Origin of the sequence: Bradyrhizobium sp. UNPA324 (genome assembly GCF_006658635.1) — a bacterium.
GTDB lineage: Bacteria > Pseudomonadota > Alphaproteobacteria > Rhizobiales > Xanthobacteraceae > Bradyrhizobium > Bradyrhizobium nanningense.
The window spans coordinates 7,041,771-7,151,336 of sequence record NZ_LFJD01000004.1 but is presented as its reverse complement, the minus strand read 5'-3'; the positions used below and the strand labels follow the sequence as shown (position 1 = coordinate 7,151,336).

At 64.6% G+C, this 109,566-nt stretch carries 113 protein-coding genes, 2 tRNA genes and 1 riboswitch (2 of these 116 running past the window's edge); of the genes, 67 read left to right on the top strand and 48 right to left on the bottom strand.

Annotated elements, in window-relative coordinates; genetic code table 11:
* Positions 1–187, top strand: the end of a protein-coding gene (locus tag UNPA324_RS34290) for a DUF3617 domain-containing protein (RefSeq protein WP_128921555.1). The gene continues 344 nt to the left of window position 1, outside the view; the window shows 187 of its 531 coding nt (coding positions 345–531); its start codon lies beyond the left edge, outside the window; it ends in the stop codon at positions 185–187.
* A gap of 14 nt (positions 188–201) precedes the next feature.
* Positions 202–930 (top strand): haloacid dehalogenase type II, encoded by a 729-nt coding sequence (locus tag UNPA324_RS34285; RefSeq protein ID WP_128921554.1) that lies wholly within the window; start codon positions 202–204, stop codon positions 928–930.
* 15 nt (positions 931–945) lie between these two features.
* Here UNPA324_RS34285 and UNPA324_RS34280 read toward each other — a convergent pair whose 3' ends face one another.
* Genes UNPA324_RS34280 through UNPA324_RS34270 form a run of 3 tightly spaced genes read right to left on the bottom strand, consistent with a single transcriptional unit; the run spans position 946 to position 3,623 of the window.
* A complete protein-coding gene (locus UNPA324_RS34280; RefSeq protein ID WP_128921553.1) occupies positions 946–2,334 on the bottom strand; it encodes an ATP-binding protein in 1,389 nt (462 codons plus the stop codon).
* 18 nt (positions 2,335–2,352) lie between these two features.
* Positions 2,353–3,084 carry a response regulator gene (locus UNPA324_RS34275; protein WP_128921552.1) on the bottom strand — a complete coding sequence of 244 codons (732 nt, stop codon included), beginning with the start codon at positions 3,082–3,084 and terminating at the stop codon, positions 2,353–2,355.
* The gene (locus UNPA324_RS34270) at positions 3,081–3,623 is read right to left on the bottom strand and encodes a MarR family winged helix-turn-helix transcriptional regulator (RefSeq protein ID WP_141938479.1); all 543 of its coding nucleotides are present in this window, start codon (positions 3,621–3,623) and stop codon (positions 3,081–3,083) included. Before UNPA324_RS34270 ends, UNPA324_RS34275 begins: the two co-directional genes overlap by 4 nt.
* Before the next feature lie 337 nt (positions 3,624–3,960).
* Here UNPA324_RS34270 and UNPA324_RS34265 point away from each other — a divergent pair, with 337 nt between their 5' ends.
* The 4 genes from UNPA324_RS34265 to UNPA324_RS34250 all read left to right on the top strand — a co-directional run bounded on the left by UNPA324_RS34265 (position 3,961) and on the right by UNPA324_RS34250 (position 7,717).
* Positions 3,961–5,043: a branched-chain amino acid aminotransferase gene (locus tag UNPA324_RS34265; protein WP_128921550.1), complete on the top strand. Its 1,083-nt coding sequence runs from the start codon at positions 3,961–3,963 to the stop codon at positions 5,041–5,043.
* Between the two features lie 207 nt (positions 5,044–5,250).
* Positions 5,251–6,807, top strand: coding sequence for a histidine--tRNA ligase (hisS, locus tag UNPA324_RS34260; protein ID WP_141938477.1), 1,557 nt, complete (start codon positions 5,251–5,253; stop codon positions 6,805–6,807).
* A 55-nt stretch (positions 6,808–6,862) separates the two neighbouring features.
* Positions 6,863–7,126: a tautomerase family protein gene (locus tag UNPA324_RS34255; RefSeq protein WP_128921548.1), complete on the top strand. Its 264-nt coding sequence runs from the start codon at positions 6,863–6,865 to the stop codon at positions 7,124–7,126.
* A gap of 198 nt (positions 7,127–7,324) precedes the next feature.
* Positions 7,325–7,717: a thioesterase family protein gene (locus tag UNPA324_RS34250; protein ID WP_128921547.1), complete on the top strand. Its 393-nt coding sequence runs from the start codon at positions 7,325–7,327 to the stop codon at positions 7,715–7,717.
* Positions 7,718–7,840: 123 nt separating this feature from the next.
* Here UNPA324_RS34250 and proC read toward each other — a convergent pair whose 3' ends face one another.
* Together proC and UNPA324_RS34240 are read right to left on the bottom strand one after the other, a co-directional pair.
* Positions 7,841–8,665, bottom strand: coding sequence for a pyrroline-5-carboxylate reductase (gene proC, locus UNPA324_RS34245; protein ID WP_128921546.1), 825 nt, complete (start codon positions 8,663–8,665; stop codon positions 7,841–7,843).
* A gap of 202 nt (positions 8,666–8,867) precedes the next feature.
* On the bottom strand, positions 8,868–9,368 hold the full coding sequence (locus UNPA324_RS34240; protein ID WP_128921545.1) for a type III secretion system chaperone family protein: 501 nt from the start codon (positions 9,366–9,368) through the stop codon (positions 8,868–8,870).
* A 407-nt stretch (positions 9,369–9,775) separates the two neighbouring features.
* Positions 9,776–9,934, top strand: a riboswitch (FMN riboswitch).
* A 77-nt stretch (positions 9,935–10,011) separates the two neighbouring features.
* Between UNPA324_RS34240 and UNPA324_RS34235 the strand changes: the two genes are divergently transcribed.
* Complete coding sequence (locus tag UNPA324_RS34235; protein ID WP_141938474.1) at positions 10,012–10,584, top strand: 6,7-dimethyl-8-ribityllumazine synthase; 573 nt, start codon at positions 10,012–10,014, stop codon at positions 10,582–10,584.
* A 162-nt stretch (positions 10,585–10,746) separates the two neighbouring features.
* Here UNPA324_RS34235 and UNPA324_RS34230 read toward each other — a convergent pair whose 3' ends face one another.
* The 5 genes from UNPA324_RS34230 to lgt all read right to left on the bottom strand — a co-directional run bounded on the left by UNPA324_RS34230 (position 10,747) and on the right by lgt (position 15,476).
* Entirely contained in the window at positions 10,747–11,700 is a 954-nt protein-coding gene (locus tag UNPA324_RS34230; protein ID WP_164936511.1) for a ribose-phosphate pyrophosphokinase, read from the bottom strand.
* A 192-nt stretch (positions 11,701–11,892) separates the two neighbouring features.
* Positions 11,893–12,510, bottom strand: coding sequence for a hypothetical protein (locus tag UNPA324_RS34225; RefSeq protein ID WP_128921542.1), 618 nt, complete (start codon positions 12,508–12,510; stop codon positions 11,893–11,895).
* A gap of 216 nt (positions 12,511–12,726) precedes the next feature.
* Positions 12,727–13,494 (bottom strand): peptidoglycan editing factor PgeF, encoded by a 768-nt coding sequence (gene pgeF / locus UNPA324_RS34220; RefSeq protein WP_128921541.1) that lies wholly within the window; start codon positions 13,492–13,494, stop codon positions 12,727–12,729.
* Positions 13,494–14,609 (bottom strand): class I SAM-dependent methyltransferase, encoded by a 1,116-nt coding sequence (locus UNPA324_RS34215; RefSeq protein ID WP_141938472.1) that lies wholly within the window; start codon positions 14,607–14,609, stop codon positions 13,494–13,496. The genes pgeF and UNPA324_RS34215 overlap by 1 nt, the downstream gene beginning before the upstream one ends.
* Before the next feature lie 21 nt (positions 14,610–14,630).
* The gene (lgt, locus tag UNPA324_RS34210) at positions 14,631–15,476 is read right to left on the bottom strand and encodes a prolipoprotein diacylglyceryl transferase (RefSeq protein ID WP_128921539.1); all 846 of its coding nucleotides are present in this window, start codon (positions 15,474–15,476) and stop codon (positions 14,631–14,633) included.
* 391 nt (positions 15,477–15,867) lie between these two features.
* Between lgt and UNPA324_RS34205 the strand changes: the two genes are divergently transcribed.
* The 4 genes from UNPA324_RS34205 to ychF all read left to right on the top strand — a co-directional run bounded on the left by UNPA324_RS34205 (position 15,868) and on the right by ychF (position 18,934).
* Complete coding sequence (locus UNPA324_RS34205; RefSeq protein WP_141938469.1) at positions 15,868–16,128, top strand: accessory factor UbiK family protein; 261 nt, start codon at positions 15,868–15,870, stop codon at positions 16,126–16,128.
* A gap of 177 nt (positions 16,129–16,305) precedes the next feature.
* Complete coding sequence (locus UNPA324_RS34200; protein ID WP_128921537.1) at positions 16,306–17,019, top strand: 50S ribosomal protein L25/general stress protein Ctc; 714 nt, start codon at positions 16,306–16,308, stop codon at positions 17,017–17,019.
* A 60-nt stretch (positions 17,020–17,079) separates the two neighbouring features.
* Positions 17,080–17,679 carry an aminoacyl-tRNA hydrolase gene (pth, locus tag UNPA324_RS34195; protein WP_128921536.1) on the top strand — a complete coding sequence of 200 codons (600 nt, stop codon included), beginning with the start codon at positions 17,080–17,082 and terminating at the stop codon, positions 17,677–17,679.
* A 157-nt stretch (positions 17,680–17,836) separates the two neighbouring features.
* The gene (gene ychF / locus UNPA324_RS34190; protein WP_141938467.1) at positions 17,837–18,934 is read left to right on the top strand and encodes a redox-regulated ATPase YchF; all 1,098 of its coding nucleotides are present in this window, start codon (positions 17,837–17,839) and stop codon (positions 18,932–18,934) included.
* 142 nt (positions 18,935–19,076) lie between these two features.
* Here ychF and UNPA324_RS34185 read toward each other — a convergent pair whose 3' ends face one another.
* The gene (locus tag UNPA324_RS34185) at positions 19,077–19,373 is read right to left on the bottom strand and encodes a DUF4282 domain-containing protein (RefSeq protein WP_128921534.1); all 297 of its coding nucleotides are present in this window, start codon (positions 19,371–19,373) and stop codon (positions 19,077–19,079) included.
* A gap of 166 nt (positions 19,374–19,539) precedes the next feature.
* On the opposite strand from UNPA324_RS34185, the gene UNPA324_RS34180 reads away from it, so the two are divergent.
* The 3 genes from UNPA324_RS34180 (at position 19,540) to UNPA324_RS35520 (ending at position 20,820) form a co-directional block, all read left to right on the top strand.
* Positions 19,540–19,992 carry a MaoC family dehydratase gene (locus UNPA324_RS34180; RefSeq protein WP_141938465.1) on the top strand — a complete coding sequence of 151 codons (453 nt, stop codon included), beginning with the start codon at positions 19,540–19,542 and terminating at the stop codon, positions 19,990–19,992.
* On the top strand, positions 19,992–20,474 hold the full coding sequence (locus UNPA324_RS34175) for a MaoC family dehydratase (protein WP_141938463.1): 483 nt from the start codon (positions 19,992–19,994) through the stop codon (positions 20,472–20,474). The genes UNPA324_RS34180 and UNPA324_RS34175 overlap by 1 nt, the downstream gene beginning before the upstream one ends.
* Positions 20,475–20,673: 199 nt before the next feature.
* The gene (locus tag UNPA324_RS35520; RefSeq protein WP_164936510.1) at positions 20,674–20,820 is read left to right on the top strand and encodes a hypothetical protein; all 147 of its coding nucleotides are present in this window, start codon (positions 20,674–20,676) and stop codon (positions 20,818–20,820) included.
* A 42-nt stretch (positions 20,821–20,862) separates the two neighbouring features.
* Here the strand turns inward: UNPA324_RS35520 and UNPA324_RS35515 are convergent, their stop codons facing one another.
* The 5 genes from UNPA324_RS35515 to UNPA324_RS34155 form a co-directional block, all read right to left on the bottom strand.
* On the bottom strand, positions 20,863–21,000 hold the full coding sequence (locus tag UNPA324_RS35515; protein ID WP_007614812.1) for a hypothetical protein: 138 nt from the start codon (positions 20,998–21,000) through the stop codon (positions 20,863–20,865).
* Positions 21,001–21,360: 360 nt separating this feature from the next.
* Entirely contained in the window at positions 21,361–21,783 is a 423-nt protein-coding gene (locus tag UNPA324_RS34170; RefSeq protein ID WP_141938462.1) for a hypothetical protein, read from the bottom strand.
* Between the two features lie 242 nt (positions 21,784–22,025).
* Positions 22,026–22,949: a hypothetical protein gene (locus tag UNPA324_RS34165; RefSeq protein ID WP_141938460.1), complete on the bottom strand. Its 924-nt coding sequence runs from the start codon at positions 22,947–22,949 to the stop codon at positions 22,026–22,028.
* Between the two features lie 267 nt (positions 22,950–23,216).
* Entirely contained in the window at positions 23,217–23,657 is a 441-nt protein-coding gene (locus UNPA324_RS34160) for a nuclear transport factor 2 family protein (protein ID WP_128921530.1), read from the bottom strand.
* Positions 23,658–23,888: 231 nt separating this feature from the next.
* Positions 23,889–24,335, bottom strand: a complete 447-nt coding sequence (locus UNPA324_RS34155) for a nuclear transport factor 2 family protein (RefSeq protein ID WP_141938458.1) — start codon at positions 24,333–24,335, stop codon at positions 23,889–23,891.
* Positions 24,336–24,615: 280 nt separating this feature from the next.
* On the opposite strand from UNPA324_RS34155, the gene UNPA324_RS34150 reads away from it, so the two are divergent.
* Both UNPA324_RS34150 and UNPA324_RS34145 read left to right on the top strand, forming a co-directional pair.
* Positions 24,616–24,849, top strand: coding sequence for a hypothetical protein (locus UNPA324_RS34150; protein ID WP_128921528.1), 234 nt, complete (start codon positions 24,616–24,618; stop codon positions 24,847–24,849).
* Between the two features lie 293 nt (positions 24,850–25,142).
* The gene (locus UNPA324_RS34145; protein ID WP_246667277.1) at positions 25,143–25,337 is read left to right on the top strand and encodes a hypothetical protein; all 195 of its coding nucleotides are present in this window, start codon (positions 25,143–25,145) and stop codon (positions 25,335–25,337) included.
* A gap of 77 nt (positions 25,338–25,414) precedes the next feature.
* Here UNPA324_RS34145 and uvrB read toward each other — a convergent pair whose 3' ends face one another.
* Entirely contained in the window at positions 25,415–28,405 is a 2,991-nt protein-coding gene (uvrB, locus tag UNPA324_RS34140) for an excinuclease ABC subunit UvrB (protein ID WP_141938455.1), read from the bottom strand.
* A 262-nt stretch (positions 28,406–28,667) separates the two neighbouring features.
* On the opposite strand from uvrB, the gene UNPA324_RS34135 reads away from it, so the two are divergent.
* On the top strand, positions 28,668–29,909 hold the full coding sequence (locus UNPA324_RS34135) for a hypothetical protein (RefSeq protein ID WP_141938453.1): 1,242 nt from the start codon (positions 28,668–28,670) through the stop codon (positions 29,907–29,909).
* A gap of 38 nt (positions 29,910–29,947) precedes the next feature.
* On the opposite strand, the gene UNPA324_RS34130 is transcribed toward UNPA324_RS34135, so the two are convergent.
* From UNPA324_RS34130 to UNPA324_RS34120, 3 genes are all read right to left on the bottom strand, one after another.
* Positions 29,948–30,178 carry a hypothetical protein gene (locus tag UNPA324_RS34130; protein WP_141938451.1) on the bottom strand — a complete coding sequence of 77 codons (231 nt, stop codon included), beginning with the start codon at positions 30,176–30,178 and terminating at the stop codon, positions 29,948–29,950.
* A 57-nt stretch (positions 30,179–30,235) separates the two neighbouring features.
* Positions 30,236–30,460 (bottom strand): hypothetical protein, encoded by a 225-nt coding sequence (locus UNPA324_RS34125; protein WP_028134417.1) that lies wholly within the window; start codon positions 30,458–30,460, stop codon positions 30,236–30,238.
* 112 nt (positions 30,461–30,572) lie between these two features.
* Positions 30,573–31,490, bottom strand: coding sequence for a LysR substrate-binding domain-containing protein (locus UNPA324_RS34120; RefSeq protein ID WP_141938449.1), 918 nt, complete (start codon positions 31,488–31,490; stop codon positions 30,573–30,575).
* 161 nt (positions 31,491–31,651) lie between these two features.
* Between UNPA324_RS34120 and UNPA324_RS34115 the strand changes: the two genes are divergently transcribed.
* From UNPA324_RS34115 to UNPA324_RS34105, 3 genes are all read left to right on the top strand, one after another.
* Positions 31,652–32,431 (top strand): sulfite exporter TauE/SafE family protein, encoded by a 780-nt coding sequence (locus tag UNPA324_RS34115; RefSeq protein ID WP_141938448.1) that lies wholly within the window; start codon positions 31,652–31,654, stop codon positions 32,429–32,431.
* Complete coding sequence (locus UNPA324_RS34110; protein ID WP_141938446.1) at positions 32,428–32,658, top strand: hypothetical protein; 231 nt, start codon at positions 32,428–32,430, stop codon at positions 32,656–32,658. Before UNPA324_RS34115 ends, UNPA324_RS34110 begins: the two co-directional genes overlap by 4 nt.
* A 102-nt stretch (positions 32,659–32,760) precedes the next feature.
* Complete coding sequence (locus UNPA324_RS34105; RefSeq protein WP_128921521.1) at positions 32,761–33,459, top strand: glutathione S-transferase family protein; 699 nt, start codon at positions 32,761–32,763, stop codon at positions 33,457–33,459.
* Between the two features lie 125 nt (positions 33,460–33,584).
* Here UNPA324_RS34105 and UNPA324_RS35905 read toward each other — a convergent pair whose 3' ends face one another.
* Positions 33,585–33,779, bottom strand: coding sequence for a hypothetical protein (locus UNPA324_RS35905; protein ID WP_141938444.1), 195 nt, complete (start codon positions 33,777–33,779; stop codon positions 33,585–33,587).
* 114 nt (positions 33,780–33,893) lie between these two features.
* Between UNPA324_RS35905 and UNPA324_RS34095 the strand changes: the two genes are divergently transcribed.
* From UNPA324_RS34095 to hmuQ, 3 genes are all read left to right on the top strand, one after another.
* Complete coding sequence (locus UNPA324_RS34095) at positions 33,894–35,441, top strand: DUF1800 domain-containing protein (protein WP_141938442.1); 1,548 nt, start codon at positions 33,894–33,896, stop codon at positions 35,439–35,441.
* Positions 35,442–35,443: 2 nt separating this feature from the next.
* A complete protein-coding gene (locus tag UNPA324_RS34090) occupies positions 35,444–36,658 on the top strand; it encodes a DUF1501 domain-containing protein (RefSeq protein WP_141938439.1) in 1,215 nt (404 codons plus the stop codon).
* 272 nt (positions 36,659–36,930) lie between these two features.
* Positions 36,931–37,254: a heme-degrading protein HmuQ gene (gene hmuQ / locus UNPA324_RS34085; protein ID WP_141938437.1), complete on the top strand. Its 324-nt coding sequence runs from the start codon at positions 36,931–36,933 to the stop codon at positions 37,252–37,254.
* A gap of 18 nt (positions 37,255–37,272) precedes the next feature.
* Here the strand turns inward: hmuQ and UNPA324_RS34080 are convergent, their stop codons facing one another.
* On the bottom strand, positions 37,273–38,214 hold the full coding sequence (locus tag UNPA324_RS34080) for an aldo/keto reductase (RefSeq protein WP_128921516.1): 942 nt from the start codon (positions 38,212–38,214) through the stop codon (positions 37,273–37,275).
* On the opposite strand from UNPA324_RS34080, the gene UNPA324_RS36040 reads away from it, so the two are divergent.
* Positions 38,213–38,344, top strand: coding sequence for a hypothetical protein (locus tag UNPA324_RS36040; protein ID WP_283810297.1), 132 nt, complete (start codon positions 38,213–38,215; stop codon positions 38,342–38,344). The two genes, UNPA324_RS34080 and UNPA324_RS36040, sit on opposite strands and share 2 nt — an antisense overlap.
* Before the next feature lie 121 nt (positions 38,345–38,465).
* On the opposite strand, the gene UNPA324_RS34075 is transcribed toward UNPA324_RS36040, so the two are convergent.
* The 4 genes from UNPA324_RS34075 to UNPA324_RS34060 all read right to left on the bottom strand — a co-directional run bounded on the left by UNPA324_RS34075 (position 38,466) and on the right by UNPA324_RS34060 (position 41,155).
* Entirely contained in the window at positions 38,466–38,921 is a 456-nt protein-coding gene (locus UNPA324_RS34075; RefSeq protein WP_128921515.1) for a GNAT family N-acetyltransferase, read from the bottom strand.
* Positions 38,922–38,999: 78 nt separating this feature from the next.
* Positions 39,000–39,809 carry a PAS-domain containing protein gene (locus tag UNPA324_RS34070; protein ID WP_141938435.1) on the bottom strand — a complete coding sequence of 270 codons (810 nt, stop codon included), beginning with the start codon at positions 39,807–39,809 and terminating at the stop codon, positions 39,000–39,002.
* 360 nt (positions 39,810–40,169) lie between these two features.
* Entirely contained in the window at positions 40,170–40,346 is a 177-nt protein-coding gene (locus UNPA324_RS35510) for a hypothetical protein (protein WP_164718788.1), read from the bottom strand.
* Positions 40,347–40,504: 158 nt separating this feature from the next.
* A complete protein-coding gene (locus tag UNPA324_RS34060; protein ID WP_128921512.1) occupies positions 40,505–41,155 on the bottom strand; it encodes a glutathione S-transferase family protein in 651 nt (216 codons plus the stop codon).
* A 594-nt stretch (positions 41,156–41,749) separates the two neighbouring features.
* Between UNPA324_RS34060 and UNPA324_RS34055 the strand changes: the two genes are divergently transcribed.
* From UNPA324_RS34055 to UNPA324_RS34025, 7 genes are all read left to right on the top strand, one after another.
* Positions 41,750–42,952, top strand: a complete 1,203-nt coding sequence (locus UNPA324_RS34055; RefSeq protein WP_128921510.1) for a pyridoxal phosphate-dependent aminotransferase — start codon at positions 41,750–41,752, stop codon at positions 42,950–42,952.
* Between the two features lie 361 nt (positions 42,953–43,313).
* The gene (locus UNPA324_RS34050) at positions 43,314–43,793 is read left to right on the top strand and encodes a DUF992 domain-containing protein (protein WP_128921509.1); all 480 of its coding nucleotides are present in this window, start codon (positions 43,314–43,316) and stop codon (positions 43,791–43,793) included.
* A gap of 200 nt (positions 43,794–43,993) precedes the next feature.
* Entirely contained in the window at positions 43,994–46,042 is a 2,049-nt protein-coding gene (locus UNPA324_RS34045; protein WP_141938433.1) for an elongation factor G, read from the top strand.
* 426 nt (positions 46,043–46,468) lie between these two features.
* Entirely contained in the window at positions 46,469–46,741 is a 273-nt protein-coding gene (locus tag UNPA324_RS34040) for a helix-turn-helix domain-containing protein (RefSeq protein ID WP_128921507.1), read from the top strand.
* A gap of 113 nt (positions 46,742–46,854) precedes the next feature.
* Positions 46,855–48,597, top strand: a complete 1,743-nt coding sequence (locus tag UNPA324_RS34035; protein ID WP_141938431.1) for a SulP family inorganic anion transporter — start codon at positions 46,855–46,857, stop codon at positions 48,595–48,597.
* Between the two features lie 111 nt (positions 48,598–48,708).
* Positions 48,709–49,548, top strand: coding sequence for a shikimate dehydrogenase (locus UNPA324_RS34030; RefSeq protein ID WP_141938429.1), 840 nt, complete (start codon positions 48,709–48,711; stop codon positions 49,546–49,548).
* Positions 49,549–49,604: 56 nt separating this feature from the next.
* Complete coding sequence (locus UNPA324_RS34025; protein ID WP_141938427.1) at positions 49,605–50,231, top strand: hypothetical protein; 627 nt, start codon at positions 49,605–49,607, stop codon at positions 50,229–50,231.
* 224 nt (positions 50,232–50,455) lie between these two features.
* On the opposite strand, the gene UNPA324_RS34020 is transcribed toward UNPA324_RS34025, so the two are convergent.
* Entirely contained in the window at positions 50,456–51,592 is a 1,137-nt protein-coding gene (locus tag UNPA324_RS34020; protein ID WP_128921503.1) for an alpha-hydroxy acid oxidase, read from the bottom strand.
* 115 nt (positions 51,593–51,707) lie between these two features.
* Between UNPA324_RS34020 and UNPA324_RS34015 the strand changes: the two genes are divergently transcribed.
* The 12 genes from UNPA324_RS34015 to UNPA324_RS33960 all read left to right on the top strand — a co-directional run bounded on the left by UNPA324_RS34015 (position 51,708) and on the right by UNPA324_RS33960 (position 65,316).
* The gene (locus tag UNPA324_RS34015; RefSeq protein ID WP_128921502.1) at positions 51,708–51,917 is read left to right on the top strand and encodes a hypothetical protein; all 210 of its coding nucleotides are present in this window, start codon (positions 51,708–51,710) and stop codon (positions 51,915–51,917) included.
* Between the two features lie 179 nt (positions 51,918–52,096).
* The gene (gene glmM / locus UNPA324_RS34010; protein ID WP_128921501.1) at positions 52,097–53,440 is read left to right on the top strand and encodes a phosphoglucosamine mutase; all 1,344 of its coding nucleotides are present in this window, start codon (positions 52,097–52,099) and stop codon (positions 53,438–53,440) included.
* Positions 53,441–53,763: 323 nt separating this feature from the next.
* Positions 53,764–55,002 (top strand): MFS transporter, encoded by a 1,239-nt coding sequence (locus UNPA324_RS34005; protein ID WP_181769622.1) that lies wholly within the window; start codon positions 53,764–53,766, stop codon positions 55,000–55,002.
* A gap of 237 nt (positions 55,003–55,239) precedes the next feature.
* Positions 55,240–56,082: an outer membrane protein gene (locus tag UNPA324_RS34000; protein WP_128921500.1), complete on the top strand. Its 843-nt coding sequence runs from the start codon at positions 55,240–55,242 to the stop codon at positions 56,080–56,082.
* Positions 56,083–56,251: 169 nt separating this feature from the next.
* Positions 56,252–57,013: an outer membrane protein gene (locus tag UNPA324_RS33995; protein WP_181769621.1), complete on the top strand. Its 762-nt coding sequence runs from the start codon at positions 56,252–56,254 to the stop codon at positions 57,011–57,013.
* Positions 57,014–57,088: 75 nt separating this feature from the next.
* A complete protein-coding gene (locus UNPA324_RS33990) occupies positions 57,089–57,679 on the top strand; it encodes a glutathione S-transferase family protein (RefSeq protein ID WP_128921499.1) in 591 nt (196 codons plus the stop codon).
* Between the two features lie 16 nt (positions 57,680–57,695).
* A complete protein-coding gene (locus UNPA324_RS33985; protein WP_128921498.1) occupies positions 57,696–58,154 on the top strand; it encodes a GNAT family N-acetyltransferase in 459 nt (152 codons plus the stop codon).
* Positions 58,155–58,421: 267 nt separating this feature from the next.
* Positions 58,422–58,613, top strand: coding sequence for a hypothetical protein (locus tag UNPA324_RS33980; protein WP_245471757.1), 192 nt, complete (start codon positions 58,422–58,424; stop codon positions 58,611–58,613).
* A 79-nt stretch (positions 58,614–58,692) separates the two neighbouring features.
* On the top strand, positions 58,693–59,865 hold the full coding sequence (locus UNPA324_RS33975; RefSeq protein ID WP_141938425.1) for a phosphoserine transaminase: 1,173 nt from the start codon (positions 58,693–58,695) through the stop codon (positions 59,863–59,865).
* A 240-nt stretch (positions 59,866–60,105) separates the two neighbouring features.
* Complete coding sequence (gene serA / locus UNPA324_RS33970) at positions 60,106–61,695, top strand: phosphoglycerate dehydrogenase (RefSeq protein ID WP_128921495.1); 1,590 nt, start codon at positions 60,106–60,108, stop codon at positions 61,693–61,695.
* A 224-nt stretch (positions 61,696–61,919) separates the two neighbouring features.
* Entirely contained in the window at positions 61,920–63,092 is a 1,173-nt protein-coding gene (locus tag UNPA324_RS33965) for a thiolase family protein (RefSeq protein WP_128921494.1), read from the top strand.
* Between the two features lie 250 nt (positions 63,093–63,342).
* Positions 63,343–65,316 (top strand): methyl-accepting chemotaxis protein, encoded by a 1,974-nt coding sequence (locus UNPA324_RS33960; RefSeq protein WP_141938423.1) that lies wholly within the window; start codon positions 63,343–63,345, stop codon positions 65,314–65,316.
* A 121-nt stretch (positions 65,317–65,437) separates the two neighbouring features.
* Here the strand turns inward: UNPA324_RS33960 and UNPA324_RS33955 are convergent, their stop codons facing one another.
* Positions 65,438–68,893, bottom strand: coding sequence for a PAS domain-containing sensor histidine kinase (locus UNPA324_RS33955; RefSeq protein ID WP_141938421.1), 3,456 nt, complete (start codon positions 68,891–68,893; stop codon positions 65,438–65,440).
* 565 nt (positions 68,894–69,458) lie between these two features.
* Here UNPA324_RS33955 and UNPA324_RS33950 point away from each other — a divergent pair.
* The 5 genes from UNPA324_RS33950 to UNPA324_RS36035 all read left to right on the top strand — a co-directional run bounded on the left by UNPA324_RS33950 (position 69,459) and on the right by UNPA324_RS36035 (position 73,081).
* Complete coding sequence (locus UNPA324_RS33950) at positions 69,459–69,893, top strand: phasin (RefSeq protein ID WP_128921491.1); 435 nt, start codon at positions 69,459–69,461, stop codon at positions 69,891–69,893.
* Positions 69,894–70,319: 426 nt separating this feature from the next.
* Positions 70,320–70,396, top strand: a tRNA-His gene (locus tag UNPA324_RS33945).
* A 179-nt stretch (positions 70,397–70,575) separates the two neighbouring features.
* Positions 70,576–71,691, top strand: coding sequence for a hypothetical protein (locus UNPA324_RS33940; protein ID WP_210246776.1), 1,116 nt, complete (start codon positions 70,576–70,578; stop codon positions 71,689–71,691).
* 48 nt (positions 71,692–71,739) lie between these two features.
* Complete coding sequence (locus UNPA324_RS33935) at positions 71,740–72,522, top strand: DUF4145 domain-containing protein (protein ID WP_141938419.1); 783 nt, start codon at positions 71,740–71,742, stop codon at positions 72,520–72,522.
* A 424-nt stretch (positions 72,523–72,946) separates the two neighbouring features.
* The gene (locus UNPA324_RS36035) at positions 72,947–73,081 is read left to right on the top strand and encodes a hypothetical protein (RefSeq protein WP_283810296.1); all 135 of its coding nucleotides are present in this window, start codon (positions 72,947–72,949) and stop codon (positions 73,079–73,081) included.
* A 208-nt stretch (positions 73,082–73,289) separates the two neighbouring features.
* Here the strand turns inward: UNPA324_RS36035 and UNPA324_RS33930 are convergent, their stop codons facing one another.
* Positions 73,290–74,219: an HpcH/HpaI aldolase/citrate lyase family protein gene (locus tag UNPA324_RS33930; RefSeq protein WP_246667276.1), complete on the bottom strand. Its 930-nt coding sequence runs from the start codon at positions 74,217–74,219 to the stop codon at positions 73,290–73,292.
* A complete protein-coding gene (locus UNPA324_RS33925) occupies positions 74,216–75,382 on the bottom strand; it encodes a CaiB/BaiF CoA transferase family protein (protein ID WP_141938417.1) in 1,167 nt (388 codons plus the stop codon). Before UNPA324_RS33925 ends, UNPA324_RS33930 begins: the two co-directional genes overlap by 4 nt.
* A 530-nt stretch (positions 75,383–75,912) precedes the next feature.
* Here UNPA324_RS33925 and UNPA324_RS33920 point away from each other — a divergent pair.
* Positions 75,913–76,257: a hypothetical protein gene (locus tag UNPA324_RS33920; RefSeq protein ID WP_141938415.1), complete on the top strand. Its 345-nt coding sequence runs from the start codon at positions 75,913–75,915 to the stop codon at positions 76,255–76,257.
* Positions 76,258–76,619: 362 nt separating this feature from the next.
* Complete coding sequence (locus UNPA324_RS33915) at positions 76,620–77,297, top strand: AAA family ATPase (protein ID WP_025032179.1); 678 nt, start codon at positions 76,620–76,622, stop codon at positions 77,295–77,297.
* A gap of 79 nt (positions 77,298–77,376) precedes the next feature.
* Here the strand turns inward: UNPA324_RS33915 and UNPA324_RS33910 are convergent, their stop codons facing one another.
* From UNPA324_RS33910 to trxB, 5 genes are all read right to left on the bottom strand, one after another.
* Positions 77,377–77,523, bottom strand: a complete 147-nt coding sequence (locus UNPA324_RS33910) for a hypothetical protein (protein WP_128921728.1) — start codon at positions 77,521–77,523, stop codon at positions 77,377–77,379.
* A gap of 152 nt (positions 77,524–77,675) precedes the next feature.
* Entirely contained in the window at positions 77,676–77,822 is a 147-nt protein-coding gene (locus UNPA324_RS35505) for a hypothetical protein (protein WP_181769620.1), read from the bottom strand.
* Between the two features lie 160 nt (positions 77,823–77,982).
* Entirely contained in the window at positions 77,983–78,891 is a 909-nt protein-coding gene (gene dapA / locus UNPA324_RS33905) for a 4-hydroxy-tetrahydrodipicolinate synthase (protein ID WP_141938413.1), read from the bottom strand.
* A 464-nt stretch (positions 78,892–79,355) separates the two neighbouring features.
* On the bottom strand, positions 79,356–80,279 hold the full coding sequence (locus UNPA324_RS33900) for a LysR family transcriptional regulator (protein ID WP_164936505.1): 924 nt from the start codon (positions 80,277–80,279) through the stop codon (positions 79,356–79,358).
* 5 nt (positions 80,280–80,284) lie between these two features.
* Positions 80,285–81,250, bottom strand: a complete 966-nt coding sequence (gene trxB / locus UNPA324_RS33895; protein ID WP_141938411.1) for a thioredoxin-disulfide reductase — start codon at positions 81,248–81,250, stop codon at positions 80,285–80,287.
* Between the two features lie 267 nt (positions 81,251–81,517).
* On the opposite strand from trxB, the gene UNPA324_RS33890 reads away from it, so the two are divergent.
* The gene (locus tag UNPA324_RS33890; RefSeq protein WP_181769619.1) at positions 81,518–81,997 is read left to right on the top strand and encodes an Lrp/AsnC family transcriptional regulator; all 480 of its coding nucleotides are present in this window, start codon (positions 81,518–81,520) and stop codon (positions 81,995–81,997) included.
* A 347-nt stretch (positions 81,998–82,344) separates the two neighbouring features.
* On the opposite strand, the gene greA is transcribed toward UNPA324_RS33890, so the two are convergent.
* The 3 genes from greA to UNPA324_RS33875 all read right to left on the bottom strand — a co-directional run bounded on the left by greA (position 82,345) and on the right by UNPA324_RS33875 (position 87,802).
* Positions 82,345–82,818, bottom strand: a complete 474-nt coding sequence (gene greA, locus UNPA324_RS33885) for a transcription elongation factor GreA (protein WP_018643807.1) — start codon at positions 82,816–82,818, stop codon at positions 82,345–82,347.
* Between the two features lie 207 nt (positions 82,819–83,025).
* A complete protein-coding gene (carB, locus tag UNPA324_RS33880; protein ID WP_128921482.1) occupies positions 83,026–86,490 on the bottom strand; it encodes a carbamoyl-phosphate synthase large subunit in 3,465 nt (1,154 codons plus the stop codon).
* 142 nt (positions 86,491–86,632) lie between these two features.
* Entirely contained in the window at positions 86,633–87,802 is a 1,170-nt protein-coding gene (locus tag UNPA324_RS33875; protein ID WP_141938407.1) for an MFS transporter, read from the bottom strand.
* 109 nt (positions 87,803–87,911) lie between these two features.
* Here UNPA324_RS33875 and UNPA324_RS33870 point away from each other — a divergent pair, with 109 nt between their 5' ends.
* Positions 87,912–88,283, top strand: a complete 372-nt coding sequence (locus tag UNPA324_RS33870; protein WP_128921480.1) for an ArsR/SmtB family transcription factor — start codon at positions 87,912–87,914, stop codon at positions 88,281–88,283.
* A 171-nt stretch (positions 88,284–88,454) separates the two neighbouring features.
* On the opposite strand, the gene UNPA324_RS35500 is transcribed toward UNPA324_RS33870, so the two are convergent.
* Both UNPA324_RS35500 and UNPA324_RS33865 read right to left on the bottom strand, forming a co-directional pair.
* Positions 88,455–88,530, bottom strand: a tRNA-OTHER gene (locus UNPA324_RS35500).
* A gap of 54 nt (positions 88,531–88,584) precedes the next feature.
* On the bottom strand, positions 88,585–89,286 hold the full coding sequence (locus tag UNPA324_RS33865) for a class I SAM-dependent methyltransferase (RefSeq protein ID WP_141938405.1): 702 nt from the start codon (positions 89,284–89,286) through the stop codon (positions 88,585–88,587).
* Between the two features lie 110 nt (positions 89,287–89,396).
* Between UNPA324_RS33865 and UNPA324_RS33860 the strand changes: the two genes are divergently transcribed.
* Entirely contained in the window at positions 89,397–89,921 is a 525-nt protein-coding gene (locus tag UNPA324_RS33860) for a Dps family protein (RefSeq protein WP_141938403.1), read from the top strand.
* Between the two features lie 108 nt (positions 89,922–90,029).
* On the opposite strand, the gene UNPA324_RS33855 is transcribed toward UNPA324_RS33860, so the two are convergent.
* Both UNPA324_RS33855 and carA read right to left on the bottom strand, forming a co-directional pair.
* On the bottom strand, positions 90,030–90,551 hold the full coding sequence (locus tag UNPA324_RS33855; protein WP_128921477.1) for a cupin domain-containing protein: 522 nt from the start codon (positions 90,549–90,551) through the stop codon (positions 90,030–90,032).
* A gap of 228 nt (positions 90,552–90,779) precedes the next feature.
* Positions 90,780–91,970 carry a glutamine-hydrolyzing carbamoyl-phosphate synthase small subunit gene (gene carA / locus UNPA324_RS33850; RefSeq protein WP_141938401.1) on the bottom strand — a complete coding sequence of 397 codons (1,191 nt, stop codon included), beginning with the start codon at positions 91,968–91,970 and terminating at the stop codon, positions 90,780–90,782.
* 146 nt (positions 91,971–92,116) lie between these two features.
* Here carA and UNPA324_RS33845 point away from each other — a divergent pair, with 146 nt between their 5' ends.
* The 7 genes from UNPA324_RS33845 to UNPA324_RS33815 all read left to right on the top strand — a co-directional run bounded on the left by UNPA324_RS33845 (position 92,117) and on the right by UNPA324_RS33815 (position 97,678).
* Positions 92,117–92,827 carry an alpha/beta fold hydrolase gene (locus tag UNPA324_RS33845; protein ID WP_128921475.1) on the top strand — a complete coding sequence of 237 codons (711 nt, stop codon included), beginning with the start codon at positions 92,117–92,119 and terminating at the stop codon, positions 92,825–92,827.
* Between the two features lie 51 nt (positions 92,828–92,878).
* Positions 92,879–93,334: a GatB/YqeY domain-containing protein gene (locus UNPA324_RS33840; RefSeq protein WP_141938399.1), complete on the top strand. Its 456-nt coding sequence runs from the start codon at positions 92,879–92,881 to the stop codon at positions 93,332–93,334.
* 99 nt (positions 93,335–93,433) lie between these two features.
* Positions 93,434–94,570 (top strand): epoxide hydrolase family protein, encoded by a 1,137-nt coding sequence (locus UNPA324_RS33835; RefSeq protein WP_141938396.1) that lies wholly within the window; start codon positions 93,434–93,436, stop codon positions 94,568–94,570.
* Between the two features lie 124 nt (positions 94,571–94,694).
* Positions 94,695–96,305 carry an acyl-CoA synthetase gene (locus UNPA324_RS33830; protein WP_141938394.1) on the top strand — a complete coding sequence of 537 codons (1,611 nt, stop codon included), beginning with the start codon at positions 94,695–94,697 and terminating at the stop codon, positions 96,303–96,305.
* 10 nt (positions 96,306–96,315) lie between these two features.
* Complete coding sequence (locus UNPA324_RS33825; RefSeq protein ID WP_141938392.1) at positions 96,316–96,783, top strand: MarR family winged helix-turn-helix transcriptional regulator; 468 nt, start codon at positions 96,316–96,318, stop codon at positions 96,781–96,783.
* Positions 96,784–96,863: 80 nt separating this feature from the next.
* Entirely contained in the window at positions 96,864–97,232 is a 369-nt protein-coding gene (locus UNPA324_RS33820; protein ID WP_128920055.1) for a nuclear transport factor 2 family protein, read from the top strand.
* A gap of 2 nt (positions 97,233–97,234) precedes the next feature.
* On the top strand, positions 97,235–97,678 hold the full coding sequence (locus UNPA324_RS33815; protein ID WP_128920054.1) for a hypothetical protein: 444 nt from the start codon (positions 97,235–97,237) through the stop codon (positions 97,676–97,678).
* On the opposite strand, the gene UNPA324_RS33810 is transcribed toward UNPA324_RS33815, so the two are convergent.
* On the bottom strand, positions 97,679–99,907 hold the full coding sequence (locus UNPA324_RS33810; protein ID WP_141938389.1) for an ATP-binding protein: 2,229 nt from the start codon (positions 99,905–99,907) through the stop codon (positions 97,679–97,681).
* A gap of 259 nt (positions 99,908–100,166) precedes the next feature.
* Here UNPA324_RS33810 and UNPA324_RS33805 point away from each other — a divergent pair, with 259 nt between their 5' ends.
* The gene (locus tag UNPA324_RS33805) at positions 100,167–100,940 is read left to right on the top strand and encodes a DUF2189 domain-containing protein (RefSeq protein ID WP_128920052.1); all 774 of its coding nucleotides are present in this window, start codon (positions 100,167–100,169) and stop codon (positions 100,938–100,940) included.
* A 172-nt stretch (positions 100,941–101,112) separates the two neighbouring features.
* Here UNPA324_RS33805 and UNPA324_RS33795 read toward each other — a convergent pair whose 3' ends face one another.
* The 3 genes from UNPA324_RS33795 to UNPA324_RS33785 are packed head-to-tail and all read right to left on the bottom strand — an operon-like array spanning position 101,113 to position 102,399.
* Complete coding sequence (locus UNPA324_RS33795; RefSeq protein WP_141938387.1) at positions 101,113–101,625, bottom strand: SRPBCC family protein; 513 nt, start codon at positions 101,623–101,625, stop codon at positions 101,113–101,115.
* Positions 101,625–102,092, bottom strand: coding sequence for an SRPBCC family protein (locus UNPA324_RS33790; protein WP_141938385.1), 468 nt, complete (start codon positions 102,090–102,092; stop codon positions 101,625–101,627). The genes UNPA324_RS33795 and UNPA324_RS33790 overlap by 1 nt, the downstream gene beginning before the upstream one ends.
* On the bottom strand, positions 102,085–102,399 hold the full coding sequence (locus UNPA324_RS33785; protein WP_141939169.1) for an ArsR/SmtB family transcription factor: 315 nt from the start codon (positions 102,397–102,399) through the stop codon (positions 102,085–102,087). The genes UNPA324_RS33790 and UNPA324_RS33785 overlap by 8 nt, the downstream gene beginning before the upstream one ends.
* Before the next feature lie 116 nt (positions 102,400–102,515).
* On the opposite strand from UNPA324_RS33785, the gene UNPA324_RS33780 reads away from it, so the two are divergent.
* The 4 genes from UNPA324_RS33780 to UNPA324_RS33765 all read left to right on the top strand — a co-directional run bounded on the left by UNPA324_RS33780 (position 102,516) and on the right by UNPA324_RS33765 (position 106,414).
* The gene (locus UNPA324_RS33780; protein WP_141938383.1) at positions 102,516–103,961 is read left to right on the top strand and encodes an LVIVD repeat-containing protein; all 1,446 of its coding nucleotides are present in this window, start codon (positions 102,516–102,518) and stop codon (positions 103,959–103,961) included.
* A gap of 17 nt (positions 103,962–103,978) precedes the next feature.
* The gene (locus UNPA324_RS33775; RefSeq protein WP_430641930.1) at positions 103,979–104,503 is read left to right on the top strand and encodes a hypothetical protein; all 525 of its coding nucleotides are present in this window, start codon (positions 103,979–103,981) and stop codon (positions 104,501–104,503) included.
* A gap of 223 nt (positions 104,504–104,726) precedes the next feature.
* A complete protein-coding gene (locus UNPA324_RS33770; protein ID WP_181769618.1) occupies positions 104,727–105,347 on the top strand; it encodes a LysE family translocator in 621 nt (206 codons plus the stop codon).
* A gap of 83 nt (positions 105,348–105,430) precedes the next feature.
* Positions 105,431–106,414, top strand: coding sequence for a DUF3592 domain-containing protein (locus UNPA324_RS33765; protein WP_141938381.1), 984 nt, complete (start codon positions 105,431–105,433; stop codon positions 106,412–106,414).
* On the opposite strand, the gene UNPA324_RS33760 is transcribed toward UNPA324_RS33765, so the two are convergent.
* Positions 106,411–107,217, bottom strand: coding sequence for an N-formylglutamate amidohydrolase (locus UNPA324_RS33760; RefSeq protein ID WP_128920045.1), 807 nt, complete (start codon positions 107,215–107,217; stop codon positions 106,411–106,413). The genes UNPA324_RS33765 and UNPA324_RS33760 overlap by 4 nt on opposite strands.
* A gap of 75 nt (positions 107,218–107,292) precedes the next feature.
* Between UNPA324_RS33760 and UNPA324_RS33755 the strand changes: the two genes are divergently transcribed.
* Positions 107,293–107,691: a gamma-glutamylcyclotransferase family protein gene (locus UNPA324_RS33755; protein WP_141938379.1), complete on the top strand. Its 399-nt coding sequence runs from the start codon at positions 107,293–107,295 to the stop codon at positions 107,689–107,691.
* A 77-nt stretch (positions 107,692–107,768) separates the two neighbouring features.
* Here UNPA324_RS33755 and UNPA324_RS33750 read toward each other — a convergent pair whose 3' ends face one another.
* Positions 107,769–108,332, bottom strand: coding sequence for a chlorite dismutase family protein (locus UNPA324_RS33750; RefSeq protein WP_141938377.1), 564 nt, complete (start codon positions 108,330–108,332; stop codon positions 107,769–107,771).
* Positions 108,333–108,628: 296 nt separating this feature from the next.
* Between UNPA324_RS33750 and dnaG the strand changes: the two genes are divergently transcribed.
* Positions 108,629–109,566 carry the 5' portion of a DNA primase gene (gene dnaG / locus UNPA324_RS33745; RefSeq protein ID WP_128920042.1) on the top strand. It continues 1,090 nt past the right edge of the window, so only the first 938 of its 2,028 coding nucleotides appear in the window; it begins with the start codon at positions 108,629–108,631; its stop codon lies beyond the right edge, outside the window.

The following is a 109,566-nucleotide window of genomic DNA, read 5'->3' as shown; positions in this document are numbered from 1 at the left end:
GAAGACCTCGTCGCACGCGCAGGGCGGCGCTGCCGGTGCGGCGGGGCGCGATACGACGATGCAACTCGACGCGAAGTGGCTGGGGGCCTGCAAGCCGGATCAGAAGCCCGGTGACATCGTGATGCCCGGCGGCTTCAAGATGAATGTGCGCGATATGGACAAGCTGAAGGCGCTACTGCCGAAGTAGGAACGGGTGCGGAGATGAATGCGAACGGGCTTGCGGACATCAAGGCAATCACGTTCGACGTTCAAGGCACCTGTGTCGACTTCTACCAGCCGATCCTGCGCGCCGGTGCCGCGATCAATGAGACTAAGGGGCTCGACATCGACTGGGCGGCCCTGTCAACAGAGTGGCGCGAACTCTACCGCGCTTCCATGAATGCCGTGATTGCCGGCCATCGCGGTTGGTTGCGGGTCGACCGCATTTATCGGGAAGCGTTGGACAAGCTTGTGGAAACGCGAAGCTTGTCGGATCGCCTCGATGATGCCGAGCGTGATGAGCTGAACAATGTGTGGACGAGGCTCGACGCTTGGCCGGATGTAGTCGAGGGGCTGACGCGGCTTCGTCGACATTATCTGACGTCGACGTTGTCGAACGCTGGCATGGCCAGCGTGATCGCCCTGGTCAGGAATGCCGGCCTGCCATTCGATGCCGTGCTGACGGCGGAGCTGGCCAGGAGCTACAAACCCGCGCCGGCGGTCTATCAACTCGCCGTCGATTATCTCGGCTACCGGCCGGATCAGATCCTGATGGTTGCTTGCCACAAATACGATTTGAAGGCGGCGCGCGCGTTCGGCATGAAGACGGCTTTCGTGCCTCGCGCATTGGAGTTCGGCCCCGAGGCCGCGCCCGATATCTCGCCCGAGAGCTGGTTCGACGTCTATGCGACCAGCTTCATTGACCTTGCCGAGCAACTGCAAGCTGTCTAACGGCGGCTACGTCCGTCACACCGGAATCCTCACGCTCGCCCTCAATCCCCCCATCGGACTGTCGCCGAGGGTGATGTCGCCGCCGTGGGAGCGGGCGATGTCGCGGGCGATGGCAAGGCCTAGGCCCGTGCCGCCTTCGTCCTGGTTGCGGGCATTGTCCAACCGCAGGAACGGCTTGAACACCTCTTCGCGCAAGTGCGTGGGAATGCCCGGCCCGTCGTCGTCGACGGTCACGGTCAAATAACGGTGATCGCGCTGGCCGGTGATGGCGATGCTCTTGCCGTAGCGCGCCGCGTTGGTGACGAGGTTGGCGAGGCAGCGCTTGAACGAGGCCGGCTTCACCGTCACCACGGGCAGGCCGTGGAAGGCGACGGTCGCGGTATGGCCGTGGCGCTCGGCATCGCCGCGCAGCTCCTCGAGCGCCTGCGCCATGTCGGTCGGCTGCGACTGCTCGCCGGAATCGCCGCGCGCAAAGGCGAGGTAATCCTCAAGCATCATCGACATCTCGTCGACGTCCTTGCGCATCCCCTCGAGCTCGGGGCTGTCGCCGATCAGCGCCAGCTCGAGCTTGAAGCGGGTCAGGATGGTGCGCAGATCGTGGCTGACGCCGGCAAGCATCGCGGTGCGCTGCTCCATCGTGCGCTCGATGCGCGATTTCATCTCGAGGAAGGCGACGGAGGCGCGCCGCACCTCGCGGGCGCCGCGCGGCCTGAAGTTCGGTGCCTCGCGGCCCTTGCCAAAACTTTCAGCGGCGTCGGCAAGGCGCAGGATCGGCTTGATCTGGTTGCGCAGGAACAGCACGGCGACGATCAACAGGATCGAGGACGTGCCGACCATCCAGAACAGGAAGATCTCCGAGTTTGAGGCATAGGCGGCGCTGCGCTGCGCGAACACGCGCATCACGGCATCGTCGAGCTGGATGCGGATCTCGACGACATTGGAGCGGCCGACCGTGTCGATCCAGAACGAGCGCCCGATCTGGCGGCCGAGCTGCACCGACAGGGTCTGGTCGAGCAGCGAGAAGAACGGCTTTGGTCCCGGCGGCGGCATGTCGCCGGCGGGCAGGAAATCGACGACGAGGCCGAGCCGCTGCTGCGCGATGCGGCGGATCTGATCGCGATCCTTATCTTGCGGATAGCCCTTGTAGACGTCGATCAGTGCGGCGATGTCCTGCACCACCGCGGCCGACAGGCGGCGCGTCACCGTGTTCCAGTGTCGCTCCATGAACACGAAGGCGACCACCGATTGCAGCACCACCATCGGCACGATCATGATGAGGAGCGCGCGGGCATAGAGGCCGGTCGGCATCCAGCCCTTGAACGCGTGGCCCATCCAGCCATTGGCCGCCGAAACGCGGCCGGCGGCGCTCTTCAAAAGCGTCAGGCCGGTGTCGATCGTGCTCATCTGGCGTGCTTCACTTGATTATGGCGAGGCCACCAGCCGGTAGCCGATGCCGCGCACCGCCTGGAGGAACAGCGGATTGGCGGGATCGGTCTCGATCTTGCGCCGGAGGCGGTTGATCTGCACGTCGACGGCGCGCTCGTTGACGCTGCCATTGCCGGTCAGCGCGCTGCGCGGCACGGTCTCGCCCGGCGTCTCCGAGAGAATGCGCAGCATCTCGCGCTCGCGGTCGGTGAGGTGGATGACCTCCTCGCCCTGGCGCAGCTCGCCGCGATCGAGATGGTAGACGTAGGGACCAAAGGCGATCTTCTCGATCGTCGTGGCCTGCGGCGGCGGGGCGGCGCGCTTGAGGATGTTGTTGATGCGCAGCGCCAGCTCGCGCGGCTCGAACGGTTTTGCCACGTAATCGTCGGCGCCGATCTGCAGGCCCTCGATGCGGGCCTCGGCTTCATGGCGCGCCGTAAGCATCACGATCGGCACCGAGGAGGATGTGCGGATGAAGCGCGCGAGATCGAAGCCGGTCTCGCCGGGCATCATGACGTCGAGGATCAAGAGGTCGAAATGCAGACCCAGCAATTTTGATCGTGCATCGCCGGCGCTGGCGGCGGTGGTGACGCGATAGCCCTCGCTGGCAAGGAAGCGCGAGAGCAGATCGCGAATGCGGCGGTCGTCGTCGACCAGCAGCAGATGCGGGGCGTCGTCGGCCGGGCGCGCCGGCGGGCGGGCGAGAGTGGCAGCGAGCGTCACGGTCACTCCTTGGTGGTTTGATTGACGGAAGCGAAAATGGTCTCGAGCACCTTGTCCGGATCGTCCCGATCGATCATCGCGCGCAGGAAGCGCTTGACCGTCTCGGCATCCTGCGGACCCATCTCGGCGAGCGCCTTGGTGATCCGCGTGGTCTGCAGACCGGCAAGTTTCTGCACCAGCGCCTCGCCCTTCGGCGTCGCGTAGAGCAGGCGCTGGCGGCGGTCATTGTCGCCGGTCTTCTGCACGATATAGCCCTCGTCCAGTAGCTGCTTGAGCACGCGGCCGAGCGACTGTTTGGTGATGCGCAGGACGTCGAGCAGATCGGCAACCTTGAGGCCGGGATAACGATAGACGAAGTGCATGACCCGATGATGAGCCCGGCCGAAGCCGAAAGCCTCCAGCTCCTGGTCGGGATCGCCGACGAAATCGCGGTAGGCGAAGAACAGCAGCTCGATGATATCCCAGCGCAAATTGGCTCCATCGCCTGCGGCCGGCCGAGGCTCGGTGGCATCTTGAGAGGAAGTCGCGAAATTTATGTCAGGCATATTGACGTATCTTGGGTTCAATGTTACAAAACGAACAACCCGGACGAAATTTTAGATCGTTTCGCGGCGGGTGTCATCGAAGCAGGACGGCGAAAACAGCCGGACAGGCGACGACGGCCGGATCAGATCTACCGTGCGATTGTCGAGCGGCATTTCGGCAAAACATACTGGACTTCCGTCTCCCGCAAAAGCATGTCCTGCCCGACATGCTGGCCACGGGAAACCGGCCGTAACAAGGCTGGCGGTGGTCCAGCCGGAAACCAATCCAGCCAGCTGGCCCCGAACGGGGCAGGCGGGCGCCAGAACAGCGCCGATACCGGCAGCGGGAGCCAAGGACATGAGCATGACATTCGACATCCAGCCCGCAACCAATCCGACATCCGAAAAGGACCGTGTGGCCAAGCTGGTGGATCCCGGCTTCGGGCGGGTCTTCACCGATCACATGGCGATCGTCCGTTACAATCAAGCCAAGGGTGGCTGGTACGAGGCGAAGATCGAGGCGCGGGCCAACTTCCAGATGGATCCCGCCGGGGCCGTCCTGCACTACGCGCAAGAGATCTTCGAAGGTCTGAAGGCCTACAAGCGCGACGACGGCGGCGTGAACCTGTTCCGCCCCGACGCCAATGCGCGGCGCTTCAAGGACTCGGCCGACCGCATGGCGATGGCGCAACTGCCCGAGGATGTCTTCATCGAGGCGGTCGAGCAGCTCGTGCGCATCGATCGCGCCTGGATGCCGGGCGGCGATGGCAGCCTGTACCTGCGGCCCTTCATGATCGCGAGCGAGACCTTCCTCGGCGTCAAGCCGTCGTCCGAATACATCTTCGCGGTCATCGCCTCGCCGGTCGGCTCCTATTTCAAGGGCGGTCCCGCGCCGGTGTCGATCTGGGTGTCGGAGAACTATACGCGCGCGGCCGTCGGCGGCACCGGCGCCGTCAAGTGCGGCGGCAATTACGCCGCGAGCCTGCGCGCGCAGGCCGAAGCGATCCAGCACGGCTGCGATCAGGTCGTCTTCCTGGACGCGATCGAGCGCCGCTACATCGAGGAGCTCGGCGGCATGAACATTTTCTTTGTGTTCGACGACGGCTCGCTCTCGACGCCGCCGCTCGGCACGATCCTGCCCGGCATCACCCGCGACTCCATCATCGCGCTCGCCCGCGATGCCGGCAAGACTGTGCGCGAGGAGCCGTATTCGCTCGACCAGTGGCGCAAGGATGCGGCCAGCGGCAAGCTGAAGGAAGCGTTCGCCTGCGGCACCGCGGCCGTGATCTCGCCGATCGGCAAGGTGCGCTCCGTCAGCGGCGATTTCGAGATCTCGGGCGGCGCCGCCGGCCCCGTCGCCATGGGCCTGCGCAAGCAGCTCGTCGACATCCAGTACGGCCGCACCAACGATCCCCACAACTGGATCCGCAAGGTGTTCTAGGGACTCTCGTGTCCCGGACGCGCAAAGCGCGAGCCGGGACCCAGGGCGCCAGCGGTTGGACCCCGGATCAGCAGCGCACCACGCCGCCAAGAGGCGGCGCGTTGTGCAGCATCCGGGGAACGCCGATCAGCACGTCATGAACGGATGGAGCAGCCGTAGGGCGAGCAGGCAGTTGCCGCCCCCCGCGTCGGCTGGTAAACGCCGCGGATGGCCGAGAAACCCAAAAAACCGCAGAAACTGAAGGCGCGCCTGCCGCGCGGGCTCGAGGATCGCGACCCTGCCGCGATCCGGGCGACGCGCGAGATGGTCGAGAAGATCCGCGCCGTCTACGAGCTCTACGGCTTCGAGCCGGTGGAGACGCCGGCAATGGAATACACCGATGCGCTCGGCAAGTTCCTGCCCGACCAGGATCGTCCGAACGAGGGCGTGTTCTCGTTCCAGGACGACGACGAGCAGTGGATCAGCTTGCGCTACGATTTGACGGCGCCGCTCGCCCGCTATGTCGGCGAGCGCTACGGCACCGACGCGCTGGTCTTGCCCTACCGCAGCTACCGCGTCGGCTATGTCTTCCGCAACGAGAAGCCCGGTCCCGGCCGCTTCCGCCAGTTCATGCAGTTCGACGCCGACACGGTCGGCTCGGCGACGCCGGCGGCGGACGCCGAGATCTGCATGATGGCGGCGGATACGGTGGAGGCGCTCGGCATCGCGCGCGGCTCCTATGTCGTGAAGGTCAACAACCGCAAAGTGCTCGATGGCGTGCTTGAAGATATTGGGCTCGGCGGGGCCGAAAACGCGGGTCGTCGTCTGACGGTGCTGAGAGCCATCGATAAATACGATCGACTTGGTGCAGAGGGCGTCGAGCTTCTGCTCGGCCCAGGCCGAAAAGATGAGAGTGGCGATTTCACCAAAGGCGCGGGTCTAGATAAAGATCAAATACAGAAGGTGCTGGTGTTTACGCTCCTACAGAGCGGAACGATGACCGAACCAGAGCATGTTGGGCAGGGCGCGTATGTCGAGAGTAACAAGGGAGTGCTCGACGGCTTAATGACCCACTTCGGAGCAAATGAGACCTCGCGAGCTGGTGTCGAAGAACTCAAAATGATTTCAGAACTGGTCGAGGCCGCGGGTTATGGCCGAGATCGCATCAGTATCGATCCCTCCGTCGTGCGCGGCCTCGAATATTACACCGGCCCCGTCTACGAGGTCGAACTGCTGCTCGAGACCAAGGACGAGAAGGGCCGCCCGGTGCGCTTCGGCTCGGTCGGCGGCGGCGGGCGTTACGACGGTCTCGTCTCGCGCTTCCGTGGCGAGCCGGTGCCGGCGACCGGATTCTCCATCGGCGTCTCGCGGCTTCAGGCCGCGCTGACGCTGCTCGGCAAGCTCGACACCAAGCCGGACTTCGGCCCCGTCGTCGTCACCGTGTTCGACCGCGACCGCGTCGCCGACTACCAGAAGATGGTTGCGTCCTTGCGCAGCGCCGGCATCCGCGCCGAGCTCTATCTCGGCAACCCCAAGAACATGGGCAATCAGCTCAAATATGCCGATCGCCGCAACTCGCCGTGCGTGATCATCCAGGGCTCCGACGAGAAGGCGCGCGGCGAGCTGCAGATCAAGGACCTGATCGAAGGCGCCAAGGCGGCCGCGGCGATCGCCTCCAACCAGGAATGGCGCGAGAGCCGGCCGGCGCAGTTCTCGTGCAGCGAAGCCGATCTCGTCGCGAAAGTGCGCGAGGTGCTGGCCCGCCATGACGTGAGCTGGGGCTAGCCATTCGCTGACGTCGTCACGCTCGGGCTTGTCCCGGGCATCCACGTCCTGTTTGATGGCAAAGAACGTGGATGGCCGGGACAAGCCCGGCCATGACGAAAGCAGGGAGACGACGATGCCTGAGATCACCATCAGCATGGCCGAGGGCCGCACCGACGAGCAGAAGGCCGGCATGATGCGCGACATCACGCAGGCGCTGGTGAAGAATCTCGGCGTCGATGCCGATGCCGTCGTCATCCAGATCAACGAAGCCCCGCTCCGTCACAAGATGAAGGGCGGCAAGACCTTCGTGGAACGTGCGGCGGCGGCGAAGAAGTAGCAGCGCCGTCGCGGCAAACGCCGCTGTCGTCCCGGACAAGCGAAAGCGCAGATCCGGGACCCATAACCACAGGGAGTGGTTATCTGGCGAAGCGGCAACTCCGAATCCCCGCAGCCACGACGTCCTGTGGTTATGGGTCCCCGGATCGGTGCGCGCTTAAGGCGCGCTTGTCCGGGACGACACTGTTTGTGAGGCACCATGGACGCACGCGAGTTCATCACAATCGGCATGAGCGCCGAGCGCACGCTGGTGGTGCCGGCCGAGCGCACGGTCGGGCATTTCGTGCCCGGCATGCCTTTTGTCTATGCGACGCCGATGATGATTTTGGAAATGGAGATGACCTCGGGCGACGCGATCCGCGCCGCGCTCCAGCCGGGCTGGGTCACTGTCGGCACCGAGGTCGATATCCGCCATCTCGCGGCCGCCCTCGTCGGCGCAACGGTGCGGACCACGGCGAAGGTCATTGCGGTGGAGCGCCGCGTCATCCGCTTCGAGGTCGAGGCCTTCGAGGGCACGCGCAAGCTCGGCGAGGGCCGCCACGCGCGCGGGCTCGTCAATGTCGAGTTGTTCAACAAGCGGTTGTCTAAGTAGGGTGGATTAGCGAAGCGTAATCCACCAACGTTCGCGATCGCTGAAGCATGGTGGGTTACGCCTTCGGACTGCGCTTCGCGCAGCCGACGGCTAACCCACCCTACGAAGATACGGCCCCTGTCTTTACTTCGCGAGCTCCTTCGACCGCTGCGTCGCAGCTGCGATCGCGCGGATCATCAGCTCGCGCAGGCCCGGCTCGCCCATCAGCACGCCGAGCGCTGCGGCGGTGGTGCCACCGGGCGAGGTGACGTTCTGGCGCAGCGTGCTGGAAGGCAGCTCCGACCGGTGCAGCAGCTCGCCGGAACCGGCGACGGTCTCGCGCGCGAGCTTCGTCGCCAGCGGCTCGGGCAGCCCGGCCTCGATGCCGGCGCGCGCCAGCTCCTCAGCGAGCAGGAACACATAGGCTGGCCCCGAGCCGGAGACGGCGGTCACCGCGTCCATCAGGTCTTCGTCCTCGACCCATTCGACCGCGCCGGTGGCGCGCAGCAGCGCATCGGCCACCGCGCGCTGCGCAGGGCTGACGTTGTTCGCCGCGACCGCGACGGTGATGCCGCGGCCGATCGCGGCCGGCGTGTTCGGCATCGCGCGCACCACGGCGCCGCCGCAGACTTCCTGGAGCGATGCGATCGTTGTTCCCGCCATGATCGAGACCACCGAGGTCTTGTCCGAGACGAACGCTTTCAGCCTTGCGCCGGCGTCGCGGAACATCTGCGGCTTCACCGCGACGACCAGCGTCTCGACGGGGCCGGCGGTCTTCACATCAGGATTCAGCGCGACGCCCTTGGCGGCCAGGGCGGAGATCTCGGGCGCGATGTGCGGATCCATCACGGCCACGCGGCGCGGGTCGAGCCCGCCCGAAAGCCATCCGGTCAGCATCGCGCCGCCCATCTTGCCGGCGCCGGCGAGCAGGATGGTGCCGGTGATGTTTTGGAGGGGGTTGTTCGCCATCGCTGTTGCCACACACTCGCTGTCGTCCCCGCGCGAGCACTTGCTCGTCGCGTTACCACAGGCGGTTCTAGTGGATGAAGGTGTTGGCAACAAGCCGCGTGCCACAAGAGACATCACGCGGTATGGGTCCCGGATCTGCGCTTCGCTTGTCCGGGACGACGTCGGGGAGAGAGGGTGGCCCCCTCCGCTCTTGCAGCGAGACTTACGCCTCGCCCACCGTATCGAACATCGCGGCGTCCATCGCCTCGGTGGTTGTCTTGCCTGCCCACACCACGAACTGGAACGCCGGGAAATAGCGCTCGCAGGCGTGGATGGCGCCGGCGAGCATGGCCTCGCACTGCGCGGTCGAGGCGGTGAGGCCGCCCGGCAGCACCAGGGCCTGGCGGTGCATCACCATGCCGGTGTTGGTCCACAAATCGAAATGACCGACCCACAGCTGCTCGTTGACGGCAGCGACGAGCCGCTGCACCTCGCCACGACGCGCGAGCGGAATCTTCATGTCGAAGGCGCAGGCCAGATGCAGCGCCTCGATCTCGCCCATCCAGGTGAAGGAGAGCTGGTAGTCGGTCCATTGTCCCTTCGAGACAATCGTGAGTTCGTCTTCGCCGGAGCGTTCGAACGGCCAGTTGTTGCTGGCAGCGATATCCTCGACCACCGCGAGCGGATGGCTTTTGGAATCGATAGTGCCTTCGAGCAGGGACATGCCGTCTCGACCTCTTGCCTTCTTGTTGTCCTTGATACGCACGCGGTCGGCCCGGCACGCTCCCTCAACGTCGCTGCTGCGATCCCTCAGGGTCGCTCTTGCGATCCCTCGGATCAGCGCGGGCCTGTCGCGGATCAAGTGATGTGATTTGCGGAATCTGCGCAACGGGGTCCCGAGTCCGTCCACAAGCCAGGACTCGTTCGTCCACAGCTCATCTCCGCCACAATTCTTAACGGAGAGAACAAACCGGAGTCGGACTAGCCGGGGCCGCCAATCGTTAATTCCGCCCCGTGAGGGCTGCTCCCGCCGCGATGGCATGGGACCATGCGCTTTCCCCATGCGGAACACGCTTGCTGCGGCCGCCGGGCGGCGTCATATTTCCGGTCAGGCCGTTCATTCCGGACGGCCGATGTTCTCAGGGCGGGGTGAAAGTCCCCACCGGCGGTAAGGGCCGAAAGGCCTAAGCCCGCGAGCGCCTTCCGTGAGGGGTATCCCGAAGGGAAGGGTCAGCAGATTCGGTGCAACTCCGAAGCCGACGGTTAAAGTCCGGATGAAAGAGAACGGTCGGTGGCAGACGCATCGCAAGGTGCGGCTGTTTGTCGTTCCGTGTGCCCTGATTCTGGTCCTTAAACCGAGGAAAGCCATGAATCAGATGTTGCAAGATCCCCAAGTCCAAGCTGCCCAAGCCGAAATTGAAGTTCCCCAACCGCCGGTTCCGCAAGGACCCGCGCCCGACCATCCGCGCTTCGCAAAGCCGCAGCGGGTGGCTTTCGTACAGGCCTGCTGGCATCACGACGTGGTCGAGGAGGCCCGCATCGCGTTCATGAAGGAGGCCGCGGCGCGGCATCTCACCCATGTCGACGTGTTCGAGGTGCCGGGCTCGTTCGAGATCCCGCTGCACGCGCAGGTCCTTGCCAAGACACGGCGCTACACCGCGATCGTCGCCGCCGGCCTCGTCGTCGACGGCGGCATCTACCGGCACGAGTTCGTCGCCGACACCGTCATCAAGGCGCTGATGGACGTGCAGCTCCGCACCGAGGTGCCGGTGTTCTCGGCCGTGTTGACGCCGCAGCAATTCCACGAGACCGAGGTGCACTACGACTTCTTCCGCAAGCATTTTGCCATCAAGGGCGTCGAGGTGGCGGCCGCCTGTGCGGAGACGTTGCTCGGCCTGGAGCGTCTGCGCGGCCAGGTCGCAGCGGGGATCGTGGGGTAGGATGTCTCTCCCTCTCCCCGCGTGCGGGGAGAGGGTTGGGGTGAGGGGGAGTCTCCGCGGCGACGGTTAGAGTTGGACTCGCGGAGAGTCCCCCTCACCCGGAATTCAAGCTTCGCTCGAATTCCGGCCTCTCCCCGCAAGCGGGGAGGGGCCAAGAAGAAATCAGTCGAACAGGCTCGACACCGACTCTTCCGCCGCGGTGCGCGCGATCGCGTCGGAGATCAGGCTGGCGATCGGCAGCGTGCGGATGTTCGGCGCCTTGGTCACGGCGTCCGTCGGTAGGATCGAATCAGTGATCACCAGCTCCTTCAGCTTGGAGCCGGAGATGCGCGCGGCCGCGCCGCCGGAGAGCACGCCGTGGGTGATATAGGCGTAGACGTCCTTGGCGCCCTTGGCGATCAGCGCGTCGGCGGCGTTCACCAGCGTGCCACCGGAGTCGACGATGTCGTCGACGAGGATACAGGTGTAGCCGGCGACATCGCCGATCACGTTCATGACCTCGGATTCGCCCGGGCGCTCGCGGCGCTTGTCGACGATCGCGAGCGGGGTGTTGATGCGCTTGGCAAGGCCGCGCGCGCGGGCCACGCCGCCGACGTCGGGCGAGATCACCATCACCTTGGAGAGGTCGAACTTTTCCTTGATGTCGCGCACCATCAACGGCGCCGCGTAGAGATTGTCGGTCGGGATGTCGAAGAAGCCCTGGATCTGGCCGGCATGCAAATCGAGCGTCATGACGCGGTCGACACCAGCCTGCGTGATCAGATTGGCGACGAGCTTGGCCGAGATCGGCGTGCGCGAGCCCGATTTGCGGTCCTGCCTTGCGTAGCCGAAATAGGGCAGCACCGCGGTGATCCGTCGCGCCGAGGAGCGGCGCAGCGCGTCGGTGATGATCAGGAGCTCCATCAGATGGTCGTTCGCCGGAAACGACGTCGACTGGATGACGAAGGCATCCGAGCCGCGGACGTTCTCCTGGATCTCGACGAAGATCTCCATGTCGGCGAAGCGCCGCACCACCGCTTTGGTCAGCGGCAGGTCGAGGCCTTGCGCGATCGCCTGCGCGAGCGCCGGATTGGAGTTGCCGGCGACGAGCTTGATGGAGCCGTTTTTGGCCGACATGGATGCTTCCTCCCGCGCTTTGCTGGATACGACGTTCAACATCTCTGATCCCACTGGAAGCACGGTTACGACGGGCGAGGAAATATCAGGCGGGAGGCTGCAATGGCAACCCGGAAGGCTACGTTTTCCCTTCGAAAATCCTGAGTCGGGCCAACGGTTTGGTCGCAACTTGAGGCCGTGGTTTAGCGGGGGTTATCGCTCGGCATAGCCGAGCGCCGAAGCCGGCAGCTCGGCCGCCGGGGCCTCCGGAATCACGCTCGCCACCGCTGGTCCCCGCAAGCCTGGCGCTGCGCCAGGGCCATCCGGTGTTCCGTTGATCATGTTGGAAAGTCCGCTGAATCCGGCCTGGGCGATCTTCCGCAGCACTAGATCGTCGGCAGCCGCCCACGCGTCGCGACCGCCCTTGGCTGAGGCCGGTTCCTCCCCTGACAGGCGCAGCGCGCGCTGCTGGTTGGCGTCGTAGACGTCCCAGACCCAGGCGATCACGGTCTTGCCGCGGACGATCTGGGCCGACAGGTAGCTGCGCACGCGGTAGGCTGCCGTCCCCTCGCGGGAGACCACGGACAGGCTGCGCAGCTTGGATTCGCTGTCGAGGACGCCGACCATGCGGTCGAACACCTGAGGCGGTGGGCCGTCGATCGATTCGAAGGCGACCGTTGCCCCGGAGCCGGCGCCCGGCGCCATCGCATAGGAGTTGGCGGCGCTGCCACCGCCGCCGGCGCAGCCGCCAAGCGCGGTCGCGGCTGCCAGCAGCATGATCGCCAGCACGCGCGAACCCGCACGGCGCAAGATGAATGACGCGTCCCTCATTATGGAGGGCAGCGATATCGTTAAAATCGGTTAAGGTCTAGGGCGGCTGCGACACAGATTTTCCCGCAAACGAGATTTGAGCGGGAATTGAGATAATTCCACTCGTCATGGCCGGGCTTGTCCCGGCCATCCACGTGCCTCCTCATGTGCGGCTAGGCGTGGATGCCCGGGACAAGCCCGGGCATGACGACTGAGAATGTGGCGCGACCCGCGCGTTCACCCCTCCAGCGCGATCGCGTGGACGTGGCGGCCGTAATCCGGCTCCTTGCGATGCACCGAGCGGCGATAGCTGAAGAAGCGTTCGTCGGCGTAGGTGTCGAGACCGAGATCGTCGATCATCAGGATGCCGGCGGCCTCCAGCCGCTGACGGATGAAGCCGGCGAGATCGAACATCGCGTGTCCTTCGCGCACTGACGGGATGAAGAACATTGCGTTGTCAGCATCCGCCTCGATGAAGCGCGCCACGAACTCGTTGCCGACCTCGTAGCTGTCCTGGCGGATCAAGGGACCGATCGCTGCGATGATGCCGCCGCGCGTTGCGCCGAGCCGTTCCATCGCGGTGATCGTCGCCTCCAGCACGCCGGTGAGCGCGCCTTTCCAGCCGGCATGCGCGCCGCCGATCACGCGCGCATCGGGGTCGACGAACAGCACCGGTCCGCAATCGGCGGTGGAGACGCCGAGCGCAATGCCGGGCGTCTTGGTCACCAGCGCATCACCCTTCGGCCGCGGTCCGCTCGGCCACGGTGTCACAGCAACGAGCACGTCGGGCGAGTGGATCTGGTGCAGGCTGATGAAACGGTCCGCGGCGACGCCGACATGCTCGGCCATGCGGCGGCGGTTCTCCGCAACCAGGGCCTGATCGTCGTTGGAGCCGAGCCCGCCGTTTAGCGCGGAATAGATGCCGCTGGAGACGCCGCCTTCACGCGTGAAGAAGGCGTGACGCAGGCCGGGCACCGCTGCCAGCAGTGAGGAGGTGAGCGTCATCAATTGCCTCCGGCCTGTTCGAGATCGCTGAGGCCGGCAATGCCTGTCAGCCGCGGCTCGGAGATGCCGAGCACTTTGAACATCGAGCCCATGCCGCTGCGTCCGGTGTCCGTCAGGCGCTTGAGCGCGATCGAAATGTCGGTGGCCACTTCCGGCGTGGCCTTCTGCATCAAGGCGGCGGCCCTTGTATCGATGCCGATCCGCTTGAGGAAGTCGCCTTGCGTCACCGGCCCGTGCACGCGCGCGCCGACATCCTCGGCCGCGCGCGCCAGCGCCTGGAAGTCGACATGGGCGGTGACGTCGGCCTGGCCCGGCGCCTTCAAGGGATCGGCGAAGGTGTGGCGGGCAATTGCCTGGAACGTGTCGCCGGCATCGCTGCGCAGATGACCATAGTCGATGATTAGGGCCGCCCCGTCCTGGTCGCGCACGCGTGTGGCGAGCTTCATGATCTCGCCGTCGGGCCGCCATTCGAACACGGCCCCGATGGGGGCGGCGCGCACCAAGGGCGGTAGCAGCACCTCGAAGCGCGGCGTAGGCTCCGGCGCAGCGCCGAATTGAAGCTTTCCGTTGCTGTCGATCTCGATCACGCGCTCGTGCCAGCCGTTCTCGTGGCGGACCATCTGGTGGATCGGCAGCACGTCGAAATATTCGTTGGCGAGGATGATGGATGGGCCTTCCGGCACGTCGTCGATGCTGTCGTGCCAGGAAATGTTGCGCACGGCGGACAGCGCCGCATTCTGCCGCTCGCGCAGGACGGGATTGACCTCGACCATGTGGATATGGAGCGCCTGGTAGAGCGGGGGCAGCACGCGCACCGCACGCAGCGCATCCGCCATCATGGTGCCGCGGCCCGGTCCGAGCTCGATCAGTCGCAAAAATTGCGGCGAGCCCATCTGCTTCCACACCGAGGCGGTCCACAGTCCCAGCAGCTCGCCGAACATCTGGCTGACTTCGGGCGCGGTGGTGAAGTCGCCCTCGCGCCCGAGCGGATCGCGCGAGGCGTAATAGCCATGGCGCGGATGCATCAGGCACAGTTCCATGTAGCGCCAGACCGGCATGGGGCCTGAGGATTTGATCAGCGCCTTGATCTCATTGAGCAGCGGCTGGTCGGTCACGGCGTACTTTCTCGAAATGAATTAACGAATGGCACCGAGGGGCTTCGGCGCACCGCGCCGGACTGCCAATACAATAAGTATGAGGCCTACGATAAGCATCGGGATCGACAGCAGCATGCCCATGGTTAATCCGCCCCAGAGGAAACCAAGCTGTGCGTCCGGTTCGCGGAAATGCTCGCCGGCAATCCGGGTCAGACCATAGATCAGGATGAAGGCGCCGAGGATCATGCCGGGCCGCTTCAAGGCGCCGAAGCGGATCATGATCGCGAGCACGGTGAACAGCAGAATGCCCTCCATGCCGGCCTCGTAGAGCTGGCTCGGATGACGCGGCAGCTGCGTGGGATCGTTGGGGAAGATCATCGCCCAGGGCAGGCTCGCGTCGGTGGCGCGCCCCCACAATTCGCCGTTGATGAAATTGGCGATCCGCCCGAGCAGCAGCCCGACCGGGGCAACTGCAGTGGTGATGTCGCCGAGCGACAGGATCGGGATCTTGTTGCGGTAGGCGAACCACATCACCGCGACGACGCAGCCGAGGAAGCCGCCATGGAAGGACATGCCGCCCTCCCACAATTTGAAGATCGCGGCGGGATGATCGATGAAGAAGGGCAGGTTGTAGAACAGCACGTAGCCGGTGCGGCCACCGAGGATGATGCCGAGCGTGACCCACAGGATGAAGTCGTCGACCTGGAGCAACGAGATCGGCGCAGGCCCGGCCCACAGGCGTTCATTCTTGAGGAGCGAGCGCGCATAGAGCCAGCCGAACACGATGCCGCAGATATAGGCGAGCGCATACCAGCGGATCGCGAACGGACCGATCTCGAGCGCGATCGGCTTGAAGGCGGGAAAGTCGATGAGCAGAAAGGGCATCGCGCCTTGCTTCTAGAGTTGATGGGCAAGCTGCGGCCCCGACGGAGCTGCACTCCTTCCCCCGCTTGCGGGGGAAGGCAGGGGAGAGGGTGCTTCGACAACGAAGACTCCCCCAGAGGAAAGAACCCTCACCCGGCACTTCGTGCCGACCTCTCCCGCGAGCGGGAGAGGTGCACCGAATTCGCGGATGCTTCGATCCATATCGCTCACACGAGATTGCGGCGGTCGAGCGCCAGCAGACGCCCTGTGATTCTTCTTATGCCGGGACGTTGAGTACGATTGCAAGGAAACCGGAGCATGACAAGGATACCACCGCGCGGCCCTTGAACCGCTCCCTCTGGATTGCCATTGTGTCTCGGAGAGTTCGCGCAAAGTTTATCGGAGGCCCGCCATGACCCAGACCAGCAACCGGTTTTTCGACGAGATCGGCCGCCTGATGAACGACGCCGCGGGTGCCGCTCAGGGCGTCAAGCGCGAGTTCGACACGGTGATGCGCAGCCAGGCGGAAAAATTCCTGCGCGACATGGATCTGGTCAAGCGCGAGGAGTTCGAGGTGGTCAAGGACATGGCCCGTCTGGCGCGTGAGGAGAACGAGGCGCTGAAAACGCGAATCGCGGCGCTGGAGGCCAAGCTCGGCGGGGCGCCGACGTAAGGCACTCGTCCTTACCCTCCAGGGGAGGGTAGCCCCCCATTCTCCTTGTCATTTCCGCATCTTCCGGCTAAAAGCCCGCCAAGTTCGTGGCCCCCGCACCCCTGGAGGCTTGCTGCGAGCTATGCCATGGGCCGCGCTGCGGCCCATTAACTTTTGCAAAAACAAGGACTTAACGACATGGCGACGACCGTCAAGGAATTGAAGGCGACCGCACGTCCGAAGAGCGGCAAGGGGGCCGCCCGGGCTGAGCGTCGCGCCGGGCGAGTGCCCGGAGTGATCTATGGCAACAACCAGCCCCCCGTCACGATCTCGATTGAAGATCGCGAACTGCGCCAGCGCATCCTCGCCGGCCGGTTCCTGACCACGCTGGTGGACATCGATCTCGAGGGCAAGAAGCACCGCGTGATTCCGCGCGACTACCACCTCGATCCGGTCAGGGACTTCCCGATCCATGTCGACTTCATGCGGCTCGGCGAAGGCGCCACCATCCGCATCAGCGTGCCCTTGCATGTCGTGAAGGCGGAAACGTCCCCGGGCGTGAAGCGCGGCGGCACGGTCAACATCGTCGCCCACGCGATCGAGCTCGAATGCGGTGTCGAGAGCATTCCGCAGTACATCGAAGCCGATGTCGGCTCGCTGGAAATCGGTCACTCGCTGCATCTGTCCGACGTCAAGCTGCCGGCCGGCGTGAAGGCGCTGACCCGCGAGGACGCGACCCTCGTCACCATCGTGCCGCCGTCCGGCTACGCCGAAGAGCAGAAGGCCGCGGCTGCGGCTGCAGCTCCTGGCGCTGCTGCGGCAGCTCCGGCGGCTGGCGCTGCGGCTCCGGCCGCGGCTGCTGCACCTGCCGCGGCTGCCAAGGCTCCCGCCGGCGGCGACAAGAAGAAGTAATCTCTCAAAGAGCCGGCGCGCGGTCCCTGATCGCGCGCCAGCTGAGGGGCGCGCCGCGTCATGCGACTCTTTGTTGGGCTCGGCAATCCCGGCGCGAAATACGCACGCAACCGGCACAATATCGGCTTCATGGCCGTCGACGAGATCGCGCGGCGTCATGGCTTTGCGCCATGGCGCCGCAGGTTTCAGGGCGAGACCTCGGAAGGCGCGCTCGGCACGGAGCGCGTGATCCTGCTCAAGCCGACGACCTACATGAACGAGTCCGGCCGCAGCGTTCAGGATGCCGCGAGCTTCTTCAAGATCGCGCCTGGCGACGTCACGGTGTTCCACGACGAGCTCGAACTGCCGCCGGGCAAGGTGCGGGTGAAAATCGGCGGCGGCATCGCCGGTCACAACGGCCTGCGCTCGATCTCGGCGCATATCGGCAACGACTACCGCCGCGTGCGCCTCGGCATCGGTCATCCCGGCGTCAAGGAACTGGTGCACGGCCACGTGCTGTCGGACTTCGCCAAGGCCGACAACGACTGGGTGGCGACGCTGTGCGAGGCGGTGGCCGAGCACGCAGGCCTGGTTGCCAAGGGCACGGACGCGACCTTTGCCAACAGGGTGCATCTCGCCATGCAGGCGAAGGGATTTTTGACCAAGGACGACAAGGAGTAGGGTGGGTTAGCCGACGACGTCCGCGAAGCTTCGACAAGCGAAGGCGCAAGGCGTAACCCACCATGCCACGACCGGAAAATTGGTGGGTTACGCCGCGCAGATGCGCCTTGCGCATCTACAGGGCTAACCCACCCTACGCACTGCGTTAGAGGATACCATGGGATTCAAATGCGGGATCGTCGGATTGCCCAATGTCGGCAAGTCGACCTTGTTCAACGCGCTGACCGAGACGGCCGCGGCCCAGGCCGCGAACTATCCGTTCTGCACCATCGAGCCGAATGTCGGCGAGGTCGCCGTGCCGGATCCGCGGCTGGAGAAGCTCGCCGCCATTGCCAAGTCGGGCCAGATCATTCCGACCCGGCTGACCTTCGTCGACATCGCGGGCCTCGTCCGCGGCGCCTCGAAGGGGGAAGGCCTCGGCAACCAGTTCCTCGCCAACATCCGCGAGGTCGACGCCATCGCGCATGTGGTGCGCTGCTTTGAAGATTCCGACATCACCCATGTCGAGGGCAAGATCGCCCCGCTCGCCGACATCGAGACCATCGAGACCGAGCTGATGCTCGCCGATCTCGACAGTCTCGAAAAGCGCGTCGACAACCTCACCAAGAAGGCCAAAGGTAACGACAAGGACGCCAAGGAGCAGCTCGACCTCGTCAACCGCACCTTGGTGCTGCTGCGCGAGGGCAAGCCGGCGCGCCTCGTCGAGCGCAAAGCCGAGGAGGAGCGCGCCTTCGGGATGCTCGGCCTGTTGTCGTCCAAGCCCGTGCTCTATGTCTGCAACGTCGAGGAAGGCTCGGCCGCGTCAGGCAATGCGTTCTCCAAGGCCGTGCAGGACCAGGCCGCCAAGGAAGGCGCGGTCGCCGTCGTCATCTCCGCCAAGATCGAGTCCGAGATCGCCACCATCTCACGTGAAGAGCGCGCCGACTTCCTGGAGACGCTGGGTCTGGAGGAAGCCGGCCTCGATCGCCTGATCCGCGCCGGCTACAAGCTGCTCGACCTCATCACCTATTTCACGGTCGGCCCGAAGGAAGCGCGCGCCTGGACCATCCATCGCGGCACCAAGGCCCCAGGCGCGGCGGGCGTGATTCACACCGACTTCGAGAAGGGTTTTATCCGCGCCGAGACCATCGCCTACGAGGACTACGTCGCGCTCGGCGGCGAAACCGGCGCGCGCGATGCCGGCAAGCTCCGGCTCGAAGGCAAGGAATACGTCGTTGCCGACGGCGACGTGATGCATTTCAGGTTTAATACGTAAGCTGGATCTCGTGCCCCGGACGCAGCGCAGCGCTCTTGCGGTGCGCCGCAGAGCCGGGGCCCAGAAGACTTGATTGCGGATGCATGGGTACCGGCTCTGCGTCGCGTCATTTCATGCCGCGCCGCGTCCGGGACACGAGACCTCACCGCATCCCGCCGCCCTGGTCGCGGATCGCGCCGAGATGCTCGTTGATGCGGAAGACGATCAGGATCAACTCCGCGAGGATGCGCGAGAACACCACGCCGACGACGACGCTCGCAATCGACGACAGCAGCACCAGGAAGCCGCCGAACGGGCTGATCGCCATCGCGGCCAGGCCGGAGAAGATGCCGGAGAGGCCGAACAGGCAGATCAGCGCGATCACCAGCCAATAGAAGGTCTTGATGATCGTCGGCGTGATGAAGCGGTCCCACTGAAACAGGTCGCTGAATGAAAACATTGCTCTCCCCAGGGCATTGGGCCTTGGTAAATGGATCTCGGTCCTCGGTCGATCCGACTCAGATCAACGCCGCCACCCGGTATGTAGCACGAGCCATGCGGGCCGGCGGGTTGAGATTGCCGCAAAGTGCGGCCACAATCTGTCATTCCTGCAAAGCTTTCCCAAGATGACCCTGACCTTCGAAGATTTCCCGCCCGGCCGGTTCGGCACGTTCGGCCCGCGACATGTCACCCGCGACGAGATTTTGGCCTTTGCCGCCGAGTTCGATCCGCAGCCCATGCATCTGGACGAGGAGGCCGCCAGCAAAAGCATGCTGCGCGGCCTGTCCGGCTCGGGCTGGCACCTCTGCTCGCTGATGATGCGGATGATGGCCGATGGTTTCATCACCCGCGCCGCATCGCTGGGGTCGCCCGGCGTCGACGAGGTGCGTTGGCTGTCGCCGCTGCGGCCCGGCGACGACCTCATGCTCGATGTCGACGTGCTGGAGGCGCGCACGTCCAAGAGCCGGCCCGAGCTCGGCATCGTCAAGTTCAAATGCACCGCGCGCAACGCCAAGGGTGAGGCGCTCGCCGAGATGACGTCGCCGATCCTGATCAAGCGCCGCGAGGGAGCGGTCTGATGCGGTTCTTCGACGACATCGAGATCGGTCAGCGCCGCGAGATCGGCACCTATACGTTCACGGCCGAGGCCATCAAGACTTTCGCCGCCAAGTTCGATCCGCAGCGTTTTCATCTCGACGAGGAGGAGGGCAAGAACTCGCTGTTCGGCGGGCTCGCCGCGTCGGGCTGGCACGTTGGCTCGGCCTGCATGAGCCTGCTTGTCGCGGACGGCCAGCGTCTGGCGCGCGAGGCCGCCTCGCGCGGCGAGGAGGTTGCGGTGTGGGGCCCGTCGCCGGGCTTTCGCGACCTGCGCTGGATCAGGCCGGTGCTCGCCGGCGATACGATCGCGTACGTCAATGTCGTCACCGACAAGCGCAGCTCGGCCTCGCGGTCTGGCTGGGGCATCCTGACCGCCCGCACCACCGGCACCAACCAGCGCGGCGAGGAGGTCTATTCCATCACCGCTTCAGCCTTCGTGCCGATGCGTGCGAAGGCCGGTTAGATCTGTTCCAAAATGAACGGTCCAAATCGGTGGGCAAGTGTTGCTCGCGCGCTATGGACGGGATTCGGGACGGCTGCCATAAGCCTGCGCAACATGGTTACCCCTCGCAGTTTGGTGGGAACCAGTCAGTTGCTAACTAATTATGAACCTGTCGCTGTCTATTTGAAACGAATTGGGCAGACGACAGGGGACGAGGACCATGGCTGATCGCGGCGCACTCAAGCTCGTTGGATTTATCTTCGCGACCGCGACGCTGGCCGTGATGCTGGTCGCCGGCATGGTGGTGAAGGGGTATGCCGATGGCGCCTACACCCTGGAAGCCTCTGCCGTCGACGCCAGCCGGTAAGAGTTCGTTCATTCTTCGCGGCCGGCATCCGGCCGCCGCATCTCAGCGGCTATAGACGAACGCCAGGATGGCGATCGCAACCGCCAGCAGCCCGACAAAGCGCAGCATGATCGTGCCGAATTGATTCGGCGCGGGCCGCAATGGTATCGGGTCCGTGGTGTCGGGCCGAATGCTTTCCATGTGAGATATCCCCAAGCCCGGCCGTGGCGGCACGGGCGCCTGGCATTGGTCGCCAGGGACGGGCGGAGGGTTCAAAGTGAACGGCGCTGGCTGCGTTGACGATGTGAACGCGTATCCACCGCAGCGCCGTCGTCGCGGCCACACCCTCCGCTGTCATGCCCCGGCTTGACCGGGGCATCCAGTGCGCCGAGACCTCTCGGCTCGATCACTGGCTTCTCTGGAATACTGGATCGCCCGGTCAAGGCCGGGCGATGACACCTTTGTTGGAGAGGCAGTGTGGGCCCTATCGCACCTCCCAGAATCAAAACCGCCGCGCTCCCTGCCGGGAACGCGGCGGTTCGGTGATGCTTGGTCGAACGATCAGCTGTTGCGCAGGCCGTCGGCGGCGCGCTTCCACTGCGCGACGTTGTCGGCGATCATGCGGGTCGACTTCATCGCGGCCTGGCTGAGCTGGGCATAGCCGGAGATCTCGCGCTGGACGCGCTGGCCTTCGGCATGGAGCAGATCGCGCAGGCTCTCGAGCTCGGAGATCAGGTTCTCGATCTCGGCGAGCGAGGTGCCGGCGACGCGCTGGATCAGCGAGTTGACGTTGTTGACGGTGGCTTCCGCGCTCGCGTCGAGCGGCGGCGCGTCGGTGGTGGTCGACGCCGGACGGCGCAGATAGGCGATATCGTTGCGGACGAAATCACGGATCCCGGCCTCGACCTCCGTCACGGCGGCAAGGTTGGTGTCGACCGTCTCGGTCTCGGTGGCTTCGATCTTTTCCGGACGCATGGCGTTCATCGTTGTTCCCCTGTTCGCGTTGAGCGCAGCGCGAGTGTCCCCCGCACGACGACGTCTGTGAGGCTTCCCTATCAGGGCGTCCGATTTTGACCGCAAATGGGCCGAGATGCGGCAAGGGCGGACCATTCGGGGGTTTTGCCGTGGCATATGGTTAGGAGAGTGTGAATGGCGTTGCGGCGGTGGATACGCGGCTCGGTCGGCGCCTCACTCCCTCGCCCCGCTTGCGGGGAGAGGTAAGAAACTCACCAGCTTTTCTTGAAGCCGGCCGTCAGGCTCTTGTTGATCGCGCCTTGGGAGGTCTCGCCGACCGAGCCGGAGACGGTGACGTTGTCGAACAGCTTTTGCTCGGCGCCGACTTTGCGCAGCCATTTGTCGTCGGTGGTCGACAGCGTCTGGCCGGCGGTGATGCTGGTACCGGTGTCAGTGAGAGTAACCTTTGCGGACTGGTCGGTTTCGTAATTGCGGGTGATATGGCCGCCGATGCCGGGCACAGCGGCGGTGCCCTGCTGGTTGACGCTGTAGCCGTTCTGGAGCGTCAATGAAGTGTCGCTCGACAGCGGCACCGATTTGGTCAGCGAGGCCCCGATCTTGCTCTGTTCAGTGCCGGGATCGACGCGGGCTTCGACCGCGGTCTTGTCCCAGATCGAGCCCGCGCCGGGCGCGGTCGCCGTCGCCCAGGCGCTGCCCGAGGATTGCGGCAGGTTGCCGCCGTTGGTGGCCTTCTGCGCCAGCAGCTCGGACATCGTCCGCGGCTCGTTCGTCACCGTCATGTCGGCGCCGATCCGCGTATCCCAGAACGAGAACACGGACTGCTTCACCTTCACCGCCGAGGACCCGTTCGCGTTGGCATTGGACGACCAGTCCAGCCCGTCCTTGGCGGCGGCCTGGGCGCGCTTCTTGGCGGCCAGGGGGTCAATGCCGGTGCCGGCATCGACTGCGAGCTGGCTCCAGTCGAGCTTGTCGACGTCGATGCCCTTGAGCACGTCGGGGTCGTTGACGTCGGGCGCCTCTGCCACGGCCTCCGTCGCGGCCTCGTCGTCAGCCGCGGTCGCTGGTGGGGAGAAGGGCGGAATGATCTGCGCCGAGACCGTCAGCACCGAGCCCAAAATGAATGCGGCCCCCAGCACTGGCAGCCTGGTCCAGCCAAACCCTGTCGAGAATTCCATCGTCCTGCCCGCGAGCCCCAGCGCATGCTTTCCGATAATATATATCGGCCGTCAGCAAAGACCATGCGCCATTCCGCGCGGGAAAATACTGGTCCATCGTTGCGAAATTGTGGCGGTGCCTTCGAGGCCCCGAACCAACGGGCCGCGCCAAAGGCGCGCGCCCGATGACGAGTTCTTGACGCGACGGCATCCGGCGGGGCTGGAGGCCAGGACGTCGCAGCCGGCATCATCATCGGTCCCGAACAGCGGGGCCCGTTGGCGTCCCCCTCAGCCGACGCTGGTCATCTTCGGCAGATGAATGGCGCGGCCGAGTGCCTGCTCGACCAGGTCGAACGTGTCGATCAGGACGCGCATGCTGACGAGCTTGCCTACCCTGAACTGGGCGAACTGCGCGACCCGCAAGCTGATCGGCTTGTTGGAATCGAGGGCGGTCAGTGAATAGCGCACCATCGAGGCGGCGGAATCGACGCCGAGCATGATGCTCTCGCGGTCGAAGCGGCGGACCTGGAAATTGTCGGCGAGCTGGCGGATGACGTCGAGCACGGCGTCCTTGCCCTGGCGCGCGCCGAGGAACGGAAACATGTCGATCGGGCCGTAGAGCGCCCATTCGACGTCCTCGTCGATCAGGGCCTCGATATCCCCGAAATGCCGGTCGTTGATCGCACGGTGCAACGCGCGCGAGAAACGCCAGAGGCTGTGCTCTGTCATTTTGGGCCGTCCTGAAGCTGGCTTGCGAAAAAAACGGAAAAGGACCCCATGCGCAGTCAGGCGCCGGGGAGGATCAACTCATTTGTATGCGAACAAAATACCGAACTTCGGCCAAAACGCAATTCACGTTTTCGCAATGCACAATTGAACGGACTTTGTGAGATTTACAATAGAACCCGGTAATCTCCCGGGCGCGGGTTCCGATCCGGAGTCCGGCCGGGAAGATAAGGATCAATCCACCCGCGCACCCGTGATCAACGGGCCGATCTCGCGCTCCAGCACCTGCTGCACCAGATCGTAGGAATCGATGATCTCGCGGATCTCCGCCACCAGCCCGCCCCGGAACGTATAGAACACGGCCATGTCGAACTGCACGATGCGGTCGTTGCTGCGCTTCCTGAAATAGGTGTTCATGTAGGTCGCGACCGCCTCGCCCTCGGCGACGACGTGTGGCGCCTTGTAGCGGACCTCCGAATAGCGCGACCAGATCGTCTGCCAGAGCTCGCGCAGCTCGGCCTTGCCGTGGCGCGGCACCATGTGCGGCAGCACGTCGATCGGCGCGTGGGTGAGGAAGTCGACGTCGTCGGTGCAGCACGCCAGCGCGGCCTCGATGTCGCCGCGCGCGAAGGCGTCGAGCAGATGCAGCACGCGTTGCCTGTTCAGCGATTCAACCGTCATGCTGCTCCCGCCCTCGTCGGCAGTGGATCACAAACGCTACCGCGGGCCTCGCGGGTCCATCAATCCGCAAAAACACAGGGTGCTTGCCAACTATGACGCGCGAGCGCCATGCCGCGTTCATGGGGAGCGATGGCGGGCCGCGCACTCGGCTGCGTGCGGACTTTTGCTCCTGGCGATGACGCCCCACGCCTATCTGCGAGGCGTGCGTGGCCCAGGTGCTGGAACTCGGACCCATCCGCGCTCGTTGAGGGTCTGACATCGCATCCGGAGACACCGATCCATGAAATCTCTTGTCGCCATCGCCACGGTGCTGCTGATGTGCAGCGCGACCTCCGCCGTCAACGCCAAGGGCTGCATCAAGGGCGCCATCGTCGGTGGCGTCGCCGGCCATTATGCCGGCCATCACGGCGCACTCGGCGCCGCCGCCGGCTGCCTCTACGGCCGGCACCACGCCAAGGAGCAGGAGAAGCAGCGACAGCAGCAGGGCCAGGTGAACGGGCAGGGGAAGTTGTAGGACGCCCTGCATCCGCGTCGGCTCTCCATTCTTGCCCAACTGAGGTGCGTGAGGGGAAGCCGCCGCGCGTCGGACGACAGTCGGAGCCGTGCTCCCTCGACCCGTCATGGCGAGCGCAGCGAAGCAATCCAGAATCCCTCCGCGGAAAGACTCTGGATTGCTTCGCTGCGCTCGCAATGACGATGTTGGAGCACTTGTGAGCCGCCTTCCTGCTCAAGCTCTGCGGCAATCACGATCTCGTCCGCGATCCCGGCGTCCCCCTCTTCGTCGCCATCGCCTCGCTCGCCCACGCCATGCTGGCTGTGACCCTGGGCCCGAGCTTCCCGGCCTTCTTCAAGACCGTCTATGAGCCGAAATTCTTGGAGGCCCATTTGTCGCTCACCAACAAGATCACGGCCTGGCGCACCCAGCCGGTCGCCTCGCTCCAGCTCGTGACCCTCGTGCTGCTGCTGTCGGTGATGGCGGTGGTGACGGCGAGCGTGGGGTGAGGAAGGACGTCTCTCCGCCGTCATTCCAAGACGCTGCCGGGGGGCCCTAGCCACGAGCGGCATTGTCGATTCTAGCCCTACCTCTTCTTCCATCCCCCGCGTCGTCCCGGCATCCCGCCCGTCGACTTCGGTGCCGGCCCGAACTCCGGCCCCGACTGCCGCGAGTCCGTCGGCTGGATGATCCGGCTGGTACTGCCGAACGGCTTTGACGGCAATGTCTGCTTCTCTCGGTAGGGCAGCGATTCCGGCCCGTGCATCTCGTCGAGATGCGGCTTGTGGACCTTCGAGCCGCTGTTGCCGCCGCTGGCTTTCAGCGCGGAACTCACGGTCTTTTTCTTCATCGCGCTGACCGGCAAATTGGCGGCATCGCCGTACTTCTTAGCGCCGGCATAGGCGCCGGCCTTGCCAGCGACAGCCCGCTGTTTTGCAGTGGGATCATCCACCACCGCAAGCTCGGTGGCGCGCAGGCGCTTGACCTCGTCGCGCAGGCGCGCGGCTTCCTCGAAGTTCAAGTCGGCGGCGGCCTCGCGCATCCTTGTTTCGAGATCGGCGAGCACGGCTTCGAAATTGTGGCCGATCGAGATGACGTCGTCGGTCATGTCGTGGCCGCCGACTTCGACCAGCACGTGGTCGCGCTCGTAGACCGAGTTGAGGATGTCGCCGATCTGCTTCTTCACGCTCTCCGGCGTGATGCCGTTGGCATTGTTGTACTCGACCTGTTTTTCGCGGCGCCGGTTGGTCTCGGCGATGGCGCGCTCCATCGAGCCGGTCATCTGGTCGGCATAGAGGATCACCTTGCCGTCGACGTTGCGCGCGGCGCGGCCGATGGTCTGGATCAGCGAGGTCTCGCTGCGCAGGAAGCCTTCCTTGTCGGCATCGAGGATCGCGACCAGCGCGCATTCGGGAATGTCGAGGCCTTCGCGCAGCAGGTTGATGCCGACCAGCGCGTCGAACGCGCCGAGGCGAAGATCCCTGATGATCTCGATGCGCTCGATGGTGTCGATGTCGGAGTGCATGTAGCGGACGCGGATGCCCTGCTCATGCAGATATTCGGTGAGGTCCTCCGCCATGCGTTTCGTCAGCACCGTGACGAGCGAGCGATAGCCGGCCTGCGCGGTGGCACGCACCTCGCCGACGAGATCGTCGACCTGGGTGCGGGCCGGGCGAATGTCGACCGGAGGATCAATCAGTCCGGTGGGGCGAATGACCTGTTCGACGAACACGCCGCCGCTCTCGTTCAGCTCCCAGCCGCTCGGCGTCGCCGATACCGCGACCGTCTGCGGCCGCATCATGTCCCATTCCTCGAAGCGGAGCGGGCGGTTGTCCATGCACGACGGCAGGCGGAAGCCGTATTCGGCCAGCGTCGCCTTGCGGCGGAAGTCACCGCGGAACATGGCGCCGATCTGCGGGATGGTGACGTGGCTCTCGTCGGCGAAGATCAGCGCGTTGTCGGGCACATATTCGAACAGCGTCGGCGGCGGCTCGCCGGGCCGGCGTCCCGTGAGGTAGCGCGAATAATTCTCGATGCCGGCGCAGCTTCCTGTCGCCTCCATCATCTCGAGGTCGAAGGTGGTGCGCTGCTCCAGCCGCTGGGCTTCCAAGAGGCGGCCCTGGTTGTTGAGCTGGTCGAGCCGCTGCTTCAGCTCTGATTTGATCGACTTGATCGCCTGCACCAGCGTCGGGCGCGGCGTCACATAGTGCGAGTTGGCGTACATCTTGATGAATTCGAGCTCGTCCTGCTTGTGGCCGGTGAGCGGATCGAACTCCTCGATGGTCTCGATGGTGTCGCCGAACAGATTCACGCGCCAGGCGCGGTCCTCATAGTGCGCCGGGAAGATGTCGATGACGTCGCCCCTGACGCGGAACGTGCCGCGGGTAAAATCGGCCTGGGTGCGCTTGTACTGCAGCGCGACGAGGTCGGCGATGAGCTGGCGCTGGTCGATGCGCTCGCCCTTCTTCAGCGCGAAGGTCATCGCAGTATAGGTCTCGACCGAGCCGATACCGTAGATGCAGGACACCGAGGCGACGATAATGACGTCGTCGCGTTCGAGCAGCGCGCGCGTCGCCGAGTGGCGCATGCGGTCGATCTGCTCGTTGATCGAGGAATCCTTCTCGATATAGGTGTCGGTGCGTGGGACGTAGGCTTCCGGCTGGTAGTAATCGTAATAGGAGACGAAATACTCCACCGCGTTGTCCGGGAAGAAGTTCCTGAACTCGCCATAGAGCTGGGCTGCGAGCGTCTTGTTCGGTGCCAGGATCAGCGCTGGGCGCTGCGTCTTCTCGATCACCTGCGCCATGGTGTAGGTCTTGCCCGAGCCGGTGACGCCGAGCAGCACTTGGGTGCGGTCGTTGCGCTGGACGCCTTCGACCAGCTCCGCGATCGCTGTCGGCTGGTCGCCCTTGGGCTGATATTCCGACTTGATCTCGAAGCGCACGCCGCCTTCGGACTTTTCCGGCCGCGGCGGGCGATGCGGCGTCCACACCTTGGTGGACCCGTCGTCCTTGCGGAACTCCGGCCGGCCCTCGCGGATCAGCGATTCCAGCGCATCCGCGGTCGCCTTGACGCCGAGTGCCTCCATCTTGGAGCGCGGCGGACGCGCCAACGCCTCGGCGTCGTCCTCCTCGGTGGGCAATCCAAGCTGCCGTGCCAATTCCGGATCGAGCGTCGGGATCGTGGCCGCGGTTCCGTAATTGGCCTGCGGTGCTTCTTCCAGTTCGCCAATTTCGGTGGATTGCCGGGCGCCCGGCGGCTGCGGATTGGGCCGCAGCGGCATCGGCGACGCATTATCCTGGGGAAACGCCTTCGGCGTCGAGGCCCGCGCGCGATGGGCCGCGGCCTCGCCGCCCGAGCGGCGGTCGCGCGAATTGTCCGGCGGCGGCTGCAGGCCGGTGCCCGATCCAAGCCCGGCATCGCCGCGATTGATCGCGGGATTGAGCAACTCGGCCAGCGCCGGCCCGATCGGCTGCACGTCTGGGCGATGAGCTTTGGAATTTGGCGCCCTGGAATTCAGGGCCTTGGTCTTGGGGGATTTGCCGGATTTTTCGGAGGATGCAGGTTTCTTCGCCATGCAGCGAATATGGGACGAGTCCGCCCCGCAATAAAGGGCGAATGCCTGTTGCTATGCAGGCTGCTGACAGCAGGTTGGCAGCAGGATCGGCGGTCAAGGCCAAGCCGGCTCCGAGGGCGGCCTGCTGCAATGGAACCTGAGATTGTGGAAAACGCCGCAGTCGTATCGGATTCCAACCGCAACCCACTCGCGAATCGGAACCCCCCATGGCGACATTCGCCCATAGGCTGAGCTTTTTTATTTACGAAATTGGGGGCGGGGAATGCAGTTCGGAATGGGACGCCGCATTGTCGCGGCGGTCGTTGCGCTGTCGATGCTGTCGGGCTGCGCGGAGATTGATCGAAGGGGTGGAACGGTCGCGGAGATAGAGGACTACGTACTCTTCGTTGCCAATACGAAGAGCCATAGATTGTTCAGATCGTACCTGTTGGCCGGTGTACTGCTCGCAGCCGCACGACAAGGTAGCCACAACGAAACTGACAAGGCCGCGATCGAAGGAAATCTGAAAACAGTTCTGACCATCTCGTCGGAGGCGTACAATTGCCTTTATCCAAGAGGCACAGGCAAATACATCGTCGTTGGTTTCGACGATGCAACCAAGGTACAAAATGCGCCTAACAAGATCGGAACGATCGATGCGTCCGGCTATACGGAGCCTGCCATCTGTCAGTTCTTTGACGAGAAGATGGCGCGACTCGATTACGCCCTTTTCAGGCTCGCATTGTCTTCATTGTTCAACGCTCAGAGCAATGTCTACTTGGGCGAAATCCGTGACAAGCTGATGGGGAAGATTCCGGTCCTGTCGTCGACCGCGAAGGCCGCGATCTACGCCAACAAGGCGGTCAACGAAACGACGACAATCGTCGATGACCTTCTCAACTTGAGTTTCTCGAGTGCGGGGCCGGTCGTCACCTTGCTGCCGCTCTACAGAGATTCGCTTGAGATCAATCTGTGGCTTATCATCGATAACCTGACGCGTCGTTGCTCTACGTTTGCGTGGGCAATTGATTGGAATGCGCCCGTTGATGCGACGTACGATATTTCGTCAGAAGCGGCAGTCTGCAAAACTCTCGCCTACGCGCGCTACATCATGAACAACGGCAACGGTAATTTGCGGCTTTGGCGGGCGTTTGTGTCGAATATGAACTACGCCACACTCAATTTCGATGCTTACGTTCCGCATTTTTATCTCGTGACGGCATTCATTTGGCGGACCTGCAAAAGCTTCTTCGACGCCGAGAATGCTTGCAAGACGGTGATGGCCGGGACACTTGCGGACGATCCCGTATATAAGGAAATCTTCGAGCAAAGGTATTTTATCAGGGGGACGGGTGGACGCTTCTATAGCGTCAAGCGGCAAACGCCGACCGAATATGCGCGTCAGCCCGTTCCGACTCGTCCCTCCGAACCGTCAAGCGCAGTTGCGGCCCCGCGGCGTGAGCCAGAGTCCACAGGCTCGATCGAGCAGTCAAAGCCCGCCGCACCTAGCATGCCGACGCGGTAGTCGACATGCGACGCGCGCGGGCTCCTGGCAGCAGGGGCTCACGCCGCCGGCAGCGGACCCTCGTCGTCCTCGCTGGCCTGATACGGCGTCAGGATGTCGAGGTGGATGCCGCCGCAATCGGTGCAGCGCATGGTCCAGTACTCGTTTCCGGCGCGCCCGCCGATGACCCGCAGCACGGCGAGATCACCGTCGCATTCCGGGCAATTCGACAGCACAGTGCGGCTGTAGATCCTCGGCCGCGACGTGTCTTCGAATTCGATGACTGACATGACCGCTTGCCCCTTCTTGCGCTGCGCTGTCCCTGGCTGGCTTGCCGTCGTGGCCGCTTATTCGTCGTCGCTGTCGGTCCGCCGGCGGAAGCGGTCGATGTGATGCTTGGCGTCGGCGATCGCGGCGTTCTGATCGGGCCAGGCGAAGCCGACTTCCATGGCCGGAAACAGCACGCCGTCGATGGCGAGGGGGCTGAGATCGGCGCGGCGAATGCGGGCGTGCCAGAGGCCTTTGCCAGCCTCGAAAGATTCGATGTCAAAGCCGTCGTAGAGCGTCGTCATGGTCGTCCCCGAAGTTTTCCGTACGTGTCTTGTTGGAGAGTCAGGGGACCACGTTTGGGTATTTCGGAATGTGAAGCCGTTCACAAGCGGCCGGCTTTTTTGCTGTCGGGCGTCAGTTCCGCGCGGTAGGACGGCCCGTTCGCTTCACCGGCCGGGCGGCGGGTTCCGCCGCCGCGCGCATGATCCAGCGGCGGAATGCGGCAAAGTCGCGCTGCTCGGTCTGAAAGCTGCGATAGAGCAGATACCAGCGCATGCCCTTGGGTACCGAGAGGTCGAATGGCGCGACCAGCCGGCCGGCGGCGAGGTCGTCGTCGATATAGGGGCGGATGCCCATGGCGATGCCGAGCCCGTCGGCCGCGGCCTGCAGCGCCTGGCCGTAGAACTGGAACTCGGGCCCGCGCGCATTGATGCGGGAGACGCCTGCGGCCTTCAGCCAGATCGGCCAGTCCTCGGCTGAGTGCGCCACGCGGATCAGGCTCGGGCCCTTCAGGTCGGACGGGCGCTTCAGGCCGCTCGCGAGGCGGGGCACGCAGACCGGGGTGAGGTCGCCGGCGAACAACGGCTCGGCGACGAGGCCGGGCCAGTCGCCGGTGCCGAGCTTGATGCCGCAGCTCCAGTCCTCGCCGAACGGCACCGACGCCCCGCCGGTGGTGAAGCGCACTTCGATATCGGGCTCCTCGCTGCGAAATTCCGACAGGCGCGGGATCAGCCAGCGCATCGCAAAGGTATGGCCGACGCCGATGGTGAGCACGCGGACGCTTGCAGGCGCCGTCACCTGCGCGGTGAGGCTGGCCAGCGCATCGAAGATCGGCGTCAGCCCGCTTTGATAGGCGCGGCCGGCCTGCGTCAGCACCAGGCGGTTGGCCTTGCGCTCGAACAGCGCAACGCCGAGCCGCTCTTCCAAGAGATGCACCATGCGGCTGACGGCGGCTGCGGACACGCTCAGCTCGAGCCCGGCCGCAGCAAAGCTGCCGGTCCGCGCCGCCGCCTCGAACGCCTTGATGCCGTTGAGAAACAGCAGCCGCCGCAAATGACCCACCCTCAGGAAAGCTGATGCCAGGCCAAGATAACTCAGTTTGCGAAGCCAGGGCAAGCGAGGCACCTTCTCCTTCTCCTTCGCCCTTCCCCGCAAGCGCGGCGCGGGGGAATTGGCAGCTTGCGTCCCTTACGTGCCGAAAGGAGAACGACCTCGTGACGCCCATCATGATCGCTGCCCTCGGATTGCTGATGGTCGCCACCGCGTTCCTGTCGGGGCTGTTCGGCATGGCGGGCGGGCTGATCCTGATCGGCGTGCTCCTGGCCCTGATGCCGCTGCCGACCGCGATGGTGTTGCACGCGATCACGCAGATGGCCTCGAACGGATGGCGCGCGTTCCTGTGGCGGGCGCATATCCGCTGGCGGCCGGTCGCGAACTACATGGTCGGCGCCGCCATCGCGCTCGCGGCGTGGTCGCTCACCCGCTACGTGCCGGACAAGCCGATGGCGCTGCTGCTGCTCGGCATCACCCCGTTCATGGCGCGGCTGTTGCCCGCGAACATCAAGCCGGATCCCGACCGTCTCTGGCAGGGTACGGTCTACGGCACGATCTGCATGGGCCTGATGCTGATGACCGGCGTCTCCGGCCCGCTGCTCGACACCTTCTTCCTCGGCGGCAATTTCGGCCGGCGCGAGAAGGTGGCGATCAAAGCGATGTGCCAGCTCGTCAGCCACTTCACCAAGCTGATCTATTTCGGCGGCATCATCGATCAGGCGGCGAGCCTCGATCCCGTGCTCGCCGGCGTTGCGATCGCAGCCTCGATGCTGGGCACCACGCTGGCGCGGCGCATCCTCGAAGCCATGACCGACCAGCAATTCATCGCCTGGTCGAACAAGCTGATCACCACCATCGCCTGCTATTACATCGCCTATGGCGGCTGGCTCATGGTTCGCACGCCAGTGCTGGCCGCCTTCGACAAGGGAGGTTTGCAATGAGCGAGACTGCCGATCCGCTGGTGCTGGACTTCGTCGAATGGGTCGCGCGCGAACCACGCGCCTATGCCGAGGTGATTTCGACCTGGAAGACCTCGTGCCCGCGCCTCACCATCTGGGAAGACGCCGCCGACCGCGGCTATGTCGCGCGCGAGGCGATTGCCGGCCTCGGACTGGTGATCGCGGTGACGGAAGGCGGCGAGAGGTTGCTGCGCGCGAACGGGCGGTAATCTCTCCACATCGTCATTGCGAGCGCCAGCGAAGCAATCCAGAATGTCCTTCGCGGCGGCAGACTGGATTGCTTCGCTGCGCTCGCAAGGACGGAACAGCACATGTCACTCAAGCTCTACGAACTCGTCGGCATCGACGCCTCGCGTCCGTTCAGCCCGTATTGTTGGCGCACGCGGATGGCACTGGCGCACAAGGGATTGTCGGCGGAATCGCTGCCCTGGCGCTTCACCGAGAAGAGCGCGCTTGCACCGCACGGCTCCGAGAAAGTCCCGGTGCTGCTGCACGACGACAAGCCGGTCGTCGATTCCTGGACCATCGCGAATCATCTCGAAGACAGTTTTCCGGACCGTCCGTCGCTGTTCGGCGGCGAGGGCGGCCGCGCCATGGCGCGCTTCATCAACGCCTTCGGCGACATCGCCATCGTCGGCGGCATCTTTCCGTTGATCGTCGCCGACATCCCGAACAATCTGGCGGAGAACGACGCTGCGTATTTTCGCAAGTCGCGCGAAGCGCGGTTCGGCGGCAAGAGCCTGGAAGAGGTCATGGCGAGCCGCGACACCGGCGTGGTTGCCTTCCGCAAGTCGCTCGAAGTGATGCGCCAGACGCTGAAGAAGCAGCCCTTCATCGGCCGCGACGCGCCGAACTATGCCGACTACATCGTGTTCGGCGGTTTTCAATGGGCGCGGGTGGTGAGCCCGTTCAAGCTGCTGGAGGCGGATGATCCGGTCTATGCCTGGCGCGAGAAGCTGCTCGATGCGTTCGACGGCATGGCGCGGAAGTCGCCGGGGTTTGCGGTGTAAGCTTCGTAGGGCGGGCAAAGGCGTAAAGCGCCGTGCCCACGTCTTCTCGCACACGCAAATGAAAATGGTGGGCACGCTTCCGCCTTCGCTCTTCGAGCTACGGCGGACAAGTCGCTTTGCCCGCCCTACGATACTGCCTCCGCCGCCCTGCGCAAGCACTCCCGGCACAGGCAATCCTCGCCCGCGACCGGCATCGGTAGCTTTGCTGTCTCCTCCGCGCACCAGCAATTGCCCGAGAGATCGCAACCGAACTCGGTGCCGCAGCGCACGCAGGCGAGGCGGCGCGGTTCCGGCCTCGAGGATTCTTTCGGATTTGTCATGATTTGCGTTGAAGCGTCGCCGTGATTTTCATGTCGGGTTCATCGGTCGTTGCGGTATATTAGGCCTCGCGCGCGGACTCGGAAAGCGGCTCCCGGCACGCCAAGGACAAATCGATGGCCCGCGATTCGCAAGCCGCGCTCGTTGCGCTCAACCGTTTTGGCTTCGGTGCCCGCGGCGGCGCCTCGGGCGATCTGATCAACGCAGCCTCCGATCCGCGCGGCTTCGTAAAAGCGGAGCTCGCCCGTCCGACCGGCTTGCTGCTGGAGGCGCCCGGCCTGCAATCGACGCAGCAGCTCGGGCAGGCGGTCTTCGCCTATCAGGATCAGGTCAAGCAGGCGCGCGAAGCGGCAAAGGCCACAGCGCCCGCCGAGACGCCGGCGCCGACCGAGCAGAAGCCCGCGCTCCGCCGCAATCTCTCGCTGAACGCGGCCGCGACGGAGATCGCCGGCCAGATGGCACAGGCCAAGCCTGCCGACATCGCGGCGAAGCCGGAGTTGATGCAGCCAGGCGCAGCGGCGCCGGCCGCAAAGCCGGCGCCACAGCCGCTCAACGTGATTCAAAAGACCTTCCGCGCTGAAGCGCTGGCGCGGCTGCAGCGCGCGACGCTGGCAGAGTGCGGCTTCACCGAGCGTCTCGTCGTGTTCTGGTCCAATCATTTCTGCATCGCAGCGAGCAAGGGCGAGCTGGCGCGGATCTGGGCCGGCGCGTTCGAGCGCGAGGCGATCAGGCCGCACGTGCTCGGGCGCTTCGCCGACATGCTGAGGGCAGTCGAGCAGCATCCGGCGATGCTGTTCTTCCTCGACAACCAGCAATCGCTCGGCCCGGACTCGCGCGCGGGCCAGAATCGCAAGCGCGGCCTGAACGAAAATCTCGCGCGTGAGATCATGGAGCTGCATACGCTCGGCGTCGGCGGCGGTTATACGCAGGACGACGTCACCTCGCTCGCGCGCATCATCACCGGCTGGACCTTCGCCGGAAGGCAGGGGCAGTTAGGCCCTCCCGGCTCCTTCGTGTTCAACGCCAATGCGCACCAGCCCGGTCCGCAAATGCTGCTCGGCAAGTCCTACGAGCCGACGGGCCTCGCACAGGGCGAGGCCGCGCTCGCCGACATCGCGCGGCATCCCTCGACCGCGAACTTCATCGCCACCAAATTCGTCCGCCATTTCGTCGCCGACGATCCGCCGCCGGCGCTGGTTGCGCGCCTGCGCGATGTCTTCGTCAGGACCGACGGCGATCTCAGGGCGCTGGCAACCGCGCTGGTCGATTCCGACGAGGCCTGGAAAGCGCCGCTGACGAAGATGCGCAGCCCTTACGATTTCCTCGTCGCGAGCGGCCGGCTGCTCGCGCGCGTGCCGGAGGATCCCGGCGCGTATCTCAACAATCTCAATCTGCTGGGCCAGCCGCTGTGGTCGCCGGCGGGGCCGAACGGTTTCCCGGATAGCAGCGCCGCCTGGGCTGCGCCCGAAGGGATGAAGCTCAGGCTCGATATCGCCGCACAGATGGGTGCGCGGCTCGGCAACAACATCGATCCGCTCGACCTCCTCGAATTCGCGGCGGCCGATGCGGCCTCGATCGAAACGCGGCGAACCGTCGAGCGCGCGGAATCGCGGCAGCAGGCGCTGGCACTGCTCTTGATGTCGCCGGAAATGCAGAGGAGGTGACGATGGACTGCACCGAGAACCGGCTCCTCACCTCGCGCCGCGGCCTCCTGCTCGGCGGCGCCTCGTTCGCGGCCTGGGCTTACCTGCCGAAATTCGCACGCGCCGCCGATGGGCGCGATCCCCGGCTGGTCGTGGTGATCCTGCGCGGCGCGCTCGACGGCCTTTCGACCGTCGCCCCGATTGGTGACCCCGATTATGCCGGCCTGCACGGCCCGATCGCGCTCGCGAGCGACGGCGCCCATCCCGCGATCATGCTCGACTCCTTCTTCGCGTTGCATCAGGCCATGCCCGAGTTTGCGCGCATGTATCGCGACAAGCACGCCGCGGTGGTCCACGCGGTGGCGACGCCCTATCGCGACCGCTCGCATTTCGACGGCCAGGACGTGCTCGAAAGCGGCTATGCCGGGCCGGGCTGCGTGCAATCCGGCTGGCTCAACCGCGCGCTCGAAGCGCTGCCGCGCGGCGAGCGGGTGTCGAGCGGTCTTGCGGTCGGGCCCACCACGCCGCTGGTGCTGCGCGGCAATGCGCCGACCGTCGGCTGGGCGCCGCTGGTGCTGCCGCAGGCCGATGACGACACCGCGATGCGCCTCGTCGATCTCTATCGTCACCGCGATCCCTCCTTGGCCACGGCGCTGTCACAGGGGCTGCAACTCGACAAGGCCGCAAGCGGTGACGACATGAAACGCAAGCCCGGCAACGCCGTCGCACAGATGCGCCAAGTGGCGCGCGGCGCCGCCAAGCTGATGGCGGCCGACGACGGCCCGCGCATCGCCGCGCTCGCCTTCGACGGCTGGGATACGCATGCCAATGAAGGCGGCCCGGTCGGTCGTCTCGCCTTCCTGCTCGGCGGCCTCGACGGCGCACTCGCCGAATTCGAAAGCGGCCTGGCGGAGCGCTGGCGCGACACCGTCGTCGTCGTCGCCACCGAATTCGGCCGCACCGCGCGCATCAACGGCACCGATGGCACCGATCACGGCACCGGCACGATCGCACTGCTCGCCGGCGGCGCCGTGAAGGGCGGCCGCGTCATCGCCGACTGGCCGGGTCTCAAGCTCGCCAATCTCCACGAGGGCCGCGACCTCAAGCCGACCACGGACTTGCGCTCGGTGATCAAGGGCGTGCTGCAAGGGCAGTTCGGGCTGTCCGACCGCGTGCTGGCGGAAACGGTGTTTCCAGATAGCGCGAGCGCGAAGCCGATCAAGGGATTGGTTTCTTAACCTCTCCCCGCTCTTGGCGGGGAGAGGTCGGATCGCTTTGGCGCGCGATTGCGCGCCTGAGCGATCCGGGTGAGGGGCAGGGCACATTGTTGCGCAAAGGGGTAGTCCATCCGACTCGCATAATGACAGTGCCCGTATCGTGGTCCTCGCCTATAGTTCAAACCGAACTCGCCGAGACAGCCCCTCACCCCACCCTCTCCCCGTAAGAACGGGGCGAGGGAGCGAGAGAACGGTGCCTCCCTCACGATCGTCTTTGCAGGAGAACCACAGCCATGTACATCGCCATGAACCGCTTCCGTGTCGCCAAGGGCTCCGAGGCCGACTTCGAGCAGGTCTGGCTCACGCGCGACACGCATCTGGACAAGGTGCCGGGCTTCGTCGAATTCCATCTGCTGCGCGGGCCGGAAGCCGAGGACCACACGCTCTACGCCTCGCACACGGTCTGGGCGAACCACGCCGCGTTCGAGGCCTGGACCAAGTCGGAGGCGTTTCGCGCCGCGCATCAGCGGGCCGGCGACAACAAGCCGCTCTATCTCGGCCATCCCCAGTTCGAAGGTTTCGAGGTGATGCAGACGGTCGGGCGCGGCGCGAAGTAACGCGCCCCGCCGCAGAGTTCAGCTCAGAGTGATCTTGTCGATCTCGGCAAGATCATCCGCGCTGAGCTTCCACGCGATCGCCTTGACGTTCTCCTCGATCTGCTCGACGCGGGTGGCGCCGGCGATCACGCTCGACACCTGCGGGCGCGCGGCGAGCCATGAGAACGCGAGCTCGAGCATGCTGTGGCCGCGCGCCTTGGCAAAGGCCTGGAGCTTCTCGACCATGTCCTCGTTGCGCGGCGTGACGTAGCGGTCGCGCAGTCGCGGAGTTTGGCCGAAGCGGGTGTCGCCGGGCGCGGCCTCGCCCTTCCTGTATTTGCCGGTGAGGAGTCCGCTCGCGAGTGGAAAGAACGGTAACAGGCCGAGTTTGTATTCCGTCGCTGCCGGCAGCAGATCCTTCTCGATGTCGCGCACGACGAGAGAATATTCGTCCTGGCAGGAGACGAAGCGGCTCACGTTCATCGCGCGGGCGACGTACTCCGCTTCCGCGATACGCCAAGCCGGGAAGTTGGAATTGCCGATGTAGCGGATCTTGCCCTGGCGGACGAGATCGTCGAGTGCGCGCAGGCTCTCCTCGATCGGCGTCAGCGGATCGTAATCGTGCTGCTGATAGAGATCGATGTAGTCGGTCTTCAGCCGTTTCAGGCTCGCTTCCACGGCCGCCATGATGTACCGGCGCGAGGCGCCCTGCTTGGTGCCGTCTTCCGCCATGGGCTTGGCGTATTTCGTCGCCAGCACGATGTCCTTGCGGCGATCGCCCAGGACGGTGCCGAGCACCGTCTCCGAGCCGCCCATGTTCGAATAGATGTCGGCGGTGTCGAACAGCGTGATGCCGAGATCGAGTGCGCGGTGGATCACCTTGCGCGAGGTCTCCAGATCCGTGCGCTGGCCGAAATTGTTGCAGCCAAGCCCGACCGCGGACACGCGAAGGCCGGAGGCGCCGAGATTGCGAATTTCCATGGAAGATCCTGTCAGCGATGAGGGCGGCATTCTGACCACCGTGCACCGCAGCAGCAAGGCGCGCGCCGCGCTGCAGCCATGCTGGCAAGGCGGACAAAAAAACGCGGCCCCTGTCAGACGCGGCGACTGACGGGGACCGCTTTGGGGCGCTTGATCGGTGACGGGGGGCCTGATCAGACGCAGGTGCAGCCTAATCCCGCTATGTTACGCGCGGGTGACAGCGGGAGTTATCCACAGGGTGCGCGCGGGGATCAGAACAGCTTGCGATAGACGATGAAGCCGGAACGCTCCGCGACCTTGTCGTACAGGCGCTGCGCCGTGAGATTGGTCTCGTGCGTCTGCCAATAGACGCGTGGCGACCCCGCCAGCTTTGCGCGTTCGTAGACGCCATGGATCAGGGCCGAGGCGACGCCCTTGCCGCGCGCGGATTCGAGCGTGAACAGATCCTGCAGATAGCAGGACGGCTCGATCGCCGTGGTGCTGCGATGAAACAGATAGTTCGTCATGCCGAGCAGCTTGCCGTCGCTCTCGGCGACGAGGCCGTGCACCGGCTCATAGGCATCGAAGAAGCGCTGCCACGTCATGCGCGTGATCTCTGGCGCAAGCGCGGTCGGGCCGGAGCGGCCGTAGAAGGCGTTGTAGCCGTCCCACAGCGGCAGCCATTGATCATAGTCCTGCCTGGTGACGGAGCGAATGGTGAGCGACATGTGTGGAGGTCCCGCGATCGATGAGCTCACTTCATACGTGATGACGGGTGCAACGATCAATCGCGAAGGGCCGAATGGTCATTCCGCGACGCGCAGATAGCGGATCAGCTTGCGGCCGGTGGGATCGCGCAGCGAGCGATAGTAGTCGGCGCGTGCCGGCGGGTCGGTGTGGCGCACGAGGTCGGTCACCGGGGTATAGCTGAGCATCCGTCCGCCGTCCGGCAGCGCGGCGCAGACGAAGCGCAGCACTTCGCCGGTGCGCAGGGCGATGTTGATCGGCGTGGCATCGCCAGTCCGCACCATCTCCATGCGCTGCGCGATGAAGGTGCCCAGTTCGTCTTCGGGCAGCTCGAACGCGCCGGTGTCGCGGCCGTGATACATCAACGCGATGAACGGCGGCTTGCCGTCGGCGATCTCGTCCGGCAACGCGAAATAATCGCGGAACGCGCGGTTGATGAACTCGGCCCGCGTCTCGGCATCGAGCAGTACGATGCCGATATCGACCTGGTCGAGCGCGGCCGACAGCCGCGCGGCCGTGGCATGGCTTCGGCGCTCGGCCGCGAACGTGCCGAGCAGCCGCTCCCGCATCAGGCCGGTGATGCCGGCGGTGCCGGCAGCGGTGATGGCCAGGAGGCCGAGCTGGACGAGATCGGCGAAAGAGGTGGAAACGCCGTGACGACTGAGCAACAACAGCGTCGCACCGATCACCGCGACGGCTGCGCTGGTGATGGCGGAGGCGAGACCCGACAATGCGCCGGCAAGCGCCACGAGGCCAACGAGCAGCGGGGCCGGCGAGGGCGGGGGGATCAAGCGATCGGAGAGCATCGCCAGCAGCAGGGTTGCTGCCGTCAGCATCGGACCGGAGATCGCACGCCATCCGAACCGCATGGGCCAGTCTCGCTCCTCCCGAACGAGGTAAGGTCGCAACACTGGCTGATCGTTGCGTCATTGCGATGCGCTTTCGTGCGGTGTGCTTAAGGCGTGTTTGCCCGCAAGTCTCAGGCTTTCGGATGATTTTAGACCAAGTGCGCGTGCTTGAGCGGCTGTTGCAGCGCAGGCGCATTCAGCGTCGACGTCCCCGGCCCCTTGCGGGTTCCGACGACAATCAACAATGACGCCGCGACCAGGATGGCCGCAGTCAATGTGATTGCAACGACTAGTACAGGTGATTTCATCGACGTCCTGTCGCGATGCCGGCCGGCGCGGGGCATGCGGCGCCTTGAAGGCTGGACCAGGATGAAACGGGAATCAGACCGGCAGGCCCATCGCCATGGTCGCCTTGGTCGACAGCACCGTCAGGGTGACGATCAGGCACAGCGAGAGCGCGGCGACGGCGAGTGAGGCCGCGACCGCGTTGGTCAGCCGGGAAGACGCGACGGTGGCGGGATGGCCCTGAAAGCCTGCCGTGCCGGACGCCCGTGTCATGGTCTAAATCCTTCAACACGCGAGCGAATCACCCGCGACTTTCCACAATTTCCCAGTTTCAACCGGCAATATTGCGGCGGCTATCGCGGTGAAAATGGCCAGATTGCGGCAAATATTACCTTTATACCCGCTATTCCCCAGAGCAGGGCGGGGCACCGTCATGCGCTGGCCGCGATGCTGGCGGGGTCGTCGATGTCCGCCGGCCGCCAGTCCATCGGCACGAAGCCGGGCGCGGCTTCCACCCGCTTCAGCCAGTCCCGGATCGCCGGGAAGGCCTGGAGGTCGAAGTCGCAGCGGTCGGCCAGGTGGGTGTAGCCGTACAGCGCGATGTCGGCGACCGTGAGCTGGCGCGCGGCGAAATAGGCGTTGGTCTTCAGGTGGTTCTCCATCACCTGCAGCGCGCCATAGCCGCGTTCCATCCAGTCCTCCAGGGAATGGGTCTGTAGGTCGCGGCCGCCCTTGACCAGTGACAGCCAGAAATAGGCGGCGCCGATATTCGGTTCGAGCGCGTGCTGCTCGAAGAACATCCATTGCAGCGCCTCGGCGCGGTCGATGCGATTCTCGGGCGCAAGCGGGGTGCCGACGGCGACGTACCAGAGGATGGCGTTCGACTCGGCGAGATAACGGTCGTCGCCGACCTCGAGCAGCGGCACCTGTCCTGACGGGTTCTTGCTCAGAAAGTCCGGCGTGCGGCTCTCGCCGCGCAGGATGTCGACCTCGATCGCTTCGTAAGGCACGTTGAGCAGCGCCAGCGCAAGGCGGACCTTGTAGCTATTGCCCGAGCGTTGCATCGAATAGAGCTTGTACATTCTGGAAGTTCGATTCCGAGGACGGGAAGACGCGGCGCTCGTTGGCCCGCAGCGCGGCTAAACAATGATGCCGATGCGAATCCGCCGCAAGTGCCGGCCAATAGAAAAACTCGAAAACCCTACCGCATTGCAATGCGGCGGAAGATCATTTCCGTAGCGCCATGCAACTCAGTTCACGCTTGCGTCAACGCGCGGACGTATCGCCGCGCGTTTGTGCGAAGGGCTGAGCAGCAGTGATAAGGGCGCCGAAATCTCCACAATGTCATGGCCGGGCTTGACCCGGCCATCCACGTCTCCAACCGCGGCAGGAAGAACGTGGATGCCCGGGACAAGCCCGGGCATGACGACCTTCCGTATGGTCGCGCACGGCCTGAAATTGCTCCGAGGACAAGCCTTGTCGGATATGAGGGGTTTGCGCGGCAAGTTTGCGGAAAATTGCGGGGACTCCAGCCTTGAACCGCTCCAGATCCGTAAACTTTCTCGGGATCGGGCCGAAGTTTCTTGCGGTGCAGCGGCTCACGTTTTAGGGTGGCTGCATTCCCACAATCGGAGTCGTGAGGCGAATGGTTTCACGACGCTTGTCAGGAGATGACGATGTCCTTCCTTGCCGCTGCGCTCGACCGTGTGAAGCCGTCCGCGACCATCGCGGTCACGGATAAAGCACGCGCGCTGAAAGCGGCGGGCCGCAACGTCATTGGCCTCGGCGCCGGCGAGCCTGACTTCGACACGCCCGCCAACATCAAGCTGGCGGCGATCCGCGCCATCGAAGCCGGCAAGACCAAGTACACTGCGGTCGACGGCATCCCCGAGCTGAAGGAGGCGATCATCGCCAAGTTCCAGCGCGAGAACGGGGTCGCCTACAAGCCGAACCAGATCATCGTCGGCACCGGCGGCAAGCAGGTGCTCTACAACGCACTGATGGCCACCATCAATCCGGGCGACGAGGTGATCATTCCCGCGCCGTATTGGGTCAGCTACCCCGAGATGGTGGCGCTCGCCGGCGGCGAGCCGGTGCCGGTGGTCTGCACCGCCGCGACCGGTTTCAAGCTCCAGGCCGAAGCGCTCGAGCGCGCGATCACGCCAAAGACCAAATGGGTGATCCTGTGCTCGCCGTCGAACCCGACGGGAGCCGCCTACACGCGTTCGGAACTGAAGGCGCTGACCGACGTGCTGGTGAAGCATCCCCATGTCTGGGTGATGACCGACGACATGTACGAGCACCTCGTCTATGACGACTTCCAGTTCACCACGGTCGCGCAGGTCGAGCCCGGCCTCTATGATCGCACGCTCACCGTGAACGGCGTCTCCAAGGCCTATTGCATGACCGGCTGGCGTATCGGCTATGCCGGCGGTCCGGCGCAACTCATCAAGGCGATGTCGACGATCCAGTCGCAGTCGACCTCGAACCCCTGCTCGATCGCGCAATGGGCCTCCGTCGAGGCGTTGAACGGTCCGCAGGAGTTCATTCCGGCCAACAACAAGGTGTTCAAGGAGCGCCGTGACCTCGTGGTCTCCATGCTCAACCAGGCCAAGGGGATCGAGTGCCCGCGTCCCGAAGGCGCATTCTACGTCTATCCGTCCTGCGCCGGCACCATCGGCAAGAAAGCGCCGTCGGGCAATTTGATCTCGAACGACGAGCAGTTCGTCACCGAGCTGCTGGAGACCGAGGGCGTCGCCGTGGTGCAGGGTTCGGCCTTCGGCCTCGGACCTGCGTTCCGCATCTCCTATGCAACCAAGACCTCGGACCTCGAAGACGCCTGCAAGCGCATCCAGCGCTTCTGCGGCAATCTGCGGTAAGCCTGTTGCGACGAGAATTGAAAAGGCCCGCCCCGCGCGGGCCTTTTTTATTTGGGGTGGAACGGAGCCGGATGGTCTTCTGCTCTGGTCGACGTTGTGCCTTGTCCCTCACCCGCCGCGCTTCGCGCGTCGACCTCTCCCCGCTGAAGTGCGGGGAGAGGTTAAGCGACGCCGTCAGGCAGGCACCGCTCTCTCACTTCCTCGCCCCGTTCTTACGGGGAGAGGGTGGGGTGAGGGGCTTCTCTCCACGACGGCGATTTTAGAGAGGTCCGATCTGGCTCCCACAACACTCTTGTGGCATAGAGGCGCAACGCGGATGGGGCGCTCTTTGCTCGCATCACATCATCGCCGGAGATATTTCATGCGCCGTTCGTTCATCTTCGCTGGGCTCGCCGTCGCCAGTCTCATTGCCTCCAGCGTCAGCGGCAGCGCGCAGCAGCGGATGGCGCGGGTCGGCGTGCTCGAATGCCGCGGCGGCGCCAGCGTCGGCTTCATCGTGGGATCGGTGACCCATCTCGGCTGCGTGCTGCGCGCCGATGGCTTGCCTGACGATCGCTATGTCGCGACGATCCGCAAGGTCGGTGTCGACATCGGCATCACCCAGGAGACGGCTTTGGCGTGGGGCGTGTTCGCACCGGTCGATCGGCTCGGCCCGGGCGACCTCTCCGGCAATTATGCCGGCGCGCAGGGCAGCGCCTCGGTCGGCGTCGGCTTGGGAGGCAACGTGCTGGTCGGCGGCTCCAACAATTCAATCGCGCTCCAGCCGCTCAGCGTGCAGGGCCAGGTCGGTCTCAACGTCGCCGCCGGCCTCGAGAGCCTGGAACTCCGCCCGGGCCGTTGAGACGTAGAGCAGGCTGTCTCTCACCTCTTCCCTGCGAGGGGAGGTGGAACACCGACTGATCGCATCAGGCACTATAAGACTTGATCTAAGTGACGACGCACCGCAGCGACGTTTGATGCTTGCCAAATCTCGGCGACGGGCAGAGCATCTCCGTTTGCCGACCCAATCACGGGCCGAGCTCCACATCAAGGAGGCGGCGAATGGGACAAGACGTCAGAAGTCCCCGAGGTCCACGGTGCATCGCGCTGGTGGGCCCTTTCCAAAGCGGTAAAACCACACTTCTCGAAGCAATACTGGCGCGAACGGGCGCCATCCCGCGCGCCGGCAGCGTCGATGCCGGAACTTCCGTCGGCGACGCCACGCCAGAGGCCCGCCATCACAAGATGACCGTCGGGCTGACTGCCGCCACCACGAGTTTCATGGGCGACAGCTACACCTTCCTCGATTGTCCCGGTTCCGTCGAATTCGCCCACGACATGCGCGCCACGCTGCCCGCGGTCGATGCGGCGATCGTGGTCTGCGAGGCCGACGAGAAGAAGCTGCCGCAGCTTCAGATCATCCTGCGCGAGCTGGAGGAGCTGAAGATCCCGCGTTTCCTGTTCCTCAACAAGATCGACCGCGCGAGCCAGCGCATTCGCGAGTCGCTCGCGATGCTGCAGCCCGCCTCCCGCGTGCCGCTGGTGCTGCGCCAGATCCCGATCTGGAAGGACGAACTGATCGAGGGCTTCGTCGATCTCGCCCTGGAGCGCGCCTTCGTCTATCGCGAGCACAAAGCCTCCGAGGTGGTCGCGCTCGAAGGCGGCGATCTCGATCGCGAGAAGGAAGCCCGCTTCTCGATGCTGGAGAAGCTCGCCGATCACGACGATGCGCTGATGGAGCAACTGCTCGAAGACATCCAGCCGCCGCGCGATGCCGTGTTCGACGATCTTGCCCGCGAATTGCGCGAGGGGCTGATCTGTCCCGTGCTGCTGGGCGCCGCCGCGCGCGAGAACGGCGTGCTGCGCCTGATGAAGGCGCTGCGTCACGAGGCGCCTGGCATCGCGGAGACCGCAAAACGCCTCGGTGTGCCCGAGACCAAGGACGCGCTCGGCTACGTCTTCAAGACGCTGCATTCGCAGCATGGCGGAAAGCTGTCGCTGACGCGGCTGCTCGCAGGTCACCTCGACGACGGTGCGACGCTGCAATCAGCCTCGGGCGGAGCGGGGCGCATCTCCGGCATCCTCGCCGTCAACGGCGCCTACGACACCAAGCGTGCTGCGGCCGAGGCCGGCGATACGGTGGCGCTCGCCAAGCTCGATCCGATCAAGACCGGCGACACGGTCTCGAACGGCAAGACGCCGCCTGCCGCGTTGATCGAAATCGAGCCGACATCGCCGGTGCTCGCGATCTCGATCGCGGCCACCGATCGCAAGGACGACGTCAAGCTCGGCCAGGCGATGGCGCGGCTGCATGAGGAGGATCCTTCGCTGGTCGTCGTGCAGAATGCCCAGACCCACGACACCGTGTTATGGGGACAGGGCGAGATGCACTTGCGCGTCGCCGGCGAGCGGCTGCGCGACCGCTTCGGTGTCAAGGTCATCTCGCATCCGCCGGGTATCGGCTACCAGGAGACCATCCGCAAGCCGATCACCCAGCGCGGACGCCACAAGAAGCAGTCCGGCGGTCACGGCCAGTTCGGCGATGTCGTGCTCGACATCAAGCCGCTGCCGCGCGGCGACGGCTTCAAGTTCGCCGAGAAGGTGGTGGGCGGCGCCGTGCCGCGCAACTACATCCCTGCGGTCGAAGAAGGAGTCGTCGACGGATTGGCGCGCGGTCCGCTCGGCTTCCCCGTCACCGACGTGCAGGTGACGCTGACCGATGGCTCCTATCACAGCGTGGACTCCTCCGACCTCGCCTTCCGCACGGCGGCGCGGATCGGGCTCAACGAAGGCCTGCCGCAATGCCAGCCGGTCTTGCTGGAGCCGATCCACGTGGTCGAGATCGTCTGCCCGACCGATGCGACCGCCAAGATCAACGCGATCCTGTCGGCGCGGCGCGGACAGATCCTCGGTTTCGACACCCGCGACGGCTGGAGCGGCTGGGACTGCGTCCGTGCCATGATGCCAGAAGCCGAGATCGGCGAGCTGATTGTGGAGCTGCGCTCGGCCACCGCCGGCGCCGGCAGCTTCACCCGCCAGTTCGACCACATGGCCGAAGTCACCGGCCGTGCCGCCGACCAGATCATCGCCGCGCATCAACACGCGGCGTGATTGGTTTCGCGCGCGACGGGACGCGTACTCTCTCTCACCCTCTCCCCGCTCTTCGCGGGGAGAGGCGGGGTGAGGGGCTGTTTCCACGCGTGCCGCGTCTCAAGTCGGTCGCGGCCTCTCCCCTCATGGAGGAAGCGGCGCGCGAATATTTATCGCCGTCACCCTGAGGTGCTCGTCTTGCGAAGCAAGGCGAGCCTCGAAGGGCGACGGCCCGGCTGCAGCAGCTGGGCCGCCCATCCTTCGAGGCTCCCCATGCCGCCGCTTCGCGCCGCATGGCTCGCACCTCAGGATGACGGAGCCAATCGTGTGGCTGTGGCAGGCGACCGATTGGATCGCCCGACCCTTGCGCTCACTCTCGAATGATGTATTTTAGATCATTGTATATGTTCTAGATATCATTTATAAGTGCTGGTAAGTGAGGCCGAGGTGATCACGTCATTCCAGATGCGGGCAGCCCGCGCGCTGCTCGGCATTGACCAGAAAACCCTGGCGGAGCTTGCCGGAGTGTCGTTGCCGACCATCCAGCGGATGGAGGCCTCGACCGGCAATGTGCGTGGCGTGGTCGAGACCCTGATCAAGGTGGTCGAGGCGTTCGAGCGGGCCGGCATCGAGCTGATCGGCGAGCAGGTCCGCAGCGACAGCGGTGGGCGTGGCGTTCGCCTGAAGGAGCCCGGGCCGCCGCGCCGCGTCGGAGCATGATCGGGCGTTGATCGTGCGTGGGATCAAGATGGGCCAGCGCATCGTCGCACCTCGGCAACACGGGACGCACGATGCTTCGGAGCATCGAGGGGCAGCGGAGCATTTTTGCTGAGATGAGCATCACAAGCGATCAGGCGAGCCGGCTGCACCGGCTGCGCCAACCGACTTTTGCCGAACTGTATCTGCCGAAACTCGTCACCGTCTGGCGTGAAGGCTACGGTCTTGAGGATTTCGGCGCCGACGTCTTCGCGGGCCTGACGGTTGCGATCGTGGCGCTGCCGCTGTCGATGGCGATCGCGATCGCCTCGGGCGTGACTCCGGACCGCGGCCTCTACACCGCCGTGGTCGGCGGCTTCATCGCCTCGCTGCTCGGCGGCAGCCGTTTCCAGATCGGCGGACCTGCCGGCGCGTTCATCGTATTGGTCGCGGCGACCGCGGAGCGCCACGGCGCCGACGGCGTCATCCTCGCCACCATGATGGCGGGCCTGTTCCTGATCGCCGCCGGCCTGTTGCGGATCGGGACCTACATCAAGTTCATTCCCTATCCGGTGACGGTCGGCTTCACCGCCGGCATCGCCGTGATCATCTTCGCCAGCCAGCTCCGCGATCTCTCGGGCATCACGCTCGCGGGAAAAGAGCCCAGCGAATTCGTGCCGAAGCTGCTCGCGCTCGCCGGCGGCCTCAACAGCGTCAATCCATCCGCGGTCGCAGTCGCCGTCGTCAGCATCGCCATCATCGCGGCCTTGCGGATTTGGCGGCCGTCCTGGCCCGGGATCCTGATCGCGGTGGTGTTGGCGGCCGTCGTGTGTGCGGCGTTCTCGCTACCGGTCGAAACCATCGGCTCGCGCTTCGGCGGCATTCCGCGCGAATTGCCCTCGCCGGCCTTGCCGGCGTTCTCGATCGCGAAGGCGACCGCCGTGCTGCCCGATGCGATCGCGTTCGCGCTGCTGGCCGCCATCGAATCGCTGCTGTCTGCGGTGGTCGCCGACGGCATGACCGGGCGCCGTCACCGCTCCAATTGCGAGCTGGTAGCGCAGGGCGCGGCCAATTTCGTCTCGGCGCTGTTCGGCGGCATCTGCGTCACCGGCCTGATCGCGCGTACCGCCACCAACATCCGCGCCGGCGCACGCGGGCCGCTCGCGGGCATGCTACATTCGGTCTTCCTGCTGCTGTTCATGCTGATTGCGGCGCCGCTTGCAAGCTACATCCCGCTCGCCGCGCTCGCCTCGGTGCTGGTCGTGGTGGCCTGGACCATGGCGGAGAAGCATGAGTTCGGCACATTGCTGCGCTCGTCATGGGGCGATGCCGTCGTGCTGCTCGCGACCTTCCTGCTGACGATCTTCCGCGACCTGACCGAAGGCATCCTGGTCGGCTTCGCGCTCGGCGCGGTGTTGTTCATCCACCGCATGGCAGAGATGACGGGCATCGAAGAACGCTCGCCGCTGGCCGCGGCCGATCGTCCCGACGACGGCAATGGCGACCGCGTTCCCTACGATTCCGCGCTTGCGGTCGATCGCGACGTGCTGGTCTACCGCATCACCGGCGCGTTCTTCTTCGGCGCGGCCTCCGCGATCGGAGGCGTGCTCGACGCCGTCGCCGACAAGCGCAAGGCCTTCGTGGTCGATTTCGCCGCGGTGCCGTTCCTGGATTCGACAGCGGCCAACGTGCTCGGCCGCGTCGCCGCCAAGGCGCACCGCGAGGGCATCCGGCTGTTCATCACCGGGGCTTCGCCCGCGGTCCGCCGCGCGCTGCTCACCCATGGCGTGACGCCGCCGCGCGCGCGATATCGCCAGAGCCTTGAGCGCGCGATCGCCGACATCAAGGGCGGCGCAAGTGAGGAGGCTGCGGCGAGCTGACGGCGCGCGGTTATCGACCGGCCGGCTGACCGATATTGTGGCCTCCGTGCGCTTGACAGAGCGGGCGCGACGCGAAATGGATCGCGTCGGGAATTCGGCCCCGAGGGAAAGATGACCGCGTCCAAATCGCCTGCAGCCTGTCTGATCGGATGGCCGGCCGCGCATTCGCGCTCGCCGCTGATCCATCATTACTGGCTGCGCACGCTGGGCATTGAAGGCGGCTACGTCATCGAGGCGGTGCCGCCCGAAGACTTGCGCGATTTCGTGTTGCGGCTGTCGCTGCGCGGCTTCGTCGGCGCCAACGTCACCATCCCGCACAAGGAGAGCGTGCTGGCGCTGTCGACGCCCGACGCTCGCGCCAGGGCCGTGGGCGCGGCCAACACGCTGTGGTTTGCCGATGGCGAGCTGCGCTCGACCAATACCGACGTTGAAGGTTTCATCGGCAATCTCGACGCCAGCGCGCCCGGCTGGGACGCGGCCGAGGAGGCGCTGGTGCTGGGCGCCGGCGGTTCCTCGCGTGCGGTCGTGTTCGGGTTGCTCGAACGCGGCATCAAGCGCGTCCATCTCGCCAACCGGACCATCGCGCGGGCCGAGGCGCTGGCAAGGCAGTTCGGGCCGAAAGTGCAGCCGCTGCCCTGGGACGCGATCGGCGATGTGCTGCCGCGCGCAAAGCTTCTCGTGAACACGACCTCGCTCGGCATGCACGGCCAGCCCTCGCTCGATGTCGACGTCGCGCGCCTGCCGCAGGCGGCGGTCGTTGCCGACCTCGTCTACGTCCCGCTGTCGACGCCGCTGCTTGCCGCGGCCAAGGCGCGTGGCCTGAAGACCGCCGACGGGCTCGGCATGCTGCTGCATCAGGCGGTGCGCGGCTTCGAGCTGTGGTTCGGCCGGCGGCCCGAGGTCACGGCCGAGCTGCGCGCATTGATCGAGGCCGATCTCACAAAGACTTGAGAGAATAGGGTGGGTGCTTCGGAGTTCTCTATCCGTGGGGACAACCGGAGACCGTCATGTCTGTTCAACGTGCAACTTTCACACGTCCGCTGATCGCCGTCGCGATGGTGGCCGTATCGACTTACTTCGCCTTCGCCCAGAAGGCGCCGGTGCCGACGCGGGTGCGCGGCACCATCGAAGCCGTCAACGGCGACACGATGCAGGTCAAGTCGCGTAGCGGCGAGGATGTCAAGCTGAGCATCGCTCCTGACGTGAAGGTATCAGGGATCACCAAGATCTCACTCGCCGAGATCAAGCCGGGTTCGTTCATCGGCGCGACCACGGTGCCAGGACCGGGCGGCGGCCAGAACGCCGTCGAGGTGCACGTGTTTCCGGAGAGCATGCGCGGCACCGGCGAGGGCTCGCGGCCCTATGACCTCAAGCCCAATTCCAGCATGACCAATGCGACGGTGGCCGAAAGCGTCGTCGGCAACGACGGCCATACCCTGCTGGTCAAGTACAAGGACGGCGAGAAGAAGGTGTTCGTCGCCGACAATACGCCGGTGGTGACCTTCGTGCCGAGCGACAAATCCGAGTTGAAGCCGGGTGCGAAGGTCATCGCCTTCATGCAGCAATTGCCGGACGGCTCGTTCGAGACCAACCGCGTCAGCGTCGGCCGCGACGGCCTGACGCCGCCGATGTGAGGCGCGGGATATATTGCGCAACTACCGCGACAGACACCGCTGTCGTCCCGGACAAGCGTCAGCGCAGATCCGGGACCCATAACCACAGGGTCAAGTTGTTGCGCGAAGGAGGTAACTCCGAGTCCCCATAGCCACGTCCGCCTGTGGCTATGGGTCCCGGATCGGCGCGCGCTTAGGGCGCGCTTGTCCGGGACGACGGCCGTGTTTGACGCGACGGTTTCGCCTCACATCGCAATGATATGATCGTCGATCTCGTCGATCCGGTTGACGCCGCACAGGCCCATGGTGGTGAGCAGCTCCTTCTGGATGATGTCGATCGCCTTGGCGACGCCGGCCTGGCCGCCGGCCCCTAAGCCATAGGCATAGGCGCGGCCGATCATGCAGGATTTCGCGCCGAGCGCGAGCGCGCGCATCACGTCCTGGCCGGAGCGGATGCCGCCGTCGAACATGATCTCCATCCTCTCGCCGACCGCATCCGCGATCTCGGGCAGCACCTCGATCGAGGACGGGGCGCCGTCGAGCTGACGGCCGCCATGATTGGACACGACCAGGGCCTGCGCGCCGGTCTTGGCGGCTTCCTCGGCATCCTCGACGTCGAGGATGCCCTTGATGATCAGCTTGCCCGGCCAGATGCTGCGGACCCACTCGACGTCCTTCCAGCTCAGCGACGTGTCGAACTGCGAGGCGGTCCATTCGGCGAGGCGGTTCAGATCCTCGGTGTTCTTGACGTGACCTGCGATGTTGCCGAAGGTCCGGCGCTTGCCTTGCAGCACGCCGGAGACCCAGGTGGGCTTGCTGGCGAAATCCAGCAGCTTCGACAGCGACCATTCCGGCGGCACCGTCATGCCGTTCTTGATGTCGGCGTGGCGCTGTCCGATCACCTGGAGGTCTACGGTCAGCACCAGCGCGCTGCACTTGGCCGCGATCGCGCGCTGGATCAATTCCTTGATGAAGCCGCGGTCCTTCATGACGTAGAGCTGGAACCAGAACGGCTTCTCGACGCTGGCGGCGATGTCCTCGATCGAGCAGATCGACATGGTCGATTGCGTGAACGGGATACCGGCGGCCTGCGCGGCGCGGCAGGCGTGGATCTCGCCGTCGCCATGCTGCATGCCGAGCAGGCCGACGGGCGCGAGCATCAGCGGCATGGTCGAGGGCTCGCCGAGAATCGTGGTCGAGGTGTCGCGCTTGGAGACGTCGACCAGGATGCGCTGGCGGAACTTGATCGCCTGCATGTCCTCGCGGTTGGCGCGCAGCGTCTCCTCGGCATAGGAGCCGCGGTCGCAATAGTCGAAGAACGCCTTCGGCACACGGCGCTTATGCAGGGCGCGAAGATCGTCGATACAGGTAATATGCTTCATGCTCGTTTCCCCGGCCCGTCTTACTCGGAAGTCTTGCATCGCAAGATTTCGAGGTCATCTAGCATGGTTGGATGCACAGCCAAATCGTTTGCAGAACGTTTTGCAGGAGAGCGCCATGACGAGGCCGCACGCCGGACCTTCCCCGGAAGAGCTCAAGGAAAAGCATGATCTCGAGGAAGCCCTGGAAGAGGGGCTGGAAGAGACCTTTCCGGGCTCCGATCCCGTCAACGTCACCCAGCCGGCGCCGAGCCGCGGGGACAGCCACGTGAAGCGCAGCGGCGAGACCGGGTTCCGCCCCGTTTCGCCGTCTGGGCGGGAAACATAGTGTTAACAGGACGTTAGCGGATTGGCGGGAGTTCCGGTTCCGTAATCATTCATCATATTTTTTGAAGCCAAGTTAGCCGCACAAGCATTATAAGACCCCAAGCAAATCAGGGATGCGGGGCCTGTTCGGGCAGCCCGTGGTTGTCGAAGGGATTCCTGGTCGTTGCGTTGGGGGACGATATGAGCCGCAAATATTTCGGGACGGACGGGATTAGGGGCCGCGCCAACGGACTGATCACGCCGGAGCTCGCGCTCAAGGTCGGCCAGGCCGCAGGCCTTGCGTTTCAGCGCGGTGACCACCGCCACCGTGTCGTGATCGGCAAGGACACCCGCCTTTCGGGCTATATGATCGAATACGCGATGGTCGCCGGTTTCACCTCGGTCGGCATGGACGTGCTGCTGGTCGGGCCGATGCCGACGCCGGCGGTCGCGATGTTGACCAAGTCGATGCGCGCCGATCTCGGCGTCATGATCTCCGCCTCGCACAACCTGTTCGAGGACAACGGCATCAAGCTGTTCGGCCCGCAGGGCTTCAAGCTGTCCGACGACGTCGAGCGGCAGATCGAGCAGCTGCTCGACGAGTCCCTCGACAAGAGGCTCGCGCAGAGCGCGAGCTTGGGCCGCGCCCGCCGTATCGACGGCGTGCATGACCGCTACATCGAATTCGCCAAGCGCACGCTGCCGCGCGACCTCTCGCTCGACGGCCTGCGCGTCGTGGTCGATTGCGCCAACGGCGCCGCCTACAAGGTGGTACCGGAAGCGCTGTGGGAGCTGGGCGCCGACGTCGTGCCGATCGGCGTCGAGCCCGATGGCTTCAACATCAACAAGGAATGCGGCTCGACCTCGCCGGAAGCGCTGTCGAAGAAGGTGCGCGAGATGCGCGCCGACATCGGCATCGCGCTCGACGGCGATGCCGACCGGGTCATCCTGGTCGACGAGCGCGGCCATATCGTCGACGGCGACCAGCTGCTCGCAGTCATTGCGCAGAGCTGGAAGGAAGACGGCCGGCTGTCGCGTCCCGGCATCGTCGCCACCGTGATGTCCAATCTCGGGCTCGAGCGCTTCCTGAAAGGGCAGGGGCTCGATCTCGTCCGCACGCCGGTCGGCGACCGCTACGTGCTTGAGCAGATGCTGAACGGCGGCTACAATCTCGGCGGCGAGCAGTCCGGCCACATCATCCTATCCGACTACGCCACCACCGGCGACGGTTTCGTTGCGGCGTTGCAGGTGCTGGCGGTGGTGCAGAAGCTGCGCCGCCCCGTCTCCGAGGTCTGCCACCGCTTCGATCCGCTGCCGCAGATCCTCAAGAACGTCCGCCACAAGGGCGGCAAGCCGCTCGACGATTCCGACGTCAAGTCGGCGATCTCCGACGGCGAGAAGCGGCTCAACGGCCACGGCCGCCTGTTGATCCGCTCGTCCGGCACCGAGCCCGTGATCCGCGTCATGGGCGAGGGCGAGGACCGCATCCTGGTCGAGGACGTCGTCGACACCATCGTCTCCGCGCTCGGCCAGGCCGCGGCTTAGGATTTCTCAGGCGCGAGCGGGGTGGGGTGATCTCACCCCACGTGCAGTATCGTAGGGTGGGCAAAGCGAAGCGTGCCCACCACTTCTGTGCCGTGGGGCACGGCGCAATCGCGCCTTTGCCCGCCCTGCAATTCCTTCGTCTTGGCGAGATACGAGACCCTCATGGTGAGGAGCCCGCCAGAGGCGGGCGTCTCGAACCATGCTGGCCGCGCTGCTTCGCGGCAGACCAAGCGCATCCCAGCCATTTGCGATTGGCGGTGGTTCGGTCGCCGCCAGCATCGTACCTAGCAAGTCGCGGCCATCTGCCGCGCCGGGATGTTGCATTGAACAAGCCTGTCGTCGTCTCAGAGGAAGCGCTGACCGAGCCCGTCGTCGTCGCTGACGTCGCACCCGCCGCCAAAGCAGCAGGGCCGGCTTACGTCGTGCTCGCCGGCATCAGCTTCTCGCACTTCCTCAACGACACCATGCAGTCGCTGATCGCCTCGGTGTATCCGATCCTGAAGGACACCTACGCGCTCGATTTCGCGCAGATCGGCATGATCACGCTGGCCTTCCAGTTCACGGCCTCGCTGCTGCAGCCCGTGGTCGGGCACTACACCGACAAGAAGGCGCAGCCCTATTCGCTGGCGATCGGCATGGCCTCGACTTTCTTCGGCCTGCTGCTGCTCAGCGCCGCGCAGCAATATCTCGTCATCCTCGTCGCCGCCGCACTGGTCGGCCTCGGCTCGGCGGTGTTTCACCCGGAGTCGGCGCGCATCGCGCGGCTCGCCTCGGGCGGCCGCTACGGCTTTGCGCAATCGGTGTTCCAGCTCGGCGGCAGCTTCGGCACCTCGATGGGGCCGGTGCTGGCGGCGCTGATCGTGGTGCCGCTCGGGCAGGGCAGCATCGCCTGGTTCTCCTCGATCGCGTTCCTGGCGATCCTCATCCTCTGGCGCATCGGCCGCTGGTACGCGCCGCAGATCAAGGCGAGGAAGATGGGGCCGGTTCAAGCCCATCCCGACGCGCCGAGCTCGCGCCGCGTCGCCGTCGCGCTGCTCGTGCTGCTGTTCTCGAAACAGCTCTACGTCTCGAGCCTGTCGAGCTACTACATCTTCTATTTGATCGACCGCTTCGGCGTGTCGACGCAGGCCGCCCAGATCTATCTCTTCATCTTCCTGGCGGCGAACGCGGTCGGCGCGTTTCTCGGTGGCCCGCTCGGGGATCGCTTCGGCCGCAAGATCGTGATCTGGATTTCGATCCTCGGCGCGCTGCCGTTCACGCTGGCGCTGCCCTATGCCGGGCTGGTTGCCAGCGCGGTGCTCAGCATCGTCATCGGCCTGATCATCTCCTCGACGACGTCGTCGATCATCGTGTTCGCGCAGGAGCTGGTGCCGCACCGTTTCGGCATGATCTCCGGCGTGTTCTTCGGCGTCGCCTTCGGCATCGGGGGGCTAGGGGCGGCCGTGCTCGGCAAGCTCGCCGACCACACCTCGATCGAGTTCGTCTACCAGGTCTGCGCTTATCTGCCGGCGATCGGCTTGCTTGCGGTGTTCCTGCCCAAGCTGCCGCGGCACACGCGTTGACGCGTCCTCTCTCGCTGCAGCGCACTTTCACGGATCGTTAGCAATTGCGGCCAAGTCGTCGCATTTGATGCGGCATTCTTGCAACGCTCACGCGCCGCGCGCGCGAGTAGTCAGAAAAAATCAACCTTAAAAATTAGGGTTAAGTGGCGCTTAAACATTTGCTGGCATCGTCCGCTCCGTGAGTTTCCAGAACGTGAGGCCTGCGTATTTGCCTCACCGGCCATAAGGACGAAGCCAATGCGTAGCGTTAAGTCTCTGCTTGCCGCGGGTGCGGCAACCCTGATCTCGTCGATGGCGTTCGCCGCCGATATGCCGATCGCGGCGCCCCCTCCCATGTACGCGCCGCCGGCTCCGCCCGCCGACTTCGGCGGCTGGTACCTGCGCGGCGACATCGGCATGACCAACCAGAGCGCCAAGAGCATCGAGAGCGCCCTGCCAGCCGGGTATTCGAAGACGACGGAGGGCCTCGGTTTCGACTCTTCGCCGCTGTTCGATCTCGGCGTCGGCTATCGCTTCAACAACTGGTTCCGTGCGGACGTGATCGGCCAGTATCGCGGCAAGGCCAACCTCCATGGCGCCGACAACGTCATTGGGCCCGGCTTCGTCGGCTCCAATAACTACAGCGGCAGCAAGTCCGAATGGGTCGTCATGGCCAACGCCTATGTCGATCTCGGCACGTGGTGGTGCATCACCCCGTTCATCGGCGCCGGTGTCGGCGGCTCCTACAACAAGATCAGCGGCTTCCGCGACGACGGCGTGTCGTACACGGTGGGCAATACTCCGCCCTTGGCCAACAGCGTCGCTTACTTCGCCGACAACGGGAAGTGGAATTTTGCCTGGGCCGCGCATGCCGGTCTCGCCTACAAGGTCAATCCCGGCTTCACCGTCGAACTGGCCTACAGCTACATGAACCTCGGCGACGCCGCGCCCGGCAATTTCCGCTTGTTCGACAACAGCGCCTCGGGCCCGACCTCGATCAAGATCAAGGAGCTCACCTCGCACGACGTCAAGCTCGGCGTGCGCTGGGATCTCAACAGCCCGCCGGTCTACGCGCCGCCGCCGCTCGTCACCAAGGGCTGATCGGCAGCCTCATCGCCTAAACTTTCTTAACGGCGCGGGATCATCCCGCGCCGTTTTGCTTTGCGTATTTTTCATGGCGAGCGGCGACGAAGGCCTCCAACGCAACCATTGGTTAAGGTTAACGAGCCATGATCACGGGCGAAAAGTTCGAGTTCGATGGAGCGTTGCGATGCGTGGGCTTTTGTTGGCAGCGGTGATGTTGGGGACGGTGTCAGCCGCGCACGCGGCCGACATGCCGGATCTGCCGATCTTGCGCGGCAGCTTCACCGACGGCCTGACCAATGCCCGGCCAAACTGGCAGGGCTATTACGTCGGCGGCCAGGGTGACTACGGCAAGATCACCTCGAAGATCTCCTCCACCATCAACAGCGATATCCAGTCGACCTTCGTCACTCCGGGGCCGGCCTACAACTGGCAGACGCTTGCAGCCGCGCAGAGCAGCACTGCCGGCTACGGCGTGTTTGCCGGATATAACGGGCAATGGGACGACGTGGTGCTCGGCATCGAGGCGAACTACATCCATGGCGGCTTCAAGTCGACCTCGAGCTCGACGGGACTGACCTTCGACAATACCAATACCGTCGTTGCCACCACGAAGACATCCGCGGTCGTCGGCATCTCGGACTTCGGCTCGCTGCGCATGCGCGCCGGCTACGCCTGGGGATGCTTCCTGCCCTACGCCTTCTTCGGCGGCGGCCTCGGAAGCCAGACGGTCGACCGCTACGCCTCCGCTAGTCCGGCGTCGGTGCAACCGCCGACGACGTCTGCAACCAAGACCAAGCTGGTCTACGGTTACTCTGCCGGCGCTGGCGTCGACGTCGTGCTGGTCGGCGGACTGTTCGCCCGCGCCGAATACGAATACCAGCGCGTGACGTCGGACATCGAATCGAACATCCACTCCGTCCGCGCCGGCCTCGGCTACAAGTTCTGACGCGACGTCGCCGCGCCGCGGTTGACAGCTCGGCGCCGTCCTGATGCTCTGCGCGAAACGCGGGGCGCGGCAGCGATGAAGGTCTACGGCGACAGCAATTCAGGAAACTGTCTGAAGGTGAAATGGGTCTGCGATCATCTCGCATTGCCCTATCAATGGATCGAGACCGACACGCGCAAGGGCGAGACGCGCACGCCGCAATTCCTGAAGATGAACGGCGCCGGCCAAGTGCCCACCGTCGCATTCGACGACGGCCGCACGCTGGCGCAGTCCAACGCCATCATCCGTTATCTCGCCCGCGACAGCGCGCTCGTTCCGCGCGACGCCTTTACGGCCGCGAAGATGGACGAATGGCTGTTCTGGGAACAGTACAGCCACGAGCCCTATATCGCGGTGTGCCGCTTCCTTCTCGTCTATCTCGGCAAGGACGCATCCGAGCTCGACCCCGACAAGGTCAAGCGCGGTTATGCGGCGCTCGACCGCATGGAGCAGCATCTTTCGGCCAGCCGATTCTTCGCCGGCGAAGCGGTATCGCTCGCCGACGTCTCGCTGCTCGCCTATACCCGCGTGGCGCACGAAGGCGGCTTCGACCTCGGCAAGTATGCTTCCGTCCGCCGCTGGATCGGCGAGGTCGAAGTGTCTCTCGGTCTTCCGCCGGCGCGCTGAGGCTGGAGTTCTCGACATGAGCACCCTCTCCATTCGTTGTGCGCGCCCCGACGACGTTCCCGCGATCGTGGCGATGCTGGCCGACGATCATCTCGGCCGCGCTCGCGAGCGCGTCGAGGATCCCTTGCCGGCCGCCTATTACGACGCGTTCGCGCGGGTCGAGCGCGATCCGAATCTCACGCTCGTGGTGGCCGAGAGCGAGGGCAGGGTGGTCGGCTGCCTGCAACTCGCGATCCTGCCGGGCATCAGCTCGCAAGGCGGCAGTCGCGGCCTGCTCGAAGACGTGCGCGTTGCCACTGATTGTCGCAGACGCGGCATCGGCGAGCAGTTGGTGCAATGGGCGGTGACGGAAGCAAAGGCGCGCGGCTGCAATCTGGTCGAATTGCTGACGCACCACACGCGAACCGACGCGCAGCGCTTCTACAAGCGGCTCGGATTCACAGCGAGTCACGTCGGTATGACTGTCCGCTTCTGAGGCAGCAAGAGCGTTTTCGAAAGTGGATACCTGTTCGCGTCAAGAAAACGCGTCAATCCACAAATCCACAGTCCCGTTGCGATTGTATCGGAATGGGGCTTTGGCCGCATGCGTTGCTTGATCAGCGGAATCGGATCGCACCTTCGTTCATCTTAAGGCCTGATAAACTACCCGTCCTTCGTTCATGTTCCCACAGGAACGAACGGTGCTACGTAGCGTCAGAAACCGGGCTCGGTCGGTTCGGGGATTTCGATGACAAGCTATTCCATGATCAAGGTCGGCAACGATTATGTCGTGCAGGCCAACGACAAATGCATTTTGAAAGTCGGCAGCCGCCGCCGGGCCGCGCAATTGATCAGCGAGGCCACGGACTTGCTGAACGCGCTCGCTGTCGTGGAATCCCCCGATATCGCAGCGGAAGCCCCTTCACTCCAGCGTGAGACGCCGGAACTGCCTTGACTGCTCTGCCCGATTCCCGTATCAGCCGCGGCGGGACACCTCCCCCCAACGGGAGGCTTACTATCTGGAAGGGTAGACGATGACTGTAGCGAAGCCCGCTTCGCGGCCGAACGTGCCGCATTTCTCCTCCGGCCCCTGTGCCAAGCGCCCCGGCTGGAATGCCCAAAATCTCAAGGACGCAGCGCTCGGCCGCTCGCATCGCGCGAAGGTCGGCAAGACCAAGCTCAAGCTCGCGATCGATCTGACGCGCGAAGTGCTCGAGGTGCCCGCCGATTACCGCATCGGCATCGTGCCGGCCTCCGATACCGGCGCGGTCGAGATGGCGCTGTGGTCGCTGCTCGGAGCAAAGCCCGTCACCACGCTCGCCTGGGAATCCTTCGGCGAAGGCTGGGTCAGCGACATCGTCAAGGAATTGAAGCTCAAGGACGTCACCAAGCTGAACGCAGCCTATGGTGAAATCCCCGATCTCTCCAAGGTCGATCCCAAGAGCGACGTCGTTTTCACCTGGAACGGCACCACCTCCGGCGTGCGCGTGCCGAACGCCGATTGGATCAGCGCGACCCGCGAAGGCCTGACCATCTGCGACGCGACGTCCGCAGCGTTTGCGCAGCCCCTCGACTGGCCCAAGCTCGACGTCGTCACCTTCTCCTGGCAGAAGGCGCTCGGCGGTGAAGCCGCGCACGGCATGCTGATCCTGTCGCCCCGCGCGGTGGAACGGCTCGAAACCTACAAACCGGCCTGGCCGCTGCCGAAGATCTTCCGCATGACCAAGGGCGGCAAGCTCAATGAGGGCATCTTCGTCGGCGAGACCATCAACACGCCGTCGATGCTCTGCGTCGAGGATTATCTCGACGCGCTGAACTGGGCCAAGTCGATCGGCGGCCTCAAGGCGTTGATCGCGCGTGCCGACGCCAACACCAAGGTGCTCGCCGATTGGAAGGCGAAGACGCCCTGGATCGACTTCCTGGCCAAGGATGCTTCGATCCGGTCCAACACCTCGGTGTGCCTCAAGTTCACCGATCCCGCGATCACCTCGCTCTCGGGCGACGCGCAGGCCGACTTCTCCAAGAAGCTGGTCGCGTTGGTCGAGAAGGAAGGCGCCGGCTACGACTTCGCCTATTACCGCGATGCGCCGGCCGGCCTGCGCATCTGGTGCGGCGCCACCGTCGAAGCAAGGGACGTCGAGCTGCTGACGCAGTGGATCGACTGGGCCTTCGCCGAGACCAAGGCAGCGCTCGCCAAGGCGGCGTAGCTGTTTTCTTCGCCTTTCCCCGTTCTTACGGGGAGAGGCCGGGTCGCTCTCGGCAATGCGCAGCATCGTCCGATGCGATCCGGGTGAGAGGCTCTCTCCACGAGCACCTCGCCTGTGGCTGCCCTCACCCCAACCCTCTCCCCGTAAGAACGGGGCGAGGGAGAGCAAAGAGCTTCCGCGCAATTCCTCGTTCCGGCCCGCGGGCCGATCCTCCCTTAGGGACGGTGAAGGACACATCCCATGACCAAGCCCAAAGTTCTCATTTCCGACGCGCTCTCTCCGGCCGCCGTTCAGATCTTCAAAGACCGCGGCGTCGAGGTCGACTTCCAGCCCAATCTCGGCAAGGACAAGGACAAGCTCGCCGAGATCATCGGCAATTACGACGGCCTTGCGATCCGCTCGGCGACCAAGGCGACCGCCAAGATCCTGGAGAAGGCGACCAATCTCAAGGTGATCGGCCGCGCCGGCATCGGCGTCGACAACGTCGAGATTCCCGCGGCCACGGCCAAGGGAATCATCGTGATGAACACGCCGTTCGGCAATTCGATCACGACCGCCGAGCACGCCATCACCCTGATGTTGGCGCTCGCCCGCGAGATTCCGCAGGCCGATGCTTCGACCCAGGCCGGCAAGTGGGAGAAGAACCGCTTCATGGGTGTCGAGATCACCGGCAAGGTGCTGGGCGTCGTCGGCTGCGGCAATATCGGCTCGATCGTCGCCGATCGCGCGCTCGGCCTGCGCATGAAGGTGATCGCGTTCGATCCGTTCCTGTCGCCGGAGCGCGCCAAGGACATCGGCGTCGAGAAGGTCGAGCTCGACGACCTGCTCAAGCGCGCCGACTTCATCACGCTGCATACGCCGCTGACCGAGAAGACGAAGAACATCATCGACGCGGCCGCGATCGCCAAGATGAAGAAGGGCGTGCGCCTGATCAACTGCGCCCGCGGCGGTCTCGTCGACGAGCAGGCGGTGGTCGATGCGCTCAATTCCAAGCACATCGCCGGCGCCGCCTTCGACGTCTTCGTCGAGGAGCCCGCGGCCAAGAACGTGCTGTTCGGTCATCCCAACGTGATCTGCACGCCGCATCTCGGCGCCTCCACCACCGAAGCGCAGGAGAACGTCGCGCTGCAGGTCGCCGAGCAGATGTCGGATTACCTGCTCACCGGCGCGATCTCGAACGCGGTCAACTTCCCCTCGATCACGGCGGAAGAAGCGCCGAAGCTGAAGCCGTTCATTGCGCTCGCCGAGAAGCTCGGCTCGTTTGCCGGCCAGCTCACCGAGAGCGGCATCCTCAAGGTCGAGATCACCTATGAGGGCCACGTCGCCGAAATGAAGATCAAGGCGATCACCTCGGCCGTGCTGTCGGGCCTGCTGCGCCCGATGCTGGGCGAGGTCAACGTGGTGTCGGCGCCCGTCGTCGCCAAGGAGCGCGGCATGGTGGTGGACGAGATCGTGCGCGCCGCCCAGAGCGACTACGAAAGCCTGATCACCGTCACGGTGGCGACGGAGCGCCAGGAGCGCTCGGTCTCCGGCACTGTGTACCATGACGGCAAGCCGCGATTGGTCGACGTCAAGGGCATCCGCGTCGACGCCGAGTTCGGCAAGTCGATGATCTACGTGACCAATGAGGACAAGCCGGGCTTCATCGGCCAGTTCGCGAGCCTGCTCGGCGATGCCAAGATCAACATCGCCACCTTCCATCTCGGCCGCGTCGCGCCCGGCAGCGATGCCATCGCTCTGGTCGAGGTCGACGGCGCGGTGCCGGCGGACCTGCTTGCCAAGGTGCAGGCGCTGCCGCAGGTCAAGCAGGCCAAGGCGCTGACGTTCTAGCTGTTGTCATTCCGGGGCTCGCGGAGCGAGAACCCGGAATCTCGAGATTCCGGGTTCGGCTCTGCGAGCCGCCCCGGAATGACGAAGAACATATATTCCGACCCGCGGAACAACGCCGCCCTCCTTCGCGGGAGGCGGCGTTTTTGTTTTCCGTGCCCGTCAAACTTTGTGTACCAATGGCGCCCAGGACGCTTCGTACCAATCGTTCGACAAGGGAGAAACACATGCGTGAAGCCGTCATCGTTTCCTATGCGCGCACGGGCCTCGCAAAATCCGGCCGCGGCGGGTTCAATATCACGCCGCCGATGTCGCTCGCGGCCCACGCCATCAAGCACGCGGTGGACCGCGCCGGCGTCGACAAGGACTATGTCGAGGATTGCTATCTCGGCAATTGCGCCCATGGCGCGCCGAACATCGGCCGCCAGGCCGCGCTGCTCGCCGGCCTGCCGAAGACCACGGCCGGCGTCTCGGTGAACCGCTTCTGCTCCTCGGGGCTGCAGACCATCGCGATGGCCGCCAACTCGATCCGCTCCGACGGTGCCGACTGCATCGTCGCCGGCGGCGTCGAGAGCATCTCGATTCCCGGCGGCGGCTCGCCGAAGGAATCGATCGACCCTGAATTGCTCAAGGTCGCGCCTGACATCTTCATGGCGATGATCGACACCGCCGACATCGTCGCCGAGCGCTACAAGCTCAGCCGCGAATACCAGGACGAGTTCTCGCTGGAATCGCAGCGCCGCATGGCCGCCGCCCAGCAGGCGAACAAGTTCAAGGACGAGATCGTCCCGATGAAGACCAAGATGAAGGTCGTCGACAAGCAGACCAAGGCCGAGAGCATCGTCGACTACGTCGTCGATCGCGACGAGTGCAACCGGCCCGAGACCACGATGGAAGGTCTCGCCAAGCTGGAGCCGGTAAAGGGGCCCGGCAAGTTCGTCACCGCCGGCAATGCCAGCCAGCTCTCCGACGGCGCCGCCGCTGTGGTGCTGATGGAAGCCAAGGACGCCGAGAAGCGCGGCCTGAAGCCGCTCGGCCGCTTCGTCGCCTGGGCGACCGCCGGCTGTGAGCCCGACGAGATGGGCATCGGCCCGGTGTTCGCAATTCCGAAGCTGCTCAAGCGCACCGGCCTGAAGATCGACGACATCGACCTGTGGGAGCTCAACGAGGCCTTCGCCAGCCAGTGCCTGTATTGCCGTGACCAGCTCGGCATCGATCCCGCCAAGTACAACGTCAATGGCGGCTCGATCGCGATCGGCCACCCCTTCGGCATGACCGGCGCCCGTCTCACCGGCCATCTGCTGCAGGAAGGCGCCCGCCGCAAGGCCAAGTGGGGCGTCGTCACCATGTGCATCGGCGGCGGCCAGGGCGGCGCCGGCCTGTTCGAGATCTACAGCTGATCCGGACCGTCACGGTCACTTGAAGACAGCCAGGCACGGCGCCACCGGCGCCGTGCTTTTTTTATTGGCCATGCGCGTGTATCTCACCGTGCATAAGGTGCCGTCACAACGTTTCGTTGGGACCCCCGTACCTCTCGTGTGGCGGGTATCGTGCATAAGCACGTATTCCTACGTGTCCGCAAATTAACGGAAGTTTCCTCGCCTTGAGGTTTCATAAACCGCATCAGCCACAACCAATTTTGAAGCCCAGATGCGATTTTTTTCTCTCCGGCTCACGCACAAGATCACCGCGATCGGCGTCATTGGCGTCATCGGTGTCGTCCTCATCGGCGGCATTCATCTCTACGGCGAGAGGGCGATGGCGGTCTATCGCGACGCCGCCGACGACGCGCGCACCGTGTTCGAGCTCAACAACAGGATCGCGGTCGAGCTGCTGGAGGCGCGCCGCGCCGAAAAAGATTTCCTGCTGCGCAGCGACCCGGCCAAAGCGCAGCGTCAGGTGGAGATCAGCAGGCAAGTGGCGCTCGACATCGAGACGCTGCGCGGCAGGATCGCAGCCCTCGGCAAGCCCGAGCTGGTGCAAAAGATCGACGCGATGAATGCAGCGCTGAAGACCTACCAGGCGCACTTCGCCGCGGTGGTCGAGGAACGGCGGCGGCTCGGCCTCGACGAAAAATCCGGCCTCGAAGGAAGCCTGCGCGCGTCCGTGCACGGCATCGAGAGCCAGGTCGATCAGCTTCTGAATTCCCAGCTCAAGGTGATCATGCTGATGATGCGCCGGCACGAGAAGGATTTCATGCTGCGTCGCGATGCCAGATATGGCGACGACATGAAGAAGCGCGCCGCGGAATTCGCGGGCAGCCTCGATGCTGCCGCCATCCCCGACAACGCGAAGACCGAGCTGCGCCAGAAGCTCGCTGACTATCAGCGCGACTTCGTCGCCTGGATGGAGACCGCGCTGAAGCTTGCGACCGAGTTGAAGGCCATGTCCGAAGCCTTCGCCGCGGTCGAGCCCGTCATCGAGCAGATCTCGAAATCGGTCGACCAGATTCGCATCGAGGGAGACCGGCTGAACGAGGCCGAGCGCGCCAGCATCCAGTTCTGGATCGGCGTCGCGATCGCGCTGATCGCATCAAGCGTGCTCGGCCTCGGCATCTTCATCGGCCGCTCGGTCTCGAGGCCTTTGACCGCGATGCGCGCGGCGATGATCCAGCTCGCCAACGGCAATTTCGCCATCGTGCTGCCCGGGCTCGGTCGTCCCGACGAGATCGGCGAGATCGCGCAAGCCGTCGAGACGTTCAAGGTCAATGCCGAGCGGAAGGCGAAGGAGGAGGCGGACGAGAAGATCAGGCAGGACAAGCTCGCCGCCGAGCGCCGCCGCGCCGACATGATCCGCATGGCCGACGATTTCGAAGGCGCGGTCGGCGAGATCGTCGAGACCGTGTCGTCCGCCGCCAACGAGCTCGAAGCCTCGGCCACGTCTCTGACCACGACAGCCAGCCGCTCGAGCGAGCTTGCCACGCTGGTCGAGGCGGCGTCCGAAGAGGCCGCGACCAACGTTCAGTCGGTGGCGTCCGCGGCGGAGGAGCTCACCGCCTCCGTCAACGAGATCAGCCGCCAGGTGCAGGCCTCCGCGCGCATGGCCGGCGAGGCCGTCAGCCAGGCCGGGCAGACCAACGACCGCGTCAGCGAATTGTCGAAGGCGGCCGCGCGCATCGGCGACGTGGTCGAGCTCATCAACGCCATCGCGGGCCAGACCAACCTGTTGGCGCTGAATGCCACCATCGAGGCGGCGCGCGCCGGCGAAGCGGGGCGCGGCTTTGCCGTGGTGGCGTCGGAAGTGAAGGCCCTGGCCGAGCAGACCGCGAAGGCGACCGGCGACATCGGTCAGCAGATCTCGAGCATCCAGGTCGCGACGCAAGACTCCGTCGGCGCCATCAAGACCATTGGTGGCACCATCGAGCGGCTGTCCGAAATCTCCTCCACCATCGCGGCCGCGGTGGAAGAGCAGGGCGCGGCGACCAGCGAGATCTCGCGCAACGTCCAGAACGCCGCCGCCGGCACCACGCAGGTCAGCGCCAACATCTCAAGCGTGCGCCAGGGCGCGACCGAGACCGGATCTGCCTCCTCGCAGGTGCTGTCCGCGGCACAATCCCTGTCGAACGACAGCAACCGGCTGAAGATCGAGGTCAGCAGGTTCCTGGAGACGGTGCGCGCGGCGTGAGGTAAGGCGGCGAACCGGCAATAGAGTAAATGGATCGTCCCGCGCGCGGGGTGAGGGCTCTCTCCTCTAGGGGAACACCCTCTCCCCGACCCTCTCCCGCAAACGGAAGAGGGAGAACACCCTAAGCCCCCGCCAGCGCCGGTGCGAACACCACTTCGATCAGCGTGCCGTGGCCCGCGCTCTTGATGTTGAAGCGGGCGCGGTTGGCTTCGACCAGGGCCTTGGTCAGCGACAGGTTCAGCGCCGCACTGTCCGCGGCATCGCCCGGCGGCGGGGTGCGGAACGGCTCCATCGCGGCGGCGACTTCGCGCTCGGAAAGGCCATGGCCGGTGTCGCGGATGCGCAAGGCAATCTCGCCGCGGTCGGTCACGGCGGTGGAGACGATGACCTGGCCGCCGGCACTGGCGAGCCGGATCGAGTTCGAGATCAGGTTCATGGTGATCTGCCGCATCGCGCGCGCATCCACATTCACCTGCGGCAGCGCATGCGCGAGCGAGGTGCGGATGATGATGCGCTCGCGATTGGCCTGCGGCTGCATCACCGTCACGCAGGCTTCGACGAGGTCGTTGAGGTTGAGGTTGGCGAAGCTGAGGTCGAGCTTGCCGGTCTCGATCCGCGACAGCTCCAGCAAATCGTCGATGATCGCGATGACACGCTCGCCGGAGGCGCGGATGTCCTTCATGTATTCGCCGTAGCGCTCGTTGCCGAGCGTGCCGAAGCGCTCGGAGATCATCACCTCGGCAAAGCCGATGATGGCGTTGAGCGGCGTGCGGATCTCGTGGCTGATCCGCGCCAGCATGTCGGCCTTGGCGTTGGCGGCACTGTGGACGAGGCGGCGGGCCTGCGTCAGCTCGCTCTCGCCCTTCTTCGCGTGAGAGAGATCGCGGAATACGGCGAAGAAGTTCGGCCCGTCGGGCCGCGTGCGGCCCATGATCATCGCGAGCGGAATGACGCCGCCCTTCTTCTCGCGCCCCAGCACCTCGCGGCCGTGATCGAGCAGGCTCGCAATGTCCTGGCTCTTGAGGCTTTCGAGATAGTCGACGACGATCTGCTGGCTCTCGGGCGCGAACAGCGTCAGCAAATTCTGCTCCAGCAGCGCCGTGCCGTCATAGCCGAACAGCGCCTCCGCGCTGCGGTTGCAGGCGTGGATGTTGCCTTCGGCATCGAACATGACGATGCCCTCGGCCGTGGTGTCGAGGATCGCCGCGAGATCCTCGGCCTCGGCTTCGCCGACCGCAGGATCGAGTTCGTCAGGGCAGGACTCCGAGACAATGGTCTCGGCGACAACAATCTCTTCGACAGCCGTCTCTTCGATGGCGGCTGCCGGCTGCGGCAGCGCGCAGATCAGCGCATGCGCGCTCTCGCCGTCCCAGTCGATCGTGTGCAGATGCGCTACGGTGGTCGGAAGCGGCGCTTCGCCGTTCGCGACCGTGGCGCTGATCGTGACAGGCGTGCCGGCTTGCGAGGTGCTGCTCGCCGAGGACACACCGGGCTCGACATAGAGCGCATCCAGCCCGCCGGCATCCTCCAGCGCATGGATGTCGGCATAGCCCATGCGCGCGAGAAACGCCGGGTTGGCGTAGAGCAGGCGGTCGAGGCGGTAGATCAGGATGCCCGTCGGCAACAGGTCGAGCAGCGTGCGGTCGCGCGCGCTGGCGCCGCGTGGCGGCGGCGCGGGCTCGGTCAGCCATTCGGCCGCAGCTTGCGGCGCGGGCTCCGGCGGTTCAGTCGCGATCTCCGCCACGGGCTCGGACGCGTCCGCGATCGCCTCGCGCTCGCGCTCCAAGCGTTCGGACAATTGCCGCGCGAGCTCGTTGAATGCGCTGTTCTCGATCGGCGTCAGCGTCGGCGAGCGCGCATCGCCGGGCGGGCGGAACGGTACGACATTGGGCGGGGTTTCCAAGGAAGTCTCGACAGGCGTTTCCACTGATATGTCCGGATCTGTTGGATGTGAATTCGCGTCGCGGGTGGGTTCGGGTCGTTCGGGTTCGGCTGTCGGCTCAGGCTCGGGCGGGGTGATCGCCGGAGGCGGCGCCTCTGCCACCGGCTCGGGCTCTTCCACTGGCTCCGGCTCGACCGCATCGGCGGCCAGGCCGTGCTGCGCCGGCGGCTCAGCGAACAGCTCGAAGCGCCTGAGCGCATCGAGCCGGTTGAGAGCGTCGAGATCGCGGCAGACGCCAAAGCCCTTGAAGCCCGCGAAATTGCGCGCGGCATCGTAAATCGGCAGGCCCGCGAGCTCGACCGGCAGAAGCGCGCCGCCGTCGGTCGGCCAGTTCAAGGTGATGCCGGCCCAGGTGTCGTGGCTTGCCAGTGCCTGCGCGACGCGGCCATCGGGATCGAGCGAGAATGCCTCAGTGATCTCGTGCCAGGGACGGCCGAAGCCGCTAGCCGTGCGCGCGCCGATCAAGCGGATGAATTCGTCGGAGAGCAGCACAAAGCGGCCCTCTGCATCCGTCTGCCAGAGGAAGCGCAGCGGATGCTGACGCGGTGCGGGCGGCTCTTGGCCCGACGATGCGTGGCTCGATGGCGGCTCGACCATGCCGACACTGATCGGCGCAGCCTGCGGCGACACGATGGCTTGAAGCGGGTTTTCAACCGGAGTCTTTGCCGCGATGCCGGCGGCCTCGTCGGCCGCCTCATGCGCCGGGTCTCGGCCGGTCTGTTCGACCGCGTCCTCGACCGCTGCAATGTCCTGCGCTTCGGGCGCGATCGTCTCATTTGCCGTGGGCGCCTCGATCGGCTCGGCGAACGCATCGAACAGGGAGATCCCGGCCGATACGTCCTGCGATGGCGGCGGCTCGCTGGGCATGGTCGCGGCGGCTTGCGCGGGTTCAACCGGCGGCTCGCTCGCATGATCCGCCGTCCGCACAGGCTCGGCAGGCATATGCTCGGCAGGCATATGCTCGGAAGGCTTGGCCTGCGCGGCGGCGGCCGGCTCGATCAGCGCGACCAGGCCGACATCGGCGCCTCGGCCGACCCGTTGCAGCACCATCTGGCCGATCCCGATCGGCGTCTCGGCGCGGCCTTCGCGCAGCGCATCGCTGCGCGCCCGTTCGAGCCCGGCCTCGCCGAGATCGCGGAAGCCGAGCAGGGCGCGGGCAGCGTCGCTGGCGCCGACGAACAGGCCGTCGGGCGCGAACGCCGCCATCGGCATTTTCGCGCCTTCGACCAGGCGATGCAGCCGCTCGATCAGCGGCATGCTCCGCAGCGTCGGGTCCATCGCGGTGACGAGCACAGCGTGGCTGCCGTCGGCAAAGGCGAGCCGGGCGCAGGCGCAGGTCATCAGCGTGCCGAGCTTTGCGCCGAAGCCGCGCAGACGTTCGAGCCGCACGGCGCCGTTGGCCGGCAGCTGGCGCGCGAGCCTGATCACCTGGCGGCGATGGGGGTCGGCAGGGCCGAACACCTTGTCCGCGAGCGCCGCGCTATGCGCCGCGCCGAACAATCTTGCGCCGACCGGATTGGCCCACAGCACGCGCGCGCCGTCGATCGACCACAGCCAGGCCGGCAGAGGAGAGGTCGCATGCACGGCCAGCCGCGGATCGCCCACACCTCGCAACTGGAAATCCGAACTCGTCATCCGACCGGCTTTAGTCTCACGCTTGACGCTGGCGGCTGCCGGGAATGACAGCCTTAAGAAAGGGTTAGTATCGCGCGCGCCCGCACGCAGGTCCACGGCTCCGGCGCTTCGGAGGTAATCCAAAGCCGCGATAACCTTAATCCCGCCACCCCCGCAAGCCGCCGCCCGGTTGCATCCAAGGGGATTCGGGGGAGGCGGCGGCATAGCAGCGTAATGAGTCTCGACGCGCGCTCCGAGAAAGGTCCGTTCCCTCCCCCCTTGCGGGGGAGGGTTAGGGGAGAGGGGTAGCCCAGCAAGCGGTGCCGATTGTCCACCGTTCCTCAACCCCCGGTTCCCCCTTACCGGAACCTCATCCTCCCCGAAATTAAATTTGCGCAACGCACCCTCGCGGCGCGTTGCGCTGCACAATATTGACATGATAAGCAGCAATAGTGCTGGGCGCTGGGCGAGCCATCTCGTTTGTTTCGCGTTTCCAGTCTTCGTTCCCGCCAACAAGAAGGCCCCGGTTGGCCGGCGGGCGCGCCAGAAGGCTCACTCCATTTTTTCATTATCGTGAGGGACGACCATGACAGGTGCGACTGATCCGTTTTCTGCCTCGATCATTCCGTTCGAGGTCCCCGAGCAGATGCGTGCGTTCGCCGAAAAGGGCGTGTCGCAGGCCCGTGAAAACTACGCCAAGTTCAAGGACGCGGCCGAGACCCACAACGGCACCGTCGAGGCCGTGTTCACCTCGGCCTCCAAGGGCGCGAGCGAGTACAATGCCAAGCTGGTGGAGTTCATGAAGGCCAACACCAGCGCTCATCTGGACTTCGCCCAGGAGCTGTTCAGCGTGAAGTCGCCATCGGACGCGTTCGCGCTGTGGACCAACCATTCCCGCAAGCAGCTCGAGACCTTCCAGTCCCAGGCCAAGGAGCTGGCCGAGATCGGCCAGCGCATCGCCGCCGAGACCGTCGAGCCGATCAAGGCCAGCGCCTCGAAGTACCTTCCGTCCGCCGCCTGAGCGTTCAGGTCGGTTTGAGTTCGAGAAACCCGGGCCGAAAGGCCCGGGTTTTTTCTTCACCTCTCCCGCAAGCGCATGTGGGAATCAAGGAAGGTCGTCATGCCCGGGCTTGTCCCGGGCATCCACGTTCTTGGCGCCGGCCGAAAGCGTGGATGGCCGGGACAAGCCCGGCCATGACGATGTGGAAGCTTGAGCGCCCTAAGAGCCAGGGGTCATACGCGGTGCCCTGCCGCAAGCGGAAGAGGGGCAGCGCAACACCTTGATGCCCGCCAACCCGCCCGATTTCCCCACACAGACGGCGATTTCAGCTGGTTTTTCGCCCCATTGCGGCCTTGCCAAACCGGGCCGTTGCACCTAGTTTCCGCCCCGTCCAGCCCCCTCGGCGATGAGCCTTTTCAGGCAGCCCAAGGCGTGGCTCGCAAGGATGCAGTTGTAGCTCAGTTGGTTAGAGCGCCTGTCTGTGGAACAGGAGGTCGGTGGTTCGAGCCCACCCAACTGTACCAATGCTTTCAATCGGTTAAGTCTGTGTCAGCTCTTTCGCGACGTTTGGGTGCGATTTAGGTATCGCGCGAACGACGTTGCGCTGGCTGACCTCCGCATCTTCTCTGTGGTTCTACTAAACGACCGTTGGAAGCTTCCATTTGCCCGCGTAGATTGTAGCAAGTGGGCAGAGGAAACGAGAATGAGCGAGGAATATGTAGCGGAGGCCGCCACAGAGGCCCCGGCGAAGAAGAGACGGTCGGAAAAAAACAAAAAGAAGGCCGCCAAGGCCCGTCGATCTTTGAAGGGGAAGAAGCAGGCCGCAAGCAGCACCACGGCCAAGTTTCCACGCCACAGCGTGGATAAGGCGCTTCGCGTTCCGAGAGCGATAATAGACCAGAATGCTGGACACGATTGTACTGACGCAGAAAGCGCCACGTTCGTCGGCGTCGGGTTCAATGGCCCCTTCAAAGTGGAAGTGAGTTCATCGATTAAATACGGATTTCTCTCACGTCCGAGCGCAGGGCGGATTGCCGTTACCGAGAGAGCGCGACAGGCGATCCGCCCACAAAAAGCCGGAGATGACATAGAGGCGCTCAGAGCTGCCGTACTCGACGCGCCTGAGATCAAAGAAGTCTATACACACTATCGAGGTGAGTATCTGCCAGACGAAGAGTTTTTCGAACACGCTCTCGAGGATAAATTCGCAATCCCAGCCGACAAGCTTACAGAGTTCAAGGACATTTTCTTATCTTCTCTGCAAAGCGCGCAGTTGGTCGAGAAGAAGGATGGCAAATTCCGCATACTCGATACGAAGGGCGGGTCGCAAGAGGGCGCGACGCAAATCAAGAAGCTGAGCACAACCGCAAACGTGAGCGCTAGTGATAGCTGCTTTGTGCTGATGCCCTTCGGTTCACCTGTTGGAGAATATTACAGTCAGATCTACGAGCCCGCTATTCGCAAAGCGGGTCTGCGACCTGTCCGAGCCGATGCCGACATCTTCGGGACTGGCAAGATCATCGACCAAATTTGGAATGGCATCAATTCGGCAAAGGTGCTGATCGCTGAACTTACGAGTCGAAATCCGAACGTTTTTTACGAGCTAGGCTTGGCACACGCGCTCGATAAGCCGGTTGTGCTGATTTCGTCCAATGAAAACGACGTCCCATTCGACCTCAAGCACATCCGAGTCATCTATTACAACGTGAGCGACCCGTTCTGGGGTGAGAAGCTCATAGAGAAAGTCGCGGAAAACATACTCTCTGCTCTTACCAATCCCGAAGAGGCAGTGTTTAAGCGAGCACTATCATCAAAATGACTTTCCGACCAGCCATCTCCTTGTTTCCAATCTAGATATGGAGTGCGTATGTCGCGCGCACCGGTGCATCCTACCCTCGGAGCCAACAGCTTTTCCTGTGCCCACTGCGAGGCTCTGGCCGACCAGCACTGGTTCAAGGTCGTTCCTGAGAGCTTTAAAAAAGATACCACACCGAGGCTGTGTACCCCGGAAGTAGCTGCGAAAGCTAAGCAGACGATCGCCGCGCAAGATGATCGTGACGACGACGAGACCGATCCAAAGCACCAAGGTCTCCTCGATATGCTCGCTCGTTTCGAAAAGAATGAAGTCACTTATTTCGTCAACCGATGTTCGAGTCAGTCTTCCTGGGAGATGGTCAATCTCCATCTCAGCCAATGTCATAGCTGCAAGGGATTTATGGTGTGGGTGAAAGATAGGATCGTTTATCCCGCTCACGAAGTTGCATTGCTGCCTCATGATGACATGCCGGCCAACATCAAGCCGGACTTTATCGAAGCTGCGGAGATAGTGGACAAATCCCCACGCAGTGCTGCAGCCCTATTGCGTCTTGCCATACAAAAGTTGATGGCCCACCTGGGCGAGGGCGGCGATAATCTAAATGCGTGCATCGCCAATCTTGTGAAGAAGGGCCTAGACAGAAAGGTCCAGCAAGCGCTCGATATCGTGCGGGTTACAGGAAACAATGCAGTACATCCAGGTGAGCTTGATCTGAAGGACGATCAGGCCACCGCGATGCAGCTCTTTTCCTTGGTGAATATCATCGTGCAGTCGACGATTAGTGCGTCGGCGCAGATCGAAGCCATGTATGCATCTCTCCCTCCTGGGCATTGAAGGCCATCGAAAAACGCGATGCCTGAGAACGGCGCGACAGGATCACCAGACTCCTTGTCAGAAGCTGAACTGAGGGACTGTGCTGAGAGGATCAAGAAGCGGCTAGGCAAAGCACGTGGTCGCCCTCGCGGACGATCGCAGAATTGCGGTGACAGAGCTGGAAACTCCACAACATCGGACGACATCGATTTTGTCACCGCAACCCCTGTCACCGTAACCCCGCGCTGTACTATGCGAGCCGCTTGAGTTTCCCGGAAAGTCTCCATACGCTCTCCTGAACGCTTATGTCCAAGCCGCACGAGCGAATTGTGGGCCTGCGTTCGGCTGGACAAATTCGCCATCTGGAGTAGCCTTTTCAGACACAGCAATATGTTAGCGGAGGTTCTCCGTGGAACATCGCGGCGTAAGCTTCTCGATCGTTGAAATGAGCTACCCGGTTGGTTGGAAGTGGACTGTCGGAAAGGGCCGAACAGTGTCGGTCGGTGTCTGTGCGACGAGGCTCGACGCGATCCGCCAGGCTCAGACCTTCATCGACGCGATCATGGACTGGGCTGCCTAGGCTGAGTCAAAATGCTCGCCTTCGATTGGTCATGCCGAGCACCGTAAAACCGAACAGTTGAGTTTCTGTCGGCGCGGCGCTACCCCACCACCACCACCACCACCACCATCACCGGCAACGTCGCCGCCGCCAGCAGTGTGCCCAGCGCAACCGCCTGAAGCGGGCGTCTCGAAGGATGCGTCGCAGGGGACGCGACCTCAATGAATCCCTACGACCCCAGGCCGATGATCCGGCGTGCCATGCGCACATTGGCATAGTCAATCATCTTGCCGTCCAGCGTCACCGCGCCCTGGCCTTGCGCCTCCGCCTGCTCCATGGCCTCGACGATGCGCCGCGCCTCTTCCAGCTCCTGCTCCGACGGCATGAACGCGCGCAGCGTCGGCTCGATCTGATCGGGGTGGATGACCTGCTTGCCGTCGAAGCCCATCGCCGCGGCCTTCTGCGCGGTGCTTTCGGTCAGCCTGGCGTCGCGGAACGCGCCGCAGGGGCCGTCGATGGCGATGAGGCCGTGCGCGCGGGCGGCCACCAGAAGGCGCATCATCGGGTAGGCGAACAGGTCGAGCGGGGCGGCGGCGTAGCCGCTTTGCGCCGATCCTACATGGCGATAGCCGTCCGGTGAGACGCCGATGTCGGAGGACCGGGCGCCGATCGACGCCGCGAAATCGCCGACGCCGAGATGCAGCGCGGCGACGCTGGCGTGGCAGGCGGCGAGGGCGTCGACATTGACGAGGCCGAGCGCGGTCTCGATCAGCAATTCCAGCGCGACCGGCGCGGCGCGAGCGGGCCCGGCGGCGCGTAGCTGATCGGCGATCGCAACGATGTCGCTCGTGCGCTCCGCCTTCGGCACGATCAAAGCATCCAGCCGGGGAAGCGCCGCCAGCGCGCGGATCTCCTCGGTGATGAACGGGCTGTCGACGGCGTTGATCCGCACGGTGACGCGCTTGTTGCCCCAGTCGAGCGAGGCGAGGGATTGCACGGCCTCGCCAAGGGCAACGCTCTTCTCGGACGGCGGCACCGCATCCTCGAGATCCACGAACACCGCATCCGCCATTGAGGCCGCAGCCTTGGCGACGAGACGGGCGCGATGCGCGGGGACGGCGAGGTAGGCCCGCATTGGCCGCTGCTGCGCCATCGTCATGCGTCCTTCGCCAGACCGAGTTCACCGAGGATGGCCTGATTATGCTGTCCCACTTCCGGCACCGGATCCATCCGCGGCGAGAGGCCGGGAATGGTCAGCGCCGGCAGGAAGCTCATCACCGGCCCGCGTGGCGATCCGACGCTCTGCACCCGCGAGCGCGCATGCAGCTGCTCGTGCGCCAGGAAGGCCTCGACCGAATTCAGATGCGCGTTGGCGACCCCGGCCTCATCCAGCAGCCGCAACACCTCCTCGCCGGTCATGGCGACAAAACGCTGCTCGATATGCGTCTGCAGCTCGTCGCGGTTCTGCATCCGCAGCGGATTGGTGCGGAAGCGCAGGTCGTCGGCGAAGCCGGCATCGCCGAGCACGATGCGGCACAGCGACCGCCATTCCCGGTCGTTCTGGATGCCGAAGAAGATGGTGTTGCCGTCGCCGACCCGGAACGGGCCGTAGGGCGCGATCGTCGCGTGCCTGGCGCCGGCGCGCGGCAGCGGCCGACCGGTGCTGTGTGTGTAGAAGGCGGGATAGCTCATCCAGTCGGTGATGGAATCGAACAGCGAGGCCTGGAAGGCGGTGCCCTTGCCGGTCCGCTCGCGGCGGTACAGCGCCATCAAGACGCCGTTGAGGATGTACATGCCGGTGGCGATGTCGACCACGGACAGCCCGACCTTGGCCGGCTCCGCCTCGGTGCCGTTGATGGCGAGCACGCCGGCCTCGCACTGGACCAGGAGATCATAGGCCTTCTTGTCGCTGTAGGGGCCGCCCGTGCCATAGCCCGAGACGTCGCAGGCGATGAGGCGCGGATATTTGCGCAGCAGCGATGCGGCATCGAGGCCGAGCCGCTCCGCCGCGCCCGGCGCGAGGTTCTGGATGAACACGTCGGCCTGCGGCAGCAGGGCGTCGAGCACCTTGCGGCCGTCCTCGCTCTTGATGTCGATGGCGAGGCTTTCCTTGGAGCGGTTGGTCCAGACGAACTGGCTCGACAGGCCGTTCATCACGTGGTCGTAGTCCCGGCAGAAGTCGCCCGCGCCCGGCCGCTCGATCTTGATCACTCGCGCGCCCCAATCGGCCAGGTGACGGCTGGCCAGCGGGGCCGCGATCGCCTGCTCGAGCGAGACCACCGTGACGCCCGACAGCGGCAGCTCCGCTTCATTCCCCTCCATGCGATCGTCCTCCTCGCGTGCGCTTTTCGACCAGCGCAGGAGACAAGCCGGCCACCCCACGCGCATCTTCTTGGATGTGACATGATGCCCCCGTTTTGCCCGACAAGTCAAACCCGGTTTCGCTAAATCCTAAGCCATGAAATGGCTGGGATTACCGGGACTTGGCTACTGTGCATGGGGTTGTTTTCGCGTTTTTGCGCTGGAGGTCGGCTTGGGCCGGGCTGGCCTCCCTGTTGCCCACAGGGGCATCGCATATGAGAGCGATCTTGTCCGCGGCCATCCTTCGAGACGCCCGCCGTTGGCGGGCCCTCAGGATGAGGACCGGGGGCGCGGCACTGGTTTCAACGGGCACTCATGCCGCTTAGCCTCATCCTGAGGAGACCGCGGAGGGGTCGTCTCGAAGGACGAGGCGCGCGCTCAGCCCGCCTGTTGCCGAGACCGCACAGCTTGCGGCTTTCGCATCTCCCCTCGGTTGCCAACGAACCGCGGTTCACCCACTATCCCCTCCTGTTCGATATGTGGGGGGATCGATGCCGGCGCTTCGCTTCAAGACATCCTTGGCTGCTGCAACCCTCGGGATGGCCCTCGCCGTGCTGGTCCAGCCGAGTGCCGGCTTCGCCTACACCCAGGAGGAGCAACAGGCGTGCACGCCGGATGCGATGCGGCTGTGCGGCGAGTTCGTGCCGAACGTCGATGCCATCACCGCCTGCATGATCAAGAAGAAGGCGCAGCTCTCGCCGCAATGCCGGGTGTTCTTCCGCCCCGGACCCGAGCCGGACGAGATGCGCGCCGGCAAGCCGACCAACATCGCGCCCAAAACCGCGAAGAAGAGCACCAAGCCGGCGATCAAGAAGAAAAAGACCAGCGACGGCTAGGCGAGGGGAATCGCGATCCTTTTTCGAAGCTTGGTAAGGTAACGGACTCCTTTTGTTCGCGCGGGCTGGTGCCAGGCTTGCGACGATCATGCGCAGGCACGATGGAAACGAGTCGGATGCGGATTGGCGCGGCGAAGTTGCATTCGGCGTGATTGCGAACGAATGCTCAAAATGCGCACACAAACCAGCGCGCGGAGCGTTTCATTGCAGCTCGTGTCGCGCCCCGCACACCGCAGTGTGACTCAAAAGCCAGCACGCCTTGTTATTTCGTGACCGCAGCGCAACTCTCGACAAATTTATCTTTCACGAATCAGCGCGGTGATTCATTTTCGCGGCCTGGGGTCAATCTGGAGGCCGAAGGTATGAACGTCATTGTTTTTGCATCGCGTAAAGGCGGCTCGGGCAAGAGTACCCTCGCCGCACATCTTGCCGCACAGATCAAGGCGAGCAAGCAGGTCATGCTCGTGGACGCCGATCCGCAGGGCTCGCTGACGCTGTGGCACAAGCTGCGCGGCACCAACGAACCGCCGATCAAGGCGGCCGTGAACTCCGTCAGCGGCATCGTCTCCGCTGCCAAGCGCGACGGTTATGAATGGGTGTTGATCGACACGCCGCCGAACCTCTCGGCCGTCGTCGACGACGCGATCAAGAACGCCACCATGGTGGTGATTCCCGCCCGTCCCGGCGTATTCGACGTCAACGCGGTGCAGGAGACCATCCAGATGTGCCGCGCCGCGCGCAAGCCCTACGCGGTCGTGCTCAACGGTGCGCCGGCCAAGCGCGACGAAGCCGAAAGCCCGATCGTCACCATCGCCCGCGAAGCCCTGGCGAAATTCCGTGCGCCAGTGTGGGGCGGCCAGATCACCAACCGTTCGGATTTGCTGATGGCGCTGAGCCATGGCGAGGGCGCGCGGGAGTATCAGGCCGAGAGCCGTGCGGCTCAGGAAATCGCAAGGCTGTGGGCGGCGATCGAGCGTTCAGTGAAGGCCATTCGCGGCACGGCGTCGGCATCCGGCGCAATGCACAAGCAAGCAGCATAATTTTTTATTGATCATTCCCCGGACGAAAAACGCGCGGGAACGTCCGCGCGTTTTGCGTTTTCGGAATCTGCTGAAGCGGCTAGGCCACCATCAGCATGTAGAACACGATGACCGGCGACAGGGTCAGGATCACCGACCAGATGCCGACGGCCCAGAGAACGTCCTCGGTGGTAAAGCTCTGCTCGGTGGACAGCTGCTCCTGTCCGGCGCCGAAATACGACGCCATTTCATTCTGACTATTCACAAAACGCCCCCGCGATTTCTTCGCTTATGGGCGTGAACGATAGCTGTGATGTTTTAAGATTCCGGCTTGCGACGCCGCTCGCATTTTGAACGCATTTGTGACGGCCGTTTAACCATCCGCGCGGGGTGCCGCCGTTAGGCGAGCCAGATCCGATACAGCAGCACCGGCATCAGGCCGAGCATCACCGCCCAGAACCCGAACGACGATACGACGAGAATTCCTTGCAAAAGATCGGCCGGCGCAAATTGTCGGGCGGCCGTCGGTCGGGTGCGACGCCCCATGGTCATTCCCCCTCTGAGAAGCTCCTGGAGAGAAACGATAGGGACGGATGCGTAAACGAGACGTGGATGCGTCATGCGGCGGGTGCGAAGGCTGTTGGGGTGACGTTAACCACGAGCGCGCGCTCTTACCCTCCCCTGCCCTACAGGGGAGGGTAAAGAACTACGCCGCGGACTGCGTCCGTCGCGCGATCTCGCGATCGATGGTGGCGGCGAGTTCGCTGCTGACTTCCACCATCGGCAGGCGCACTTCGGGGCTGTCGATCAGGCCGCACCGCCACAGCCAGTACTTTGCCGGCGCCGGGCTCGGCTCGGTGAACAACAGGCGCGTCAGATCGGCGACCTCATGCCAGCGCGCCAGTGCCGCATCGTGGTTGCCGCGCTTCATCTCGGCATACACGGCCGCAAAGGTCGCGGTCTCGACATGGGCCGACAGCACGATGCCGCCATCGGCGCCGTCGGCGAGCGCCTCGAAGTAATTCGCGTCCTCGCCGGTGAGCACGCGAAATTCCTTCGGGCGGTCGCGCAAGAGCGCGATCGATTGCTCGCGACTTGCACCGCAATCCTTCAGGCCCACGATGTTCCTGTGCTCGGCGAGCCGCAGCATGGTCTGGTTGGTGATGTTCACCGAGGTGCGATAGGGAATGTTGTAGAGCGCGAGCGGCCAGGCGGCGTGATCGGCGAGCGCCTCGAAATGCGCCAAGAGGCCGCGCTGCGAGGGCCGCACATAATAGGGGCTCGCGATCAGATAACCGTCGATCGGCCAGTCCGCGGTCTCGTCGAGACGTTCCTGCAGCCGCGCGGTGTCGGCGCCCGACAATCCAAGGCAGATCGGCAAGGTGCGGCGGCCGGCGGCCACCTCGTCGCGCACGATCGCGACCAGACGTTCGAGCTCGGCCTCGCGTAGCGTCATGCCTTCGCCGGAGGTTGCGCCCAGGATGAGGCCATCGATGCCTTGCGCGCTGTAGTGCCGCGTCAGCCGCCGCAGCGACCTCTCGTCGAGGGCGCCGTTCTGAAACGGCGTCACCAGCGGCAGCCACAGCCCGTGCAATTGTTCCTGTAGATCAGTCATGTTTCCAGCTCCTTCTCGGGAAAAAAACCTGAGACGGAGGGCACATGAAAAAACCCCGTCCAGGCGGCGGGGTTTTCGAAGATTTGCAGCGATGACGAAGCTTAGCTAGTGCGCGCAAAAATCCGAGGCCCCGGGATGGGGGCCTTTTTTCGAGGCGATGGCCTCGAACGAGATTGCGCACGACTTCGTGATCATTTGCAAATGATGCGGGGTATGCGTGGAACTGTCAATACACGCGGAAGGCGAAGGCCGATTTCGACGAAAAAAAGCCGGGCCCAAAGAGCCCGGCTTAAGGTATTGGCCACGTGAGGCCGACACAATCACCTTCCAAGAGGGATTACTGAACTCCCGCGCCACTGGAGGAGGGGGACAAATGCGCAACGCGAAGGCTCAGCGTGCAAACAGTATGGGCTTGACGAGCGGCCTGCAGCAACAGCCGAGGCCGCATGTCAGTCATGCGGAAATCAGGACGGCCAGCGCTGCGCCTTGCTGACGACGAAGTCGCGGAACACCTGCACGCGCGCGACCGTCTTCAGCTCCTCGGGATAGACGAAATAAGTATCGAGCTGGATCGAGTCGGACTCGCCGAACAGCTGCACGAGTTTGCTCTGTTCCTCGACGAGGTAGTCGGGCAGGGCAGCGATGCCGAGGCCCTGCTGACAGGCGCGCACGAGACCGAGGATGTTGTTCACTCTGAAATAGGCTTCGCGCGGACCGGAGCCGTTGCGCCCGGCTTCGACCAGCCAGTTGCGGTTCTGCAGGTGCGGCGCGAAGCTGCCGTCGGCAAGCGTGATGATGCGGTGGGAGTCGAGCTCCTCCAGCGTGCGCGGCGTGCCGAAGCGCTTGATGTATTCCGGCGAGCAATAAGCGTGGAAGCCCATCGCGAACAGCTTGCGCTGGATGAGATCCGGCTGCGTCGGCTTGCGGGTGCGGATCGCAACGTCGGCCTCGCGCATGGAGAGGTCGAGCTCCTCGTCGGTGACGATCAAGGAGATCCGGATCTCCGGATAAAGCGCGGTGAACTCCCCGAGCCGCGGGATCAGCCAGTTGATGCCGACGCCGGGCGTGGTGGTGATCTTGAGGTCGCCGCTCGGCCGCTCGCGGCTGTCGGTAAGCTTGGCGCGCGCCGCCTGCAGCTGCATGAACACGTCATGCGCGGTGCGGAACAGGAGGTCACCCTGCTCGGTGAGGATCAGGCCGCGGGCGTGGCGGTGGAACAGCGAGACCGAAAGCTCCTGCTCCAGCGCCGAGACCTGGCGCGAGACCGCCGATTGCGACAGGCCGAGCTGCTCGCCCGCATGCGTGAAGCTGCCCGCTTCCGCCGCTGCGTGAAACACCTTCAGCTTGTCCCAGTCCATATCGGTAAATCCGTCGCGTGTTCGAGGCATGATCGTTATTCCGCTGCCGCGCGCTCGCTGGCGCGCAGGGCCAAGAAACGTTCGGCCTCGAGCGCTGCCATGCAGCCGAGGCCTGCGGCCGTGACGGCCTGGCGATAGGTCTCGTCGGCGACGTCGCCGGCGGCGAACAGGCCGGGCATCGAGGTGGCGGTCGAGTTCGGGGCGACCTCGACATAGCCCGACGGTTTCAGCTTGATCTGGTCTTTCACGAGCTCGGTCGCCGGTGCGTGGCCGATGGCGATGAAGACGCCGTCGGTCTTCACGTCCCTCAGCGCGCCGGTCTTGACGTTCTTCAGGCGCACATGGGTGACCTTGTTCGGGTTCTCGGTGCCGCAGATCTCGTCCACGGCGCAGTCCCAGATCACCTTGATCTTCGGATGCTTGAACAGACGCTCCTGCAGGATGCGCTCGGCGCGGAAATGATCGCGGCGATGCACGATGGTGACCTGCGAAGCATGGTTGGTGAGGTACAGCGCTTCCTCGACTGCGGTATTGCCGCCGCCGACCACGACGACGTCCTTGTTGCGGTAGAAGAAGCCGTCGCAGGTGGCGCAGGCCGACACGCCGCCGCCCTGGAACTTGGTTTCGGAGGGCAGCCCGAGCCAGCGCGCCTGCGCGCCGGTGGCGAGAATGACGGCGTCGGCGAGATAGACGTCGCCGGAGTCGCAGATGAGGCGAAACGGCCGCTGCGCGGCCTCCAGCTTGGTGACCAGGTCGGTGACGATCTTCGTGCCGACATGGACCGCCTGCTTCTCCATCTGCTCCATCAGCCAGGGGCCCTGGATCACGTCGGCGAAGCCCGGATAGTTCTCGACGTCGGTGGTGATGGTGAGCTGGCCGCCGGGCTGGATGCCCTGGATCAGGATCGGCTCGAGCATCGCCCGCGCGGCGTAGATCGCCGCCGTGTAACCGGCGGGGCCGGAGCCGATAATGACGACCTTTGCATGAACAGGAGCGGACATTTCGATGGACGCCTTTCACGGGGGATTTGCAGCGCGGGCGCGGAACATGCCGGGAGGCGTCGCGGTGGCGCTGAAATATCAGAGCTAATCTAAGCGTTCTGGTGAGCTATGCAAGAATTGCATTCCCTCTCGGCGGATTTTTCCAACAAGGAACAAAAGTCGATTGCGGTGCACGCGCAATAAAATTGCGCTGGCCATGCAGACTGGGTTATGAGGATTGCGACAAGCCCCACCAATACCGCCGTAAAGGCCAGGAGTTCCAATCACGTGTCGCGGAACCTAGACGAGATCGACCTGAAAATTCTCACTGAGATTCAGGCCGACGGTCGAATCACGAATGTCGAGCTGGCCAAGCGCGTCGGCATCTCGCCGCCGCCCTGCCTGCGCCGCGTCCGGGCGCTGGAGGAGGAGGGCTATATCCACGGCTACCGCGGTCTGTTGGATGCCCGCAAGCTCGGCTTCGACGTGACCGTGTTCGCCGCCGTGCACCTGTCCAGCCAGGCCGAGGCGGATTTGCGTGCTTTCGAGGAATTCGTCCGCGCCGAGCCGCTGGTGCGGGAATGCTGGATGCTGTCCGGCGAGGTCGATTTCATCCTCAAATGCGTCGCCCCCGACATGGCAACCTTCCAGGATTTCGTCACGCACCTCACCGCCGCGCCCCACGTCCGCAACGTGCGGACGTCATTGGTCCTGCATAATTCGAAGTACGAGGCGGCGGTGCCGCTGGACGTGAAGGTGAGACGGTAGGTCTCCACTCTCGTGCCCTGGACGCAGCGCAGCGCTTCTTGGCGGTGCGCTGCAGAGCCGGGGCCCATCTTACCGGGCCTTCCCGTGTTGCTTTCTGGGTCCCGGCTCTGCGCAGCAACGCTATGCGTTGCAGCGCGTCCGGGACACGTGAGTAGCGGACGCTGCTGCCGCACACTCCGTCATTGCGAGCGCAGCGAAGCAATCCAGAATGCCTCCGTGGAAAGATTCTGGATTGCTTGTCGCAATGACGAGGGGGAGAGTGCGTGCTCCACCTCGCGGGCAACATGCCAAACAAAAAGGCCGCGCATCGCGCGGCCTTTTCGAAACGTCAGTGAAGCGGCAAGTTCTTACCGCCACTCTACCTTGGTGATCTCGTACGCCTTGGCGCCGCCGGGGGCGTTGACTTCGACGGTCGACCCCTTCTTCTTGCCGATCAGCGCGCGCGCCAGCGGCGAGGTGATGGAGATACGGCCCTTCTTGGCGTCGGCCTCGACCTCGCCGACGATCTGCCACACCGTCTTCTTCTCGGTGTCCTCGTCGACCAGGGTCACCGTGGCGCCAAACTTGATGGTGTCACCGGAGAGCTTCGAGATGTCGATGATGTCGGCGCGCGCGAGCTTGTCCTCGAGCTCGGCGATGCGGCCTTCATTGTGGGACTGCTCTTCCTTCGCGGCATGATATTCCGCGTTCTCCGACAGGTCTCCGTGCGAGCGCGCTTCCGCGATATGCTCGATGATCCGCGGACGATCTTCCGACTGGCGCTTCTTCAATTCTTCCCCGAGCGCGACAAAGCCGGCCTGGGTCATCGGAACCTTTTCCATCTCTTCTCTCGTCCTTCAGCTGCGCGCCCCGCAAAGACCGGGGCGCGGCAACCTTGATTCGTCGGTATTCCCGGGGCTGAATATGCGCCCATCGGGACGTTATGTGGGTCTGGCGCCGGAACAGAACAACCACATGGCCGGACAGTTCCTCCGGCCATCGTGGGTTCATTGCCAATCACTTAGCGGCGGTTTCGCCGCCGCTAGCGATCAGGTTTCCGAAAAGTAGCTCTGCAGGGTACGAACCTCAAGGTCCCCGCCCAGATAGGCGCGGATGCCCTGCGCGGCCGCCACGGCCCCGGAAAGAGTGGTGTAATACGGCACTTTATGCAAGAGGGCCGCGCGCCGCAGCGAACGGCTGTCGGCCAGCGCCTGCGGGCCTTCTGTGGTGTTGAAGACGAGCTGGACGTCGCCATTGGTGATGGCGTCGACGATGTGCGGCCGTCCTTCCAGCACCTTGTTCACCTTCTCGGTCGGGATGCCCTGGTCGGTCAGGAAGCGCTGGGTGCCGGAGGTCGCCAGCACCTTGAAGCCGAGCGAATGCAGTTCGCGCACGGCTTCCGCGATACGCGTCTTGTCGCTCTCACGCACCGAGACGAACACCGTGCCCTTGCGCGGTACTCGCGTGCCGCCGCCGAGCTGGCTCTTGGCGAAGGCGACCTCGAAGTTGCGGTCGATGCCCATGACCTCGCCGGTCGAGCGCATCTCGGGGCCGAGCACCGTGTCGACGCCGGGGAAGCGCGCGAAGGGGAAGACCGATTCCTTGACGCCGACGTGCTTGAGCTTCGCCTTCTTCAGCTTGAAATCGGCGAGCTTCTCGCCCGCCATGATGCGCGCGGCGATCTTGGCGACCGGCGTGCCGACCACCTTGGCGACGAAGGGCACGGTGCGGGAGGCGCGCGGATTGACCTCGAGCACGTAGATCTCGCCGTCCTTGATGGCGTATTGCACGTTCATCAGGCCGACCACGTCGAGGCCGAGCGCGAGCTCACGGGTCTGACGCTCCAGCTCCTCGATCATCTTCGCGTCGAGCGAGTGCGGCGGCAGCGAGCAGGCGCTGTCGCCAGAATGGATGCCGGCTTCCTCGATGTGCTCCATGATGCCGACGATGAAGGTGTCCTTGCCGTCGCAGAGGCAATCGACGTCGATCTCGGTGGCATCAGACAGATAGCGGTCGAACAGCAGCGGGTTCTTGCCGAGCACGGTGTTGATCTGCCCGGTCTTGTCATTCGGATAGCGCGCCTTGACGTCCGCCGGCACCAGCTCCGGCAACGTGCCGAGCAGATAGTCGTTGAGCTGGTTCTCCTCGCGGATGATCTGCATCGCGCGGCCGCCGAGCACGTAAGACGGGCGCACCACCAGCGGCAGGCCGAGATCTGCGGAGACGAGCCGTGCCTGCTCGACCGAATAGGCGATGCCGTTCTTCGGCTGCTTGAGGCGAAGCTTGTCGAGCACGCGCTTGAAGCGGTCACGGTCCTCCGCAAGGTCGATGGCATCGGGCGAGGTGCCGAGGATCGGCACTTCGGCGGCTTCCAGCGCGCGTGCCAGCTTCAGCGGCGTCTGGCCGCCGAACTGCACGATCACGCCGTGCAGCGTGCCGTTGCTGCGCTCCTTGGCGATGATCTCCAGCACGTCCTCGGCGGTGAGCGGCTCGAAATAGAGCCGGTCGGCAGTGTCGTAGTCGGTCGACACCGTCTCCGGATTGCAGTTGACCATGATGGATTCGTAGCCGGCATCATGGAGCGCGAAGCAGGCGTGACAGCAGCAATAGTCGAACTCGATGCCCTGGCCGATACGGTTGGGCCCGCCGCCGAGAATGATGACCTTCTTCTTGTCGGACGGGGCGCTCTCGTCCGCCGGCGCGCCCGCAAACAGCGCCTCATAGGTCGAATACATGTAGGCGGTGGGCGAAGCGAATTCGGCCGCGCAGGTGTCGATGCGCTTGTAGACGGGGCGAACGCCGAGCGCATGGCGCTTCGCGGTGACCTTGGCCTCCGTCGTCTCGGCGAGCACTGCAAGCCGCGCGTCGGAGAAGCCCATGGCCTTGAGCGAGCGCATCCCGAAGGCATTGTTCGGCAAGCCGTTCTTCCGGACCTTCTCCTCCATGTCGACGATGCCGCGCATCTCGCCGAGGAACCACGGGTCGATCTTGCAGGAGTTGAAGATGTCCTCGTTCGACCAGCCGAGCCGCATGGCCTGGGCGACCTGAAGAATGCGGTTCGGCGTCGGCGTGCCGAGCGCGGCACGGATCGCGTTCTTGTCGTCGTCGCGGCCGAGACCCTCGATCTCGATCTCGTCGAGGCCGGTGAGGCCGGTCTCGAGCCCGCGCAGGGCCTTTTGCAGGCTTTCCTGGAAGGTGCGGCCGATCGCCATGACTTCGCCGACCGATTTCATCGACGTGGTCAGCGTGGTGGAGGCGCCGGGGAATTTCTCGAAGGCGAAGCGCGGCACCTTGGTGACGACGTAGTCGATGGTCGGCTCGAACGAGGCGGGCGTGGCGCCGCCGGTGATGTCGTTGGCGATCTCGTCCAGGGTGTAGCCGACCGCGAGCTTGGCGGCGACCTTGGCGATCGGAAAGCCGGTGGCCTTGGACGCCAGCGCGGAGGAGCGTGACACGCGCGGATTCATCTCGATGACGACCATACGGCCGTCGTCCGGATTGACGCCGAACTGCACGTTGGAGCCGCCGGTCTCGACGCCGATCTCGCGCAGCACCGCCAGCGAGGCGTCGCGCATGATCTGGTATTCCTTGTCGGTCAGCGTCAGCGCCGGCGCCACCGTGATGGAATCGCCGGTGTGCACGCCCATCGGATCGAGGTTCTCGATCGAGCAGACGATGATGCAATTGTCCTTCTTGTCGCGCACCACCTCCATCTCGTACTCTTTCCAGCCGAGCACGGATTCTTCGATCAGCACTTCGTTGGTGGGAGACGCATCGAGGCCGCGCTCGATGATGTCGAGGAACTCTTCCTTGTTGTAGGCGATGCCGCCGCCGGTGCCGCCCATCGTGAAGGAGGGGCGGATGATCGCGGGCAGGCCAATCTCGGACAGCGCCATCATCGCCTGCCCCAGCGCGTATTCCTGATAGCGCTTGCGGCGATCGCTCTCGCCCAGCGTCCACTGCCGCTCGAGTTCTGCGAGCGCTGCACCGGACGCCTTCTCACGCTCCGCCTGGTACTTGTCGCGGAAAGACTTCTTCAGGTCGGAGGCGTTGGCGAGCCGCGACTTCGGCGTCTCGAGCCCGATCTTGGTCATGGCCTCGCGGAACAGCTGGCGGTCCTCCGCCTTGTCGATGGCGTCGGCGGTCGCGCCGATCATCTCGACGTGGAACTTGTCCAGCGTGCCCTGGCGGCGAAGCGACAGCGCGCAATTCAGCGCGGTCTGTCCGCCCATCGTCGGCAGCAGCGCGAAGCCGCCGGGAATGACGTGACGTTCCTTCTCGATGATCTTGGCGACGATCTCGGGCGTGATCGGCTCGATATAGGTTGCATCGGCCAATTCCGGGTCGGTCATGATGGTGGCCGGGTTGGAATTGACGAGGACGATGCGGTAGCCCTCTTCCTTCAGCGTCTTCACCGCCTGGGTGCCCGAATAGTCGAACTCGCAGGCCTGGCCGATCACGATGGGACCGGCGCCGATGATCAGGATGGTGGTGATGTCTGTACGTTTGGGCATCAACTCTCGCCGAAGTGGAATTTGGGCAAAAAAAAGGGCGCGCTTGCTGCGCGTCCCTGTGGCCGAGAGCGCGGTGGTCTCCCTCGCGCGCGGGTGGGTCTTAGACCAGTTTTCGGGGCGGCGAAACCCCGAAAAACGCCCATCAACCGGCAATTTTGACCGGTTTTGGCCGGGCCTGCCAGCCACGGGCGAGATGCACCAGAAGCGAGGCCGCAACGCTCGATCCGCCGATCCAGCCGAGGTCGGTCGGCGACAAGGTCGCCAGCACCGCGCCCCCGAGCGCTCCGCCGATGGCGAAGCCGAGATACATGGCGGAGGCATTGAGCGAGAGCGCGATCATCGAGGCCTGCGGCTCGATCCGGATGATGCTGGCGATCTGGGCTGGATAGAACGCCCAGCCCGAGATGCCCCAGAGGAAGATCGCGCCCAGCACGGCGTAGTGGGCCTGGCCGGGCATCAGCTTCAGGACCAGCGAATGCAGGATGAGGGCGCTCGCCATGCCGGCGAGCCCGAGCGCTGCGGTCGCGAGCGAGCCGAGCCGGTCGGCCAGGACGCCACCGAGCATGTTGCCGATCGCCGCCGCGCCGCCGAACACCAATAGCGCCAGGCTGATCTGCGAGGCGTCGAAGCCGAGATTGCGCAACGGAACTGCGAAATAGGTGAATACGGTGAAGCCGCCGAGCGCCCATAAGATCGTGATCAGAAGCGCGACCACGACATTGCCGTGGCGCGCCACCGCGAGCCGTTCGCTGAGCGAAGCCGTGTTGCGCGGCAGCCCGCGGGGCAGCCCGAGCAACAGGCCGGCCAACGCGATGGCGCCGATCAGCGCGACCATGGCAAAGGTCGCGCGCCAGCCGAGCCAGCTGCCGACGAGATTGCCGAGGGGAACGCCGATGACGGTCGCAACCGTAAGACCCGAGGTCACCAGCGCCACCGCCCGGCCCCGCCGTTCGGGCGATGCGACGGCGACCGATACGGAGAGGGCCGTCGGCATGCATAGACCCGAGCCCAGGGCCATGAGCATCCGCGAAGCCAGCAGCAGGGCATAATTGGAAGCCACCATGGCCGCGATATTCCCGGCGATGAAGGTCGCCAGCGCCAGGGCGAGCGCGGTACGGCGGTCGAGGTTGTTCAGCGTCACCGCCAGGATCGGCGAGCCCACGGCGTAGGTGAGAGCGTAGGCGGTGACCAATTGCCCGGCAGCGGAAACAGAAATCTGCAAGTCCCCGGCGATGCCGGGCAAAAGTCCTGCGATAACAAAGCCTTCGGTGCCGATCGCAAAGGCCGCCAAGGCCAGCCAGAACACGCTCATTGGGGAAGTCTCTTTGTTCAACATCTATTGAACTATCGTCCTTGCTGATCCAGGAGTCAATTTGTTCAAGAACTATTGAACATTGCGACAGTTTAGCTATGATTCGTCCATGAGCCGTACTCCGCTTCACCCGACCCGCGAGCAGATCGAGCTGCCGATGGTTCTGGATTGCCTGAGCGATCCGATCCGGCTTGCCATCGTCTATCAGCTCGCCCAGCAAGAACGTGTCAGCAGCGAGCTCTGCTGCGGCGACTTCAGCGGGCTCGGCGCCAAGTCGAACCTCGCCTACCACTTCGCCAAGCTGCGCGAATGCGGCCTGATGCAGACGCGCGTGGCAGGCACCAACCGCTTCATGCGATTGCGCCGCGAGGATCTGGATGCGCGCTTTCCGGGCCTGCTCGATGCCGTGATCAAATCAGCGGCCAGGGATGCCGGGCGGCTTCAGGTGCTGTCCGGGTGTGACGTGGTGAAGATGGATTGAAGGCAGATGTTGCCTCGGGGGGCAGTCGAAGCGTGCCCGTCGTCGCCCTTCGGGCTTCGCCGAGGCAGCCTTCGCTACGAAAGGGCTTGCCCAGCCGAACCCGCCGCCGCTCTGCGAGCTAAGCGCGGCAAGGCTGGCTTGCCTAGCCGAAGCTGCGTAAGCAGCGAAGGCTGGAGACCCGGCCTGGATTTGAACCAGGATGAAGAGCGTTGCACCGCCCTCGCGTAGACGCTTCCGCCACCGGGCCGCGGCGATCATGACCGATCGGAGTAGGACAAGCCACCTCGGCTAATCGTTATGCTTAACGAACCAGAGGCGGCCGGGCGATGAAGGTCATGCGCCAGCGATTGTGGCCGATATTGGTATGGGCACGCTGGACTGCGAAACCCGCCGCTTTCAGCTTGGCGGTGATCTCGTCCTCGCTATAGCGCTGCAGCCCGATGCGCGTGCGCAGATGACGGTAATCCGACAGCGCGGTGCTGATCAGTCCGATCAGCGCGTCCTTCAGGAAGCCGTGCCGGAGGCCGAAGCCGAGTAGCGCGATGACGTCCCTGAACATGCCGACATTGGGCTGGAGGATGTCGCCCAGCACCAGCTTGCCGGAGGGCTTCAGGATACGGCGGATGTTGAGGAGCGCGGCATCGAGCTCGTCCGGCGTCATGTATTGCGCGACCGAGTTCATCACCACGAGGTCGATGGATTGGTCCTGCATCTTGCGCACGTCGTCGAGCGAGCGGACGCGGATCTTCGTATTCGGGGCAAACCGCGAGATCAGCCGGCCGCGCACACCCGGCGCGGGCTCGGCCAGGATCAGCTGGCCGCAGGCCGATGCCACCTGGTTCGCCGACAGCGCCTCGCCGCAGGCATAGTCCAACACCGTCGCGTCGGGCGAGGAGATGTAGCCGATGATGTCCCGCGCGATGATCTGGAAGTGCAAGTCGCGATGCAGCCTGCTGACATAGATCGTATGCGTGGAGTCGTAATAGTCGATCCAATCGTCCATGGCGTTTCGAAGGTCCCATCGGTTCCTGGGGCAGGAACCGGCGCTGCCGCCTTGCGTTAGGGGTGCGACGGCGCGCCGTCAATGTCCGCGTCCTAACAGGAAGGTCCCCCGTGAGCAAAACCAACAACAAGGTCTCGCCCGATCTCGATACCCCCACCGATCTGTCGCCCGACGGGGTCAAGAAGGTCTCTGAGGCGCTCAACGTGCTTCTGGCCGACGCCTTCGCACTGTATTTGAAGACCAAGAATTTCCACTGGCACATCAGCGGGCGGCACTTCCGGGACTACCATCTGCTGCTCGACGAGCAGTCGGAGCAGATCTTCGCCACCACCGACCAGCTTGCCGAGCGCGTCCGCAAGATTGGCGGCACCACGCTGAAATCGATCGGCCAGGTCGCAAAGCTCCAGACCATCAAGGACAACAACGAGGACTACGTCCCACCGCGCGAGATGCTGCGCGAGCTGATGCAGGACAACAAGCACGTCGCAGCCGCCATGCGCAAAGCGCACGATGTTTGTGACGACGCCGGCGATGTCGCCAGCGCCAGCATCCTGGAAGTTTTCATCGACGAGACCGAGCGCCGGACGTGGTTCCTGTTCGAAGCCACTCGGCAGGAAGGCGGCAACGAGGCGTAGGCCGGGCTCTTGTAGGGTGGGCAAAGCGAAGCGTGCCCACCAACTGGGAATGGTGGGCACGGCGCGCAAGGGCGCGCCTTTGCCCACCCAACGGCACCGCGCTTGCGGCTACCGCCACAGCCGCATCAGCGCGCCATGCTTCCCCGTCACGGGATCGGCCAGCGGCAGTGCGACTTGTGGAATCGTCTTCAGCGCCTTGGCGTGGTTCTCCGGCGTTGCGCGCGTGATCTCCATCTTCGCGCCTGGCGGATAGGCCCCGATCACGCAGAAATCATCGCTGGCCTTGATGCATTGATGCCCGGTGCCGGCGGGGAGGATTGCGACGTCGCCGGCCTTGATGTCCAGCTCCTGGCCGTGATCGCCGCCGAAGCGAACCCGTGCACTGCCGCGCGCGACGCCGAGCACTTCATGCACCGTCGCGTGATAATGCAGATAGTCGTAGACGCCGTTGCGCCACGTGCCGCCCCAGCCGTTCGCCTCGAACAGATTTTCGATGGTCGCTTCCGGCTGCTTCGGATCGAGCTTCACCGCGCCCTGGTAGACCAGGAAGGGGCGGATGTTGTTCGGCACGAGCCCGTCATCCTCGAACACGATGGCGAGCGGCTCGGCATTGTCGCGGACGACGGACATGATCGGACTCCTGCGCGAGGATACCAGGGATCAACGAGCGGCGTGAGACGGCGTTCCTCGTTCCACCGTCATTCCGGGGCGACGCGCAGCGTCGAGCCCGGAATCCATCGCGCTGCAGAGTCTGTTGCTTGATGGATTCCGGGCTCGCGCTACGCGCGCCCCGGAATGACGAAAAAGCCCGGGGGCGAGCCCGGGCTTTTGTCGTGAAGTATTCGTGGAGAACGCACCTTACGCGCTCTTCTTCTGCCGCATCAGGTCGGCGAAGCGCTGGAACAGATAGTGCGAGTCGCGCGGGCCGGGCGATGCTTCCGGGTGGTACTGCACCGAGAACACCGGCTTGCCGTCGAGTTGGATGCCGCAATTGGAGCCGTCGAACAGCGAGATGTGGGTCTGCGTCGCGCCCTTCGGCAACGTTGTCTCGTCCACCGCAAAGCCGTGGTTCATCGAGGTGATCTCGACCTTGCCGGTGGTCTCGTCCTTGACGGGATGGTTGGCGCCGTGATGGCCCTGATGCATCTTCTTCGTCCTGGCGCCGACGGCAAGGCCCAGCATCTGGTGGCCGAGACAGATGCCGAAGGTCGGCGTGCCCGACTTGATGACGTCCCGGATCACAGGCACGGCATATTTGCCGGTCGCGGCCGGATCGCCCGGACCGTTGGACAGGAATACGCCATCCGGCTTCATCGCCAGGATGTCTTCGGACGAGGTCGTCGCCGGCACCACCGTCACCTTGCAGCCGACGCCGGCGAGCAGGCGCAGGATGTTGCGCTTGATGCCGTAGTCGATGGCGACGACGTTGAACTCCGGCTTGTCCTGACGGCCAAAGCCCCTGTCCCAGGACCAAGGCGTCTCGTCCCAGGTGAAGCGCTGGCCGCTCGTGACCATCGGCACGAGGTCCATGCCCTCGAGGCCCGGCCATTCGCGCGCCTCTTCCTTCAGGCCATGCAGGTCGAACTCGCCGGTCTTGGAATGCGCGATCACGGCGTTGGGCATGCCCTTGCTGCGGATCAGCGCGGTCAGCGCGCGGGTGTCGATGCCGGAGAGGCCGATGATGCCGCGCGCCTTGAGCCACTGGTCGAGATGCTTGGTGGCGCGGTAGTTCGAGGGATCGGTGATCGCGGTGCGCAGGATCACGCCGCGCGCGCCGGGCGTTGCTGCCATGTTCACCGTCTCGATGTCTTCCTCGTTGGTGCCGACATTGCCGATATGCGGGAAGGTGAAGGTGATGAGCTGGCCGGCATAGGAGGGATCGGTGAGGATCTCCTCATAGCCGGTCATCGCGGTGTTGAAGCAGACTTCGCCGACGGCGTGGCCTTCAGCGCCGAGACCAAAACCTTCGAGCACCGTGCCGTCGGCAAGCACGAGGAGCGCGGTCGGTTTGTGGTCCGGCCAAGCGGGATCGTTGTCATGTTGTGTCATGAGCGCGTTTCATAGTCCCCGCGAGCGCCGCCGTCAAAGCGGGAGAAGCCGGATTCACATGCGTTTTTGCATATTTGACAGGCCTCCTCGGCCCCTTAAGCTCGGCCGCATAATTTCCGGTAATTTGCGGGGCTTGCGAGGCAATAATGGACCAGACCACCCCGATTCTGCTGGTTCCGGGGCTGGCCTCCTCGGCCCGGATCTACGCCCCCGTCATCCCGCCGCTGTGGCGGTTCGGGCCCGTGATGGTTGCCAACCATATCCGCGATGACAACATGGCCGCGATCGCGCGGCGGGTGCTGAGCGAGGCGCCGCCGCGCTTCGCGCTCGCCGGCCATTCCATGGGCGGCTACATCGCGCTCGAGATCATGCGCCAGGCGGGCGAACGGGTTATAAAACTCGCGCTGATCAACACCCAGGCGCGGCCCGATACCCCCGAGGCAACCGCGCGTCGCCGCGGCCTGATGGAGCGTGCCAGGCGCGGCGAGCTCCGCGCCATCCGCGAGGAGAGCTTTCCGGAGCTGGTACATCCGTCGCGACGCGATGATGCCGAGATTCTCAAGCTTGTGCACGCGCAGGACGAGGATGTCGGCGTCGAGGGCTATCTGCGGCAACAGGCCGCGATCATCGCGCGGGTGGACTCACGACCGACGCTTTCCGCCATCAGCTGCCCGACATTGGTGCTGACGGGCGATACCGACAACACCATCCCGAATGCGCTCTCGAAAGAGATGGCCGAGGGCATCGCCGGCGCAAGGCTCGTGATCCTCGAGCGCTGCGGACACCTGCCGCAAGCCGAGCAGCCGGAAGCCACCGTGCGCGCGCTCACCGAATGGCTCGGAACCGAGGTTGTCTAGAGGTCACGAACGGCCTAGATCAGGCGTCATCTATTCGAAGGGATCACGGTCATGCTGCGCGACGACATCAACAATGCGGTCAAGGAGGCCATGAAGGCCAAGGACGAGCGCAAGCTGTCCACGCTGCGCATGGTCAATTCGACCATCAAGAACGCCGACATCGACGCCCGCGGCAACGGCAAGCCGCCGCTGTCGGACGCCGATCTGCTCGGTGTGCTCCAGAAGATGATCAAGCAACGCCAGGAGGCGGTCGAGCTCTACGACAAGGGCGGCCGCGCCGAGCTCGCAGCCCAGGAGCGCGAGGAGATCGCGGTGATCTCGGCGTATTTGCCGAAACAGATGGCCGACGACGAGGTGAAGAAGGCGATCGCGGACGCGATCACCGAGACGGGCGCCGCCGGCATGAAGGACATGGGCAAGGTGATTGCCGTGTTGCGCGCGAAGTACGCGGGGCAAATGGACTTCGGCAAGGCCAGCGGCTTGGTGAAGGCGGCACTGTCGGGCTAGGCCGTTCTTACCCTCCCCTGGAGGGGCCCTCCAGGGGAGGATGGGCACCTTTGATGCGGCATCGGTCCGGTCTACTCTCATAAGGAAACAGGGAGGCACATGACCGCCGTCAAACCATTCCGCATCGCCATCAGCGACGACGTCCTCACTGACCTCAAATCGCGCCTCGCTCGCACGCGCTGGCCGGAGGCCGAGCTGGTCGACGACTGGAGCCAGGGCGCGCCGCTGAAGTGGATCCGGGAGATCTGCGCCTATTGGGCCAACGACTACGACTGGCGCGCCCGCGAGGCGAAGCTCAACCGCTTCGCGCAGTTCACCACCGAGATCGACGGGCTCGACATCCACTTCATCCACGTGCGCTCCAAGGAGCCGTCGGCGCTGCCGCTGATCATCACCCATGGCTGGCCCGGCTCGATCGTCGAATTCCAGAAGGTGATCGCGCCGCTGGTCGACCCCGCCGCGCATGGCGGCAATTCCGCCGATGCGTTCCACGTCGTCTGTCCCTCGCTGCCGGGCTTCGGCTTCTCGGCCAAACCCAAAGAGATCGGCTGGGGCGTCGACCGCATCGCCGCGGCCTGGGCGAAGCTGATGGAGCGGCTCGGCTATACCAGCTACGGCGCGCAAGGCGGCGACTGGGGCTCGGCGGTGACGACATCGCTCGGCGCGCAGGACCCGGCGCATTGCGCCGGCATCCACATCACGCTGTCCTTCAACTCGCCGCCGCGGATCGAGGGCGAGCCGACGGCCGAAGAGAAGCGCGCGCTGGCCGGCCTCAAGCATTATGTCGATCTCGACTCCGGCTATTCCAAGCAGCAATCGACGCGCCCGCAGACGCTCGGCTATGGCCTTACGGATTCGCCGAGCGGGCAGGCGGCCTGGATCCTGGAAAAATTCTGGGCCTGGACCGATTGCAACGGCCATCCCGAGAACATCTTCAGCAAGGACGAGCTGCTCGACAACGTCATGCTCTATTGGGCGACGGAGACGGCGACCTCCTCGGGGCGGCTCTACTGGGAGAGTTTCGGCAAGCGCCGCACCACGCCTGTCGTCAAGGTGCCGACCGGCGTTGCCGCGTTCCCCAAGGAGATCATCACGCCGGTGCGGCGCTGGATGGAGCCGAACTTCCCCAACATCACCCATTGGAGCGAGATGGAGAAGGGCGGCCACTTTGCCGCGTTCGAGCAGCCGGAGCTGTTCGTGCGTGACGTCAGGAAGTTCTTTGCGACGGTGCGGTAGCCTCCATCGTCATGCCCGGGCTTGTCCCGGGCATCCATGGCCTTAAACTGACTGACCAAGCAAGAAGAACGTGGATGGCCGGGACGAGCCCGGCCATGACGGAGTTGCTGGGAAACGCCAAGCCATGCTGACCGAAGCCAAGACCTACGACGAACTCGTCCGCAACTTCCGCTGGGACATTCCCGCGCGCTTCAACATTGCGGAAGCGTGCTGTGATCGCCATGCTGACGGCACCGGCCGGCTCGCGCTGATCTATGTCGACGACAACGGCGCGACCAGCCGCACTTCTTTCGACGAGGTTGCGGACATGTCGCGTCGCTTCGCCAATGTGCTGAAGGCGGATGGCCTTTTGCGTGGCGACCGTGTCGCGGTGTTCCTGTCGCAATCGCTGGAACTGCCGATTGCGCATATGGCGGCGTTCCGCTCCGGCCTGATCTCGATCCCGCTGTTCGCGCTGTTTGGCGAGGATGCACTGGAATTCCGTCTGTCGAATTCGCAAGCGAGAGCCATCATCACCGATGAGGCGGGCTGGGAGAAGCTCACGAAGATCCGCGATCGGTTGCCCTATTTGCAGGACATCTATGTCACGAGCAGCGCCGTCCACGCCGGCGCAAAGCCGTTCTGGTCAGCGATCGAAGCCGCATCCGAGGACTTCGCGACCGTCGACACCTCCGCGGATGACCCCGCGCTGATCATCTACACCTCGGGCACGACAGGTAACCCGAAGGGTGCGCTGCATGCGCATCGCGTCGTGCTCGGCCATCTGCCGAACGTCGAGATGTGTCACAACTTCCTGCCGCGGCCCGGCGATCTCATGTGGACGCCGGCGGACTGGGCGTGGATCGGCGGCCTCGTCAACGGCCTGCTCGCGTTCTGGTATCACGGCATCCCGCTGGTCGGCCATCGTGCGCGAAAGTTCGAGCCGCAGGCAGCGATGCAGATGATGGCCGATCTCGGCGTCCGCAACGTCTTCCTGCCGCCGACCGCGCTCAAGCTGATGCGGCAGGCCGGCGTGAAGCACGCGGGCGTCAAGCTGCGCAGCATCTTCACCGGCGGGGAATCGCTCGGCGGCGAGCTGCTCGGCTGGGTGCGCGAGACCTTCGGCATCGACGCGCATGAAGTGTTCGGCCAGACCGAGTGCAATCTCGTGATCGGCAGCAACTCCAATTTGTTTCCGATCCGCCCGGGTTCGATGGGCAAGGCGACGCCGGGCTTCGACGTCCGCATCGTCAACGACAAGGGCGAGGAATTGCCGCGCGGCCAGCGCGGCATCATCGGCGTGCGCCAGCCATGCCCCGTCACCATGCTCGAATATTGGCGCAATCCGGAGGCGACGGCGAAGAAATATGCCGGCGCGTTTCTGCTGACCGGCGATCTCGGCGTGCAGGACGAGGACGGCTATTTCTGGTACGTCAGTCGCGAGGACGACGTCATCACCACCGCAGGCTATCGCGTCGGTCCCTCCGAGATCGAGCACACGCTGATGAAGCATCCATCGGTGGCGATGGCGGCGGTGGTCGGCATCCCCGATCCGATCCGCACCGAATCGATCAAGGCCTGGATCGTGCTGCGGCCCGGCTTTACCGGCACCGACGCGCTCGCCCGCGAGATCCAGGAGTTCGTCAAGGTCCAGCTCGCCGCGCACGAATATCCGCGTTTCGTCGAATTCGCCGAGACGCTGCCGATGACGGCGACGGGCAAGGTGCTGCGGCGCGAGCTGCGCGCGAGAGGTTAGCTTCCTGACCATGGCAAAGGCATCTCAAGCCGCGGGACTTCACCGCGCCGCGCTCGACCAGCTGCACGACCTCGATGCGGCGCTCGAGCTCATGTATTACGGCTGGCGCGGGATGACGCTGGAAGCCGACGAATACCTTGCGAAACAGGGCCTGTCGCGTCCGCACCACCGCATCCTCTATGTGGTGGCGCGCCGGTCCGATATCGCGATCGGCTCGCTGCTCGAGGTCCTCGGCATTTCCAAGCAGGCACTGAACCGGCCGCTCAATCTGCTGCTGGAGCGCAAGCTCATCGTGTCAAAGCGCTCGCCCGAGCAGCATCGCTCGAAGCTGCTGCGCCTGACGGCTGCCGGGCAGCGCATCGAGCACCGCGCATCCGATTACGAACGCAACGTCATGTGCAAGGCGTTCGATCGCGCCGGGGCGTCGGGTGCAGCGGCTTGGATGGCCGTCATGGAGGCGATCGCCGACCACAATTGACGAGTCTCAAGTCAACATAGTTGACATGAAAGCCTGGCTTTGCCATTCTCGTCGTCGACGAGCGAGGGGAGGACCGCGTCATGGGCGGGCAGACGATGAATCGCGCGGCCGCCGGACCCTTTGTCGCGGCATGGTGCGCGAGCTGGCGCAAGGTCGATATCGATGCGGTCGTCGCGCATTTTGCCGAGGACGCGCAGATGCGCAGCCCTTTGGCGTTGACGCTGACCGGGTCTCCGGTCGTGACCGGTGCCGAGAACATCCGCGCCTACTGGCGGAAAGCCTATGGTCACATCGAAAGCGCCGACCTCAAGATATTGAGCTGGAGCTGGGACGATACGATCGCGCGGCTGATCGTATGGTGGCAGCTCGGCGACACGCGCGCCAGCGAGTTCATGGATTTCGACGATGCCGGCCGCGTCGTGCGCAGCGAAGCCTTTTACGGAAAATGACCATGCGTCTTTCGGATATCGTCCTGCTCCTCAACACGCTCTGGTTCGTCGGTGCCTTCGTCCAGTTCAGCATCGCGCAAACCAACACGCTGAAGATCTTGCTGCCGCGGGAAGAGCGGAGCAATCCGATCGCGCCGACCCTGGCGGCCAGCGTTGCGTTCCTGGGCGGAATGAACCTGCCGATCGGGCTGTTGTCGTTCTACCTCTTGGCGGCACGTCCGTCCTTCTTCCAGCCGGTCGAGGCGCAGCTCGTGCTGTTCCTGTTTTTTGCCGCCTGCCATCTCAGCCAGTTCGCCTACAACCTTCCGGTGCTGATGCGCGGCGGCCGGGTCGGGGTGGCGTACTGGCCGGTGCTGAAGGGCCCGATGCTGCGGATCTTCGTCATCGACGCGGGTCTGTTCGCGGCCAATCTCGCAGTGGCGCTTCTGCTCGCGTCGCGTTTCTAATTATCGCGACGGCGCTGCCAGGGCCGACCGCAGCATCGCGGCAAGCTGCTGCCTTCGGAACGGCTTTGTCAGAATGCGGGCGTTGATCCCGTCCGGCGTCTTGACCGGATCCTGGCTGTAGCCCGAGGTGAAGAGCACCTTGAGATCGGGCTGCAGCGCCGTTGCCTGTCTTGCGAGTTCCGGCCCGAACATGCCGCCGGGCATCACGACGTCGGTGAGCAGCAACCGGACGTCGCCGCTCTGGTGCAGCAATTCCAGCGCTGCGGGCCCGTTCGATGACGTGATGACGCGGTAGCCGAGCGTCCTGAGCTCGTTCTCGACATAAGCGCGCACCATGTCGTCGTCTTCGACGAGGAGAATGGTCTCGTGTTCCGCTTGTGTGACGATCTGCTCCGCGGGCGGCAGATCTTCGCCTGGCTGTGTCGCGAGACGGGGAAAGAACAGCCTGACGACACTGCCTTGTCCCGGCTCGGACTGCATTTGCACGAGTCCGCCGGATTGTTGTGCAAACCCGTACACCATGCTGAGGCCAAGGCCGGTCCCTTTGCCGACCTCCTTGGTCGTGAAGAACGGCTCGAAAGCGCGGCTCGCCACGTCGGGGCTCATGCCGCTGCCGGTATCCCTGACAGCCACCATGACGTAGTCTCCGGGCCGCGGCTCGCCGTTGACGTCGAGGTCGGATTCACCGAGCGAGCTGTTGCGGACCTCGACCGTCAGCTTGCCGCCTTCCGGCATCGCGTCGCGCGCGTTGAGCACGAGGTTGAGCACGGCGGTTGCCAATTGGCCGGGATCGACGCTGGCCAGCCACAGATCCGGCGCGAACGTGAAGCTGCACTCGATGTGCTCGCCCAGGGTCCGGCGCAACAGCTGCTCCATGCCGAGAATCTTTTCGGCGATGTCGATCTCTCTCGGCCGGAGCGGCTGCTTGCGCGCGAAGGCGAGCAGGCTGCGTGTCAGGTCAGAACCGCGCTCGGCGGCGGTCGCGATGTCGCCGGCGATCCGCTGCAATTCGCTATTGCCCGCCAGCCTGTCGGCAAGATGCTCCGAATTGCCGAGAATGACGGTCAACAGATTGTTGAAGTCATGCGCCACGCCACCGGTGAGCTGGCCCATGGCTTCCATCTTCTGGGACTGGCTGAGCTTGTGGCTGAGATCCGCGATGGCGGCGCGTTGCTGCTCGAGCGACTCGGCGGTAGCGTTGAGCAGGGTCATCAATCCGCCGAGTTCGCCGCGTGGATGGGGCGTTGGAATTCGTGCGTTGAGATCGCCGCGCCCGAGCCTTTTCGCCATGACGGCGAGGCGCCCGACCTGCCGCCCGATGCTCACGGTCGTGAGGATCCATAAGCCGCCCAGGAGCAGCAGCGAGGCCACCGCGAGAATCGCCATGTCCTCGTAAAGCCGGCGGTTGGCCGCCGCGACCAGTCCGTCCTTGGATCGGCCGACCAGGATGTAGAGGCCGGCCTTGCGGATCGACGGCGAGCGGGCAACCCCCCAGATCTGCGTGTGGCCCCGGCGGTCAGTGACCTCCCGAAACGGCTCGCCATCGGGCGCTACCGCGAAGCGGAACAGGTCGGAGCCCGCAATGGATCCGCCGACGGGCTCGCTCCAGCCGCCGCCCTTGGGGGCGACGACAACCGTGCCCTTGGCGTCGACGAAGAGGATGTCCTTCTCGGCGAGCAGTCGCTTGTCGTGAAATTCTGCGAATTTGTTCAGGTTGAAGGACGCGAGCAGCACGAACTTCAGCGCGCCCGTCTCTGATCGCACGGGATAGGCGATCTGGAGCACCGAGAGTCCGGTGAGGCGGCCGAACACCGGTTCGACCGCGACGACGCCTTGAAGGCCCTTGACCTCTTTGAAATAGCCGCGGTCGTTCAGGTCGAGCGTGCGGTTGGTCCGCAGCGAGTCGCAGAACAGGTGGCCGTCGGGATCGATCGTCAGGATACCCGTGAACTGCGGATATTCCTCGCGGACATCCGACAGAAACGCCGAGCACGCCGCCTTGTCGCGGGTGTCGAGGTCGCGGGCACGGGCCAGCCCGTAATGAAGCTGGGCGGTGCCCTGGATTTTCTCGCTTAAGTCGCTCGCGATGTCGTCGGCGGATGCGGCCAGATTGGCCAGCGCCGCGTCGATCTCGCTGGCCCGGTTCTGCATGAACCGCAGCCCGACCAGGATCGCCGGCACGAGCATGGCCGCGATGACGAGGATCAGTAACCGGGTACGCAGGCTCATCTGTTGGGCGGTCCGTCCTGATCGTCACGCGCGCTGGTTCGAAGGTAAAACTTGCGGACGATTGCCTGCTCAGTCCATAGAAATCTGCTCGAAAATCGCACAGAAGACTAAAGAATTCGAGGCGCCGCCTTGTCACCTCCGGGGGCTGGCGCCGCTCTCTTCCGTCATCCGGTATCAAGTTGCGCCTGCGCGCGGCCACGCTAATATCGTGCTCAATCTGCGCGCGACGAAAGATCGCGCCGATCTGCGGAGGATGCTGATGTCCATCTCGGGCAAGGTCGATCCGGTAGTGCGTCCCGTCGCGGCGACCGACATCGCCGAGGCGCTGGTCGAGGGGCTGCGCGATTTCCAGGCGCTGCCACTTTACGGTCTCTGCTTCGGCGCGCTCTATGCCGCCGGCGGCATCGCCATCATGCTGTGCTTCACCGCCTTCGGCATGGTCTATCTCGTCTATCCCCTGGCGGCAGGCTTCGCGCTGATCGGACCGTTCGTGGCGATCGGCCTCTACGAGGTCAGCCGCCGCCGCGAGCGCGGCGAGCCGGTCTCCTTCGGCGCGATCTGGTCCGCCGTGCGCTCGCGCAGCGAGATCGGCTGGATGGCGTTCGTCACGCTGTTCGTGTTCGTGGTCTGGATGTACCAGGTGCGGCTGCTGATCGCGCTGCTGCTCGGCCTGCACGCCTCGTTCTCCAGCCTTCAGGAATTCATGACCGTGGTTCTGACCACGAATGAGGGCCTGCTGTTCCTCGGCATCGGCAACGCGGTCGGTGCCGTGCTGTCGCTGATCCTGTTCTCGCTGACCGTGGTGTCGTTTCCGCTGCTGCTCGACCGCGAGGTGGATTTTGTCACGGCGATGGTGACGAGCGTGCGCGCGGTGGTGACGAGCCCGCTGCCGATGATCTCGTGGGCCGCCGTGATCGTGATGCTGCTCATCGTCTCGGCGCTGCCCTACTTTCTCGGGCTGATCGTGACGCTGCCGGTGCTCGGGCACGCGACCTGGCATCTCTACAGGCGGCTGGTGGCGCCGGTGCCGTAACCTCGATGTCGTCCCGGCGAACGCCGGGACCCATACCGCGTGATCTATCCATTGGAGTTGGCAGAAGTACCGAACGACGAATCTTCGCCAAACCTCTCCCTGTGGTTATGGGTCCCGGATCGGCGCTTCGCTTCGCTGCGCTTGTCCGGGACGACAGCTGGCTTTGTAGCGTCTACGGCGTCTTGATCCCCATCGCCTTCAATGCTTCCAGCATCTTCACCGGCGGAGACATCTTGATTTGGGGCGCCTTGCCTGTCTCCAGCAGGCTCTTCAATCCAGAGAGGATCGCGGGCCAGCCGGTGCGGCCGCCGGAAAGGATGTCGTCGCTGAGCTCGCGGTCGTGGCGTTCGCTCATGGTGAGGCGGACGGCTTCGCCGGCTGGCTCGATCTCGTAGGTGACGAGCGTGGTACCGAGCTTTGCGACGAGGCCCGGCCAATTGACGTTCCAGCTCACCGTGAGCTTCCTCGGCGGATCGTATTCGAACACTTCGCCGGAGATATGCTCGGAGCCGTCGGGTGCGCGCACGATGAAAGTGCCGCCGAGCCTCGGCTCCATCTCCACCGCAAAGCCGGAGAAATACTTTCGGCTGAACTCGGCCGAGGTCAGCGCCTCCCACACTTTCTCCGGCGTGGAGGCGATGTAGATGGTGTAGAGGCTCAGCGGCTTGAATTGATCGAACTTCATCACGCAAATCCTTCGATGCCGAGCGCGGCGGGCGGGATCTTCGGCGCCTTGCCGGTTTCCAGCAGGCTCTTGAGCCCGGAGAGAATGGCGGGCCAGCCCTTGGAGATGCCGTCGAGCAGCTTGCTGCCCGTGGTGAAGCCTTCGTGCGTCACCGTCAGCTTCACGAGATTGCCGTAGGGCGCCAAAGTGAAGACGACTTTGGTCGCCGCCTCGTTCCGCATCTCCTCCATCAATTCGTGCTTGAACGTGTAGGAAAGCCGCCGCGGCCGATCGGCCTCGAGGATCTCGCCGGTGTCCGTGACCTTGCCGCCCATCACGAGGGCAAAGGGCGAGCCGACCTTCCAGTCGGATCTGACTTCGGTGTCGAACCAGTATTGGCGCGTGAACGCGCTTGACGTCAGCGCCTCCCACAGCTTTTCCGGCGTGGTCTCGATATAGGTCACGTAGACGAATTCCGGCTTACTCATCGCGCTTCTCCAACTGGCGTTTCAGCTCGTCGAGCGCGGCGAGCTTGCCGCGCTCGAATTTCTTGATCCAGCGTTCGCCGATCTGATGGATCGGCACCGGGTTGAGGTAGTGCAGCTTTTCCCGGCCATGCCTGATGGTCGTGACGAGGTTGGCCTCCTCCAGAACAGCAAGGTGCTTGGTCACGGCCTGGCGCGTCATCGCAAGGCCCTCGCAGAGTTCGTTGAGCGTCTGCCCGTTCCTGGCGTGAAGCCGGTCCAAGAGCGAGCGTCGTGATGCATCGGCGAGCGCTTTGAAGACCTCATCCATGGCAACGATAATAGGCAACCAAATGGTTGCATGTCAAGATGGTGCCTTTGGCGCGCGCGAGCGGCCGTGCTAGCCTTTCATCTCAGCCAACGCAGATTGGTTCCGGGAGAACTTTCATGTTCCGTCGCGTTTCACTTGCTGCCGCCCTTGTCCTTTTCGCTTGCAGCACCGCGGCCGAGGCTCAGAAGCAAACCGTCGGCGCGCCGCCTGAAGCGTCCAACATGAAGCTCGTCGGCACCAGCGACCTCCAGGCCCGCAGCGCCTATCAGCCGACCATCCATCACCAGGGCGATCGCTGGATCGCCTATATCGGCCATCACGGCGGCACCGACGACGTGCCCGCTCCCGTCAACCCGATGACGGGCAAGGCCGAGCCGAACGGAACCTCGATCGTCGACGTCACCGATCCCGCGCGCCCGAAATATCTGCGGCATCTGCCGGGGCAGGAGGGCAAGTATGAATCCGGCGGCGCGCAGATGGTGCGGATCTGCGACGGCAAGGGGCTATCGAAGGGCGATCCCAACGCGGTCTACATGCTCAGGACCTTCGGCAGCGAGGCGCATGAGATCTGGAACGTCACCGACCCCGCCAGTCCGGTGCTCATCGCGCGCATTGGCGGGTTGAAGGACACGCACAAGAGCTGGTGGGAATGCGACACCGGCATTGCCTATCTCGTTTCGGGCGCGCCGGACTGGCGCACGCGACGCATGACGCAGATCTATGATCTCTCCGATCCCGCGCATCCGCAGAAGATCCGCGACTTTGGTCTGCCGGGCCAGGAGCCCGGTTCGACCGGCGCGGTGCCGACCGAGTTGCACGGGCCGATCTCGACCGGGCCCGATGGCAACCGCGTCTATTTCGGTTACGGCACCAACAAGGGCGGCATTTTGCAGATCGTCGACCGCGACAAGCTCCTGAACGGGGCGAAGGAGCCGACGCCGGACAATCTGCGCTATCCCGAGATTTCGCGTCTGCCGATGTCCGCCTTCAATGGCGCGCACACCACGTTCCCGATGCTCGACATGCCCATCGCCGAATTCGCCGAGGACAAGGACGGCAAGACCCGCGACATCGTCATGATCGTGGACGAGGCGATCCTCAACGAATGCGGCGAGGCGCGGCAGATGGTGTGGTTCGCCGACGTCACCACCGAGACGCGGCCGACGATGATCTCGAGCTACACCGTGCCGGAGGCGAGCGGGCAGTTCTGCCAGCGCGGCGGCCGGTTCGGCTCGCATTCCTCCAACGAGAGCATGGCGCCGGTCTATTACAAGAAGATGGCCTTCATCGCCTTCTTCAATGCCGGCGTGCGCGCGCTCGACATCCGCGATCCCTATCATCCGAAGGAAGTCGGCTACTTCATTCCGTCGATCACCAGTGCGACCGACAAGCGCTGCATTCCCATCGAAGGCGGCGAACGCTGCAAGGTGGCGATCCAGACCAACAATGTCGAGACCGACGACCGTGGCTACATCTATATCGTCGACCGCGCCAATACCGGCCTGCACATCCTCGAGCTGACGGGACCCGCGCGCGCAGTTGCCGGCCTGCCGAAGGGCTGACGATGCGGCGCGTGGCGATGATCGCAGGCCTGGCCATTGCGTTCGGTGCGTCCGCCGTCGGCGCCTATCAACTTGCACCGCCAGCGCAGGAATCGGCGCATTGGCGCGAGATCGCGTGGCCGTTTCCCCGAGACGGATGGCCCGGGGGCCGGGCATTCCGCTGCGACGGCGTCTGCGTGGGTGCCGAGCTCTACGTCCGCGCCAAGCGCGGCTTCTGCAACTGCGACACGGGCGTCGCCGATGACGACGAGGTCGATCGTGTCGCCGACATCGACCTTATCAGCCCGCGCTTTGCGGCGGTGGCAGCCGGCGCGATTGTGAGGGTGAGCGCCATGCAGGGCCGCATCAGGCATTATGGCCTCGTCATGCCTGATGGCACCCGCCACGCCGCCGCCGGGATCGCGCTGTCGCGTCGCTGCGACCTGCTCGTCGCGGTAGCCCAAGGCGCGGGCGATGCGAACACCGTGCAACGCGAGGCGCTGCTGTTTCTGGAAACGCCGGAGATGAGGACATGGGCGACGGCGGCATTGGATGGAAGGTGAGGGGACGCACGATCTCCCTACGTCTCCGCTGTCATCGCCCGCGAAAGCGGGTGATCCAGTCCTCCGCGGCGGACTCGGGAATACGGAAAGGCCGCGGCGTACTGGATACCCGCCTTCGCGGGTATGACACCGGTGGTGAGACAGAGAGATTGCGCTCATCCGGCTTCCGTTCCCGCCTCCGCCATGCATTAATATCCCAAACCGCTCTCAGCCGAGTCCTCCCATGATGTCCATGCAAGCCTATTTCGCCTTCGTCGCCGCCTGCATTGCGCTGGCGCTGCTGCCGGGGCCGATCGTCACCCTCGTCATCGCCAACGGCCTGCGCCACGGCACGCGTGCCGCGCTGACCAACGTTGCCGGTGCGCAAGCCGGCCTTGCCATCGTCATCGGCATCGTCGCGGTCGGCCTGACCTCGCTGATGGCGACCATGGGCTACTGGTTCGACTGGGTGCGCTTTGCCGGCGCCGCCTATCTGGTCTGGCTCGGCATCAGGCTGATCTGGGCGCCGGTCGAAGGCGTCAATGTCGACGAGCCGCCGGTGCCGCCGCGCGGCGGCTTCTTCCTGCAAGGTTTTCTGGTGCTGCTGTCGAACCCGAAGGTGCTGGTGTTCTTCGGCGCCTTCATCCCGCAGTTCATGGACATGAACCAGCCGCACGTTCCGCAAGTCGCGCTGCTGGGCGCCACCTTCATGGTCACCGCCGTGATGACGGATGCGCTCTACGCCATCGCCGCCGGCCGCGCGCGAAAGTTCTTCTCGGCGCGCCGCACGCGGATGATGTCGCGGATCTCCGGCGGCTTCATGATCGGCGGCGGCATCTGGCTGGCGCTGACGCGGGCGAAATAACCGCTTCCGGGCCGGTTTGGGTTGAACCCCTCGCCGCGGCGATGCGTCCAATCGGGCATTGCCGCTGACGAAGGATTTTTGCCGTGCCCGATTTGCCCTGGTCCGTCTATGCGATGCTGCTCGCGCCACTTGGACTTCTCCTGGTCGCAGCCATCGTCAAGACCTGGCAGGCCCGCGAGGCGCGAAGCTGGCCGCAGGCGCCGGGCAAGGTCGTCACCTCGGTTGCGGAGGTGCGCGAGGTCAGGGTCTCCGACGACGACCGCGAGGAAGGCTATCGCCTCGAGAAACGCAATTTTGCAAATGTGACGTATGAGTATGCGGTCGGCGGCCGCAAGCTGCGCTGCAACCGCATTTCGATCGGCGAGGACCTCGGTAATTTCCAGGTCGCCGAGAAGCTGGCGAAATATCCCGCCGGCAGCATCGTCACCGTCTACTACAATCCCCGCCATCCCGATCAGGCCGTGCTCGAGCGCGATCTGCCCAAGGGCCTGTGGGGCTGCCTCGGTACCGGCACGGCGATCGTGCTGGTCATCGTGTTCGGCTCTGCGTTCGGTTTCAAGCAGAGCTACGACTTCCTCGCTCACCATATCGGGCGGCCGGATCTTGCAGGCCTCGTCGTCGGCTTCGGAGCGTTTGGGCTCGCTATCGCGCTGATGGGACTTGCCGTGCGGCGGCAGGCCTCGCTGGCCAAGCGCTGGCCGGTAGTGCCGGGCACGATTAAAGTGTCGGCGATGGAGCAATATTACGAGGCGAGCGAACCCGGCGAAAGTCGCGGCCACGAGATGTTCGGCAAGCGGGTGACTTACAGTTACAGCTATCAGAACGTCAGCTACACCAACGAATGCGCGCGCGTTGCGACCGCATTGACGTCGGATCGCGACAAGATGCTGGACAAGCTCCTGTCGCGCTACAAGGACGGCGCGAACGTCCGCGTCAGCGTCAATCCCGACAACCCGGCCGAAGCAACGCTCGACGCGCGCGGCGATGGCCGTGTCGCCTGGGTGTTGTGGGGCATCGCCGCCGTCTTTGCCGCGCTCGCGCTATTCGTAGCGACGCGAGGCGGCTAATCGACCAGCGACGCTGCTCTCAATTCGACCTCGATCTCGGCAAAAATCCGCGCCAGCCGCTCGGCCCATTGCTGTTGGCCGGATTGATCGGCAATGAGATCCTGGCGGATCTCGATGCCCGTGTTGACGAGGCCACGGCCTTCGCCGTGGACGGGAATGGTGTAGTCGGTGTGATCGTTCACCGCATAGGGCTCGTTGTCGCCGACGACGAGATCGCTTTCGGCACGTAAGTGTTTGAGCAGCAGCTGCGGTAGCACGGTGTCGCGGTTATACAGGGCGCCGATGTGCCAGGGCCGCGCGACGCCGGCATAAACAGGGGTAAAACTGTGCAGCGACACCAGCACGGTCGGCCGCTCGTCGTGCAGGCGGCGGTTGATCGCGGCTTCGATGCGGTGATGATAGGGCTCGAAAATCTCGCGCCGCCGCGCCGCGCGCTCCTCGTCCGAGATGCCCTCGTTGCGCGGGATCGCGGTGGCCTCTGAGATCACGGGGATCGAGCTCACGGCGCCGGCGGGGCGGTTGCAGTCGATCACGAGCCGCGAATAGCGCTGCGCGATCAGATGCGCGTCCAGCATCTCGGCGAGCCGCTCGGCGACGCCGGCAATGCCGATGTCCCAGGCGATGTGCCGCGTCAGCTCCGCCTCGGCGACGCCGAGGTCGCCGAGCGCGCGCGGCAGCACCCGCCCGTAATGATCCGAGGTGAGCAGAAACGGCGATGTTCCCACCGCATTCACCTCATGCACTGGCGGAATGTCGTCCTCGCCGAGCAGTTGATCGGTCGCCTCGGCCGTATGCAGGTCCATCCTGATTGCCTATGAAACGATTACGTGTCTAAACGGAGTAACGATATTGCAACGACGTCGCAACGTTAGAACAGCATGACCTCCGATCGCCTCTTCGTCTACGGCACCCTGATGCGCGGCTTCGACCATCCGATGGCGCGGCTGCTGGCGGGACACGCGGATTTTCTGGGTGAAGCGACCTGCCGTGGCCGGCTCGTTCTGGTGAAGCATTATCCGGGATTGCTGCTGTCGGAGGCGGCCTCCGATCTCGTCCATGGCGAACTCTTTCGGATGCGCGTGCCTGACGAGCTGCTGCGCGAGCTCGACATGTACGAAGCGTGCGGCGAAGGCTTTCCCGAGCCGACCGAATATCTGCGCCGGCTGGTCGAGGTGACATTGCCCGACGGCACCACGGAGAAGGCCTGGACCTACGTCTATAACTGGGCCGTCACCGATCTGCCGCGCATCGAGTCCGGGCGCTTTCTCGAGCACTAGTTATTTTCGAGCCTGATATTCTCGGAAAACCGCTTCGCACTTTGCGCTAACGCGGCCCTCCGCGTCCGGATCATGCTCTAAGCCGACAGCACTTCCTTCACCACGCGCATGTCGACCTCGCGTTCGACGTAGCTCCACTCCTCGGTCCGCCTGAGCATCGCAACCAGCTCCTCGAACAGCGAGGCATGCGCGGGGGCGAATTCGAACCAGGTGAGGAAATCGAAGGGCTCGCCGAGGTCGCGGCAATGATAGAGCTGGCGCGCGATCGCGGGCAGGAAGCGAAGACTGCTCGCGATATGGTGCGATCTGTCCTCGAAAATCTTGCGCCGCTCTTCCTGCGTCAGCTCCCACCAGGCCTGCGACTTGCGGATCGGGATCAGCGCCGCGGAGGTCGCCTCGGGACGGCCGAGCCCGGCCTGCACGGCGACAAGCTGTTGCTTCTCGGCCCGCTCGGTGTAGCGCAAGCTGCTGGCAACGCCGACCAGCCGCCAGGCATTGCGCGAGGGCACCAGCGGCAACGACACGGCCTCGCTGTCGGTCACCGACAGCGCAGGGACGAAGGGCAGGGGCTCGCCCGTCACTGCTACAATCGAGGTCACCCGCCAGCCCCCGCTCTGGCCGCCTCGAAACGTCCTGAACATGGCCTATGGAAGCGTGGAACCGGGCGCGGTTCAAGTGGCTCGTCATCTGGGGACCACCCGTCCCGTCAATCCTGAGGCGCTCACACTGCGAAGCAGTGGGAGCCTCGAAGGATGAATCGGCCCGGATGCCGCCGGGCCGCCGCCCTTCGAGGCTCGCCGAAGAGGCGAGCACCTCAGGGTGACGGATCGAGGGCCTGTGAACAGCGCGCATAATCCTCACAAACCTGACTTTTAGGCCCGTTGTCCCTATATCCCTGATCCTTCGCCCGACTCGAACGCTCGGCTAAACTCACCCCATGCGCTTCACGCCCCAGTTTCTCGACGAGCTTCGTGCCCGGCTTTCGGTCTCCGAAGTCGTGGGTAAGCGCGTCAAGCTGAAGAAGGCGGGGCGGGAGTGGAAGGGGCTGTCGCCGTTCCAGCAGGAGAAGACGCCGTCCTTCTACGTCAACGACCAGAAGGGTTTTTACCACGACTTCTCCTCCGGCAAGCACGGCGACATCATCAGCTTCGTGATGGAGACCGACGGCCTGCCGTTCGCGGAGGCCGTGGAGCGGCTCGCGGGCATGGCGGGGCTGGCGCTGCCGGCGGTGACGCCGGATGCGGCCCGGCACGAGCAGCGGCGCCGCACGCTGCATGACGTCATGGACCTCGCCGCGACCTATTTCGCGGAGACGCTGGCCTCGCGCGTCGGTGCCAAGGCTCGCGGCTATCTCGCCGACCGCGCGATCTCGCCGGCGACGCAATTGCAGTTCCGCCTCGGCTATGCCTCGCCCGATCGCTTCGCGCTGAAGGAGCACCTCGGCAAGCTCGGCATCTCCGTCGACGACATGGTCGAGACCGGCCTGTTGATCGGCGGTGACGACATTCCCGTGCCTTACGACCGCTTCCGCGATCGCGTAATGTTTCCGATCACCGACTTACGCGGCCGCGTCATCGCTTTCGGCGGGCGCGCGCTGGAGAAGGACGTTCCGGCCAAATATCTGAATTCGCCGGAGACGCCGCTCTTCCACAAGGGCGACAATCTCTACAACCACCAGACCGCGCGCAAGGCGACGCATGATGGCGCATCGCTGATCGTGGTCGAAGGCTATGTCGACGTCATCGCCATGGTCACTGCGGGTTTTGCAGGCAGCGTCGCGCCGCTCGGCACCGCGCTGACCGAGAGCCAGCTCGCGCTGCTCTGGAAGATGGCGGACGAGCCGATCCTCTGCTTCGACGGCGACCGCGCCGGCCA

Coding starts and splice junctions, on each gene's coding strand:
- UNPA324_RS34285 (WP_128921554.1), top strand. CDS start 202: ATGAATGCGAACGGGCTTGCGGACATCAAGGCAATCACGTTCGACGTT.
- UNPA324_RS34280 (WP_128921553.1), bottom strand. CDS start 2,334: ATGAGCACGATCGACACCGGCCTGACGCTTTTGAAGAGCGCCGCCGGC.
- UNPA324_RS34270 (WP_141938479.1), bottom strand. CDS start 3,623: ATGCCTGACATAAATTTCGCGACTTCCTCTCAAGATGCCACCGAGCCT.
- UNPA324_RS34265 (WP_128921550.1), top strand. CDS start 3,961: ATGAGCATGACATTCGACATCCAGCCCGCAACCAATCCGACATCCGAA.
- hisS (WP_141938477.1), top strand. CDS start 5,251: ATGGCCGAGAAACCCAAAAAACCGCAGAAACTGAAGGCGCGCCTGCCG.
- UNPA324_RS34255 (WP_128921548.1), top strand. CDS start 6,863: ATGGCAAAGAACGTGGATGGCCGGGACAAGCCCGGCCATGACGAAAGC.
- UNPA324_RS34250 (WP_128921547.1), top strand. CDS start 7,325: ATGGACGCACGCGAGTTCATCACAATCGGCATGAGCGCCGAGCGCACG.
- proC (WP_128921546.1), bottom strand. CDS start 8,665: ATGGCGAACAACCCCCTCCAAAACATCACCGGCACCATCCTGCTCGCC.
- UNPA324_RS34240 (WP_128921545.1), bottom strand. CDS start 9,368: ATGTCCCTGCTCGAAGGCACTATCGATTCCAAAAGCCATCCGCTCGCG.
- UNPA324_RS34235 (WP_141938474.1), top strand. CDS start 10,012: ATGAATCAGATGTTGCAAGATCCCCAAGTCCAAGCTGCCCAAGCCGAA.
- UNPA324_RS34230 (WP_164936511.1), bottom strand. CDS start 11,700: ATGTCGGCCAAAAACGGCTCCATCAAGCTCGTCGCCGGCAACTCCAAT.
- UNPA324_RS34225 (WP_128921542.1), bottom strand. CDS start 12,510: ATGAGGGACGCGTCATTCATCTTGCGCCGTGCGGGTTCGCGCGTGCTG.
- pgeF (WP_128921541.1), bottom strand. CDS start 13,494: ATGACGCTCACCTCCTCACTGCTGGCAGCGGTGCCCGGCCTGCGTCAC.
- lgt (WP_128921539.1), bottom strand. CDS start 15,476: ATGCCCTTTCTGCTCATCGACTTTCCCGCCTTCAAGCCGATCGCGCTC.
- UNPA324_RS34205 (WP_141938469.1), top strand. CDS start 15,868: ATGACCCAGACCAGCAACCGGTTTTTCGACGAGATCGGCCGCCTGATG.
- UNPA324_RS34200 (WP_128921537.1), top strand. CDS start 16,306: ATGGCGACGACCGTCAAGGAATTGAAGGCGACCGCACGTCCGAAGAGC.
- pth (WP_128921536.1), top strand. CDS start 17,080: ATGCGACTCTTTGTTGGGCTCGGCAATCCCGGCGCGAAATACGCACGC.
- ychF (WP_141938467.1), top strand. CDS start 17,837: ATGGGATTCAAATGCGGGATCGTCGGATTGCCCAATGTCGGCAAGTCG.
- UNPA324_RS34185 (WP_128921534.1), bottom strand. CDS start 19,373: ATGTTTTCATTCAGCGACCTGTTTCAGTGGGACCGCTTCATCACGCCG.
- UNPA324_RS34180 (WP_141938465.1), top strand. CDS start 19,540: ATGACCCTGACCTTCGAAGATTTCCCGCCCGGCCGGTTCGGCACGTTC.
- UNPA324_RS34175 (WP_141938463.1), top strand. CDS start 19,992: ATGCGGTTCTTCGACGACATCGAGATCGGTCAGCGCCGCGAGATCGGC.
- UNPA324_RS35520 (WP_164936510.1), top strand. CDS start 20,674: ATGGCTGATCGCGGCGCACTCAAGCTCGTTGGATTTATCTTCGCGACC.
- UNPA324_RS35515 (WP_007614812.1), bottom strand. CDS start 21,000: ATGGAAAGCATTCGGCCCGACACCACGGACCCGATACCATTGCGGCCC.
- UNPA324_RS34170 (WP_141938462.1), bottom strand. CDS start 21,783: ATGAACGCCATGCGTCCGGAAAAGATCGAAGCCACCGAGACCGAGACG.
- UNPA324_RS34165 (WP_141938460.1), bottom strand. CDS start 22,949: ATGGAATTCTCGACAGGGTTTGGCTGGACCAGGCTGCCAGTGCTGGGG.
- UNPA324_RS34160 (WP_128921530.1), bottom strand. CDS start 23,657: ATGACAGAGCACAGCCTCTGGCGTTTCTCGCGCGCGTTGCACCGTGCG.
- UNPA324_RS34155 (WP_141938458.1), bottom strand. CDS start 24,335: ATGACGGTTGAATCGCTGAACAGGCAACGCGTGCTGCATCTGCTCGAC.
- UNPA324_RS34150 (WP_128921528.1), top strand. CDS start 24,616: ATGAAATCTCTTGTCGCCATCGCCACGGTGCTGCTGATGTGCAGCGCG.
- UNPA324_RS34145 (WP_246667277.1), top strand. CDS start 25,143: ATGCTGGCTGTGACCCTGGGCCCGAGCTTCCCGGCCTTCTTCAAGACC.
- uvrB (WP_141938455.1), bottom strand. CDS start 28,405: ATGGCGAAGAAACCTGCATCCTCCGAAAAATCCGGCAAATCCCCCAAG.
- UNPA324_RS34135 (WP_141938453.1), top strand. CDS start 28,668: ATGCAGTTCGGAATGGGACGCCGCATTGTCGCGGCGGTCGTTGCGCTG.
- UNPA324_RS34130 (WP_141938451.1), bottom strand. CDS start 30,178: ATGTCAGTCATCGAATTCGAAGACACGTCGCGGCCGAGGATCTACAGC.
- UNPA324_RS34125 (WP_028134417.1), bottom strand. CDS start 30,460: ATGACGACGCTCTACGACGGCTTTGACATCGAATCTTTCGAGGCTGGC.
- UNPA324_RS34110 (WP_141938446.1), top strand. CDS start 32,428: ATGAGCGAGACTGCCGATCCGCTGGTGCTGGACTTCGTCGAATGGGTC.
- UNPA324_RS34105 (WP_128921521.1), top strand. CDS start 32,761: ATGTCACTCAAGCTCTACGAACTCGTCGGCATCGACGCCTCGCGTCCG.
- UNPA324_RS35905 (WP_141938444.1), bottom strand. CDS start 33,779: ATGACAAATCCGAAAGAATCCTCGAGGCCGGAACCGCGCCGCCTCGCC.
- UNPA324_RS34095 (WP_141938442.1), top strand. CDS start 33,894: ATGGCCCGCGATTCGCAAGCCGCGCTCGTTGCGCTCAACCGTTTTGGC.
- UNPA324_RS34090 (WP_141938439.1), top strand. CDS start 35,444: ATGGACTGCACCGAGAACCGGCTCCTCACCTCGCGCCGCGGCCTCCTG.
- hmuQ (WP_141938437.1), top strand. CDS start 36,931: ATGTACATCGCCATGAACCGCTTCCGTGTCGCCAAGGGCTCCGAGGCC.
- UNPA324_RS36040 (WP_283810297.1), top strand. CDS start 38,213: ATGGAAGATCCTGTCAGCGATGAGGGCGGCATTCTGACCACCGTGCAC.
- UNPA324_RS34080 (WP_128921516.1), bottom strand. CDS start 38,214: ATGGAAATTCGCAATCTCGGCGCCTCCGGCCTTCGCGTGTCCGCGGTC.
- UNPA324_RS34075 (WP_128921515.1), bottom strand. CDS start 38,921: ATGTCGCTCACCATTCGCTCCGTCACCAGGCAGGACTATGATCAATGG.
- UNPA324_RS34070 (WP_141938435.1), bottom strand. CDS start 39,809: ATGCGGTTCGGATGGCGTGCGATCTCCGGTCCGATGCTGACGGCAGCA.
- UNPA324_RS35510 (WP_164718788.1), bottom strand. CDS start 40,346: ATGACACGGGCGTCCGGCACGGCAGGCTTTCAGGGCCATCCCGCCACC.
- UNPA324_RS34060 (WP_128921512.1), bottom strand. CDS start 41,155: ATGTACAAGCTCTATTCGATGCAACGCTCGGGCAATAGCTACAAGGTC.
- UNPA324_RS34055 (WP_128921510.1), top strand. CDS start 41,750: ATGTCCTTCCTTGCCGCTGCGCTCGACCGTGTGAAGCCGTCCGCGACC.
- UNPA324_RS34050 (WP_128921509.1), top strand. CDS start 43,314: ATGCGCCGTTCGTTCATCTTCGCTGGGCTCGCCGTCGCCAGTCTCATT.
- UNPA324_RS34045 (WP_141938433.1), top strand. CDS start 43,994: ATGGGACAAGACGTCAGAAGTCCCCGAGGTCCACGGTGCATCGCGCTG.
- UNPA324_RS34035 (WP_141938431.1), top strand. CDS start 46,855: ATGAGCATCACAAGCGATCAGGCGAGCCGGCTGCACCGGCTGCGCCAA.
- UNPA324_RS34030 (WP_141938429.1), top strand. CDS start 48,709: ATGACCGCGTCCAAATCGCCTGCAGCCTGTCTGATCGGATGGCCGGCC.
- UNPA324_RS34025 (WP_141938427.1), top strand. CDS start 49,605: ATGTCTGTTCAACGTGCAACTTTCACACGTCCGCTGATCGCCGTCGCG.
- UNPA324_RS34020 (WP_128921503.1), bottom strand. CDS start 51,592: ATGAAGCATATTACCTGTATCGACGATCTTCGCGCCCTGCATAAGCGC.
- UNPA324_RS34015 (WP_128921502.1), top strand. CDS start 51,708: ATGACGAGGCCGCACGCCGGACCTTCCCCGGAAGAGCTCAAGGAAAAG.
- glmM (WP_128921501.1), top strand. CDS start 52,097: ATGAGCCGCAAATATTTCGGGACGGACGGGATTAGGGGCCGCGCCAAC.
- UNPA324_RS34000 (WP_128921500.1), top strand. CDS start 55,240: ATGCGTAGCGTTAAGTCTCTGCTTGCCGCGGGTGCGGCAACCCTGATC.
- UNPA324_RS33995 (WP_181769621.1), top strand. CDS start 56,252: ATGCGTGGGCTTTTGTTGGCAGCGGTGATGTTGGGGACGGTGTCAGCC.
- UNPA324_RS33990 (WP_128921499.1), top strand. CDS start 57,089: ATGAAGGTCTACGGCGACAGCAATTCAGGAAACTGTCTGAAGGTGAAA.
- UNPA324_RS33985 (WP_128921498.1), top strand. CDS start 57,696: ATGAGCACCCTCTCCATTCGTTGTGCGCGCCCCGACGACGTTCCCGCG.
- UNPA324_RS33980 (WP_245471757.1), top strand. CDS start 58,422: ATGATCAAGGTCGGCAACGATTATGTCGTGCAGGCCAACGACAAATGC.
- UNPA324_RS33975 (WP_141938425.1), top strand. CDS start 58,693: ATGACTGTAGCGAAGCCCGCTTCGCGGCCGAACGTGCCGCATTTCTCC.
- serA (WP_128921495.1), top strand. CDS start 60,106: ATGACCAAGCCCAAAGTTCTCATTTCCGACGCGCTCTCTCCGGCCGCC.
- UNPA324_RS33965 (WP_128921494.1), top strand. CDS start 61,920: ATGCGTGAAGCCGTCATCGTTTCCTATGCGCGCACGGGCCTCGCAAAA.
- UNPA324_RS33960 (WP_141938423.1), top strand. CDS start 63,343: ATGCGATTTTTTTCTCTCCGGCTCACGCACAAGATCACCGCGATCGGC.
- UNPA324_RS33955 (WP_141938421.1), bottom strand. CDS start 68,893: ATGACGAGTTCGGATTTCCAGTTGCGAGGTGTGGGCGATCCGCGGCTG.
- UNPA324_RS33950 (WP_128921491.1), top strand. CDS start 69,459: ATGACAGGTGCGACTGATCCGTTTTCTGCCTCGATCATTCCGTTCGAG.
- UNPA324_RS33940 (WP_210246776.1), top strand. CDS start 70,576: ATGAGCGAGGAATATGTAGCGGAGGCCGCCACAGAGGCCCCGGCGAAG.
- UNPA324_RS33935 (WP_141938419.1), top strand. CDS start 71,740: ATGTCGCGCGCACCGGTGCATCCTACCCTCGGAGCCAACAGCTTTTCC.
- UNPA324_RS36035 (WP_283810296.1), top strand. CDS start 72,947: ATGAGCTACCCGGTTGGTTGGAAGTGGACTGTCGGAAAGGGCCGAACA.
- UNPA324_RS33930 (WP_246667276.1), bottom strand. CDS start 74,219: ATGACGATGGCGCAGCAGCGGCCAATGCGGGCCTACCTCGCCGTCCCC.
- UNPA324_RS33925 (WP_141938417.1), bottom strand. CDS start 75,382: ATGGAGGGGAATGAAGCGGAGCTGCCGCTGTCGGGCGTCACGGTGGTC.
- UNPA324_RS33920 (WP_141938415.1), top strand. CDS start 75,913: ATGCCGGCGCTTCGCTTCAAGACATCCTTGGCTGCTGCAACCCTCGGG.
- UNPA324_RS33915 (WP_025032179.1), top strand. CDS start 76,620: ATGAACGTCATTGTTTTTGCATCGCGTAAAGGCGGCTCGGGCAAGAGT.
- UNPA324_RS33910 (WP_128921728.1), bottom strand. CDS start 77,523: ATGGCGTCGTATTTCGGCGCCGGACAGGAGCAGCTGTCCACCGAGCAG.
- UNPA324_RS35505 (WP_181769620.1), bottom strand. CDS start 77,822: ATGGGGCGTCGCACCCGACCGACGGCCGCCCGACAATTTGCGCCGGCC.
- dapA (WP_141938413.1), bottom strand. CDS start 78,891: ATGACTGATCTACAGGAACAATTGCACGGGCTGTGGCTGCCGCTGGTG.
- UNPA324_RS33900 (WP_164936505.1), bottom strand. CDS start 80,279: ATGCCTCGAACACGCGACGGATTTACCGATATGGACTGGGACAAGCTG.
- trxB (WP_141938411.1), bottom strand. CDS start 81,250: ATGTCCGCTCCTGTTCATGCAAAGGTCGTCATTATCGGCTCCGGCCCC.
- greA (WP_018643807.1), bottom strand. CDS start 82,818: ATGGAAAAGGTTCCGATGACCCAGGCCGGCTTTGTCGCGCTCGGGGAA.
- carB (WP_128921482.1), bottom strand. CDS start 86,490: ATGCCCAAACGTACAGACATCACCACCATCCTGATCATCGGCGCCGGT.
- UNPA324_RS33875 (WP_141938407.1), bottom strand. CDS start 87,802: ATGAGCGTGTTCTGGCTGGCCTTGGCGGCCTTTGCGATCGGCACCGAA.
- UNPA324_RS33870 (WP_128921480.1), top strand. CDS start 87,912: ATGAGCCGTACTCCGCTTCACCCGACCCGCGAGCAGATCGAGCTGCCG.
- UNPA324_RS33865 (WP_141938405.1), bottom strand. CDS start 89,286: ATGGACGATTGGATCGACTATTACGACTCCACGCATACGATCTATGTC.
- UNPA324_RS33855 (WP_128921477.1), bottom strand. CDS start 90,551: ATGTCCGTCGTCCGCGACAATGCCGAGCCGCTCGCCATCGTGTTCGAG.
- carA (WP_141938401.1), bottom strand. CDS start 91,970: ATGACACAACATGACAACGATCCCGCTTGGCCGGACCACAAACCGACC.
- UNPA324_RS33845 (WP_128921475.1), top strand. CDS start 92,117: ATGGACCAGACCACCCCGATTCTGCTGGTTCCGGGGCTGGCCTCCTCG.
- UNPA324_RS33840 (WP_141938399.1), top strand. CDS start 92,879: ATGCTGCGCGACGACATCAACAATGCGGTCAAGGAGGCCATGAAGGCC.
- UNPA324_RS33835 (WP_141938396.1), top strand. CDS start 93,434: ATGACCGCCGTCAAACCATTCCGCATCGCCATCAGCGACGACGTCCTC.
- UNPA324_RS33830 (WP_141938394.1), top strand. CDS start 94,695: ATGCTGACCGAAGCCAAGACCTACGACGAACTCGTCCGCAACTTCCGC.
- UNPA324_RS33825 (WP_141938392.1), top strand. CDS start 96,316: ATGGCAAAGGCATCTCAAGCCGCGGGACTTCACCGCGCCGCGCTCGAC.
- UNPA324_RS33820 (WP_128920055.1), top strand. CDS start 96,864: ATGGGCGGGCAGACGATGAATCGCGCGGCCGCCGGACCCTTTGTCGCG.
- UNPA324_RS33815 (WP_128920054.1), top strand. CDS start 97,235: ATGCGTCTTTCGGATATCGTCCTGCTCCTCAACACGCTCTGGTTCGTC.
- UNPA324_RS33810 (WP_141938389.1), bottom strand. CDS start 99,907: ATGAGCCTGCGTACCCGGTTACTGATCCTCGTCATCGCGGCCATGCTC.
- UNPA324_RS33805 (WP_128920052.1), top strand. CDS start 100,167: ATGTCCATCTCGGGCAAGGTCGATCCGGTAGTGCGTCCCGTCGCGGCG.
- UNPA324_RS33795 (WP_141938387.1), bottom strand. CDS start 101,625: ATGAAGTTCGATCAATTCAAGCCGCTGAGCCTCTACACCATCTACATC.
- UNPA324_RS33790 (WP_141938385.1), bottom strand. CDS start 102,092: ATGAGTAAGCCGGAATTCGTCTACGTGACCTATATCGAGACCACGCCG.
- UNPA324_RS33785 (WP_141939169.1), bottom strand. CDS start 102,399: ATGGATGAGGTCTTCAAAGCGCTCGCCGATGCATCACGACGCTCGCTC.
- UNPA324_RS33780 (WP_141938383.1), top strand. CDS start 102,516: ATGTTCCGTCGCGTTTCACTTGCTGCCGCCCTTGTCCTTTTCGCTTGC.
- UNPA324_RS33775 (WP_430641930.1), top strand. CDS start 103,979: ATGATCGCAGGCCTGGCCATTGCGTTCGGTGCGTCCGCCGTCGGCGCC.
- UNPA324_RS33770 (WP_181769618.1), top strand. CDS start 104,727: ATGATGTCCATGCAAGCCTATTTCGCCTTCGTCGCCGCCTGCATTGCG.
- UNPA324_RS33760 (WP_128920045.1), bottom strand. CDS start 107,217: ATGGACCTGCATACGGCCGAGGCGACCGATCAACTGCTCGGCGAGGAC.
- UNPA324_RS33755 (WP_141938379.1), top strand. CDS start 107,293: ATGACCTCCGATCGCCTCTTCGTCTACGGCACCCTGATGCGCGGCTTC.
- UNPA324_RS33750 (WP_141938377.1), bottom strand. CDS start 108,332: ATGTTCAGGACGTTTCGAGGCGGCCAGAGCGGGGGCTGGCGGGTGACC.